The 114,695-nt window shown below is 65.5% G+C and carries 99 protein-coding genes and 1 other RNA gene (2 of these 100 cut by a window edge); 34 read left to right on the top strand and 66 right to left on the bottom strand.

The window, feature by feature from the left end:
• From murG to ASE52_RS21515, 15 genes are all read right to left on the bottom strand, one after another.
• Positions 1-196, bottom strand: the beginning of a protein-coding gene (gene murG, locus ASE52_RS21445) for an undecaprenyldiphospho-muramoylpentapeptide beta-N-acetylglucosaminyltransferase (RefSeq protein WP_057229082.1). 866 nt of this gene lie to the left of the window's left edge; only the first 196 of its 1,062 coding nucleotides appear in the window; the start codon lies at positions 194-196; the stop codon falls past the left edge of the window.
• A gap of 79 nt (positions 197-275) precedes the next feature.
• Positions 276-1,550, bottom strand: a complete 1,275-nt coding sequence (gene ftsW, locus ASE52_RS21450; protein WP_010462341.1) for a putative lipid II flippase FtsW — start codon at positions 1,548-1,550, stop codon at positions 276-278.
• Positions 1,547-3,556 carry a UDP-N-acetylmuramoyl-L-alanine--D-glutamate ligase gene (gene murD / locus ASE52_RS21455; protein WP_241777072.1) on the bottom strand — a complete coding sequence of 670 codons (2,010 nt, stop codon included), beginning with the start codon at positions 3,554-3,556 and terminating at the stop codon, positions 1,547-1,549. Before murD ends, ftsW begins: the two co-directional genes overlap by 4 nt.
• Complete coding sequence (gene mraY, locus ASE52_RS21460) at positions 3,553-4,731, bottom strand: phospho-N-acetylmuramoyl-pentapeptide-transferase (protein ID WP_010462345.1); 1,179 nt, start codon at positions 4,729-4,731, stop codon at positions 3,553-3,555. The genes murD and mraY overlap by 4 nt, the downstream gene beginning before the upstream one ends.
• Before the next feature lie 48 nt (positions 4,732-4,779).
• A complete protein-coding gene (murF, locus tag ASE52_RS21465; protein WP_057229085.1) occupies positions 4,780-6,243 on the bottom strand; it encodes a UDP-N-acetylmuramoyl-tripeptide--D-alanyl-D-alanine ligase in 1,464 nt (487 codons plus the stop codon).
• A complete protein-coding gene (locus ASE52_RS21470) occupies positions 6,240-7,748 on the bottom strand; it encodes a UDP-N-acetylmuramoyl-L-alanyl-D-glutamate--2,6-diaminopimelate ligase (protein ID WP_057229087.1) in 1,509 nt (502 codons plus the stop codon). The genes murF and ASE52_RS21470 overlap by 4 nt, the downstream gene beginning before the upstream one ends.
• A complete protein-coding gene (locus ASE52_RS21475; RefSeq protein ID WP_010462353.1) occupies positions 7,745-9,490 on the bottom strand; it encodes a penicillin-binding protein 2 in 1,746 nt (581 codons plus the stop codon). The genes ASE52_RS21470 and ASE52_RS21475 overlap by 4 nt, the downstream gene beginning before the upstream one ends.
• Positions 9,487-9,813, bottom strand: coding sequence for a cell division protein FtsL (gene ftsL / locus ASE52_RS21480; protein WP_057229089.1), 327 nt, complete (start codon positions 9,811-9,813; stop codon positions 9,487-9,489). Before ftsL ends, ASE52_RS21475 begins: the two co-directional genes overlap by 4 nt.
• Position 9,814: 1 nt before the next feature.
• Positions 9,815-10,741, bottom strand: a complete 927-nt coding sequence (gene rsmH / locus ASE52_RS21485) for a 16S rRNA (cytosine(1402)-N(4))-methyltransferase RsmH (protein ID WP_010462357.1) — start codon at positions 10,739-10,741, stop codon at positions 9,815-9,817.
• Between the two features lie 8 nt (positions 10,742-10,749).
• Positions 10,750-11,178 (bottom strand): division/cell wall cluster transcriptional repressor MraZ, encoded by a 429-nt coding sequence (gene mraZ / locus ASE52_RS21490; RefSeq protein ID WP_010462359.1) that lies wholly within the window; start codon positions 11,176-11,178, stop codon positions 10,750-10,752.
• Positions 11,179-11,431: 253 nt separating this feature from the next.
• A complete protein-coding gene (gene hslU, locus ASE52_RS21495; RefSeq protein ID WP_010462361.1) occupies positions 11,432-12,757 on the bottom strand; it encodes an ATP-dependent protease ATPase subunit HslU in 1,326 nt (441 codons plus the stop codon).
• A 105-nt stretch (positions 12,758-12,862) separates the two neighbouring features.
• Positions 12,863-13,429: an ATP-dependent protease subunit HslV gene (gene hslV / locus ASE52_RS21500; protein ID WP_055399580.1), complete on the bottom strand. Its 567-nt coding sequence runs from the start codon at positions 13,427-13,429 to the stop codon at positions 12,863-12,865.
• A gap of 270 nt (positions 13,430-13,699) precedes the next feature.
• Positions 13,700-15,463: an STAS domain-containing protein gene (locus ASE52_RS21505; protein WP_057229091.1), complete on the bottom strand. Its 1,764-nt coding sequence runs from the start codon at positions 15,461-15,463 to the stop codon at positions 13,700-13,702.
• Positions 15,464-15,506: 43 nt separating this feature from the next.
• On the bottom strand, positions 15,507-16,304 hold the full coding sequence (dksA, locus tag ASE52_RS21510) for an RNA polymerase-binding protein DksA (protein WP_029413941.1): 798 nt from the start codon (positions 16,302-16,304) through the stop codon (positions 15,507-15,509).
• Positions 16,305-16,481: 177 nt separating this feature from the next.
• Positions 16,482-17,546: a GTP-binding protein gene (locus ASE52_RS21515; RefSeq protein WP_057229093.1), complete on the bottom strand. Its 1,065-nt coding sequence runs from the start codon at positions 17,544-17,546 to the stop codon at positions 16,482-16,484.
• Between the two features lie 212 nt (positions 17,547-17,758).
• Between ASE52_RS21515 and ASE52_RS21520 the strand changes: the two genes are divergently transcribed.
• The 3 genes from ASE52_RS21520 (at position 17,759) to ASE52_RS21530 (ending at position 21,961) form a co-directional block, all read left to right on the top strand.
• Positions 17,759-18,682, top strand: a complete 924-nt coding sequence (locus ASE52_RS21520; RefSeq protein ID WP_057229095.1) for an AraC family transcriptional regulator — start codon at positions 17,759-17,761, stop codon at positions 18,680-18,682.
• Positions 18,683-18,851: 169 nt separating this feature from the next.
• On the top strand, positions 18,852-19,835 hold the full coding sequence (locus ASE52_RS21525; protein WP_057229097.1) for a Bug family tripartite tricarboxylate transporter substrate binding protein: 984 nt from the start codon (positions 18,852-18,854) through the stop codon (positions 19,833-19,835).
• 20 nt (positions 19,836-19,855) lie between these two features.
• Entirely contained in the window at positions 19,856-21,961 is a 2,106-nt protein-coding gene (locus ASE52_RS21530; protein WP_057229099.1) for an acetoacetate--CoA ligase, read from the top strand.
• A 43-nt stretch (positions 21,962-22,004) separates the two neighbouring features.
• Here the strand turns inward: ASE52_RS21530 and ASE52_RS21535 are convergent, their stop codons facing one another.
• The 5 genes from ASE52_RS21535 to dapF form a co-directional block, all read right to left on the bottom strand.
• Positions 22,005-23,240, bottom strand: coding sequence for a class I SAM-dependent methyltransferase (locus ASE52_RS21535; protein WP_057229101.1), 1,236 nt, complete (start codon positions 23,238-23,240; stop codon positions 22,005-22,007).
• Positions 23,241-23,325: 85 nt separating this feature from the next.
• The gene (lepB, locus tag ASE52_RS21540; protein ID WP_082606982.1) at positions 23,326-23,997 is read right to left on the bottom strand and encodes a signal peptidase I; all 672 of its coding nucleotides are present in this window, start codon (positions 23,995-23,997) and stop codon (positions 23,326-23,328) included.
• 162 nt (positions 23,998-24,159) lie between these two features.
• Positions 24,160-25,128 (bottom strand): tyrosine recombinase XerC, encoded by a 969-nt coding sequence (locus ASE52_RS21545; protein WP_057229103.1) that lies wholly within the window; start codon positions 25,126-25,128, stop codon positions 24,160-24,162.
• A gap of 44 nt (positions 25,129-25,172) precedes the next feature.
• Positions 25,173-25,862: a DUF484 family protein gene (locus ASE52_RS21550; RefSeq protein ID WP_010462386.1), complete on the bottom strand. Its 690-nt coding sequence runs from the start codon at positions 25,860-25,862 to the stop codon at positions 25,173-25,175.
• The gene (gene dapF, locus ASE52_RS21555) at positions 25,859-26,740 is read right to left on the bottom strand and encodes a diaminopimelate epimerase (RefSeq protein WP_010462388.1); all 882 of its coding nucleotides are present in this window, start codon (positions 26,738-26,740) and stop codon (positions 25,859-25,861) included. Before dapF ends, ASE52_RS21550 begins: the two co-directional genes overlap by 4 nt.
• A 116-nt stretch (positions 26,741-26,856) precedes the next feature.
• Here dapF and ASE52_RS21560 point away from each other — a divergent pair, with 116 nt between their 5' ends.
• Positions 26,857-27,561: a glutathione S-transferase N-terminal domain-containing protein gene (locus ASE52_RS21560; RefSeq protein WP_057229105.1), complete on the top strand. Its 705-nt coding sequence runs from the start codon at positions 26,857-26,859 to the stop codon at positions 27,559-27,561.
• A 28-nt stretch (positions 27,562-27,589) separates the two neighbouring features.
• On the opposite strand, the gene ASE52_RS21565 is transcribed toward ASE52_RS21560, so the two are convergent.
• A complete protein-coding gene (locus ASE52_RS21565) occupies positions 27,590-28,474 on the bottom strand; it encodes a LysR family transcriptional regulator (protein ID WP_057229662.1) in 885 nt (294 codons plus the stop codon).
• A gap of 113 nt (positions 28,475-28,587) precedes the next feature.
• Here ASE52_RS21565 and ASE52_RS21570 point away from each other — a divergent pair, with 113 nt between their 5' ends.
• The 5 genes from ASE52_RS21570 (at position 28,588) to ASE52_RS21590 (ending at position 35,278) form a co-directional block, all read left to right on the top strand.
• Positions 28,588-29,790 (top strand): MFS transporter, encoded by a 1,203-nt coding sequence (locus ASE52_RS21570; RefSeq protein WP_057229107.1) that lies wholly within the window; start codon positions 28,588-28,590, stop codon positions 29,788-29,790.
• 90 nt (positions 29,791-29,880) lie between these two features.
• Positions 29,881-31,575 (top strand): MBL fold metallo-hydrolase, encoded by a 1,695-nt coding sequence (locus tag ASE52_RS21575; RefSeq protein WP_057229109.1) that lies wholly within the window; start codon positions 29,881-29,883, stop codon positions 31,573-31,575.
• Between the two features lie 171 nt (positions 31,576-31,746).
• The gene (locus ASE52_RS21580; RefSeq protein ID WP_057229112.1) at positions 31,747-32,532 is read left to right on the top strand and encodes an rRNA pseudouridine synthase; all 786 of its coding nucleotides are present in this window, start codon (positions 31,747-31,749) and stop codon (positions 32,530-32,532) included.
• Positions 32,533-32,783: 251 nt separating this feature from the next.
• Positions 32,784-34,046, top strand: coding sequence for a YjgN family protein (locus ASE52_RS21585; RefSeq protein WP_057229113.1), 1,263 nt, complete (start codon positions 32,784-32,786; stop codon positions 34,044-34,046).
• A gap of 2 nt (positions 34,047-34,048) precedes the next feature.
• Positions 34,049-35,278: a M48 family metallopeptidase gene (locus ASE52_RS21590; RefSeq protein WP_057229115.1), complete on the top strand. Its 1,230-nt coding sequence runs from the start codon at positions 34,049-34,051 to the stop codon at positions 35,276-35,278.
• Between the two features lie 75 nt (positions 35,279-35,353).
• On the opposite strand, the gene rnpB is transcribed toward ASE52_RS21590, so the two are convergent.
• Together rnpB and rtcR are read right to left on the bottom strand one after the other, a co-directional pair.
• An RNA gene (rnpB, locus tag ASE52_RS23440) (RNase P RNA component class A) lies at positions 35,354-35,794 on the bottom strand.
• Positions 35,795-35,804: 10 nt separating this feature from the next.
• Complete coding sequence (gene rtcR / locus ASE52_RS21595) at positions 35,805-37,439, bottom strand: RNA repair transcriptional activator RtcR (RefSeq protein ID WP_057229117.1); 1,635 nt, start codon at positions 37,437-37,439, stop codon at positions 35,805-35,807.
• Between the two features lie 721 nt (positions 37,440-38,160).
• Here rtcR and ASE52_RS21605 point away from each other — a divergent pair.
• The 10 genes from ASE52_RS21605 (at position 38,161) to ASE52_RS21650 (ending at position 49,493) form a co-directional block, all read left to right on the top strand.
• Positions 38,161-39,300, top strand: coding sequence for a slipin family protein (locus ASE52_RS21605; protein ID WP_057229665.1), 1,140 nt, complete (start codon positions 38,161-38,163; stop codon positions 39,298-39,300).
• Between the two features lie 27 nt (positions 39,301-39,327).
• On the top strand, positions 39,328-40,068 hold the full coding sequence (locus ASE52_RS21610; RefSeq protein ID WP_057229119.1) for a hypothetical protein: 741 nt from the start codon (positions 39,328-39,330) through the stop codon (positions 40,066-40,068).
• A gap of 22 nt (positions 40,069-40,090) precedes the next feature.
• Positions 40,091-41,317 carry an RtcB family protein gene (locus tag ASE52_RS21615; protein WP_057229121.1) on the top strand — a complete coding sequence of 409 codons (1,227 nt, stop codon included), beginning with the start codon at positions 40,091-40,093 and terminating at the stop codon, positions 41,315-41,317.
• Positions 41,318-41,457: 140 nt separating this feature from the next.
• Complete coding sequence (locus ASE52_RS21620; RefSeq protein ID WP_140426310.1) at positions 41,458-42,006, top strand: hypothetical protein; 549 nt, start codon at positions 41,458-41,460, stop codon at positions 42,004-42,006.
• Between the two features lie 7 nt (positions 42,007-42,013).
• The gene (gene rtcA, locus ASE52_RS21625; protein WP_241777073.1) at positions 42,014-43,099 is read left to right on the top strand and encodes an RNA 3'-terminal phosphate cyclase; all 1,086 of its coding nucleotides are present in this window, start codon (positions 42,014-42,016) and stop codon (positions 43,097-43,099) included.
• 169 nt (positions 43,100-43,268) lie between these two features.
• Positions 43,269-44,186, top strand: a complete 918-nt coding sequence (cysK, locus tag ASE52_RS21630; RefSeq protein ID WP_010462416.1) for a cysteine synthase A — start codon at positions 43,269-43,271, stop codon at positions 44,184-44,186.
• A 339-nt stretch (positions 44,187-44,525) separates the two neighbouring features.
• The gene (locus tag ASE52_RS21635) at positions 44,526-45,290 is read left to right on the top strand and encodes an endonuclease/exonuclease/phosphatase family protein (protein ID WP_010462417.1); all 765 of its coding nucleotides are present in this window, start codon (positions 44,526-44,528) and stop codon (positions 45,288-45,290) included.
• A complete protein-coding gene (clsB, locus tag ASE52_RS21640) occupies positions 45,287-46,525 on the top strand; it encodes a cardiolipin synthase ClsB (RefSeq protein ID WP_057229125.1) in 1,239 nt (412 codons plus the stop codon). The genes ASE52_RS21635 and clsB overlap by 4 nt, the downstream gene beginning before the upstream one ends.
• Before the next feature lie 20 nt (positions 46,526-46,545).
• Positions 46,546-47,595, top strand: a complete 1,050-nt coding sequence (locus tag ASE52_RS21645; RefSeq protein WP_057229127.1) for a lysylphosphatidylglycerol synthase domain-containing protein — start codon at positions 46,546-46,548, stop codon at positions 47,593-47,595.
• Positions 47,596-47,771: 176 nt separating this feature from the next.
• The gene (locus ASE52_RS21650; RefSeq protein WP_057229129.1) at positions 47,772-49,493 is read left to right on the top strand and encodes an NAD(P)/FAD-dependent oxidoreductase; all 1,722 of its coding nucleotides are present in this window, start codon (positions 47,772-47,774) and stop codon (positions 49,491-49,493) included.
• Positions 49,494-49,527: 34 nt separating this feature from the next.
• On the opposite strand, the gene ASE52_RS21655 is transcribed toward ASE52_RS21650, so the two are convergent.
• A complete protein-coding gene (locus tag ASE52_RS21655; protein WP_057229131.1) occupies positions 49,528-50,871 on the bottom strand; it encodes an amidohydrolase in 1,344 nt (447 codons plus the stop codon).
• A gap of 127 nt (positions 50,872-50,998) precedes the next feature.
• Here ASE52_RS21655 and ASE52_RS21660 point away from each other — a divergent pair, with 127 nt between their 5' ends.
• Positions 50,999-52,084, top strand: coding sequence for a helix-turn-helix domain-containing protein (locus ASE52_RS21660; RefSeq protein ID WP_057229670.1), 1,086 nt, complete (start codon positions 50,999-51,001; stop codon positions 52,082-52,084).
• Positions 52,085-52,155: 71 nt separating this feature from the next.
• On the opposite strand, the gene ASE52_RS21665 is transcribed toward ASE52_RS21660, so the two are convergent.
• The 6 genes from ASE52_RS21665 to ASE52_RS21690 form a co-directional block, all read right to left on the bottom strand.
• Positions 52,156-53,733, bottom strand: coding sequence for a methyl-accepting chemotaxis protein (locus ASE52_RS21665; RefSeq protein WP_057229133.1), 1,578 nt, complete (start codon positions 53,731-53,733; stop codon positions 52,156-52,158).
• A gap of 210 nt (positions 53,734-53,943) precedes the next feature.
• Complete coding sequence (htpX, locus tag ASE52_RS21670; RefSeq protein ID WP_057229135.1) at positions 53,944-54,825, bottom strand: protease HtpX; 882 nt, start codon at positions 54,823-54,825, stop codon at positions 53,944-53,946.
• 195 nt (positions 54,826-55,020) lie between these two features.
• Positions 55,021-55,791, bottom strand: coding sequence for a DUF3025 domain-containing protein (locus ASE52_RS21675; protein WP_057229137.1), 771 nt, complete (start codon positions 55,789-55,791; stop codon positions 55,021-55,023).
• On the bottom strand, positions 55,776-56,828 hold the full coding sequence (gene pyrC / locus ASE52_RS21680) for a dihydroorotase (protein ID WP_057229671.1): 1,053 nt from the start codon (positions 56,826-56,828) through the stop codon (positions 55,776-55,778). The genes ASE52_RS21675 and pyrC overlap by 16 nt, the downstream gene beginning before the upstream one ends.
• 107 nt (positions 56,829-56,935) lie before the next feature.
• Complete coding sequence (locus ASE52_RS21685; RefSeq protein WP_057229139.1) at positions 56,936-57,946, bottom strand: tripartite tricarboxylate transporter substrate binding protein BugE; 1,011 nt, start codon at positions 57,944-57,946, stop codon at positions 56,936-56,938.
• A 102-nt stretch (positions 57,947-58,048) separates the two neighbouring features.
• Complete coding sequence (locus tag ASE52_RS21690) at positions 58,049-59,218, bottom strand: M20 family metallopeptidase (protein ID WP_057229141.1); 1,170 nt, start codon at positions 59,216-59,218, stop codon at positions 58,049-58,051.
• 102 nt (positions 59,219-59,320) lie between these two features.
• Here ASE52_RS21690 and ASE52_RS21695 point away from each other — a divergent pair, with 102 nt between their 5' ends.
• Complete coding sequence (locus ASE52_RS21695) at positions 59,321-60,241, top strand: MurR/RpiR family transcriptional regulator (RefSeq protein WP_057229143.1); 921 nt, start codon at positions 59,321-59,323, stop codon at positions 60,239-60,241.
• Positions 60,242-60,316: 75 nt separating this feature from the next.
• Here the strand turns inward: ASE52_RS21695 and ASE52_RS21700 are convergent, their stop codons facing one another.
• From ASE52_RS21700 to ASE52_RS21735, 8 genes are all read right to left on the bottom strand, one after another.
• On the bottom strand, positions 60,317-61,813 hold the full coding sequence (locus ASE52_RS21700) for a hypothetical protein (RefSeq protein ID WP_057229145.1): 1,497 nt from the start codon (positions 61,811-61,813) through the stop codon (positions 60,317-60,319).
• A 16-nt stretch (positions 61,814-61,829) separates the two neighbouring features.
• Complete coding sequence (locus tag ASE52_RS21705) at positions 61,830-62,639, bottom strand: hypothetical protein (RefSeq protein WP_140426311.1); 810 nt, start codon at positions 62,637-62,639, stop codon at positions 61,830-61,832.
• A gap of 201 nt (positions 62,640-62,840) precedes the next feature.
• Positions 62,841-63,578 carry an amino acid ABC transporter ATP-binding protein gene (locus ASE52_RS21710; protein ID WP_010462448.1) on the bottom strand — a complete coding sequence of 246 codons (738 nt, stop codon included), beginning with the start codon at positions 63,576-63,578 and terminating at the stop codon, positions 62,841-62,843.
• A gap of 30 nt (positions 63,579-63,608) precedes the next feature.
• A complete protein-coding gene (locus ASE52_RS21715; protein ID WP_010462450.1) occupies positions 63,609-64,274 on the bottom strand; it encodes an amino acid ABC transporter permease in 666 nt (221 codons plus the stop codon).
• Position 64,275: 1 nt separating this feature from the next.
• Positions 64,276-65,034 (bottom strand): amino acid ABC transporter permease, encoded by a 759-nt coding sequence (locus ASE52_RS21720; RefSeq protein ID WP_010462453.1) that lies wholly within the window; start codon positions 65,032-65,034, stop codon positions 64,276-64,278.
• A 108-nt stretch (positions 65,035-65,142) separates the two neighbouring features.
• Positions 65,143-66,042 carry an amino acid ABC transporter substrate-binding protein gene (locus ASE52_RS21725; protein ID WP_010462455.1) on the bottom strand — a complete coding sequence of 300 codons (900 nt, stop codon included), beginning with the start codon at positions 66,040-66,042 and terminating at the stop codon, positions 65,143-65,145.
• Positions 66,043-66,155: 113 nt separating this feature from the next.
• Complete coding sequence (locus ASE52_RS21730; RefSeq protein ID WP_029413955.1) at positions 66,156-67,052, bottom strand: amino acid ABC transporter substrate-binding protein; 897 nt, start codon at positions 67,050-67,052, stop codon at positions 66,156-66,158.
• Between the two features lie 192 nt (positions 67,053-67,244).
• Positions 67,245-68,177: a LysR family transcriptional regulator gene (locus ASE52_RS21735; RefSeq protein ID WP_010462461.1), complete on the bottom strand. Its 933-nt coding sequence runs from the start codon at positions 68,175-68,177 to the stop codon at positions 67,245-67,247.
• Between the two features lie 316 nt (positions 68,178-68,493).
• Between ASE52_RS21735 and ASE52_RS21740 the strand changes: the two genes are divergently transcribed.
• Genes ASE52_RS21740 through ASE52_RS21750 form a run of 3 tightly spaced genes read left to right on the top strand, consistent with a single transcriptional unit; the run spans position 68,494 to position 71,447 of the window.
• A complete protein-coding gene (locus ASE52_RS21740) occupies positions 68,494-69,060 on the top strand; it encodes a TRAP transporter small permease (protein WP_029413957.1) in 567 nt (188 codons plus the stop codon).
• Positions 69,057-70,355 carry a TRAP transporter large permease gene (locus tag ASE52_RS21745; RefSeq protein ID WP_010462464.1) on the top strand — a complete coding sequence of 433 codons (1,299 nt, stop codon included), beginning with the start codon at positions 69,057-69,059 and terminating at the stop codon, positions 70,353-70,355. Before ASE52_RS21740 ends, ASE52_RS21745 begins: the two co-directional genes overlap by 4 nt.
• A 54-nt stretch (positions 70,356-70,409) precedes the next feature.
• Complete coding sequence (locus ASE52_RS21750; RefSeq protein WP_057229149.1) at positions 70,410-71,447, top strand: DctP family TRAP transporter solute-binding subunit; 1,038 nt, start codon at positions 70,410-70,412, stop codon at positions 71,445-71,447.
• Between the two features lie 146 nt (positions 71,448-71,593).
• Here ASE52_RS21750 and ASE52_RS21755 read toward each other — a convergent pair whose 3' ends face one another.
• The 3 genes from ASE52_RS21755 to ASE52_RS21765 all read right to left on the bottom strand — a co-directional run bounded on the left by ASE52_RS21755 (position 71,594) and on the right by ASE52_RS21765 (position 75,009).
• Entirely contained in the window at positions 71,594-71,950 is a 357-nt protein-coding gene (locus tag ASE52_RS21755) for a nucleotide pyrophosphohydrolase (protein WP_198928144.1), read from the bottom strand.
• A gap of 71 nt (positions 71,951-72,021) precedes the next feature.
• Positions 72,022-72,954 (bottom strand): 2-hydroxyacid dehydrogenase, encoded by a 933-nt coding sequence (locus ASE52_RS21760; protein WP_057229151.1) that lies wholly within the window; start codon positions 72,952-72,954, stop codon positions 72,022-72,024.
• A 156-nt stretch (positions 72,955-73,110) separates the two neighbouring features.
• Positions 73,111-75,009: an ABC transporter ATP-binding protein/permease gene (locus tag ASE52_RS21765; protein WP_057229153.1), complete on the bottom strand. Its 1,899-nt coding sequence runs from the start codon at positions 75,007-75,009 to the stop codon at positions 73,111-73,113.
• 128 nt (positions 75,010-75,137) lie between these two features.
• Between ASE52_RS21765 and ASE52_RS21770 the strand changes: the two genes are divergently transcribed.
• The gene (locus tag ASE52_RS21770; protein WP_010462475.1) at positions 75,138-75,566 is read left to right on the top strand and encodes an acyl-CoA thioesterase; all 429 of its coding nucleotides are present in this window, start codon (positions 75,138-75,140) and stop codon (positions 75,564-75,566) included.
• Between the two features lie 36 nt (positions 75,567-75,602).
• Here the strand turns inward: ASE52_RS21770 and ASE52_RS21775 are convergent, their stop codons facing one another.
• From ASE52_RS21775 to ASE52_RS21790, 4 genes are all read right to left on the bottom strand, one after another.
• Positions 75,603-76,568 (bottom strand): TatD family hydrolase, encoded by a 966-nt coding sequence (locus tag ASE52_RS21775; RefSeq protein WP_057229154.1) that lies wholly within the window; start codon positions 76,566-76,568, stop codon positions 75,603-75,605.
• Positions 76,569-76,801: 233 nt separating this feature from the next.
• A complete protein-coding gene (locus ASE52_RS21780; protein WP_010462478.1) occupies positions 76,802-77,365 on the bottom strand; it encodes a polymer-forming cytoskeletal protein in 564 nt (187 codons plus the stop codon).
• A gap of 305 nt (positions 77,366-77,670) precedes the next feature.
• Positions 77,671-78,159: a thioesterase family protein gene (locus ASE52_RS21785; RefSeq protein WP_010462479.1), complete on the bottom strand. Its 489-nt coding sequence runs from the start codon at positions 78,157-78,159 to the stop codon at positions 77,671-77,673.
• Between the two features lie 110 nt (positions 78,160-78,269).
• Positions 78,270-79,067, bottom strand: a complete 798-nt coding sequence (locus tag ASE52_RS21790) for a crotonase/enoyl-CoA hydratase family protein (protein WP_057229156.1) — start codon at positions 79,065-79,067, stop codon at positions 78,270-78,272.
• Positions 79,068-79,358: 291 nt separating this feature from the next.
• Between ASE52_RS21790 and ASE52_RS21795 the strand changes: the two genes are divergently transcribed.
• From ASE52_RS21795 to ASE52_RS21825, 7 genes are all read left to right on the top strand, one after another.
• Complete coding sequence (locus ASE52_RS21795) at positions 79,359-80,234, top strand: branched-chain amino acid ABC transporter permease (RefSeq protein WP_056059365.1); 876 nt, start codon at positions 79,359-79,361, stop codon at positions 80,232-80,234.
• Positions 80,235-80,237: 3 nt separating this feature from the next.
• A complete protein-coding gene (locus tag ASE52_RS21800; protein ID WP_057229158.1) occupies positions 80,238-81,314 on the top strand; it encodes a branched-chain amino acid ABC transporter permease in 1,077 nt (358 codons plus the stop codon).
• 151 nt (positions 81,315-81,465) lie between these two features.
• Entirely contained in the window at positions 81,466-82,308 is an 843-nt protein-coding gene (locus tag ASE52_RS21805; protein WP_241777074.1) for an ABC transporter ATP-binding protein, read from the top strand.
• Positions 82,305-83,123 carry an ABC transporter ATP-binding protein gene (locus ASE52_RS21810; protein ID WP_057229161.1) on the top strand — a complete coding sequence of 273 codons (819 nt, stop codon included), beginning with the start codon at positions 82,305-82,307 and terminating at the stop codon, positions 83,121-83,123. The genes ASE52_RS21805 and ASE52_RS21810 overlap by 4 nt, the downstream gene beginning before the upstream one ends.
• 6 nt (positions 83,124-83,129) lie before the next feature.
• Entirely contained in the window at positions 83,130-84,986 is a 1,857-nt protein-coding gene (locus ASE52_RS21815) for a long-chain fatty acid--CoA ligase (protein ID WP_057229163.1), read from the top strand.
• A 96-nt stretch (positions 84,987-85,082) separates the two neighbouring features.
• A complete protein-coding gene (locus tag ASE52_RS21820) occupies positions 85,083-86,249 on the top strand; it encodes an ABC transporter substrate-binding protein (protein ID WP_057229165.1) in 1,167 nt (388 codons plus the stop codon).
• A gap of 127 nt (positions 86,250-86,376) precedes the next feature.
• Positions 86,377-87,540 carry an acyl-CoA dehydrogenase family protein gene (locus tag ASE52_RS21825; protein ID WP_056059377.1) on the top strand — a complete coding sequence of 388 codons (1,164 nt, stop codon included), beginning with the start codon at positions 86,377-86,379 and terminating at the stop codon, positions 87,538-87,540.
• 72 nt (positions 87,541-87,612) lie between these two features.
• Here the strand turns inward: ASE52_RS21825 and ASE52_RS21830 are convergent, their stop codons facing one another.
• Positions 87,613-87,915: a hypothetical protein gene (locus tag ASE52_RS21830; RefSeq protein ID WP_237707203.1), complete on the bottom strand. Its 303-nt coding sequence runs from the start codon at positions 87,913-87,915 to the stop codon at positions 87,613-87,615.
• A gap of 145 nt (positions 87,916-88,060) precedes the next feature.
• Here ASE52_RS21830 and ASE52_RS21835 point away from each other — a divergent pair, with 145 nt between their 5' ends.
• Together ASE52_RS21835 and ASE52_RS21840 are read left to right on the top strand one after the other, a co-directional pair.
• A complete protein-coding gene (locus tag ASE52_RS21835) occupies positions 88,061-89,266 on the top strand; it encodes an acetyl-CoA C-acetyltransferase (RefSeq protein WP_057229167.1) in 1,206 nt (401 codons plus the stop codon).
• 213 nt (positions 89,267-89,479) lie between these two features.
• Positions 89,480-91,651 (top strand): 3-hydroxyacyl-CoA dehydrogenase NAD-binding domain-containing protein, encoded by a 2,172-nt coding sequence (locus tag ASE52_RS21840; protein ID WP_057229169.1) that lies wholly within the window; start codon positions 89,480-89,482, stop codon positions 91,649-91,651.
• A gap of 134 nt (positions 91,652-91,785) precedes the next feature.
• Here the strand turns inward: ASE52_RS21840 and ASE52_RS21845 are convergent, their stop codons facing one another.
• The 20 genes from ASE52_RS21845 to ASE52_RS21940 all read right to left on the bottom strand — a co-directional run.
• Positions 91,786-92,346, bottom strand: a complete 561-nt coding sequence (locus tag ASE52_RS21845; RefSeq protein WP_140426312.1) for a Swt1 family HEPN domain-containing protein — start codon at positions 92,344-92,346, stop codon at positions 91,786-91,788.
• A gap of 7 nt (positions 92,347-92,353) precedes the next feature.
• The gene (locus ASE52_RS21850) at positions 92,354-92,986 is read right to left on the bottom strand and encodes a DUF5343 domain-containing protein (RefSeq protein ID WP_140426313.1); all 633 of its coding nucleotides are present in this window, start codon (positions 92,984-92,986) and stop codon (positions 92,354-92,356) included.
• A 222-nt stretch (positions 92,987-93,208) separates the two neighbouring features.
• Positions 93,209-94,108: a 3-keto-5-aminohexanoate cleavage protein gene (locus tag ASE52_RS21855; protein WP_057229176.1), complete on the bottom strand. Its 900-nt coding sequence runs from the start codon at positions 94,106-94,108 to the stop codon at positions 93,209-93,211.
• A gap of 14 nt (positions 94,109-94,122) precedes the next feature.
• Positions 94,123-95,382 carry an acyl-CoA dehydrogenase family protein gene (locus ASE52_RS21860; RefSeq protein WP_057229178.1) on the bottom strand — a complete coding sequence of 420 codons (1,260 nt, stop codon included), beginning with the start codon at positions 95,380-95,382 and terminating at the stop codon, positions 94,123-94,125.
• Positions 95,379-97,313 (bottom strand): biotin carboxylase N-terminal domain-containing protein, encoded by a 1,935-nt coding sequence (locus ASE52_RS21865; RefSeq protein ID WP_057229179.1) that lies wholly within the window; start codon positions 97,311-97,313, stop codon positions 95,379-95,381. The genes ASE52_RS21860 and ASE52_RS21865 overlap by 4 nt, the downstream gene beginning before the upstream one ends.
• Complete coding sequence (locus ASE52_RS21870) at positions 97,310-98,113, bottom strand: enoyl-CoA hydratase/isomerase family protein (RefSeq protein ID WP_057229181.1); 804 nt, start codon at positions 98,111-98,113, stop codon at positions 97,310-97,312. The genes ASE52_RS21865 and ASE52_RS21870 overlap by 4 nt, the downstream gene beginning before the upstream one ends.
• Positions 98,114-98,284: 171 nt before the next feature.
• Positions 98,285-99,454: an acyl-CoA dehydrogenase family protein gene (locus tag ASE52_RS21875; protein WP_057229675.1), complete on the bottom strand. Its 1,170-nt coding sequence runs from the start codon at positions 99,452-99,454 to the stop codon at positions 98,285-98,287.
• 53 nt (positions 99,455-99,507) lie between these two features.
• On the bottom strand, positions 99,508-100,638 hold the full coding sequence (locus ASE52_RS21880; protein WP_057229183.1) for a hypothetical protein: 1,131 nt from the start codon (positions 100,636-100,638) through the stop codon (positions 99,508-99,510).
• 17 nt (positions 100,639-100,655) lie between these two features.
• On the bottom strand, positions 100,656-102,269 hold the full coding sequence (locus tag ASE52_RS21885; RefSeq protein WP_057229185.1) for a carboxyl transferase domain-containing protein: 1,614 nt from the start codon (positions 102,267-102,269) through the stop codon (positions 100,656-100,658).
• The gene (locus tag ASE52_RS21890; protein WP_057229187.1) at positions 102,266-103,195 is read right to left on the bottom strand and encodes an SDR family oxidoreductase; all 930 of its coding nucleotides are present in this window, start codon (positions 103,193-103,195) and stop codon (positions 102,266-102,268) included. The genes ASE52_RS21885 and ASE52_RS21890 overlap by 4 nt, the downstream gene beginning before the upstream one ends.
• A gap of 21 nt (positions 103,196-103,216) precedes the next feature.
• Positions 103,217-103,966, bottom strand: a complete 750-nt coding sequence (locus ASE52_RS21895; protein ID WP_057229189.1) for a TetR/AcrR family transcriptional regulator — start codon at positions 103,964-103,966, stop codon at positions 103,217-103,219.
• A 1,157-nt stretch (positions 103,967-105,123) separates the two neighbouring features.
• The gene (locus ASE52_RS21900; protein ID WP_057229191.1) at positions 105,124-105,900 is read right to left on the bottom strand and encodes an enoyl-CoA hydratase; all 777 of its coding nucleotides are present in this window, start codon (positions 105,898-105,900) and stop codon (positions 105,124-105,126) included.
• Positions 105,901-105,974: 74 nt separating this feature from the next.
• Entirely contained in the window at positions 105,975-106,841 is an 867-nt protein-coding gene (locus tag ASE52_RS21905; RefSeq protein WP_082606983.1) for a thioesterase family protein, read from the bottom strand.
• Between the two features lie 27 nt (positions 106,842-106,868).
• Positions 106,869-107,756: an alpha/beta fold hydrolase gene (locus ASE52_RS21910; protein ID WP_057229193.1), complete on the bottom strand. Its 888-nt coding sequence runs from the start codon at positions 107,754-107,756 to the stop codon at positions 106,869-106,871.
• 258 nt (positions 107,757-108,014) lie between these two features.
• Complete coding sequence (locus ASE52_RS21915) at positions 108,015-109,214, bottom strand: acetyl-CoA C-acyltransferase (RefSeq protein WP_057229195.1); 1,200 nt, start codon at positions 109,212-109,214, stop codon at positions 108,015-108,017.
• Positions 109,215-109,229: 15 nt separating this feature from the next.
• Positions 109,230-109,739 (bottom strand): DUF4442 domain-containing protein, encoded by a 510-nt coding sequence (locus ASE52_RS21920; protein ID WP_057229197.1) that lies wholly within the window; start codon positions 109,737-109,739, stop codon positions 109,230-109,232.
• An 11-nt stretch (positions 109,740-109,750) separates the two neighbouring features.
• Positions 109,751-112,174, bottom strand: coding sequence for a 3-hydroxyacyl-CoA dehydrogenase/enoyl-CoA hydratase family protein (locus ASE52_RS21925; protein ID WP_057229199.1), 2,424 nt, complete (start codon positions 112,172-112,174; stop codon positions 109,751-109,753).
• A 93-nt stretch (positions 112,175-112,267) separates the two neighbouring features.
• Positions 112,268-112,705, bottom strand: coding sequence for a DUF2147 domain-containing protein (locus ASE52_RS21930; protein ID WP_057229201.1), 438 nt, complete (start codon positions 112,703-112,705; stop codon positions 112,268-112,270).
• A gap of 57 nt (positions 112,706-112,762) precedes the next feature.
• Entirely contained in the window at positions 112,763-114,559 is a 1,797-nt protein-coding gene (locus ASE52_RS21935; protein ID WP_057229202.1) for an acyl-CoA dehydrogenase C-terminal domain-containing protein, read from the bottom strand.
• 5 nt (positions 114,560-114,564) lie between these two features.
• Positions 114,565-114,695 carry the 3' portion of a TetR/AcrR family transcriptional regulator gene (locus ASE52_RS21940; protein WP_057229204.1) on the bottom strand. 622 nt of this gene lie beyond the right edge of the window, so only the last 131 of its 753 coding nucleotides appear in the window; its start codon lies off the right edge, out of view — the gene reads right to left on this strand; the stop codon is at positions 114,565-114,567.

Consider the following 114,695-nt stretch of genomic DNA (forward strand, 5'->3'; position numbering starts at 1 on the left):
TGCCGCGCACGCCCGAAAAATCGATCAGCTCCAGCGCAAAGCCGTGTGTGGGCACGATGCGCGACTCCATGCTGCCCGGCGTGCCCAGCCAGTGCACGCGCCAGCCGCTCGCGCGCAGTTCCTCGGCCACAGCCAGGCCCGGGAAGATATGGCCGCCCGTACCGCCCGCCATGATGAGCGCGGTCTTTTGGGTCATACGCCACCTCCACGCATCAGGCGCTTCGCGCCTGGCATTGCTTGCGCAATGCACACCTTGTTTTGGTGAAACAACCTCCTCATACGCGGCCTCCGCGCATGAGGAGTTTGTTTTCATAGTCCACCCGCAGCACCACCGCGAGCGCCACCAGATTCATCAGGATCGCGGATCCCCCAAAACTCATCAGCGGGAGCGTGAGCCCCTTGGTCGGCAACGCGCCCAGGTTCACGCCCATGTTGATGAAGGCCTGAAAGCCGATCCAGATCGCCACGCCCTGCGCCACCAGCCCCGCGAATACGCGGTCCAGCGCGATGGCCTGGCGGCCGATGTGCATGATGCGGCGCGTCATCCACAGGAAGAGCACGATGAGGATGACCACGCCCACCAGGCCGAACTCCTCGCCGATCACGGCGAGCAGAAAGTCGGTGTGGGCTTCGGGCAGCCAGTGCAGCTTTTCCACACTGCCACCCAGGCCTACGCCAAAGATCTCGCCACGCCCGATGGCGATCAGCGAGTGGGAAAGCTGGTAGCCCTTGCCCAGGGCGTGCTCCTCGCTGAAGGGGTCGAGGTAGGCAAACACCCGTTCACGGCGCCAGGGCGAGCTGGCGATCATGACGCCGAAAGCTGCCACCAGAACCCCTGCGATCAGGAAGAACATCCGGGCGTTGACACCCCCCAGAAAAAGGATGCCCATGGCGATCACGGCCACCACCATGAAGGCACCCATGTCGGGTTCGGCCAGCAGCAGCACGCCCACGATGGCCACGGCGGCGCCCATGGGCAGCACGGCGCGGAAAAAGCGCTCCTTCACCTCCATCTTGCGCACCATGTAGTCGGCCGCATAGATGAGCACCGCGAACTTGGCCACCTCGGACGGCTGGAAACCGATGGGCCCGATCGACAGCCAGCGCCGCGCGCCGTTGACGACCTTGCCCACACCGGGGATCAGCACCGCAATCAACAGCAGCAGCGCCACCACGAAAAGCCAGGGCGCCATGCGCTCCCACAGCGCCATGGGCACCTGGAAGGCCAGCAGCGCCACGACAAAACCCACCACGAGGTACATCATGTGGCGGGTCAGGAAATGGGTCGACGCGTAATTGGCAAAACGCGGGTTGTCCGGCATGGCGATGGAGGCCGAATACACCATCACCAGACCCCAGGCCAGCAGCGCGACCACCACCCACAGCAAGGCCTGGTCGAAGCCCAGCACACTGGCCGGCGTGCTGGACGACTGGCGGTACTCCGTGCCGCCAACGCGCACGGGCAATACATCCGCAGCCTTGCCAGGCAGGCCTCCAAACCAGCCGGTCACCCGCTGCAGCAACGTGGAATTGCGCACGTCGGCCGTCATGCCATACCTTCCACGGACTGCCCGGCGTCGTCGGCCAAGGCGCGCACGGTGTCGCAGAACACCTGGGCGCGGTGCTCGTAGCCCGTGAACATGTCAAAGCTGGCGCAGGCGGGCGACATCAGCACCGCATCGCCCGCATGGGCACGCTGCGAGGCCAGCTCCACCGCCTGGGGCAGTGTCTCGGCATCCAGCAGTGCCACGCCGCAGTCCTGCAACGCGGCGCGGATCTGCGGCGCATCGCGCCCGATGAGCACCACGGCACGTGCATAGCGTGACACCGGCGCTGCGAGCGGCGAAAAGTCCTGCCCCTTGCCATCGCCGCCCAGGATGACCACGATGCGGCGCTCTGCGCCCAGGCCGATGAGGGCCGCCACCGTGGCGCCCACGTTCGTGCCCTTGCTGTCGTCAAAGTATTCCACCCCGTGGATGACGGCCACGGGCTCCACCCGGTGTGGCTCGCCCCGGTACTCGCGCAGGCCGTACAGCAGCGGGGCCAAGGTGCAGCCTGCAGCCGAGGCCAGGGCCAGTGCAGCCAGCGCGTTCACCGCGTTGTGGCGGCCCCGGATGCGCAGGGCATCGGCCGGCATCAGGCGCTGGATGTGCAGGTCCTCGGCCACTTCATTGCGGCCGCGCTTGCGGGTTTCATCCGCATCCATGGCACGCACCAGCCAGGGCATGCCACTGACGACCTCGATACCGAAGTCCCCGGGGCGCTGGGGCATGTCGGCACCAAACGTCAGGTGCTCGCGCACCTGGGGCTTTTGCAGCTTGACCTTCACTGGAGGTGGAAGCATGCGCATGACCTCGGCATCTTCGCGGTTCAGGACCATGAGCCCCGTCTGGCCAAAGATGCGTGCCTTGGCCGCCGCGTAGGCGGCCATGTCGCCATGCCAGTCCAGGTGGTCCTGCGTGATGTTGAGCACGGTGGCCGCCGTGGGTTCAAAGCCCGTGACGCCATCGAGCTGGAAGCTCGACAGCTCCAGCACCCATACATCGGGCAGCGTGCCAGCGTCGATGTGGCCCGCCAGGGTATCAAGCAGCGTGGGGCCGATGTTGCCGGCCACGGCCACGCGTTGGCCCGAACGCTCCACCAGCTGGCCGGTGAGCGATGTGACCGTGGTCTTGCCATTGGTGCCCGTGATGGCCAGCACGGCCGGTGCGTAGCCGTGCGAAGCGCGCAGCGCGGCCAACGCCATGGAATACAAGCTCAGTTCACCTCCAGCGCTTATTCCACAAGCGCTAGCAGCTACCAAAACAGGAGCAATTGCCTGGGGACTCAAACCCGGCGAGCGGTAGACCGCATGCAGGTCTTTGCCTTCGACCAGACTGGCATCAAAGGCACCCGCGACAAAACGCGCCTGGGGCAGCTCTTGCTGCAGCGTGGGCAACTGTGGCGGCGCGGCGCGGGTGTCGGCCACGGTGACCTCGGCACCGCAACGCACACACCAGCGGGCCATGGCCAGGCCCGAGGCGCCCAGGCCCAGGATAAGGATGTTCTGGCCCTGCATCGGACGCAGGTCTTCACCGGGCCGGCCCAGGGGCTGGGCAGCTTCATCGGTCGCTACGGCCTCGGCGGTTTCTTCTTCGGCTTCATGCAGCGGGGCCGACGCAGTTTCGGGCGCGGCCACCTCGGCAAAAATCTGCGCCACAAAGTCAGCGGCGGCCTTGGCGGCAGACACGGCCGGGGGCTTTTCTGGGTCCCAGGCATTCGCCGCCGCGTTGCCAGCGCGTGCGCCTGTGGCGGGCCCGGGTGCCACCGCCGTGCCCTCGCTTGTGGCCGCAGGCTCCGTCATGTCGGTCGTGGCGTCCTGGGGCTCGAAGAAGGACTGTGCATCGGGAAGGGCAACGCCGGTCTCGTCAGGCGCCACGTCCTCCATCGATTGCGCTGGTGGCATGTCCACATCCGGCTGCCCGGCAGGCGGCTCCCCACCCGCCGCCGCAACGGAAGGCTCTGCCACCGGGGGAGCGGGTGGCGCATCGGGGATGAGGGGATCGTCCGGGTTCATCGCAGTTTCAGCGTGGACAGGCCGACAAGGCACAGCAGCATGGTGATGATCCAGAAGCGCACGACCACCTGCGTTTCCTTCCAGCCGCTCTTTTCAAAGTGGTGGTGCAGCGGCGCCATCTTGAGCAGACGGCGGCCTTCGCCGTAGCGTTTCTTGGTGAACTTGAACCAGGTCACCTGCAGCATCACCGACAGCGCTTCAACCACGAAGATGCCGCCCATGATGGCCAGCACGATTTCCTGGCGCACGATGATGGCGATGGTGCCCAGGGCCGCGCCCAGCGCCAGCGCCCCCACGTCGCCCATGAAGACCTGGGCGGGGTGCGCGTTGAACCACAGGAAGGCCAGGCCCGCGCCCGCCATGGCCGCGCAGAAGATCAGCAGCTCGCCCGAGCCGGGGATGTGCGGGAAGAACAGGTACTTGGAATACACCGAGCTGCCGGTGACATAGGCGAACACGCCCAGGGCCGAGCCCACCATCACCACCGGCATGATCGCCAGGCCATCGAGCCCGTCGGTCAGGTTCACGGCGTTGCTGGAGCCCACGATGACGAGGTAGGTGAGGATCACGAAGCCCAGCACGCCCAATGGGTAGCTCACTTCCTTGAAGAACGGTAATTGCAACCCGGCCTTGGGCGGCAGGTCCAGCGAGAAACCCGACTGCACCCAGCCCACGAACAGCTCCCACACCTTGGCGTTGGAGCTCTCAGAGATGCTGAACACCAGGTACAGCGCGGCAATCAGGCCGATGACCGATTGCCAGAAATACTTCTCGCGCGAACGCATGCCCTCGGGGTCCTTGTTGACCACCTTGCGCCAGTCGTCCACCCAGCCGATGGCACCAAAGCCCAGCGTGACGATGAGCACGATCCACACGAATCGGTTGGACAGGTCAAACCACAGCAGCGTCGAAATCGCAATCGACAGCAGGATCAGCACGCCGCCCATGGTGGGCGTGCCGCTCTTGGACAGGTGCGATTGCATGGCGTAGCCACGGATCGGCTGTCCGATCTTGAGCGAGGTGAGCACGCGGATCACCTTGGGGCCTGCGATCAGGCCAATGAGCAACGCCGTCATCGCCGCCATCACCGCACGGAAGGTGAGGTACTGGAACACGCGGAAGAAGCCGAACTCGGGCGACAGGCCCTGCAGCCATTGCGACAGCATCAGCAGCATGGTGCCTCCCCGGCTTGCCCAACCTGCGATGTCGCCGCGCGAGCGGTCTCAATGTGTTGCGCCATGGTGTCCCTCCAGTGCCCGGTTCTGCTTTTGTTGTTGTTCTTGCGGCTGCGCTGCGGCGGTCGCTGTGGCGGAAATGGCCTCCACAACCTGTTCCATCTTCATGAATCGAGACCCTTTGACCAGCACACTGCCCACCGTGGACAGGGCATCGCGCACGGCCGTCAGCAGCGCGCTCATATCGTTGAAATGCCGGGCACCGCCGTAGGCCGTGGCGGCATGCACCGACTGCGTGCCGAGCGCGAACAGCAGGGGGATGCCCGCAGCACGGGCATGGGCACCCGCCTCGGCGTGAAACTGCGGGCCCTGATCACCCACCTCGCCCATGTCGCCCAGCACCAGCAGTTGCGGGCCGGGCAGCTCGGCCAGCACGTCGATGGCGGCACGCATGGAGTCGGGGTTGGCGTTGTAGGTGTCGTCCACCACGGTGATCTCCCGGCCAGCGCTGTGCACGCTGAAAGCACGCGAGCGGCCCTTGACCGGCACAAAATCGTTCAGCCCATGCGCAATGGCGGCCAGGGGCGCGCCCGCTGCCAGCGTACAGGCCGCAGCCGCCAGTGCGTTGGTCACGTTGTGGCGCCCTGCAATATGCAGGTGGGTGGCCACTTCGCCTTGTGGCGTGGCCAGCGTCACCGCCCAGGCGCCCTGACCCCACGCAGCCTGTGCGCAGGCCACATCGCCGCCATCGCCAAAGGTGACGGTGCGGCGCCCCGCTCCCAGCGAGCGCCAGAGGCCCGTGTAGGCATCGCCCACTGGGAACACGGCCACGCCGTCGGCGGGAAGGCGGGCAAACACCGAGCCGTTCTCGCGGGCCACAGCTTCCACCGTGTGCATGAACTCCAGGTGCTCGCGCTGTGCGTTGTTGACCAGCGCCACCGTGGGCTGCGCCATGGCAGCCAGCAGGGCGATCTCGCCCGGGTGGTTCATACCCATTTCGATCACGGCGGCGGCATGGCTGGCGCGCAGGCGCAGCAGCATCAGCGGCACACCGATGTCGTTGTTGAAATTGCCCTGCGTGGCAAAGGCAGCTTCGCCCTTCCAGGCGCGCAGGATGGACGCGATCATCTGCGTCACCGTGGTCTTGCCATTGCTGCCGGTCACGCCGATCAACGGAAGACCCAACTGCGCACGCCACCCCGCAGCCAGCGCGCCCAACGCTGCGAGGCTGTCTGGCACCTCAATGCCCGGCAGGCCTGCGGCTTCAAGGCCACCGTGGGCGATGGCAGCGGCTGCGCCACCGGAGCGGGCGTCGGACAGGAAAGCGTTGGCGTCAAAACGCTCGCCCTTGAGCGCCACAAAAAGATCCCCCGCCTGCAGCGTCCGCGTGTCGGTATGCACACGCACCAGCGGCGTGGCGCCATCCCCCACCAAGCGTGCCGAAGGAATGCGCGAGGCAAGCAGCGCAAACGCTTGCTGCAAGGTCATCATCACACCTGGGGTGGCGGTCATGTGCGGGCTCCTCGGGCCTGCAACGCGCCCTGCGCGTGGGCCATGTCGGAGAACGGCAGGCGCACACCAGCCGTCTCCTGGGTGTCTTCGTGGCCCTTGCCTGCGATCAGCACCACATCGGCGGGCGCAGCCTCGGCCACGACCAAGGCAATGGCGGCGGCACGGTCGGGTTCGGCGCGCACCACGCTGCTGGCGATGGTGCCTTGCAAAATCTGGTGCAGGATGGCCGCGGGGTCTTCGCTGCGCGGGTTGTCGCTGGTCACCACCACACGGTCGGCCTGGTGCTGCGCCACAGCGCCCATCAGCGGGCGCTTGCCTGCATCGCGGTCGCCACCGCAGCCAAACACACACCACAGCTCGCCGCCACGTTCCTGCGCGATCGGGCGCAGGGCCTGCAACGCCTTCTCCAGTGCGTCGGGGGTGTGCGCGTAGTCCACCGCCACCAGGGGTTGGCCAGGGCTGTGGATCTGCTCCATGCGGCCCGGCACGGGTGTGAGCTGGGCGCAGGCATACAGCGCGTGCTGGAGCGGCACGCCCAGCGCACGCAACCCGGCCAGCACACCCAGCAGGTTGGACACGTTGTACTGCCCGATCACGCGCGTCTGCAGCACATGCGTGTGCACGCCTTCAGCCACCGTGAAACGCAACCCACCCTCACCCATGCTGATATCACGCGCCGCCAGGCGGGCCGGACCAGTGATGGAAACACTCCACAGGTCCAGCGGCCGGTCCGCCAGCGTGGCATGCAACTCTGCGCCGCGCGCATCGTCGATGTTGACCACGGCAGCCTGCAGGCCCGGCCAGTCGAAGAGCATGCTCTTGGCCTGCCAGTAGGCCGCCATGCCGGAGTGGTAGTCCAGATGGTCCTGCGTGAAGTTGGTGAACAACGCGACACGGATGCGCGTGCCCGCCATGCGGTGCTCGGCCAAGCCAATGGACGAGGCCTCAATGGCGCAGGCCGTGCGGCCGGCATCGGTGAACTGCTGGAACGCACGCTGCAGCCGCACCGGGTCGGGCGTGGTCATGCCCGTGCTGGTGAGTGCGGGCGGTGCCCCCATCCCCAAAGTGCCTACCAGCGCACATCCACCTTGCGGAATAAGCTCATTTTCTGATAGCACATTAAGTGCCTCGGCCAGCCACCAGCTCGTGCTGGTCTTGCCATTGGTACCCGTCACGGCCAACACATCCAGATGCTGCGTGGGTTGCTCGAACCAGTCGGCCGCAATGGGGCCGGTGGCGGCTTTCAGGCCATGGAGCGCCGCCACAGGCAAGCCTTCAAGCACAAACGCGTCGGCGCCCTCGTGCTCCACCAGGCAAGCCACAGCCCCCCGCGCAAACGCATCGCCGACGTGCGCGCGGCCGTCGGTGGCAGCACCCGGCCAGGCGATGAAACCATCGCCGGGGCGAATCTGGCGGCTGTCGGTCTGCAGCGTGCCGGTCACCCGTTCGCGCAGCCAGGTCACGGCGTCGCGCACCGAGGCGAGCAAAGGCAATGCCGTTGTCATAGCGATTCCTCCACCTCTTTGGCCACAATTTGCGGCTTGACCGCCATGTCCGGCTGCACGCCCATCATTCGCAAGGTCTGTTGCACGACTTCGCTGAACACCGGAGCAGCCACCGCGCCACCGTAATACACCCCGTTGTTGGGCTCGTCGATCATCACGGCCACGATGATGCGCGGCTTGTCGATGGGTGCCATGCCCGTGAACCATGCGCGGTATTTACCCGAGGCGTAGCTTTTGCCCACCTGCTTGCGCGCGGTGCCGGACTTGCCGCCCACCGAGTAGCCCAGCGTCTGCGCCTTCTGGCCCGTACCGCCCGGGCCTGCGGCCATCTGCAGCATCTTGCGCACCTGGTCGGCCGTGCGCTCCGAAAACACGGGCACGCCCACTGCGGGCTCCGCGGTCTTGAGCATCGTGGCCGGAATCACCCGGCCGCCATTGGCAAACACCGTGTACGACCGCGCCATCTGGAACAGGCTGGCCGACAGGCCATAGCCGTAGGACATGGTGGCCTGCTCCACCGGGCGCCAGGTCTTGTACGGGCGCAATCGGCCGGTGACCACACCGGGGAAATGCAGCTGCGGCTTCTGCCCAAAACCCGCAGCCGAGAAGGTTTCCCACATCTCGCGCGCAGGCATCTGCATGGCGATCTTGGTGGTGCCCACGTTGCTGGATTTCTGGATCACACCTTCCACCGTCAGCACCCCATGGTTGCTGGTGTCGGAGATGGTGGAGCCCGTGATGTTGATCCGGCCAGGGTTCGTGTCCACGATGGTGTCCGGGCGCACGCGGCCCGTCTCCAGCGCCAGGCCGATGGTGAACGGCTTCATGGTGGAACCGGGCTCGAACACGTCGGTCAACGCGCGGTTGCGCAGTTGTTCGCCGGTCAGGTTCTGGCGTTTGTCGGGCACATAGCTCGGGTAGTTGGCCAGCGCCAACAGCTCGCCCGTGTGCGCATCAAGCACCACCACACTGCCCGCCTTGGCCTTGTGCGCAGCCACCTGGTCGCGCAGCTTCTGGTAGGCAAAAAACTGCACCTTGCTGTCGATGGAAAGCTGCATGTCCTTGCCATCCACGGGTGGCACGGTTTCCCCCACACCTTCGACCACCCGGCCCAGGCGGTCCTTGATCACACGGCGCGAGCCCGGCTTTCCTGCCAGATCCTTGTCGAAGGCCAGCTCCATGCCCTCCTGGCCATGGTCTTCCACGTTGGTGAATCCCACCACGTGCGCCGCCGCCTCGCCCTCGGGGTACTGGCGCTTGTATTCCTTGCGCTGGTAGATGCCCTTGATGTCCAGGGCCGCAATCTGCTGGCCCACATCCCAGTCGAGCTGGCGCTTGATCCAGACAAAGGTCTTGTCCTCATCGGCCAGCTTTTTCTGCAGCTCCGCCTGGGGCATGTCGAGCAGCTTGGCCAGCTGCTTGAGCTTGGCGCGCACTTCTGGCTTGTCCTGGTCCACGTCTTCCGGAATGGCCCAGATGCTGGAGGCCGGCACGCTGGATGCGAGGATCAACCCATTGCGGTCCACAATCTTGCCGCGGTTTGCGGGCAGCTCCAGCGTGCGCGCAAAACGCACTTCACCCTGGCGCTGAAAAAACGCGTTGCCAAACACTTGCACATAGGCGGCGCGCCCCGCAAGCCCCAGAAAGCCCAACGCAATCACGGCCACGATGAACTTGCTGCGCCAGACGGGCGTCTTGCTGGCCAGCAGCGGACTGGAGGTGTAGAGCACACTGCGGCTCATGGCTGCGCCCCCTCGGACCGGGGCGGAACACCGCTGGCAGCCGCTGCGGCCGCCACCCCCTGTGGGTCAGACACATACTGCGTGATGGCCGGCGTGGCCGTGCGCATGTTGAGTTGAGCGCGGGCGATCTTCTCCACCCGCAGTGGCGTGGCCTGTGCGCGCTTTTCCACCTGCAGGCGCTGGTGCTCGGTCTCCAGGCGGCGGGCCTCGGCAATGGCACGGTCCAGCTCGGTGAACAGGCGGCGCGACTCGTACTGGGTGTGCACCAGATAGATCGCGCTGGCCAGTACCGCCAGCAGCAGGACCACGTTGAGCCGCGTCATGTCAGACCACCGCCGTGCGCTCAGCCACGCGCATGATCGCGCTGCGCGAGCGGGGGTTGCCGGCCACCTCGGTGGCGCTGGGCTTGATGCGGTCCAGCGCCACCAGTTTCATGGCCTGGGGGGCGGCAAAGGGCGCGCGGCGGTCGTAGACCTCCTTGGAGTGTTTGGCGATGAACTGCTTGACGATGCGGTCTTCCAGCGAATGAAAGCTGATCACCACTAGGCGCCCGCCCGGCTGCAGCACCGAGAGGCTGGCCTCTAGCGCCTGTTGCAGCTCTTCAAGCTCGGCGTTGATGAAAATCCGAAGAGCTTGAAATGTGCGCGTTGCAGGGTTCTGGCCCGGCTCGCGGGTTTTGACCGTGCCAGCCACGAGATCGGCCAGTTCTGAGGTGGTTGAAAGAGGACCCCGTTCTTCGCGCCGAGCAACAATCGCCTTTGCAATGGGGCCAGCAAACCGTTCTTCACCGTAGTCACGTATCACCTCCGCAATCTGACCGACTTCGGCCGTGGCCAACCAATCGGCCACGCTTTCGCCGCGCGTGGTGTCCATGCGCATGTCCAGCGGGCCGTCAAAACGGAAACTGAAGCCCCGCTCGGGGCTGTCGATCTGGGGCGAGCTCACCCCCAGGTCCATCAACACGCCAGCGGCGCTGCCAGCAGGCAGATCGGCCAAATGGCGAAAACCTTCGTGCCGAATGGAAAAACGCGCATCGGTGATGCGCGTTGCTTCGGCGATGGCTTCGGGGTCCTTGTCGAAGGCCACAAGGCGCCCCTGTGGCCCCAGCCTGAGCAGGATGAGACGAGAGTGCCCGCCACGGCCAAACGTCGCATCGACCCAGGTGCCTGCAGGCTCAGGGCCTGCGCCGCCCAGGAGAGAGTCCACAGCCTCGTTGAGCAGGACGGTGGTGTGTTGCAAGGAAGATGTCACGGTGCGCCTTAAAAGGAGAAGTCCTTGAAGACATCCGGCATATCGCCCTGCATGGCCTTGGCCTCCTGCTCGTCGTAGGTGGCCTTGTCCCAAAGTTCGAAATGATTGCCCATGCCCAAAAGCATGGTGTCCCTGGAGATACCGGCCGCTTCACGCAGCTCGGGAGAAACCAGCACGCGGCCCGTGGCGTCCATGTCCACATCCATGGCATTGCCCAGAAAGATGCGCTTCCACCACTGGGCGGACATGGGCAACTGGGCGATACGCTCACGGAATTTCTCCCACTCGGGGCGGGGGAAGACCATAAGACAACCGTGGGGGTGCTTGGTGATGGTGAGCTGACCGGATGCCGTGGCCGCGAGGACGTCACGATGCCGGGTCGGCACAGACAGCCGACCCTTCGCATCGAGACTCAGCGACGAGGCACCTTGAAACACGGACAGATTCCCAATTCGGTTTTTTGCCTCGCGGGTCCGTGCAATGGACCTTGAGGGCACTTTTCACCACTTAATTGCACTTTTTTGCACTGTAGCAGGAAAAGCACACCGAACAAGGGGGTGTCCAACAAACTTTTGCAATGAAATCAACAACTTAGACGCGACTTTGCAGCCATCAGAAAGCCAAAAGTCGTTGAAAAAGAAGCACTTAGAGAGGCCTATGAAAGTGACCTCTCAAGGCTTGACCGAGTGGTCACAGGATGTAGCGCGAAAGATCCTCGTCCTGGCTCAGTGTCTGCAGGCGGGCGTCCACATAGGCAGCGTCAATGGTGATGGTCTGACCCGATAGGCGGGTCGCATCAAAACTCACCTCATCCAGCAAGCGCTCCATGACGGTGGACAGGCGGCGCGCACCAATGTTTTCGGTGCGTTCGTTCACCTCAAAGGCGATGTGCGCCAGGCGCGTGATGCCCTCGGGAGCAAATTCGAGCGTGACGCCTTCGGTGGCGAGCAGGGCCTGGTACTGCTTGACCAGTGATGCGTGGGTCTGCGTGAGGATGGCCTCGAAGTCCTTGACGGACAGGGATTCCAGCTCGACCCGGATGGGGAACCGCCCCTGGAGTTCCGGGATCAGGTCGCTGGGCTTGGACAGGTGGAACGCCCCCGAAGCAATGAACAGGATGTGGTCTGTTTTGATCATGCCGTATTTGGTGGACACCGTGGTGCCCTCCACCAGCGGCAGCAGGTCGCGCTGCACGCCCTGGCGGGACACATCGGCGCCGCTGGTTTCCTGGCGCGCAGCCACCTTGTCGATCTCGTCGATGAAGACGATGCCGTTCTGCTCGGCATTGGCGATGGCCCGGGCCTTGATCTCTTCCTCGTTGACGAGTTTTCCGGCCTCCTCGTCGGCGAGGAGCTTCAGGGCCTCGGCAATCTTGAGCTTGCGGGTCTTGCGTTTGTCCTGCCCCATCTGGCTGAACATGCCACGCAGCTGCTCGGTCATCTCTTCCATGCCCTGGGGCCCCATGATTTCCAGCGACGGGCGGCCTTCGGCCACGTCGATCTCGATCTCCTTGTCGGCCAGCAGCCCTTCGCGCAGCTTCTTGCGAAACACCTGCCGGGCCGTGTTGTCGGCGGCGGGCTCGGTGCCTGCCGCCGCCCGGGCCGGGGGAATCAGCACGTCGAGGATCCGCTCTTCTGCGGCATCTTCGGCACGGGCACGCACTTTCTTCATCTCGGACTCGCGGGTCTGCTTCACGGCCATCTCCGCCAGGTCACGGATGATGGAATCCACATCCTTGCCCACATAGCCCACCTCGGTGAACTTAGTGGCCTCGACCTTGATGAAGGGCGCGTCCGCCAGTTTGGCCAAGCGGCGCGCAATCTCCGTCTTGCCCACACCGGTGGGGCCGATCATGAGGATGTTCTTGGGCGTGATCTCCTGGCGCAGGCTGCCTTCGACCTGCTGGCGGCGCCAGCGGTTGCGCAGTGCAATGGCCACGGCACGCTTGGCGCTGGCCTGGCCCACGATATGGTGGTCCAGTTCGGAGACGATTTCCTGGGGGGTCATGGACGACATGGCAGAAATTCCAGTCAAATTGGGCTCTAGCGCTTATCTATAAAGCGCTAGCAGCTATCAAAAACGTATCAAATGCGGTGAAAACCACCTTGCAAACCAACCGACCTACAAGGTCTCGATGGTGTGGTTCATGTTGGTGTAGATGCACAACTCGCCCGCAATCTCCAGCGACTTTTTGACGATGTCCTGCGCAGAGAGGTCGGTGTGGTTGAGCAGCGCCTTGGCGGCCGAGTGCGCGTAGGCACCGCCCGATCCAATCGCCACGATGCCCTGCTCGGGCTCCAACACGTCGCCGTTGCCGGTGATGATGAGCGAGGCTTCGAGATCGGCCACGGCGAGCATGGCTTCGAGGCGGCGCAGCACGCGGTCGGTGCGCCAGTCCTTGGTGAGTTCAATGGCGGCCCGCACCAGGTGGCCCTGGTGCTTTTCGAGCTTGGCTTCAAAGCGCTCGAACAGGGTGAATGCATCGGCCGTGGCGCCTGCAAAACCCGCCAGCACCTTGCCGTGGTGCAGCTTGCGCACCTTGCGCGCCGTGCCCTTGACCACGATGTTGCCCAAGGTGACCTGGCCGTCCCCGCCAATCGCCACTTGCACGCCCTGGGGCGTCTGGCGGCGTACGCTCAGGATGGTGGTGCCGTGGAACACCGGGTGGTTGTCGTTTGATGAGTCCATAGCTGCGGCAGTTGAGGGCGCGTGCACCGCTTTCAAGCCAAAGCGGAGCTGCGCTGCGTGTTACCAGCACATCCACACCACTGCACGCAGGCCATGGCACCGAAGCGGCCCAGGCCAGCACGGCCGCGCAGGGGCCGCCAAGCCGCGCATGAGGCGCTTCGCTTGCGTGCACTGCCCCCTACCACGCAGCGAGAGAGGCACGGAGAGGCACAACTCCAAGGGCCATAGCCCCAGTCGGAGGCGCCGAGGCGCAAAGCGACTCCGGGGGAGTCAATTCTTCCGGGGCACCACCCAGGCGTGCTCGTTGATACCGATCACGTTGAAGAAAATCGCCACCAGCCTCTGCAGGTTGTGGAACTGGATCACATGGCCGTGGCCCTGCTGCTCGGCCGCCCAGTTGAGCACCGAGCCCGCAGCGGCAAAGTCCACACGGATCAGCTTGTCGCAGGCGATCGTCAGGGGCACCCCTGGGCGCAGGAAGGCCTGGAAAGCCTCCAGCAGCGGCGTGGCATCACCATCGATGTGCCCGCTGAGCTGGGCCACAGGGCCCGTCTCCAGCGGAGCTGGGGCCGATGCATCCCCCAGATCGGAGGCCATGAAATCGCTGTCTGCCGCCAGCGGCGCCGAACCCGAGGACACCCCCTCGTTGTCCGAATACCCGCAGCGCGGAGACACCCAAGAAGGCGGCGAGACTTCATAGGTCACGCAGTAGTCAAGCGCAACCAGCTCGAACTCATCCGGTTTGCCCATGAGCCGCAGCGCCGCCATGCGCAGGCTCCACCACTCGGGGCTGGTGGAGCGGTCCCCGGACTGGGTTTTGGCGTCGAGCAGGGCATTGAGCTTTTCAACCCCCGAAAACACCAGTTGTCCATCACGCTCGGCCCACCGCGTGAACTGCTCTGCCAGCAAAGGCACTGCAGCTTCGTCGATGGCCCCCAGGCGTGCCCAGGACAAGGTCCAGGGCGACGCGGAACGTGCCAAGGAGGCCTGGAGCGCGGCCACCGAAGACACAGCCAGGGTGGGCGGAGCATTCCAGCTGAAATCACGGCGCACCGCGCCCACCGGTGCGGCCGCTGGGGCGCCAGGTGCCGCCGCAGCGGGCGGTGGCGCCATGCCCAACTGCTCCAGCATGGAGAACCACAGTGGTGCCGAACGGCTGTACTGGGCCGCAAAGTCGATGGCCAGGGTGTCAAACCGGTCGTGCTGGCCGGTCGCACGGTACAGGTCGAACAGCGTCATCCAGATTTCAAGCTGGTCGTCGGGCGCGTCCTGCTGGTGCTGCGCCAGCACATCAAGCAGGCCGGACTCGGCCCCGGCATGGTCGCCATTGGCAAACCGGATGGCGGCTTCTTCTAGATCGGGTTCGTGCACGAATTCCTCCGGTTCGGATGCGGGCGCTGGCGTTGCCGCAGTAGCTGCCGCAGGGCTGAAGGACGCTTCGCCAGGGCCTTCGCCCGGGAGCATTTGCGCATCGGTGCCGCCAAACCGGCCAATGGCCATGCTGTCATCGGCAAACAGCGGCTGGACACCGGGCTTGTTTTCGAGAGGTGCTGGCAGGCTGCCGGGCGCCGTGGGTGCATACGCCCGCGCATGCTCGGAGTCGGACGTCGCGGCGCCGCTGGCAGCAGCCGGCATCGCACCGGGCTGGGTGGGCGCCTCAGCACCTTGCTTGCTCTTCCACCACTGCTGCGACATCTGCGCTTCGATCTCGTCGATCTTCTTGAGCGTGACCGCGCGGTCGTCGGGCGAAGCCATGCTGCTTTGAAAGAACGATGGGCGCCCCGCCGCATCTTCCACGCGCTGGCCCTGCAGCACCTCGCGCTGGCGCAGCTTGCGCAGCTGATCGAACTCTCGGCGCCGCACAAAATCGTTGCGGCGCTTGCGCTCGATCATCTCCTTGAGCATCTGCTTGCTGTACTGGCTCTCCCGGTCGTCCTGGATGGAGTCGAGCTCGGTCCAGTTCACCGTCGGGTTCTTCACAAACCGAACCACCTTCGATAGCAGGCCGCCGGGGGTGGTTTCTTCCTTGCTCATGGCTCAGGGTGCGCTTGGGGATGGATCAGGCCCGGTGGCCCGGTCAATCACCAAACATCTTCTGCTTGAGTTCGCGGCGTTGTTGGGCTTCCAGGGACAACGTGGCAGTGGGGCGAGCGATCAGGCGGCCCACACCGATGGGTTCGCCGGTTTCGTCGCAGTAGCCATAGTCACCCGCGTCGATGCGGGCGATGGACTGCTCGATCTTCTTGAGCAGCTTGCGCTCGCGGTCACGGGTGCGCAGTTCCAGGGCGTGTTCTTCTTCGATCGTCGCGCGGTCGGCGGGATCGGGCACCACCACGGTGTCTTCCCGCAGGTGTTCGGTGGTTTCACCGGCGCTGTTGTGGATGTCCTGCTTGAGTTGCACCAGCTTGAGGCGGAAGAACGCCATCTGCTTGTCGTTCATGTACTCGCTGTCAGGCATGGCCATGACTTCTGCGTCGGTCAACTCAGCGGCGGACTTGGTTTTCCAGTTGTTCGCGAGCTTGGGGTCTTTTTTGGCAGCCGTGTAGGTGGGCTGCGCTTGCGCGGTCGTGGGCATGGTGTGTAGATAACTGGCTTTGGCAGCGGTCGACGCCACTGTCTGTGCCATGGATGGTACGGTCAATTGGGCCAATCGGGAAGAAGGCCGGGTCGTGCGCACGGGTACCTGCGAACCGGCTTGCAGCACGGGGGCTGGAGCAGGTGCTGCCACTGCGGGAGGCGCGGCCACTTTGGGCGCCGCAGCAGCCTTGGCAGGGGCCTTCGCAGCAACTTTAGGTGCCGCTGGGGCGGCGGCGCTTTTCGCCGCGGCAGGGGTTGCCTTGGTGGCCCCCTTGGATTTGCTGGTGTCGGCTTTCACTTCCTGGTCTCCTCGCAATACGGGCGGGCCCTAGCTGCATTCACAGCCAAGGGCGGGTGGCAAGCCTTCCGGGGTTTTACCGGGGCGCGATTGTATCGACCTGGGCTGACGCAAACGGAAACGTTGCAGATACAACACAAACCGGCAGCCTTCCGGCCTCTCCAGCACCTTCCCGCATCACACCAGGCTTTGTTCCAGTCCCTGCAGAAAGATGTCCTTGGGCAGGTCAATGCCAATAAAGACCATCTTGCTGGTGCGCGGCTCGCCTTCCGCCCACTGTGGCCCCAGATCGCTGCCCATGAGCTGGTGCACCCCCTGGAAAATCACCTTGCGTTCGGTGCCCTTCATATTAAGCACCCCTTTGTAGCGCAGCATGCGCGGGCCGTAAATATTCACGATGGCCCCCAGGAAGTCCTCCAGCTTGGCCGGGTCGAACGGCCGGTCGGAGCGGTAGACAAAACTCTTCACATCGTCGTCATGGTGATGGTGGTGGCCATGCCCATGGTCATGCTGGTGCGAGGGGTGGTCGCAATGCTCGCCATGCGCGTGATCGTGGTCGTGGTGCTCATGGCCGTGCGCCTCTTCTTCCTTGAGGAAGTCCGGGTCGATGTCGAGCTTGGCATTGAGGTTGAAGCCCCGCAGGTCCAGCACTTCCTGGAGCGGCACCTCGCCAAAGTGCACGGCCTTGATGGGTGCGCGCGGGTTCATGTGCTTGAGGCGGTGGATCAGCGCATCGGTTTCCTCGGCGCTGACGAGGTCGGTCTTGGACAGGAAGATCTGGTCGGCAAAACCCACCTGGCGGCGCGCCTCCTGGCGGTCGTTGAGCTGCTGCGGCGCATGCTTGGCATCAACCAGCGTGATGATGGAGTCGATCAGGTAGGTCTCGGCGATCTCTTCGTCCATGAAGAAGGTTTGCGCGACGGGGCCAGGGTCGGCCACGCCGGTGGTTTCGATCACGATGCGCTCGAAGTCCAGCAGCCCCTTGCGCCGCTTGGCGCCCAGCAATTGCAGCGTCTCGCGCAGGTCTTCGCGGATGGTGCAGCAGATGCAGCCATTGCTCATCTGCACGATCTGCTCCTTGGACTCGGTCACGAGGATGTCGTTGTCGATGTTCTCTTCGCCGAATTCGTTCTCGATCACGGCGATCTTCTGGCCATGGGCTTCGCTCAGCAGGCGTTTGAGCAAGGTCGTTTTGCCAGCGCCCAGAAAGCCGGTGAGGATGGTGACGGGGATGAGGGACATGGAAGAAGGCCTTGTGGATTGCAAAGGACACCGCAGGCAAGACAGCCCGGGCCGGAGCCGCAAAGGTGGGGAGTTTAGCGGCGGAATCAAGCCCCTGTTCGCGCCCGATCACGCCCCCTGCCCCCCCGCTCCACCCCGGGAAACGCGGGGCAGCAGTGGGCCGGAACGTTCTACGATAGGCCCCTGGAGGCGCTTTTTGGGCCTCTTCCACCATGACACCGCCCACCCCTACCCGCCACACGCCACCCTCCATCGAAGGTTTCGACACGGCGCACTGGCGGGCGCTGGCCGACAAGCGCTTGGACCACCCCTGGCAGGCGCTGCCGGACCACGTCCACCGCTCCAGCGCCGGGCGCCCCTGGCAGGGCCTCGCGGTGTGGCACCAGGTGGGCCCCGTGGGCGACCTGTACGTGCCCGCCCACAGCAACTGCGTCATTCTGGTGCGCCGGGGCAACCCCACGCAGCTGTTGCAACGCCATGGAGAGCTGGTGGGAGAGAGGCTCTGGCAGCGTGGCGAGGCCGTGATCCTGCCCGGCGACACCCCGAGCTTCTGGCGCAGCTCGGCCGTGCGCGACAACATCCACATCGACCTGGCCCCCGCCTGGCTGCAGCGTGCCGCAGGCGGCGATGTGGCGCTGGGCCAGTGTTTTGGCCGCAAGGACCCGGTGCTCGCAGCCTTTGCCGACCTGCTGCTGGCATCGCTGGACAACAACGCCTCACTGCAACCCACGTTTGGCGAACACATCGCGATGGGCATTGCCATCCACCTCGTCGAAAACTACGCACTGCCCGGCGAGCGCCCGCGCACCGGCGCCACACTCACCTCGCGGCAGATGCGCCAGCTGACCGAGGCCGTGATGGCCGGCCTGCACGAACCCTGGCCGGTGGCCCGCCTGGCGGACATCGCGGGGCTCAGCCCGTTTCACTTTGCGCGCGCCTTCAAGGTGTCGTTTGGCGCCACACCCCACGCCTGGGTGCACTTTCAGCGCATGGAGCTGGCCGCACGGCTGGTGCGCGATTCGCGCAAGCCCCTGCTGGAGATCGCCTTGCTCACCGGCCACCCCTCGGCGGCCCACTTCAGCCACGCCTTTCGCCGCCACTGGGGCGTGACGCCTTCGGACTACCGCCGCTCGTAGCGTGCCCAGTCGCCGGGGGCCTCACCCCACCGCGCGCGACGCCCAGGTTTTCCCCTAGGTCCGCAGCTTTGCGATACCCACCGCAGTAATTGGAAAGCAGCCCCTGCGCCCTTGCGGCACAGTCGCACCGCGCCACCGCAGTGGCACACCAAAAACCAGGAGACAAACCATGACTACCCGCCGACAGTTCGCTGTCCAACTCACCAGCCTGGCCGCGCTGGGCACGGGCATCGTCCCGGCCGCACACGCACAGCAACAGTCCGACCTGGCCCGCCTGCTGGTGGGCTTTCCGCCTGGGGGCAGCACCGACAACGTGGCCCGGCGCCTGGCCGAGAAGCTGCGCGGCACCTATGCCGCCAACGTGCTTGTGGACAACAAGCCCGGCGCGGGCACCCAGATCGCCGTGAGCGCGCTCAAGGACGCCGTGCCTGACGGCACCACGCTGCTGCTGTCGCCGCCCTCCCCGTTCACCGTCTACCCCTACACCTACCGCAAGCTGCCCTATGCGCTGGAAGATGTGGCGCCCGTGTCGATGGCCTGCACCTTCCCGTTTGCGCTGGCGGTGGGGCCGGCCGTGCCCGACAGCGTGCGCACGCTGCAGGACTTTGTCGCCTGGGCCAAGGCCAACCCCGGCAAGGCCAGCTTCGGCTCGCCCGCGTCGGGCTCCACGCCGCATCTGGTGGGCAGCGTGCTGGGCAAGATGGCGGGCATCGACTTCACCCACATTGCCTACCGCGGCGATGCACCCGGGCTGCAGGACCTGATGGGCGGCCAGGTGCCGGCCTATTCGACGGTGCTGGGCAGCTACCTGCCGCACCTCAAATCCGGCCGGCTGCGCTTGCTGGCCGTCTCGGGCACCGAGCGCAGCAGCTTCGCCCCCGACCTGCCCACTTACCGCGAACAGGGCTTTGCACTGGACATGACCGAGTGGTTTGGCGTGTTTGTGCCCGCGCGCACGCCCGCCGCCACGGTGCAGCGCGTTGCTGACGCCATGCGCGCTGCCGTGGCCCAGCCGGACTTCGTGCGCGGCCTGGCGGAATTCGGCATGACGGCACGCTCGTCCACGCCGCAAGAGCTGGTCACGCGGCTGCGCGCCGAGGCCGAGCAATGGCGGGTGCACGTGAAAAACATCGGTTTCACTGCGGACACCTGAGAAGGCGAAAGAACCGTCCCATGACCACCCTGACAGCCCTGCCCCCAACAGCCTCGGCCCCCAACGAAACCCCGGACACCCTGCTCTGGCAACCCAATACCGCACGCCGCGAGCGCGCCCTCATCACCGCCTTTGAGGCCTGGCTCGTGCACAAGCGTGGCCTGCGCTTTGACGGCTATGAAGCCCTGTGGCAGTGGTCGGTGGACGAACCCGAAGCGTTCTGGAGCGCCCTGCTGGCCTTCTTCGACGTGCCCATGGCGCAAGCCCCGCGCCGCATGCGCTCGGACGACCCCATGCCCGCCACCCAATGGTTTGAGGGCGCGCGCCTGAACTTGGTGGACACCGTGATGCGCCACGCGCACCCGGACTCGCCACTGAACACACCGGCCATCGTTTTCGAGGACGAGTCCGGCGGTGCCGGAGAAATCTCGTGGCCCGAACTGCGCCGCCAGGTGGGCGCGCTGGCGCACACGCTGCGCACGCTGGGCGTGCAGCCGGGCGACCGTGTGGTGGGCTACCTGCCCAACATCCCGCAAGCGGTGGTGGCCTTCCTTGCGGCCGCCAGCATCGGTGCGGTGTGGGCTCTGTGCGCGCCCGACATGGGCCCCGTGAGCGTGGGCGACCGCTACCGCCAGATCGAACCCAAGGTGCTGGTCGCGGTGGATGGCTACCGTTATGCGGGCAAGCCGTTTGACCGCCGCGCCGCACTGGGCGACATCCTGGACCAGCTGCCCACCGTGAGCCATGTGGTCTGGGTGCCCTGCCTCGACCCGGCGGCGGCGCCCCCCGCGCAGGCGCAGGCCCGCACCGTGGTGCCCTGGGCCGAGGCCGTGGCGGGCAACGCACCGCTTGAACCGCTCGCACTCGCGCCCGACCACCCGCTGTGGACGCTGTACTCGTCCGGCACCACGGGCCTGCCCAAGGCCATCGTGCACGGCCATGGCGGCGTGCTGGCCAACAGCCTGGTGGCGATGGTGCTGCACAACGACCTGCATCCCGAAGACCGGGTGCTGTGGGCGGTCAACACCTCGTGGATGGTGTGGAACGCGCATGTGATGGGACTGCTGGGCGGCGCCACCATCGTGCTCTACGACGGCTGCGTGACCGGCGCGGGCAGCGCCGGCGCCGAACCCGACTGGGCTTTCCTGTGGCGCCTGGTAGGCCGCCTGCGCGTCACCACCTTCGGCGTAGGGGCCGCCATCCACCACGCCTGCCTCAAGGCGGGCGTGGTGCCCCGGCAGGTGGCCGACCTGTCGGCACTGCACACCGTGTGCTCCACCGGATCACCGCTGTCGCCCGAGGCCTACCGCTGGCTCTACCGCGAGGTCAAGAACGACTTCTGGCTCAACGTGGTTTCCGGCGGCACCGACATCGCAGGCGGTTTCATCGTGGGCCTGCCCACACTGCCCGTGCGCCTGGGCGAGATGCAGTGCCGCGCGCTGGGCGCCAGCGTGCAGGCCTGGAACGACGCGGGCCAGCCGGTCTTGGACGCAGTGGGCGAGCTGGTCTGCACCCGGCCCATCCCATCGATGCCGCTGTACTTCTGGGGCGACACCGGCGGCACGCGCTACAAGGAGAGCTACTTCGACACCTTTCACGACGCCGAACAGCGCCCCGTGTGGCGCCAGGGCGACTGGTTGCGGCTGGTGGCCCGGCCCGAGGCCGTGGGCGGCATCATCTACGGCCGCTCGGACGCCACCATCAACCGCCAGGGCGTGCGCATGGGCACGGCCGAGCTGTACCGCGTGGTCGAGGGGCTGGATGACGTGCTCGACAGCCTGGTGGTGGATCTGGAATACCTGGGCCGGCCGTCGTACCTGGCGCTGTTCGTGCAGCTGCGCGCAGGCGCCATGCTCGACGAACCGCTGCGCCAGCGCATTCGCCAGGCGCTGCGCAACGCGCTGTCGGTGCGCCACGTGCCCGACGAAATCCTGCAGGTGCCAGTGATCCCCAAGACCGTGACGGGCAAGAAACTGGAGCTACCGGTCAAGAAGCTTCTGCTGGGCCACCCGGCCGAGCGGGTGCTCCACCGCGACGCGCTGGCGCAGCCCGAGAGCATCGACTGGTTTGTGCAGTTCGCCGCAGATTACCTGGCACGCACTGCACCGCAAAAACTACCAATTTGATAGCTATCAGCGCATGATGGATAAGCGCTAGCAGCCAAAATCATCAAGATTTCCGCATCACCACCAGTCCCTTGAGGTACTCGCCCTCCGGGAACTCCAGCGTCATGGGGTGGTCGGGCGCGCCGCCCAGGCGCTCCAGGATGAAGCCATCCACGCCCGCATCCGCGCCCGCCGACGCCACGATCTTGTGGAACAGGTCGGCGCTGATGCCGCCCGAACACGAGAAGGTAAACAGCACCCCGCCCGGGGTCAGCAGTTGCAGCGCCAGCCGGTTGATGTCCTTGTAGGCGCGGGCCGCGCGTTCGGCGTGCGCTGCGGTCGGCGCAAACTTGGGCGGGTCGAGCACGATGGCATCAAACCGCTGGCCTTCCTTGAGGAACTGACGCAGCGAGGCGTTCACGTCCGCGTCCAGGAAGCTCGCGCGATGCGGGTCGAAGCCGTTGAGCGCCACGTGGGCACGGGCGCGCTCCAGCGCAGGGCCGGACGAGTCGATAGAGGTCACATGCCCTTCCGCAGATGCGCCCGCCGCCCGCATGCCCGCCAGTGCGGCCACGCTGAAGCCGCCGGTGTAGCAAAAGCAGTTGAGCACATGCTTGAAGCCCAGTCGCTGCGCGTAGTCGGCAAAACGCTTGCGGCTGTCGCGCTGGTCTAAATAGAAGCCGGTCTTGTGGCCCTCGGCGATGTTCAGCGTCAGGCGCCACTGGTGTTCGTGGATGGCGAGTTCGAGCGGTGGCCCCTCGCTGTCGCCGCCCGCGCCCATGGGCCCGCCGCGCAGCCAGCCGGTGGCGGGCTCCAGGCCTTCGAGGGTGCGCACGCTGGCGTCCGAGCGTTCATACAGCTTGGTCAGACCCGTCTCGCGCAACAGGGCGTCGGCAATCACATCCTTCCAGCGCTCGGTGCCCGCGCTGGTGAACTGAGCCACCAGCGTGTCGCCATAGCGGTCCACGATGAGCCCCGGCAGGCCGTCAGATTCGCCGTGCACCAAGCGCACGCCATCACTTTGCACATCAAAACGGGCTCTGGCGATGATGGAACGTGCGCAAGCAGCTATGAAAAACGGAGCATCAATGCGCTGCGCCTCGTCAAAGCTCCACACCCGCGCGCGGATGCGCGAGCTGGGGCTGTAAGCGGCCCAGGCCAGGAACTGGCCTTCGTGCGACTCCACACGCACGGTCTCGCCGCTGTCGCCACCGCCCTTGGCGATGGCCGATTCAAAGATCCAGGGGTGGCGGCGCAAGAGCGAGCGCTCTTTGCCAGGGCGAAGGCGAAGGGTTTTCATGATGGAGCGATTGTCGCGTGAATGCGCCCCACGCTGACCCTGCAAGTGCGACCCTGCCCTACGCCGCGCGCACTGAATGCCGCCGTCAGAGGGGATGGCCGATGCGGCCCAGGCGCGGCGCCCAGTTCGCAAGGATGTCGGCCGACACCAGCACCCGGCGCGCCTGGCCGATGAGCAGGTGGCGCGGCACAAAACCGATGTAGCGCGAGTCAGCGCTGTTGTCGCGGTTGTCGCCCAACACCAGGTATTCGCCCTCGGGCACCGTCACCGGGCCGAAGCTGCGGTGCGCCGTCACGCCCTGCAGCCACTGCACGCGCCGCTCGCGGCCCTGCACATGCTCCGTCCAGCGGGTGGCGGGCACCTGCGCGCCCAACTCGGCCAGGTGTTCGGTCACGGCCTCGGGTGCGTCATAGCGTGCGGCCTCGCCGTTGAGGTACAGCACCTCGTCGCGCATCTCCACGGTGTCGCCGGGCAGCGCCGCGATGCGCTTGATCAGCCGCGTGCCATCGCGCGGTGACGAGAAGGTGACCACATCGCCCCGCTCGGGCTCGCCCAGGCGGGCGAGCACCACATCGGTCAGCGGCAGTTTCAGGTCGTAGGCCAGGCGGTTGACGAACACCACATCGCCTTCGAGCAGCGTGGGCCGCATGGAGCCCGAAGGGATGGGATTCCAGTCGGCCACCGCCGTGCGAAAGATGCCAAAGCACAGCAGCAGCACGATGAACCCACGGTTTGATTTGATCCATTTCAGCAGCATGACGAGAACTCCACGGCGCCCTACAGCAAGCGCCCCCTGCTCGGAGGCCTCGACTTGCGTCTTGGTTCCGTGACAGTGCCCGCAGCCCCACCAGTGCACCCGTGGAACTGGCTTTGCCAGGCCACCGGGTGCGTCCCCCTCCGGGGGAAGGCGCGAAGCGCCTCAGGGGGGCTTCTTTCTAGCGCGGGGATGCGCCGCGTCATACACCTTGGCCAGGTGCTGAAAATCGAGCCGCGTGTAGACCTGCGTGGTGGTGATGTTGGCGTGGCCCAGCAGCTCCTGCACCGCGCGCAGGTCGCCGCTGCTTTGCAGCAGGTGGCTGGCGAACGAGTGGCGCAGCATGTGCGGGTGCACCGGCGTGGTCAGCCCCGCCTGCTGGCTGCGCTGGCGCAGGCGCAGCCAGATCGACTGCGCAGTGAGCCGCTTGCCACGCTGGCCCACAAACAATGCCGTGTCGAGCCGCGCAGACCCCTCGCCGCCGAACGGTGTGGCCCGGAGCTGCAGCCAGGTCTGCAGCGCCTCGGTGGCCGCGCGCCCCACGGGCACGCTGCGGCGCTTGCTGCCCTTGCCGAACACATGGGCCTCCCCCGCCTGCAGATCGACCCAGCCACGGCCCTGGCGCTGGGTGTCGGCATTGGGGATGGCGTCGAGCCCAGCCAACTCGCCCACGCGCAGGCCACAGCCGTACAGCAGCTCGACCATGGCCGCGTCGCGCGCCTCCAGCCAGGGGTCGGCGCCGGTGTTGTCGAATTCGGCCAGCCGCACGGCGTCGTCCACACCCAGCGCCTTGGGCAGAGGCTTGGGCGCCTTGGGGGCACGCACGTCCTGCACCGGGTTGTGCGGAATCAGCCCCTGCCGCCCCGCCCAGATGAAGAACCCGCGCCAGCCCGAGAGGATGAGCGCAATGCCCCGCCCGCTGCGCCCGCCGCTGTGCATCCGCGCCACAAAACGGCGGATGTGCGCGGTCTGCAGCTGCAGCAGCGGCACGCTGACCCCCGCCGCAAACTGCGCGAGCTTTTCAAGGTCCAGGGTGTAGAGCGTGAGCGTGCGCGCGGCCAGCCGCTTTTCGACGCGCACATGCTCCAGGTAGCGCAGGACGTGCGGGTCGAGCGCGGTGGGCATGTCAGACATTTGCCGTGGCCGAGCCGCCGCCGTGTTTGTGCCGGGCTCGCGGGTTACTTCAGCCGCAGCAGCGCAGCACTGGCGAGTTCTGCCATGCGCGACAGAAATTCCGTGCCCATGGTGGCATCAAAACGCTGCGGATCTTGCGAGCCCAGCACCAGCAGGCCAAAGGCGGGCGTGGCGCTGTCGATGGCGCCTTCGCGCAGCGGCAGCAGGGCCAGCGACTGGGCCGGCTCGCCCGCCTCGTTGGCCAGCCAGGCTGCGGGCTCAAAACCCAGGTTGGGGCCGCAGAACGGCATGGTCAGCGATGAGGCAAACGCGCGGGCGTCATCACTGGCGCCCTGGGTGAAGTCGGCGTCGATGTACGGCGCGGCCACCTCCCACACACGCACCGCAGCCTGGGGCACGTCGAACAGGGTGCGCACGCCATCGACCACGGCCTGGGGCAGGTCGAACGGGTCGCGCACTTGCAGCAGCGCGCTCGTCCACTGGTGCACCTTGTTGGCGATCGCCGCGTTTTCGGTGCTGTTGCGCACCATTTCCATGATGCGCTGCTCCAGGCCCTTGATCTTTTCGCGCAGCATTTCGGCCTGGCGCTCCTGCAAGCTCACGGCGCGCGCGCCGTGGGGGCTGGTGATCTGCACACTGGCCAGCACCTCGGCATGGCGCTCGAAAAAGCCCGGCGTGTTGGTGAGGAACTGGGCGATGTCGTCTTCGGTGATCGGTGGGATGTGGGACGTCATAGGGGGGTGTCAGGAATGTCGATCTGGCCTTCGAACACCGTGGTGGCGGGGCCGGTCATGAAAACGGAATCGGTGCCGGCACCGCTCCACGCAATGGTGAGGCGGCCGCCGCGCGTGTCCACATGCACCTCTTTATCAAGCAGGCCCAGGCGGATGCCAGCCGCCACGGCCGCGCAGGCGCCTGAGCCGCAGGCCAGGGTTTCGCCCACGCCGCGCTCGAACACACGCAGCCGCACATGGGTGCGGTCCACGATCTGCAAAAAGCCTGCATTCACGCGCTGCGGAAAACGCGCATGGCGCTCGACCAACGGGCCGGCTTCCAGCACAGGGGCGGTGTCCACGTTGTCCACCAGTTGCACGGCGTGCGGGTTGCCCATGGAGACAACCGCTACTAAAACAGTAGCTGTCAGCGCTTTACCATCCAGCGCCAGCGGCCATTTTTGTCCTGAACCTTGTGCCACGGCGGTCAAACCGCTGGCATCAAACGGCACCTGGACAGGCTCGAACAACGGGCGACCCATGTCCACAGTGACACGGCCATCGGGCGTGAGGCGGGGGGCGATCACGCCACTTTTGGTCTGCACCCGCAAGGTGTCTTTACCCGACAGGCCCTTGTCGTGCACAAAGCGCGCAAAGCAGCGGGCGCCGTTGCCGCACTGCTCCACCTCGCCGCCGTCGGCGTTGTGGATCACGTATTCAAAGTCGATGCCGTCCGCTGGCGAAGGCCGCACGGTGAGGATCTGGTCGGCCCCCACGCCGAAGTGGCGGTCGGCCAGAAAACGGTATTGGGCGGTGCTGAGCCCCAGACGGCCCTGGGTTTCGTCGAGCACCACGAAATCGTTGCCCGCGCCCTGCATTTTGGTGAAACGAATCTGCATCCGCCGGATTATCGTCGTTGGTGCCTGAATAACCTCGGACTGCGCCGGTTTCACCACCCCATTAGGCTTGCGCTCTTTTGGCGCCGCTATGGCCGCCACCAGCCAAGGACCCCTCCATGCCCGAACTTTCCACCTTCACCATCACCCACAAATGGCCCGCACAGCACCCGGATCGCCTCCAGCTGTATTCGTTGCCCACGCCCAACGGCGTGAAGGTATCGATTGCACTCGAAGAGTTGGGCCTGCCCTACGAGCCGCACCTGGTGAGCTTTGAAACCAACGACCAGACCTCGCCCGAGTTCCTGTCGCTCAACCCCAACAACAAGATTCCGGCCATCCTCGACCCTCACGGGCCCGGCGGCCAGCCGCTGGCGTTGTTCGAGTCGGGCGCCATCCTGTTGTACCTTGCCGACAAGACCGGCAAGCTGATCCCGCAGGACGCCGCCGCGCGCTACGAAACCATCCAGTGGGTGATGTGGCAGATGGGCGGCGTCGGCCCCATGTTTGGCCAGCTCGGGTTCTTCCACAAATTTGCGGGCAAGGACTATGAAGACAAGCGCCCGCGTGACCGCTACGTGGCCGAATCGAAACGCCTGCTGGGCGTGCTGAACCAGCGCCTGGCGGGCCGCCAATGGGTGATGGGCGACCAGTACACCATTGCCGACATTGCCATCCTGCCATGGGTGCGCAACCTGATCGGTTACTACGGCGCGGGTGACCTGGTGGAATTCAGTCAATTCACCGAAGTGCCGCGCGTGCTGGACGTCTTTGTGGCACGCCCGGCCGTGGCCAAGGGCCTGAACATCCCCGCGCGCAGCTAAGCGAGCGCCGAATGCAGGGGCCACGGCCTCAGCCCATGCGCTCCTGCAAAAAATCCAGAAAACACGCAATGCGCGCGGCCAACTGCGTGTTGCGGTAGTACACCGCGTTGATGGGCTGGCGCACGTCCACCGTGTCGCGCGCCAGCACCTGCACCAGGCGGCCAGCCTCGCGGTCGCCTGCTGTCATGAAGTCCGACAGGCATACCAGCCCCACATGCGCGAGCGCCAGCTGCCGCAACGTTTCACCGCTCGACGCCGTGAGGCTGGGCACGATAGGCCACGCGTCCCCATGCACGCCCCGCAGCGGCCAGTGGTTGAGCGTCTCGGGCTGGTTGAAGCCCAGCAGCGTGTGGTTGGCCAGGTCGACCATGCTTTTGGGCTTGCCCGCACGCGCCAGGTAATCCGGGCTCGCCAGCACGCGCAGGCGGCTGGTGCACAGGGGGCGGGCGTGCAGGGTCGAGTCCTGCAGCGGGCCGATGCGGATCGCCACGTCCGTGCGCCGCTCCAGCAGGTCGATGTACGCCTCGTCTGTGTCCAGTTGCAGCGTGATCTGCGGGTAGGCCTTGCGAAACGCTGGCACCAGCGGCACCACGGCGTGCAGCATGAAGGGTGTGGCCGCGTTCACGCGCAGGCGGCCTGCGGGCTGCTGGCGGCGCGCAGCCATGCTTTCTTCGGCATCCTCAATGGAGGCCAGGATGGCGCGCGTGCGCAGCAGGAAGGCCTGCCCCTCCTCGGTCAGCTCGGTGCGGCGGGTGGTGCGGCGCAGCAGCGTGGTGTCGAGCTTTTTCTCCAGCCGCGCCAGCGCCCGGCTGATGCCCGAGACCGTCTGGCCCAGCTGGTCGGCGGCGGCAGTGATCGACCCGCCATCCACCACGGCGACAAAGGCCTGCAGTTCTTCCAGCGTGGTTTTCATGGATTTTTTCATCCTTGATTGTTGATTCACAGTCAACTATCTATCGAGCGTAACCGTCTTTTTCTGCAAGACTGAAAACCCCACACTCCGTCCCATTCCACAGGAGTGTTCCCATGCCCATTGCCTTGCTCGCGCTGACGCTCAGCGCTTTCGCCATCGGCACGACCGAGTTCGTGATCGTTGGCTTGTTGCCCACCGTGGCGGCCGATCTGTCCATCAGCATCCCCTCGGCGGGCCTGCTGGTCAGCCTGTATGCCCTGGGGGTCGCCGTGGGCGCCCCGGTGCTCACCGCACTCACCGGCAAGCTCCCGCGCAAGGCGCTGCTGCTGTCGCTGATGGCGTTGTTCACCGCCGGCAACCTGCTGGCCTGGCGGGCGCCCAGCTACGAGACGCTGGTGGCCGCACGCATCCTCACCGGCCTCGCGCACGGCGTGTTCTTTTCCATCGGCTCGACCATCGCCACCGGCCTCGTGCCGCGCGAAAAGGCGGCCAGTGCGATTGCCATCATGTTCACCGGCCTCACGGTGGCACTGGTCACCGGCGTGCCGCTGGGCACCTTCATCGGCCAGCACTTCGGCTGGCGCGAGACCTTCCTGGCCGTCTCGGCCCTGGGCGTGGTCGCCTTCATCGGCAGCGCTTGGTTCGTGCCGCGCGGCATTGCGCACACGCCGCCCGCGTCGCTGCTGGAACAGGCCCGCGTGCTGGCCGAGCCGCGCCTGCTGCTGGTGTATGCCAAGACAGCCGTCGGCTATGGCGGGACCTTCATTCCCTTCACCTTTCTTGCGCCCATCCTCACGGATATCTCGGGCTTCAGCGCGGGCGCCGTGGGCTGGGTGATGCTGGTGTACGGTGTTTCGGTGGCCGTGGGCAACCTGTGGGGCGGCCGCCTGGCCGACCGACTGGGGCCCATCCCGGCGCTGCGCATCATCTTTGCGCTGCTGGCGGCCGTGTTGTTGTTGCTGCAGTTCACCGCGCCCTACCCCTGGCTGGCTGTGGGCACCGTGCTGCTGTGGGGCGCCGTGGCGTTTGGCAATGTGCCGGGGCTGCAGGTGTATGTGGTCAAGCAGGCCGAACGCTTCACACCGCAGGCGGTGGACGTGGCCTCGGGCCTGAACATCGCCGCCTTCAACCTGGGCATTGCCGGTGCCGCCTGGGCCGGGGGCCTGATCGTGACGCACCTGGGCCTGCACCACACGCCATGGATTGGTGCGCTGGTGGTGCTGGTCTCGCTCGCCCTCACGCAGTGGAGCGGTGCGCTGGACCGGCGCAGCGGCATCCCCGTGCGCAGCAGCGGGCCTGTGCCCGTGGGGCACTGAAGCGCCACCGCAGCCACGGGCACAGTGATCGGGCCGCGCTCCCAGGGCGGCAGATGGGCACCCGCTGTGCGCCGCCTCGATAATGGGGCGATGCCCCGCTCCACCCAACAGCTTCACCCCTTCCGCGAACCCGTCGCCACCCGCCCTGCCGCCACCGTGCTGCTGCTGCGCGATGCCACCGCCGCTGGCGGCGCGGGGGGAATCGAGGTGCTGATGACGCGGCGCTCCGACAAGGCCAGCTTCGCACCCGGCGCCTATGTGTTTCCCGGTGGTGGCATCGACGCGCTGGATGCCGCCCCCGACACCCACGCCGCCGCAGACCGCCGCCCCACACAGAGCGACCTGCACCTGACCCAGGCCATCGCCGCCATCCGCGAGAGTTTTGAAGAGCTGGGCGTGCTGCTGGCCCGCCATGCCGATGGCCCCCGCAAGGGTTGGATGGCCGATGCGCAGGACATCGCCGGCATCGACCGCCACCAGCCTTTTGCCGCGCAGTGCCAGGCCCGAGGCCTGCGCCTGGCGGCCGACAGCGTTTTCCTGCTGGCCCACTGGACCACCGACCGCGACCTGCCACGCCGCTTCGAGGTGCCTTTTCTCGTGGCGCGCATGCCCGAGGGCCAGGAGCCCGTGGCCGACGAAGCCGAGCAATTCGAGCCCGTGTGGGTGCGCCCGACGGATGCGCTGGCGCGGCATGAGGCGGGGCAATTCTTCATGATCTTCCCGACCATCCGCACGTTGCAGCGGCTGGCATCTTTTGCCACCACGCAGGCCGTGTTCGACACGCTGGCCGACGAGTTGCCCCTGTGGAGCAGCTGCCCGCGCGCGGGCACATTGGCCGGCAAGGAAGCGCGCTACATGGAAAGCGACATGCCCTACGGCGAGCTGGCGCTGGTGTGCCCCGACGGGCAGATCGTGCACCTGCTGGACTGGCAAACCGAGCGCCCCGTGCCGCTGCTGCGCAACGTGCAGCGGTTGACCGCGCCGAACCCCGGCGTGATGACCGGCCCCGGCACCAACAGCTACCTGGTGGGCGACCCGGCCACGGGCTTCATCGCCATCGACCCGGGCCCGGCAGATACCGAACACCTGGACAAGCTCTGGCGCGCCGCCGGGGGCGACATCCGCATGATCGTGTGCACCCATTCGCACCCCGACCACGCGCCCGGCGCCGCGCCGCTGCAGGCACTGTGTGTGCAGGCGGGCAAAGCCCGCCCCCCCATCCTGGGCCTGCCCTCGGCGCCCACTGCCCGCGCGGCCAGCGCGTTCACACCCGACAGATCGCTACAAAATAATGAGCTACTCACGCTTGATGGACAAGCGCCAGATGGCAAAACAACCCATACCCTGCGGGTGATTCACACCCCCGGCCACGCGGCCAACCACCTGTGCCTGCTGCTGGTGGAAGATGCCCTGCTCTTCAGCGGCGACCACATCCTGAACGGCAGCACCACGGTGGTGGACCCGCCCGACGGCAACATGGCCGACTACCTCGATTCGCTGGACCGGCTCGACGCGGTGTGCGCCGAACACGGCGTGGAATTCATCCTGCCCGCGCACGGCTATGTTCTGGGTGATGCACGCGGCGCGATTGCCAAGCTCAAGGCCCACCGCCTGGCCCGCGAGGCCAAGGTGCTGGCCGCCATGCAGGCGCTGCCCCAGGGCAGCATGGACGACTGGGTACGGCACGCGTATGACGACGTGCCCCCGCGCATGTGGCCCGTGGCCCAACGCTCGCTGCTGGCCCATGTAGAACGCATCCGTTCGCAGCAGCCCGGGAATGATTGATGCCCCCTGAGGCGCTGAGCGCCTTCCCCCTCAGGGGACGCCACCGGTGGCCCGGCAAAGCCGGTTCCACGGTGGCACTGGCATGCGGCAGCGCCCGTTTTGAAGGCACCGCCGACAATCACGCATTTGCCCCTTCGATTCCCATAGGCGCATGCCGACCCTCCTCACCCCATGACCGACAAGAACCCTGATCCCACCCACATCCGCCTGGCCAAACGCGTGGCCGACCAACTGAACTGCTCGCGCAGCACGGCCGAGCAGTTCATCGAAGGCGGCTTCGTGAGCGTGGACGGCCAGGTGGTGGAAGCCCCCGGCGCGCGCGTACGCCCCGACCAGGCCGTGACGGTGGCAAAAGACGCCAGCCTGCTGGAGCTGACCCCGGTGACCTTGCTACTGCACAAGCCGGTGGGTTTTGAAGCGGGCCTGGGTCTGCCCGCCGGGCAAGCGGCCCACGCCAGCCGCAGCCAGGGTGCCGCTGCAGCCGCCACGCTGCTGGGGCCTGCATCCCACCTGGCCGAAGACGCCTCGGGCATCCGCGTGCTGCAGCGCCATTTCAAGCAGCTGGAATGTTTCACGCCGCTGCCCACCGAAGCCAGCGGGCTGGTGGTTTACACCCAGGACAAGCGCATCGCGCGCAAGCTGGCCGAAGACATTGAGTCGCTGGAGCAGGAATGCATCGTGGAGGTGAAGGGCGACATCGCATCGAACGGACTGCAGCGCCTGTGCCACGGCCTCTCGTTCAATGGCCGCCCGCTGCCGCCCATCAAGGTGAGCTGGCAAAGCGAGACCAAGCTGCGGTTTGCACTCAAGGGCATCCGCCCCGGCCAGATCCCGGCCATGTGCGATGCCGTGGGCCTGGCCGTGGTCGCCTTGAAGCGCATCCGCATCGGCCGCGTGCCGCTGGCCAAGGTGCCCGAGGGGCAGTGGCGGTATTTGCAGCCGTGGGAGAAGTTCTGACTCCCCCTGAGTCGCCTTCGGCGCCATCCCCCTGAGGGGGCGCACCCGGTGGCCTGGCAAAGCCAGTTCCACGGGTGCGCTGGCAGAGGCGCGCCAGCTGCTAACGGCGGGGCGTGCAGAACCATTGCCACAACGCTTGCTACCAAAAACATAGCTATCAGCGCTTAACAGATAAGCGCCAGAGGCCAATTCAGTCTAAACTTTTCTTCCACAGACCGCTGCTACACTGCGCGGCAAACAGGAGGGAGTTCATGAGCCAACCACCATCAGACAGCACAGCGGGGCCGATGTCCACGTTCATGCCGCAGAACATCGACGCGCATCCGCTTGAATTCACAGGCAGCGGGGGCGAATATTTCCGGGTGTGGATCGTCAACGTGCTGCTGTCCATCGTCACCCTGGGCATCTACACCCCCTGGGCCCGGCGCCGCACCGCGCAGTATTTCTACAGCCACACGCTGGTGGCGGGCAGCCCGCTCGAATTCACGGCGCAGCAGCGCAAGATGGTGATGGGTTTTGTGCTGCTGATGCTGATCACCCTGGCCTACAACATCGCTGCCAACACGGGGCAGGATGCCGCCGTGGGCGTCTTGCTGCTGACCGGCGCCGTGCTCTCGCCGCTGATCTGGGGCAGTGCCATGCGTTTTCGCCTGGGCGCCACGCGCTGGCGCGGCCTGCGCCTGCAGTTCACCGCCCACTGGAAAGAGGTCTACCTCGCCAGCTGGCCTCTTTTTGCGCTGGCGCTGGTGTGGTTTGGGGTGTTCTTCGGCATGCAGATCCTGTCGCCCGAACTGGCCGACGTCTTGCAGGAGGTCGAAGATGAAGCCGCCAACCCCAAGATGCCATCGTTCACCCCTGCCATGGGCGGCCTGCTGCTGCTGGGCCTGGTGCTGACGGTGTTGTGTTTCATCCGCCTTGAATACAACTACAAGAGCCTGCTGGTGCTCAAGGCCCAGGTGGGCGCCGAAAAAGGCCGCTGGAAGCCGGTGTACATGGACTTCGTCAAGGTGTGGCTGGCCACGGTGGCCGTGTTCATCCTGTGTGTCGTGGGCTTCGCGGCGCTGATCGGCATCCTGGCAGGCAGCTCCATCGCCCTGGTGGCCAGCCAGAGCGACCGCCTGGGCCTGTGGATGTTTGTGGTGATCATCGTGTCCATCATGGCGGGCATCTTCATGCTGATCCTGGCATCGGCCCCCGCCCGGGCGTACCGCGAGGCACGCATGTTCCAGCTGATGTGGAACAACATCGGGGTGAGCCATGTGGCGCGGTTCAAGTGCCACCTGAAGAGTGGCCGCTACGTGGGGCTGCGCATCAAGAACATGCTGTTCACCCTGCTCACGCTGGGGCTGTACCGCCCGTTTGCGCGGGTGAGTGAATACCGCATGAAACTCGAATCCGTCACCCTGCATGTCAAGGGCGGCGTGGAACAGGTGGCGGGCGCGATGGTGCGCCAGCAGCAAAACGGCCTGGGCGATGCGCTGGCCGACGCTGCGGGCCTGGACCTCATCGGTTGAGCATGCCCGTCCCAGTGAACACAGACCTGATCCAAGGACGTTGGTTCGACGGCCAGAGCAGCAGAGCCCGCCCCGTGATGGTGAGCCTGCGGCCCACGCCGCAGGGCCCGTCGCTGGTGCTGCATCCGCTATCCCAGCCCGGCACCGAGCCGGTTGTGTTCGCCTGGAAGGACGTGGGCTGGCCGGAGGCCTGGAACGAACACAAGCCCCAGCCCCGGGTGGTCGTGGACCTGCGGGACCACGGTAGCCTGGAGATCGATGCCGTCAGCGAATGGCGCGCCGCCCTGGCCGCCGCTGGTGAACGCCCGGGCCTGGCCCAGCGCATGCAGACCCGCTGGCCCGTGCTGCTGGGTGTGACGGCTGCGGCCGTCATCGGCCTCACGCTGTTCTACCGCTATGGCACGCCCTGGGCTGCCACCCAACTCACCCGCTTTGTGCCTCTGGGCTGGGAAACCAGCGTGGCCGAGAACGTGCTGCGCCAGATGGACGATGGCACGCTCAAGCCCAGCAAGCTGCCCAAGGAGCGGCAGGATCAGCTCAAGGCGCGCTTTGACGCCCTGGTGCAGCACACGCCCCCCGCCCTGCAGCGCTACTCCGGCTACCAGCCCCCTTTGAGCCTGGAGTTCCGCTCCGGCATGGGGGCCAATGCCTTTGCCCTGCCCGGCGGCAAGATCGTGATGACCGACGGCATCGTGAAAGCAGCCACCGACAAGGGCCTGCCCGATGACGCGCTGGTGGGCGTGCTGGCCCACGAGATTGGCCACGTGGTGTACCGCCACACCACCCGCATGGTGGTGGAGCAAGGGGTGCTCAACATGGGGCTGGGCCTTGCACTCGGAGACGTATCGGCGATTGTGTCCACCGGTGCCTCGGTGCTCACCGGCCTGGCCTACAGCCGCAACCATGAACGCGAAGCCGACTGCTACGCCATCGCCGTGATGGGCCAGGCAGCCCTGCCCACGGCGCCCATGGGCAAGCTGCTGCTGGCCATTGCGCAGGATGAAGAGGAAGAAGACAACAAAAAGAAGAAAGAAGAGAAAGAAAGCCAGGACAAGGCGGCGGTACCAGCGGCCGCGCCCGGCGCGAGCAGCCCTGAACGCTCGCGCAAGCGCAAGATGGCGGAAGACATGGCTTCGCACCCTGTCTGGTCACTGCTGAGCAGCCACCCCGACACCGTGGAGCGGGCCACGGAGCTGGAAAAGGGACACGCGCCCCACTGCGCGAAAAGCTGAATAGCCGTGGCGTGCTCCGCGCTGGGCATGGCCGACACCGCCGGCGCCCGCTCCAGGCAGGGAGAAGAAAATAAAGTGTGAAGCGCGCCGATAAGCCGGATTCTGTGCACCACGGTTGCCCGCAGTGTGACCGCCATTAATCTGGGCCGGGTGTCGCCACCACGGCTCGGTGCTACCTACCCGCCAACTCTGCGGAACCACATCAACGTTGGCCTACTTGGTATTGCTGCGCGTAGAGATTGCCCGTTTCACCCGAAGCGGGCGCCGCCCGCTTCGGGTGGCTAGGGTCTTTGCGGCTTGCGCCACAAACCGTCTGGCTTGCGCCAGCCGTACCCGCTTGCGCGGGTGACCGATAGAACACCTTCGGTGGCTTGCTGCCTGCTCCGACTCGTCTCTGTTGCTCTGATCCTCACCTCACGGTGGGCAGCCGTTAGCTGCTACGCTGTCCTGTGCAGTCCGGACGTTCCTCCAGTGCCTGGTTTCCCAGATTGCACCAGCGGCGGTCTGGCGCGCTTCACGGGCGGGATTATCGCCCAGCGGCAGCGACACGATCCCAGTCCAGCCCAAACCGTGCCAGGTACTTGCGCAGCCGGTCCGCATCGTTGACCACCGTGCGCTGCGCGCGCGAGGCCTGGAACAGCTGGCGCCCCGCGTCGGACAGGGTGCGGGCCTTGCGGCACACCTGCAGCACGGCCGCCAGTTGCAGCTGGTCGAACAGGTCCATGGCTTCCACCGTTTCTTCGCCCAGCAGGACCGCAAGATCGTCGCGGCTCAATGCGCCGTGCGTGGGCGCCAAACCGTTGCGCGCGTCGCTGGCGGGCTGCCACAACCAGCGCAGTCGGGCCATTTCGGCCTCGACCAGGGGCAGGCCAATGCGGCCGCTGTCGGCCAGTGTGGCCAGGCGTGTCACGCTGGCCGAGAGGTCGCGGAAGTTGCCGGTCCACAGGGCCTCGGGCGACTGGGCATAGCGCAGGTAGGCGGCGCGCGCCTCATTGGAAAAGCGCACGCTGCGGCCCAGCTCGGCGCCTGCGCGGGCCAGCTGGTGGTCTACATTGGGCTCGATGTCTTCAGGCCGCTGCGCCAGGCCCGGCAGCACATAGCTCCAGAGGTTGATGCGCGCGTACAGGTCTTCACGAAAGCGCCCTGCCGCCACCTCGGTGCGCAGGTCGCGGTTGGTGCCGGCGATCAGCTCGAAGTCGCTGGCCACTTCCCGGTCGCTGCCCATGGGGTAGAAGCGCTTTTCCTCCACCGCCTTGAGCAGCATGGCCTGCTCGTCCAGGCCCAGTTCGCCAATCTCGTCGAGGAACAGCACGCCCTTGTGTGCCGTGCGCAGCAGGCCCGCACGGTCGGCCGCCGCACCGGTGAAGGCGCCTTTCTTGTGGCCAAACAGCGTGGACGCCGCGCCGTCGCCATGCAGCGTGGCGCAGTTCACTTCCACGAACTCGCCCTCCACCTGGTGGCGCGACTTTTTCAGCTCGAACATGCGCCGCGCCAGGTGCGACTTGCCCGCACCCGTGGGCCCGGTGAACAGGATGGGCGCACGCGAGCGCACCGCCACGCGCTCCACTTCGTCGATCAGCGCGTTGAAGCGCGCATTGCGCGTGGCAATTCCGCTCTTGAGGAATTGCACTGCATCTCGCTGCTCGGCGCCGAAGCGCTGGGCGATCACGTCATAACGCGACAGGTCCAGATCGATCAGCGCATAGCTTCCCGGGTCGCCCATCTGCTGGCGCTTGGGCGGCGAGGTTTGCGCCAGCACGCCCGGAATGCGGCGCGACTCCACCAGCAAAAACAGGCAAATCTGCGCCACGTGGGTGCCGGTGGTGATGTGGGTCCAGTATTCCTCGCGCTCGGTGTCAAAGCGGTAGGTCTGGGTCCAGTCAAACAGCTTGGCATACACCTCGCCAAAGTCCCACGGGTCGGCAATGGGCAGAAGCACCAGGTTGACCGTGGTCTCGGGCGAAGCGGTGGCCATGTCCGCGCGCACCTGCTGGGCCAGCTCGCGGTGCGGCGGGGTGTAGAGCAGCTCCAGCCGCTCGATCACCACGTCTTCATGCTGCACCAGCGACACCGTGGGGCGCCATTTCTCCCACCGCCCTGCGCCCCTGCCGGAGTCGAGCTGGGTGCCCAGGAAACCGATCACGACCTTGTGTTTGCGCATTCTATTTGTCTATTTAACTAGCTTTCATTCTAGTTAATTCAAATCTACAAACAAAACCCATCCAATGCCTTCGAGAATTTCTCCATACAAATCAACAGCTTAAAAATTTTCACTCACAACACACTGGCTGGCACACATCTGGCAATAAGGAAGACATCCAGCGCAAGCGGTGACCGCTCACAGGCCGGGGTTAGGACCAACGTTCGCCCCGCCGGTGCAGGGAATCCGGGCCATCAAGGCCTTGTCGATTCCCCGCATGCCGCACACCGCAAACGCTGGGTAACGGCAAGGTCGGGTGACGCCTCGCAAGAGGACGTGCCGGGTTCGACTCCCGGCTTGCCACCACTGGTAGCTCAGTCTGGTAGAGCCCCCCGAAAGGGGTTGTCGCAGGTTCGATTCCTGCCCATGGCCGCAAGGCCAGCACTTGGAAGTACCGGTCGAAAGACCACCCGCCGAACGCGGGGAGTTGCCCCAAGGTGGCGTTTTTGGACGCAACCGCAAGGCAAGGCCCCGTCAGCCGGTGGCGGTTTGTGCCAGCACCCGGCACAGCCCGCGCCCGCAGCCAGCCACGCTGCCGCCCTGCTTGCAGGGCAGCAACCACGGCGCACTGCAGGGCCCCGGCTGCGCCCGCTGACACCCCGCCATCGCTGTAACGGCACCCTGATTGCCATGACAACAACGAAGAAGTAACGACAAAGAAAGAACGAGGAGAAGAAAAATGATGAAGTTGATCCAACGCACCACCGTGAAGAAGAACGAACGCGCACTGCTGCTGCGCAACGGCAGCTTTGACCGCGTGCTCCAAAGCGGCACCTACTGGCTGTTTGCGGGCATGGACCAGCTGCGCGTGGAAACCTTCGCCCTCGAACAACCCGCCTTCACCCACGGCCTGGCCGACTACCTGATGGCGCAGGAACCCGCCGTGGTGGCAGCAGAGTTTGTGCAAGTGAACCTGTCGGAACAGCAAGTGGGCCTGCGCACCGAGAACGGTGTGCTGGTCGAAGTGCTGCCGCCCGGCACCCGCCGCCTTTATTGGAAGGGCCTGGTGGAGGTGAGTGTGCAGGTGATCGACCTGGAGGCGGGCCCCGAGCTGCCCGCTGCCCTGGTGGCGCGCCTGACGCACACACAACTGCGCCAGCGCAGCGTGACCGGATTGACTGGCGTGCTGCAGGTGCAGGTGCCCGAGGGCCAGTGCGCGCTGCTCACCATCGACGGCAAAGTGGATCGGCTGCTGTCTGCGGGCGCCTACGCGTTCTGGAGGTACGGCCGCACCATCGCCGTGGAGCTGGTGGACCTGCGCCTGCAGACCGTAGAGGTCTCAGGCCAGGACATCATGACCCGCGACAAGGTGAGCCTACGGCTGAACCTGTCTGCCACCTTTCGCTACACCGATGTGCTGCGCGCCTTTGCCCAGTTGCAAAAGCCTGCCGATCACCTGTACCGCGAACTGCAGTTTGCGCTGCGCGCCGCCGTGGGCACCCGCACGCTCGATGAGCTGCTGGAGAACAAGACGGTGATCGACGACGTGGTGACCGCTCACATGGCCGCCAAATTGCAGCCCTTCGGCATGCAGCTGGAGAGCGTGGGTGTGAAGGACATCGTGCTGCCTGGCGAGATGAAGACCATCCTGACGCAGGTGGTGCAAGCGGAGAAGCAGGCCCAGGCCAACGTGATCCGCCGCCGCGAGGAAACCGCCGCCACGCGTTCGCTGCTTAACACCGCCAAGGTGATGGAGGACAACCCCGTCGCCCTGCGCATGAAGGAGCTGGAGACGCTGGAGCGGGTGGCTGAGCGGATCGACAAGATCTCGGTGTTTGGTGGCCTGGACCAGGTGCTCAATGGCCTGGTGAAGATGCGTTGAGCATCCATAGACAAAGAGAAGATCGTGATGAAAGCAAAGAAACTGACTGCGCGTGAAAGGCGCCTGAGCCGGGAAACCACCTCAGTGAGTTGCGAGTCCGTGGGACTGGACCGGGCGGTCTACAGCGCAGCCTTGCGCTACCTATTCGACCGCCCCGTGCCTGAAAAAGGCGGACAAGAGTGGTACTGGGATATCGACGAGCCCCAGTTCGAAGCCACACCGCTGCAATGGACACATATCCAGACCGTGCTGTTCGCCAACGCGGGTACCGACCTGGCGCCCTACAGTGACGCCCAGGTCGGGATGGGCCTGAACCATGTGATGAGCAACAACGCCGGAGACATTCCGCACATGGTCAACGACCCATCCGTGCCCCTGGTTGATGCCATGCGCATGGTGCGGGCCTTGCCCACCCTGTGGCGCGACTGCCTGGGGCCGCGCCTGAGCACCGAGCAGAGCGCGATTGGCAGCCGAAGCGACCGCCTCTACTTCGTGAGCTACATGTGGTTTGACGTGTGGCCCTCGTTCTGGAACGCCAAGCACGCTCCCGAATGGTGCGACGCGATGTGGAAGGTGCTTTGTGAAATGCTGGCTATGCCCTGGCGCGAAGCACAGGTATCGGCATTGCATGGGATCGGCCATGAGGGCAACCGCCTAAACCGGCACCAGGAATTGCAGGCACACATGGATGCCTTTATCCGCCAGGTGAAGAACGACGACGAACTGAAAACCTATGCCCAGGCCGCAGCCCGTGGAATGGTTCAATGAACAACAAAGACGAAAGAACAATATGAACAACAACAATTACGAACAATACGAAGTGCCGAACGGCGTGCCCGTGAAGATGTGGACGAACGGCGTCCCCGTGGAAGAAGAAGCCAGGAACCAGCTGCGCAACATCGCGCGCCTGCCCATCGTGTTCAAGCACGTGGCGGTGATGCCCGACGTGCACCTGGGAATCGGTGCCACCATCGGCTCGGTCGTGCCGACGCTCAAGGCCATCATCCCCGCTGCGGTGGGCGTGGACCTGGGGTGCGGAATGATGGCGTGCAAGACCACGCTCACTGCCAGCGACCTGCCCGACAACCTGTCCGGCGTGCGCGCCGCCATCGAGCGCGCGGTGCCAGTGGGGATGACGCCCAAGCGCTTTGGCCGCGATAAGGGAAGCTGGGATACGCCGCCCGCCGAGACCGACCGCGCCTGGGCAGGTCTGGTGGATGAGTTCGATGAGATTTGCGAAGCGCACCCCCGCATCAAGAACACCAACAACTACAAGCACCTGGGAACGCTGGGAACGGGTAACCACTTCATCGAGATCTGCCTGGACGAACACCAGTCCGTGTGGGTGATGCTGCACTCGGGCTCGCGTGGGGTGGGGAACGCCATCGGCACCCACTTCATCGAGCTGGCAAAGAAGGACGCCGAGATGAACCAGCGCAACCTGCCCGACAAGGACCTGGCGTACTTCGAGGAAGGCGCGCAGTACTTCGGTGACTACGTGAAGGCCGTGGGGTGGGCGCAGAAGTTCGCCGCCGCCAACCGCGAGGTGATGATGGGCCGCGTGATTGCCGCGCTGCGCAAGGTCATCACCAAGCCGTTCGAGACGCACATTGAGGCGGTGAACTGCCACCACAACTACGTGCAGCGCGAAACGCACTTCGGGCAAGACGTGTTCGTGACCCGCAAGGGCGCGGTGAGTGCCGAGCAGGGCAAGCTGGGGATCATCCCGGGGAGCATGGGGGCCAAGAGCTTCATCGTGCGCGGAAAAGGCAACCCCGAGAGCTTCAACAGCTGCAGCCACGGCGCGGGCCGAACGATGAGCCGCACCAAGGCCAAGAAGCTGTACACCGTGGAAGACCAGATCAAAGCGACCGAAGGTGTGGAATGCCGAAAAGACGCGGACGTGATCGACGAGATCCCGATGGCGTACAAGAACATCGACGCGGTGATGGCTGCGCAGCAGGACCTGGTGGAGGTGGTGTACACGCTCAAGCAGGTGGTTTGTGTGAAGGGATGAAAACTGCCGATTCACTACAACTTTGATAGCCCCTGGCGCTTGTCGATCAAGCGACAGGGGCCATTTTTACCCACAACGAAAAACAAGAATGCTGCTTTCTATCATCCGATGGACGGCTCGCAGCTGGGGAGAGAGGCGAAATGATTTCCGCCCAACTGATTCGTCAAGCCGAAACGGATATGAATGGACTCCATTCAGCCTGTCGTGCAGCGGCTTCGCGGAGGAATGGAAGCGCCGCGTTGCGCAAGGAGCATCTGCGCGCCGCAGAAGAGTTTCGAAAATACCAAAGCCCGTTGTTGGAACTATGGAGTGCACAAGCCCAGCGCGACATCGTGGCAGGTAGCGGTGGATGGCGCGGCACGGCCATTCTGTACTTGCAAATCAGCCCACGGTTCTTCCGCTCAGGCTATTTGCGCGATGTGGTCTGCACCAGACTCAAGCAAGCCTCGCTAACCCACTCCGAGCGCAAGGACGTGCAAGACGCTCTACTGACATCCATCGTTCGCCGCCCTTCCACGGGCAGCTTCCGATACGACTGCCGGCTGGCCATCAAAGTCGCAGACAGGTCATTTCTGCAAGAGCTACGCGCCCTGTGTAAGACCCGCAACCCGTGGATATCCGGCAGAGCGCAGCGCATGGAGCAAGTCATCCTGCGCCATGCCCCACCCTCTTTTCCAACCGACATCTGAGGTCAACTTGAGCGAGACACTTATCCGCCTCGGCAACGCAATTCACAGCCCCCTCACCCTCGACGGCTCCACCGGCGAGGGCGGCGGCCAGATCCTGCGCACGGGCCTGGCCCTTTCCATGGTGACCGGCCGGCCGCTGCACATCACGCGCATCCGCGCGGGGCGACCCAAGCCGGGGCTGATGCGCCAGCACCTGGCCTGCGTGCAGGCGGCGGTGGCCGTGTGCGGCGGGCACGCTGATGGGGCCGAGCTGGGCTCGCAAACGCTGGTGTTCACGCCTGGCGCAGCGTGTGCGGGCGACTACCGCTTTCAGATCGCCACGGCGGGCAGCTGCCTGCTGGTGCTGCAGACCGTGCTGCCCGCGCTGATGCTGGCGGGAGGCGAAAGCCGAGTGCAGCTGTCGGGCGGCACGCACAACCCGATGGCGCCGCCGTTTGATTTCCTGGAGCGGGCGTTTGCGCCGCTGGTGCGGCGGCTGGGTGTGGGGCTGGATCTGCAACTGCAGCGGCGCGGGTTCTACCCCGCTGGAGGTGGTGAGGTGCTGGCGCACATCACGCCTGCAGCGCTGCCGTTGACGCCAGTGGATGTACTGGAGCGCGGCCCGCTGCAAGACGCCTGGGGCGAAGCGCTGGTGCCGGGCCTGGCGCGCAACATCGCCACGCGTGAGCTGGACGCCCTGGGCCAGCGCATGGGCTGGACCTTTGAATCCGGCCGACTGCGCCAGCCCCCTGCACGCCAGAACGAAGGCCCGGGCAATGCACTGCTTGCCACGCTGGAGTACGAACACATCACCGAGGTGTTCTGCCAGCTGGGCGAGCGCAGTGTATCGGCCGAGCAGGTCGCCAAGCGGCTGGTGGACGAGCTACGCGCCTACCAGCGCAGCACGGGCGCCTTGGGCCCGCACCTGGCCGACCAGTGGATGCTGCCGCTGGCCCTGGCGGTGTGGCGCAGCGGGCGGGCCGCGCGCTACACCTGCACCGAGGTGACGCAGCACACGGCCACCAACGCGCAGACCATCGCGCTGGGCCTGCCGGTGCGGGTGCAGATCACGCCGGTGGACGGGGCCATGCGGGTCGATATCGCACCGGTGTAGCCCGCAGCCCGAACCAATGCCCGGGCCGGTTCCGCAGGCAGGGGCTGGGGGCAGCCCCTGCTGGCCGGCCTGCAACCCACAGGCCCCGGCATATCCATATCACCCAGACAGCAGAACAAGTGGTTCAGAATGCGCGTCACACCCCTCTTTGCACCTCACAGGAGACGCCATGAAAGTTGACAACATTCTGCAGACCATCGGCAACACGCCCCACGTGCGCATCAACCGCCTGTTTGGCCCAGCGGCCAACGTGTGGGTGAAGTCCGAGCGCAGCAACCCCGGCGGCTCGATCAAGGACCGCATTGCGCTGTCGATGGTGGAAGACGCCGAGAAGTCGGGCGCGCTCCAGCCCGGCGGCACGATCATCGAGCCCACCTCGGGCAACACCGGCATTGGCCTGGCGCTGGTGGCGGCCGTCAAGGGCTACAAGCTCGTCCTCGTGATGCCCGACAGCATGAGCATCGAGCGCCGCCGCCTGATGCTGGCCTATGGTGCGCAGTTCGATCTGACCCCGCGCGAAAAAGGCATGAAGGGCGCGATCGCCCGCGCGCAGGAGTTGCAGGCCCAGACGCCTGGCTCGTGGATTCCGCAGCAGTTCGAGAACCCGGCCAACATCGACGTGCACGTGCGCACCACGGCGCAGGAGATCCTGGCGGACTTCCCCGACGGCATTGATGTGCTGATCACGGGGGTAGGCACGGGTGGCCACATCACGGGCGTGGCGCGGGTGCTCAAAGCCAAGTTCCCCCAGCTCAAGGTGTTTGCGGTGGAGCCCACGGCCTCGCCGGTGATCTCGGGTGGCGCACCGTCACCCCACCCCATCCAGGGCATTGGCGCAGGATTCATCCCCAAGAACCTCGACACCAGCCTGCTCGACGGCGTGATCCAGGTCGATGCAGAACCAGCCCGGGAATACGCACGCCGCTCTGCGCGCGAAGAGGGCATCCTGGTGGGCATTTCGTCGGGCGCCACGCTGGCTGCCATCGCACAGAAGCTGCCCGAGCTGCCTGCGGGCGCCAAGGTGCTAGGTTTCAACTACGACACGGGCGAGCGTTACCTGTCGGTGGAGGGGTTCCTGCCTGCGTAAGTTGCCCCCTGAGGCGCGTCGCACCCTCCCCCCAAGGGGACGCACCCGGTAGCCTGGCAGAGCCAGTTCCACGGGTGCAATGGCCTGGGGGGCGCCAGTTTCCAAGGTGCTGGGGTGGCTAGCCCCTGGTGCCAGCCCTGTACCCAGCACGCAGCTAAGAACGTGTTCACGATCTAAGACACGGGGTCAGGGGCCGAAAGCCTTTTTCGGCCAGCGCAGCACAAACCCACGGCCAGCCGTCCTACAGCGGCGGCGCACTGCGGCCCCAACAATCGTTTCACCCTTCGGCCCGCCTCTGGCGGCGCCCACGCCGAAGGGCCCCACAACGATTGTTTGCCCATGGACACCATCCCATCACAGCCCATTGCGTTCAAGGTGCTCACCGTGAACGTGCACAAGGGCTTCACCACCTTCAACCGGCGCTTCATGCTGCACGAGCTGCGCGAGGCCGTGCGGGGCGTCGCGGCAGACCTGGTCTTTCTGCAGGAAGTGCTGGGCACCCACCACCGGCACGCCAGCCGGTTCGCCAACTTTCCGCAGGTGCCGCACTACGAGTTCCTGGCCGACACCATCTGGTCGCAATACGCCTACGGCCGCAATGCGGTGTATGACAACGGCGACCACGGCAACGCCCTGCTGTCCAAGTTTCCGATCACGCACTACGAGAACCACGACATCTCGATCAGTGGTCCCGAGCGGCGCGGCATGCTGCATTGCGTCCTGCAGCCGCCCGGACACCATCTGCCGGTGCATGCAGTCTGCGTGCACCTGGGCCTGCAGGAATCCCACCGGCAGCGGCAGCTGATGCATGTGTGCGATCTGCTGCGCAGCTTTCCGGCCAACGAGCCCGTGGTGCTGGCCGGTGACTTCAACGACTGGCGCAACCGGGCACACGACATCCTGCACCGCGAGGCGGGCTTGCAGGAAGTTTTTGTGCAGGCCTTTGGCCGCCCGGTTCGCACCTTTCCGGCTGCCATGCCGCTGCTGGCACTGGACCGCATCTATGTGCGCAACGCCGCCGTGCATTCCCCCGTGGCGCTGCCCAAAAAGCCCTGGGACAAGCTCTCGGACCATGCGCCACTGGCGGCGGAGATCCTGCTATGAAACGCCCTGCCTTCAGCCTGCCGCGCTCGTCCCGCTGGGTGCAGGGGAACCAGTTCGAGTTGCTGGAAAACGGCGAGGATTTTTTTCCCCGCGTGTTCAACGCCATCACCAAGGCCCGGCGCGAAGTGATGCTGGAGACCTTCATCCTGTTCGACGACAAGATCGGGCAGGAACTGCACGCGGCCCTGCTGGCCGCAGCCCAGCGCGGTGTGGAGGTGCACGTGCTGGTGGATGGCTTTGGCTCGCCCGATCTGCCAGACACGTTTGTGGGTAGCCTGGTCGATGCGGGCGTGCGCTTTCGCATCTTTGACCCGGGCCGCCGCTTCCTGGGGCAGCGCCTGAACATGCTGCGCCGCATGCACCGCAAGATTGTGGTGGTGGACGGCGAGCTGGGGTTCATCGGCGGCATCAACTATTCGGCCGACCACGTGGCGGACTTTGGCCCCGAGGCCAAGCAGGACTATGCCGTGCAGGTGCGCGGGCCCATCGTGGCGCAGATGCAGCATTTCACACGCGAGGCGGTGCTCCACCGCAATGAGCGCAAGCGCCATCCAGCCGCAAGCGCCCCCAGCCAGTCCGACGCGGGCACCGCACACGCCATTTTTGTGACCCGCGACAACCATGACCACCAGAGCGACATAGAGCGCCACTACCGCGTTGCCCTGCGGTCTGCGCGCCACCGGGTGGTGATTGCCAACGCCTACTTCTTCCCCGGCTACCGCTTCATCCGCGAGATGCGGCGCGCCGCAAAACGTGGTGTGGATGTGCGGCTGATCCTGCAAGGCCAGCCCGACATGCCCATCGTGAAAACGGCGGCCGGCCTGCTTTACGACCATCTGCTGCGCGCGGGTGTCCGCATTTATGAATACTGCGACCGGCCGCTGCACGGCAAGGTGGCGCTGGTGGACGACGACTGGTCCACCGTGGGCTCGAGCAATCTCGACCCGCTGAGCCTGTCGTTGAACCTCGAAGCCAACGTGATCATCCGCGACCGTGCCTTCAACGACCACCTGTATGGCCGTCTCTCGCACCTGATGGAGAACAGCTGCAAGCAGATTGAAGCTGTCGCACCCGGCCGGTGGAATGGCCTGCGTCTGCTGCGCAGCTATGCCGTCTTCCACCTCATGCGCTGGTTCCCGGCATGGGCGGGCTGGCTGCCCAAGCACCAGCCCACGATCACGCTGGCCAACCCGGGCACTGCGGCCGCAGAACCCACCGGCAGCGCAACCGCCTGACAACATCGGGCGTCCCCACCATGGCCACCCCCACGCTGCTCGCCGACACCGACGCCATGGAGGCGCCACGGCGCAAAACCAGCCAGCACGGCCGGCGCAACTGGCCGCGGCAGGCCTGGTGGCCCTGGGCCACCCGGGGGGTCGCCGCCGCTTTTTTTGCGACGGTGGCCTGGCTGATCTTTCGGCAAGCGCGCACGGTGGACTGGCCCGCCGTGCTGCAAGCCCTGCGCGACCTGCCCAGCACCGCACTGGCCATGGGCGGTGCGCTGGCGTTGCTGAGCCACTTCACCTACGGCAGCTTTGACTGGGTGGGCCGCCATTGCAGCGGCCACCGGCTACCGCGCGCCACCACGCTGGGCATTGCCATGACCAGCTACCCGTTCACGCTCAACCTGGGTTCGCTGATTGGCGGTGTCGGCGTGCGCTACCGGCTGTATGCAAGGCGCGGCGTGGACCCGGGCACCATCGGCCAGGTGGTGGGCACCAGCATCCTGACGAACTGGGTGGGCTACCTGCTGCTCGCGGGTGTGCTGGCCTGGCTGTGGCAGCCGCCTGCGGTGGCGGGTTGGGCGGTGGAGCCCTGGCAGTGGCGCCTGGGCGGGACGGTGCTGGGCAGCCTGCCCGTGGCCTACATGGCGCTGTGTGCGCTGCGCAGCGGGCGCGCACTCACGCTGCGCGGTCACGCGTTTCCGCTGCCCCGCTGGCCCGTGGCGCTGTGGCAGGTGGCCGCGTCGGCCACCAACTGGATGCTGATGGGCGCCGCGCTGTGGACGGTGCTGCAACACCAGGTGAGTTACCCCGCCGCGCTGGCCACTGTGCTCCTGGGGGCCGTGGCCGGGCTGGTGTTGCGCGTGCCCGCCGGCCTGGGTGTGCTGGAGGCCGTGGGCGTGGCGCTGCTGGCCGCCGACACGCTGGGGCAAGAAGAAGTGCTGGCGGCGCTGCTGGCCTACCGGGCGCTGTATTACTTTGGGCCGCTGGTGCTGGCGGCCGCAGCGTTCGGCGTTACAGAGCTGCGTTGGCGCCAGCAGGCAGACCCGGACGCTGAAAGCACTTCAGACCAAAAAATATGAGTCAAATATGCCTCCAGCGCTTATCTATAAAGCGCGACCAGCTATTAATTTGATAGTTTTTAGGCAGGCGGCTCCACGCAACTTTCCCACCCGGGATTCCATCCGCAGCACACACCCCGTATCATCGCGGCCCCACGCCATTGCAACCCGCCCGATCGACACGGGCCCGCAAGAACATGATCCGACTCTCCGAAATCCGGCTGCCCTTCACTGTGGCCGAAGCCCCCGAGGCGCCCCTGCGCGCCGCTGCCGCCCACATTCTGGGCCTGGCAGATGCCGACATCGCCCATCTGCATGTCTTCAAGCGCAGCTTTGATGCGCGCAAGGTAGACCTGCTGGCGGTGTACATCGTGGACATCACCCTGGTCCAGCCCGCGCGCGAAGCCGCGCTGCTCGCGCAGTTCGCGGGCAACCCGCACGTTCAGCCGACGCCCGACATGGCCTGGCACCCCGTGGGCCAGGCGCCTGCCGACCTGCCCCTCCGCCCCGTGGTGGTGGGCTTTGGCCCCTGCGGCATCTTTGCGGCACTGGTGCTGGCGCAGATGGGTTTCAAGCCCATCGTGCTGGAGCGCGGCAAGCCCGTGCGCGAACGCACCAAGGACACCTGGGGCCTGTGGCGCAAGCGCGAGCTGCATGCCGAAAGCAATGTGCAGTTTGGTGAAGGCGGCGCAGGCACCTTCAGCGACGGCAAGCTCTACAGCCAGATCAAGGACCCGCGCCACCTGGGCCGCAAGGTGATGAACGAGTTCGTGAAGGCGGGCGCCCCAGAAGAAATCCTGTACGTCGCCCACCCGCACATCGGCACCTTCAAGCTGGTGAAGGTGGTAGAGAACTTGCGCGAGCAGATCATTGCGCTGGGCGGCGAGATCCGCTTTGAGCAGCGCGTGACGGATGTGATCGTGGAGAGCGATGCCCAAGGCCAGCGCCACCTGCGTGGACTGAAGGTGCTGAACCAGGCCACGGGCGAGGTCGCCGAGCTGCGCGCCGACCACGTGGTGATGGCCCTGGGCCACAGCTCACGCGACACCTTTGCCATGCTGTACGAGCGCGGCGTGGCGATGGAGGCCAAGCCGTTCTCCATCGGCTTTCGCATCGAGCACCCGCAGGGCGTGATCGACCGCGCCCGCTGGGGCCGCCACGCGGGCCACCCGCTGCTGGGTGCGGCCGACTACAAGCTGGTGCACCACGCGGCCAATGGGCGCGCGGTGTACAGCTTTTGCATGTGCCCCGGCGGCACCGTGGTGGCCGCCACCAGTGAGCCGAACCGTGTGGTCACCAACGGCATGAGCCAGTATTCGCGCAACGAGCGCAACGCCAACGCGGGCATGGTGGTGGGCATCGACCCGCGCGACTACCCCACCGACCCCGCAGCGTTTGAAACGCACCTGGGCCAGACCTACGGTGTGGAGCGTCTGGCTGTCGGGCAATTTCACCCGCTGTCGGGCAGCGTGCTGCAGCGCCAACTCGAATCGAATGCTTTTGTGCTGGGCGGGCGTGACTACAGCGCGCCGGGCCAGCTGGTGGGCGACTTCATCCAGGGCACGCCGTCCAGGCAGCTCGGCGATGTGGAACCGTCGTACAAGCCCGGCGTGGCGCTGGGTGATCTGCACGCTGCCCTGCCCGCCTACGCCATCGAGGCGCTGCGCGAGGCGCTGCCGGTGTTCGGCCGCAAGATCAAGGGCTTTGACATGCACGACGCGGTGCTGACGGGCGTGGAAACGCGCACCTCGTCCCCACTGAAGATCGGCCGGGGCGAGAACCTGCAAAGCCTGAACACCGCCGGGCTGTACCCGGCGGGTGAAGGGGCGAGCTACGCGGGCGGGATTCTGTCGGCCGGGGTGGATGGCATCAAAGTGGGCGAGGCCGTCGCCCGGAGCCTGCTGGGTGTAGTGGGCTGACCTGCCTCCCGGCGGTGCAGGCCAGTGGCATCGCTTACTTGCGCTGCAAAAAGTCCACGGCCAGCGCCGCCAGCGAGCGGGCCCCCACGGGCAGTTGGTCTTCGTCGATGTCAAACAGCGGCGAATGGTTGGACGGGGCCTTGTTGAAGTCCGCACCCTTGGGCGGTGCGCCCAGGAAGTAGAAGAAGCCCGGCGCCACCTTCTGGAATTCCGAGAAGTCTTCCGAGCCACTGACCTTGGGGATGATCATCGCCTTGCCACCCATGGCGAGCTTGAGTGCTGGCAGCGAGGCTGCCGTCAATTCGGCGGGGTTGCTGGTGACCGGGTAGGCCACGGGGCCGAACACCACCTTGGCCTTGGCGCCGCTCGACAGGGCAATGGACTCGGCCGTGGTGGTGATGCGCTTCAAGGCTTCCTGCCGCATTTCCTCGTCAAAGGTGCGCAGGGTGCCCATCATCTCGACGTTGTCGGGAATGATGTTGTAGCGCGTACCGCCCTGGATGGAGCCGATGGTGATGACGGCCGGCTCCTTGCTGATATTGAGCTGGCGGCTGACCACCGTCTGCAAACCCAGCACCACCTGGCTCGCGGCCACCACGGGGTCCACCGCGTTCCAGGGGGATGAACCGTGGCCGCCACGGCCTTCGATCAGGATCTTCAGGCTGTCGGAGCCCGCCATCAGCGGGCCGCTGCGGTAGCCCACCACGCCCGCAGGCAGGTTGGCCGTGATGTGCAGGCCGTAGATGGCCTGCACGTCCTTCATCGCGCCTTCCTCCACCATGGCTTTGGCGCCAAAGCTGGACACCTTGCCGGTCGCATCGGGCTCCACCGGCGCGCCTTCCTCGGCAGGCTGGAAGATGAACTTGATGGTGCCAGGCAACTTTGCTTTCATGCCGGCCAGCGCCTCGGCCGCGCCCATGAGCATGGCCACGTGGGCATCGTGGCCGCAGGCGTGCATCACCGGCACTTCCTTGCCCAGGTAGTTGGCCTTCACCTTCGACGCGAAGGGCAGGCCGGTGTTCTCAGGAACGGGCAGCGCATCCATGTCGGCACGCAGCGCCACCACCTTGCCCGGCAGGCCACCGCGCAGCGTGCCCACCACGCCGGTGCCACCCACGTTGGTCTGCACTTCCATGCCCAGTTTCTTCAAGTGCTCGGCCACCAGCTTGGCGGTGCGCACTTCCTGGCCCGACAGTTCGGGGTGTGCGTGGATGTCGCGGCGCCAGCCGACCATCTTGGGGGCCACGGCGTTCACGGCCGCATCAATGGCCTGCAGGCCGGCGGCATCCAGCGCCTGGGCGTGGGCCGAAGAAACGGCGCTCAGCCCGCTGGCGGCAAGGCCTGCGGCAAGTGCGATGGCGGAAAGGGGTTTGTGCATGGGGCAGATCCGTAGGGTGGGTGACAGCTTGCAAGGCCGGGGCAGGGAGCAAAAAGCACGTTCATGCTAAAAGCCGGCACGGCCTTGGTGACAAGCGAAAATGGCCATCCAACGAGCCAATACCGCCATGCCATCGCCATCTTTGTCCTCGCCTTCGGGCGATTCCAGGCCCCCGGTCTTTCGCGTGGACATTCCGCTGCTGCCCGAGTCCGCCGTGGGCAACGCGCTGCAGTTCATCGACCTGCTGCGCGGCGCCAACCTTCTGGCCGGCTTGCGCATGGGGGCAACGGCGCCGCGCATGGCCTGGCGGCTGCTGGATGCCCAGGGGCTGCCCCTGCCACCCTTGCCTGGGCCCCTGGCGGCCTACACCCCAGCGGAAGACTCGGCAGCAGACACCGCCCCCGCCCACGCGCTGTTCATTGCATCGATCCACGCCGCCGACATTCCGAGCATTCGCACGGTGGCGGGCCGGCACGGCGCGCTGTCGCGGCAGTTGGGCATTGCGCTCGATGCCGGGCAAAAGCTGCTCACCGTGGGCAATGGCGCGTGGCTGGCGGCGCAAAGCGGACGGCTGAACGGGCGCAAGGCCAGCCTGCCCTGGTTCTACATCGCAGGGTTTGAGCGGGACTTTCCGGAGGTGGGCCTGAGCCTGGGCCAGGACCTGTCGGACGACGGCCCCTGGATCAGCTGCGCGCTGCCGCAGAGCGTGAACCTGCTGGCCGTCGCCCTGGTGCGGCATGCACTGGGCGAAGAGCTGGCCGCCGCCTGCGAGAGCGTGATGGCACCCGACCACCAGCGCGCCCGCGCGGCCCTGCAGGCCAATGCACAGCAACACATCCCGGCCACCCGCGACAGCACGCTGGCGCGCGCCATTGCCTGGATGGAGGCCCATTTGGACCAGCCCTACTCGCTGGCCCGGCTGGCCGAAGCCGCCTCGGTGAGCCCCCGCACGCTGCTGCGGCACTTTCAGCAGGAGCTGTCGCAGTCACCGCTCGATTACCTGCACGGCCTGCGATGCCACCGCGCCAAGGTGATGCTGGAAGTGACGCTGGAGAGCGTGCCCAGCGTTGCCGTGGCGTGCGGCTATGCCGACCCGGCGGCTTTCAGGCGCATCTTTGCGCGCTACACCGGCATGGCGCCGACCGAATACCGCAGGCGCCATGCGCTGCGCGCGCCGCGCAGGCGCTGGCGGGTGGATGTGGCTGCGCGCTGAGCACAGAGCGGGCTGGCCCACACCGCCCCTACGGCCATTGCGTCGCGCAGTGTGGTGGCGGCAGCACCCAGCTAGCGCAGCGCCACTGCCGAGGACCCCGGGGGCAACCGGAACGCCTCCACCAGTTCGGCCAACTGCTGCGCCTGCACCCGCAGGCCCTGCGCAGCGGCGGACGATTCTTCGACCAGTGCGGCGTTCTGCTGCGTCATCTGGTCAAGCTGCGAGACCGCCTCGCCCACCTGGCTCAGGCCCGTGGTCTGCTCGCGTGCCGCGGTGCTGATCTCGCCAATGATGGTGGCCACCTGCTGCACCGAGTTCACGATCTCGCCCATGGTGCCGCCTGCTGCGTGGACCAGCTTGGTGCCTTCGTCCACCTGCCGCACGCTGTCGCTGATGAGGCCCCCAATCTCCTTGGCTGCGGTGGCCGAGCGCTGCGCCAGGCTGCGCACCTCGCTGGCGACCACGGCAAAACCCCGGCCCTGCTCACCCGCGCGCGCCGCTTCCACGGCGGCGTTCAGCGCAAGGATGTTGGTCTGGAAGGCAATGCCATCGATCACGCTGGTGATGTCGGCAATGCGGCGCGACGACAGCGCGATGCCGTCCATGGTGCCCACCACGCGGTCCACGGCCTCACGCCCGCGCTGGGCCACGCCACTGGCACCGGTGGCCAGGGTGCTGGCCTGCGCGGCGGCGTCGGCGCTGTGGCGCACGGTGGCCAGCAGTTCCTCCATGCTGGCGGCAATTTCTTCGAGGTTGGAGGCCGTATGTTCGGTGCGGGCCGACAGGTCGGCGTTGCCCGCCGCGATTTCGCTGCTGGCACCGGCCACCGAGGTGCTGGCCTGGCGCATGCCCACCACCAGTTCCGCCAGCCGTGCCTGCATGCCAGCAAGGCGCGCCAGCAAGGCCTGCAGTTCGTCGCGGCTGCCCGCCTGCAGCGCTGGCACCGGTGAGGTGAGGTCGCCCTCGGCAATGCGGTCGGTGACTTCGGACGCATGGGCCAGCGGCTGCAGGATGGAGCGCGACAACAGCCAGGCGCAGGCCAGGCTCAACAGCAACCCGACCACGGAGCCCGCCGCCAGCAGGGTGATGCCCTGGCGCTCGCTGCGGGCGGCGGCCTCGCGGGCCTCGGCGACGCGCTGGCGCTGGAAATCGGCCAGCTTGTTCACCGAGGCGGCGTAGGCGTCGGCCGCCGGGCGCAGGCGCGTGGCAATGGCGTCGGGCGGCAGGGCCTCGCCGTCCTTGCGGCGTTTGACGAGGTCGTCCCGCACGGTGCGAAAACCATTGCCTGCCTTGTCAATGGCATCGAACAGGGCCTGGGACTCCGGGTCCGCCGCCAGTTCGTCCAGCCGCTTGCGCACTTCGGACGACCGGGCCGATGTGACCTTGCGGTCGGCATCGATGCGCGCAGCGTAGGCGGGGTTGTCGATTTCCAGCAGGGTTTCGGCCCGCACGGAGCTGAGCACCACGATGGCGTGCAGCTCGCGCGCCAATAGCGCCCGTTCGGACGATGCGCCGCCCAGGTCGTCGGCGATGTCCTGCAACCCCGCCAGCCGCCAGATACCGACGGCGGCCGAAAGCGACATGACCAGGCAGACAACGCCAAAGGCCAGGGCCAGGCGGACCGCAACACGTGCGTGGGAAATGGACATGAAGTGCTCTCGTGGGAATGATGATCAGTGATGCAGCTGCGCGCCGCGCAGCATGCGGGCCCGGGTCACCACCAGCTTATCGACAAAAGGTTACAAGCCCTTGAGCCTTCCCACAAGACCGCCGGTCCCGCCCCCCAATGAAAAGGCCGCTGCAGGAGCCCCTGCAGCGGCCTCAAAGGGCCGTGGGCCCGGGCCCCCAACGGATCAGGCTCAGCCTTGCTGCTGTGCGTTCTGCAGTGCGGCAATGCGCTCTTCGATGGGCGGGTGGGTGCTGAACAGCTTGCCAATGCCACCGGCAATGCCCATGGCGGCCATGCTCTTGGGCAGCTCGGCCGGGTGCATGCCGCCCAGGCGGGCCAGTGCGTTGATCATCGGCTGGCGGCGGCCCATGAGCTGGGCGGCGCCCGCGTCGGCACGGAACTCGCGCTGGCGGCTGAACCAGGCGACGATCATGGCGGCCACAAAGCCCAGCAGGATGTCGAGCACGATGGTGGTCGCGTAATAGCCGATGCCGGGGCCCGAGCTGCTCTCGTCGTTCTTGCGCAGGAAGCTGTCGACCGCGTAGCCGATGACACGCGACAGGAACACGACGAAGGTGTTCATCACGCCCTGGATCAGCGTCATGGTGACCATGTCGCCGTTGGCGATGTGGGCCACCTCATGGCCGATCACGGCCTCGACCTCTTCCCGCGTCATGCCTTGCAGCAGGCCGGTGGACACCGCCACCAGGGCCGAGTTCTTGAACGCGCCCGTGGCAAACGCATTGGGGTCACCCTCGAAGATGCCGACTTCGGGCATGCCGATCTTGGCTTCGGTGGCGAACTTGCGCACGGTCTCGACGATCCAGCGCTCGTCGGGCGAGCCGGAGCCGTCGATCACGCGCACGCCCGAGGTCCACTTGGCCATGGGCTTGCTGATAAGCAGCGAGATGATCGCGCCACCAAAGCCCATGACGAGCGCGAAGCCCAGCAACGCGCCCAGGTTCAGCCCGTTGGCCGTGAGGTAGCGGTTGACGCCCAGCAGGCTGGCCACCACCCCCAGCACGACAACGACGGCCAGGTTGGTCATCACAAACAAAAGGATCCGCTTCATGGAATGGGTTCTCCGTGGGGTAAACAACAACAAGTGTTTGCTGGCTCAGATGGGGCCCGGCGGCTGCGCTTCAAGCGCCGCCCCCGGCCTGCGGGGCCACTGCGAGCCCCGGGCAGCCCCCATGGCCGCGATTTCATCGCGCTATGGTAGGTGCAAACCCCGACCAGGGCCTTATCACACAAGCCTTGACGGGAATTAGGAAAAGGACGCTGCCCGCAAGGGCCGGAATACCTGCGCATCGGCATAGAAGCCCGGCGCTTCGTTGGCGGGCCACCAGCCGGGTACGCCCAGCACGGGAAGCGGCGTGAAGGGCTTGGTGGCCCATGCAGTTGCCTCAACCGCCCCTGCCAGCCAAACATCTACATTCGCTATGGATTCGATAGCTGCTGGCGCTTTGAATACGTGCGCCACCATCGGTTTTCGCGGGAGAACCAGCTTTTCGAGCAGCGCATGGCCGAACAGCACCAGCCGGGCCTGGCCCCACAGCGGGCGCAGGTCGATGAACAGGCGCTGCCAGTCTCGCGCATTGAGCGCATCCCACAGGGCATCCGGCGCCTGCAACAGCGCACCGTTTTCATCGAATACCGTGAGCGCATCACGCAGCGGCCCACGCACGGCCTGCACGCCGTCGGCAGCGATGGCCTGGGCCTGCAACTGGTTCAGGCGGCGCTTGGTGTGCGGAAACTGCAGCCAGACCAGGCCGTTGAAGAAGTCGTGCAGGTTGTCACGGGTGGGGACACGGCGGGTGTCCCAGATGTACTGCTCGTAGGCCGTGCCGTCCGGCAGTTCGTCTTGCGGCGCGAAGCCTACAGGCCCGCCCAGCGGCGCGGTGGCCTGCAACGCCTGGTGCACAGACTGACCGCCCCGCGCCTGCTGCGCCACGGGCTGGCCCAGGCTGCGCCACGGCGCCAGCCAGGGAGCACTCCAGTCGATGGCGTCGAAGGGCTGACTTACACCAGCCGCCACGGCAGGGCTTCACCCGCACGCAGGGGCTTGAGCTGGCCCTCGCCAAACGCAAAACTGTCGGGCGGTGTCCACGATTCGCGGCGCAGGGTGACGGTGGTGGTGTTGCGCGGCAGGTTGTAGAAGTCGGGGCCGTGGAAGCTCGCAAACCCTTCCAGCTGGTTGAGCGCGCCCGCGTTGTCAAACGCCTCGGCATACATCTCGATGGCGGCGTGGGCCGTGTAGCAGCCGGCGCAACCGCTGGCGTGTTCCTTGAGGTGCGCGGGGTGTGGTGCGCTGTCGGTACCCAGGAAAAACTTGTTGGACCCACTGGTGGCGGCCTGCACCAAAGCCACGCGGTGCGTTTCGCGCTTGAGCACGGGCAGGCAGTAGTAGTGCGGGCGCACGCCGCCGATGAAGATGGCGTTGCGGTTGTACAGCAGGTGGTGCGCGGTGATGGTGGCGGCGGTGAAGCGGTCAGCGTCTGCCACGTAGTCGGCCGCGTCCTTGGTGGTGATGTGCTCGAAGACGATCTTCAACTCGGGGAAGTCGCGGCGCAGCGGGATCAGCTGCTGCTCGATGAACACGGCCTCGCGGTCGAACAGGTCGATATCGCTGCTGGTCACCTCGCCGTGCACCAGCAGCAGCATCCCTGCCTTCTGCATGGCTTCGAGCGTCTTGTACGTCTTGCGCAGGTCGGTCACGCCCGCGTCGCTGTTGGTGGTGGCGCCAGCGGGATAGAGCTTGCAGGCCACCACGCCCGCGTCCTTAGCGCGCGCGATCTCGTCGGCGGGCAGGTTGTCGGTGAGGTACAGCGTCATCAGCGGCTCGAACTGCACACCGGCAGGCACGGCGGCCAGGATGCGCTGTTTGTAGGCCAGTGCCTGCTCGGCCGTGGTCACGGGCGGGCGCAGGTTGGGCATGATGATCGCGCGGCCAAACTGGGCGGCCGTGTGCGGCACCACAGTGTGCAGCGGCTCGCCGTCGCGCACGTGCAGGTGCCAGTCGTCGGGGCGGGTGATGGTGAGGGTGTCGATGGGGGTGGGGGGTGCGGCTGTCATGGGCAGCATTGTCCCATCGGCTTGAAAACTATCATTTTTATAGCTACTAGCGCTTACCAAATAAGCGCCAGCAGCCAAAAATACTCAAAAACCAAGCTTCCCGGCGCTCATTCGGCCGTGATGCCAGCCTTGCGCACCACCTCGCCGAATTTCACGAGGCGCTCGGACATCATCTTCTCGAACGCGGCCGGCGCCATCTCTTCCGGCACGATCACGCCGCGCTCCTTGAGGTTGGCCACCATGGCGGGTGACGTGGCCACCTGGCGCACGGCCTTGTACAAGGTCTGCACGACGGCGTCGGGCGTGCCGCCGGGTGCGGCCAGGCCGGTCCACGACGTGAGGTTGAGCTCGGGGTAGCCGACCTCGGCCATGGTGGGGACATCGGGCAGTTGCGGCAGGCGCTGGTCGGCGGCCACTGCCAGGGCGCGCACCTTGCCCGCCTGGACGTGGGGCAGCATGATGACCAGGTTGTCGAGGATGAACTGCACCTCGTTGGCCAGCACCGCCGTGATCAGCGGTGTGCCGCCGCGGTACGGGATGTGCGTGGTGAAGGCGCCAGTGGCCGCCTTGAACATCTCCACATTGAGCTGGCCCATGCTGCCCACGCCGCCGCTGCCGTAGTTGAGCTTGCCGGGGTTCTTCTTGGCGTAGGCCACGAACTCGGCAAACGTCTTGAACGGCAGGCTGCTGTGCACCACCAGCGCGTTGGGCTGGCGGCCCAGGATGGCGATGTTCTCGAAATCCTTGACCGGGTCGTAGCCCACCTTGGGCTGGGTCAGCGGGTTGGCCAGGTGGCTGCTTTGCGAGGACACGACCAGCGTGTAGCCATCGGGCTTGGCGCGTGCCACGTACAGCGCCCCCACCGATCCGCCCGCGCCAGCGCGGTTCTCCACCACGATGGGCACGCCCAGCACCTTGGACAGCGGCTCGGAATACTGGCGCGCCATGATGTCCACCGAGCCACCGGGCGGGAACGGCACCACGAGCGTGATCGGACGCGAAGGGTATTTCTCGTCGGCCTGTGCGGCCAGCGGTGCGAGGCCGGTCACGGCCGCCAGGCCCAGCGCCAGGCTGGAGGAAAGAACACGACGGCGGGGAGATTGCGAAGCAAATGGCATGGGTCTTCTTTCAGGAAACTGGGATGGGGATGGAGCGTGCGCGCAGCGGCATCGGCATCGTCGGGCTTGTGCGGATGCGCGCAGGGGCGCGGAATGGATCGATCAGGGGTGGTCGAGCACCGCCAGCGCCACCGCCTGCGCGCGCGGCACGAAGGTGGACAGCTCGCAGTACTCGCGCTCGGTGTGCGGGTGGCCACCCACGGGGCCGGTGCCGCACAGTGTGGGCGCGCCCACCGACGCGGTCAGGCCGCTGTCGGCCGCGCCGCCGGTGAATTCGCCCTGCACCTCGAAGCCCAACGACAGGGCGCCACGCTGGTACAGCGCCAGCAGCGCGTCGGGCGTGGGCTTCATGGGCAGCGTGCGGCGGGATTCGGTGATGCGGCCATGGGTGCGCGGCACGGACTCTTCTTCCACGATGGCGCGCACCTTCTGCAGCAGTGCCTCCGGGTCGGTGTCGGAGGTGAAGCGCAGGTCCACCTCGGCCTTGGCGTGTGGGGCCACCATGTTGGGCACGATGCCGCCCTGCACCACGCCCACGTTGACGGTGGTGCCCGTGGCGGGGTCGGTCAGCGCATGCAGCGCCAGCGTCTTGCGGGCCAGCGCCTCGATGGCGCTTGCGCCTGCCGCGTGGTTGATGCCGGCGTGGGCGGCCACGCCCTCCACCTCGAACTCCACCACCATCGAGCCCTTGCGGCTCGTCACCAAATTGCCGCTGACCCGGCCGGGCTCGGCATTGAGCACCGCCTTGACGCCGCGCGCCTTGGCCATGATGCGCTCGCGCGTGACGGGCGAGCCGATCTCCTCGTCGCACGAGAAGAACAGCTGCAGCGGCCCCTTCAGCCCGCCGCAGCGCGCAAAGGCCTCGGCCACGAACACGTTCATCACCAGGCCCGACTTCATGTCGGCCACGCCGGGGCCATAGGCACGGCCGTCCGCCACGCGGAAGGGGCGGCGCGCCACCGTGCCGGCGGGGAACACGGTGTCCATGTGGCCCATGAGCACGATGGGCGGGCCGTCGACGGCGCCGGGAACGTGGGCATGCAGCAGCACGCCATAGCCTGGCACGGGCTCGAACTGCACGGCTACGCCGGCAGCCTCCAGCCGCTCGCGCAGGGCGGTGGCCACGGCCGTCACACCCGCCTCGTCGCGGCTGCCGCTGTCGATGTCCACGACTTTCTGCAACAGGTCTTGCATGGCTTGGGACTGGCTGGCCAGCCAGTCCAGAATGCGCTGGCGCACCGCCAGGCCTTGGTTTTCAAGGGTATCCTGCATCTCAATCCTCGGGGTGGGCCCCGGAATCGGGGCGCGAATCTGGGTGGAAGTGTTGCACGCACCGCCCGTGTTTGCAATACATTTTTCACAAAAGAGACATCAATGAAATCATCATTGCAATCATCCTCCGGCTTGCTGACCGAGCGCCTGGCGCGGCAGAGCGCGGAGCTGACCGCCAGCGAACGCGCTCTGGCCGAAGCCCTGGGGCGCGACTACCCGTACGCACTGCTCGAATCCGCCACAGCCCTGGCCGCGCGCAATGGCACCAGCGCGTCGACCGTGGTGCGGCTGTTCGCCAAGCTGGGCTACGCCAGCTATGCCGAGGCTCAGCGCGAGGCGCGCGGCGAAGTCACCGCCCTGCTGCAGACGGCCGGCCAGCGCGCCCCGGTGACCATCGGCACCGAGCGCAGCCTGCCGCAGTGCGTGGACGATGCACTGCTGCACGACCAGCACAACATCACCGCCACGCGCGACAGCCTGGACATGGTCGCATTCGAAGCGATGGCCCGGCGCATTGCCCAGACCGAGGGTCGGATCTTCGTGCTGGCCCAGATCAACAGCGCCCCCGTGGCCGCCTGGCTGGCGCTGCACCTGAACATGTGCCGCCCTGGCGTGCAGGAACTGGGTGCCGGTGCGGTGGCGGCCACCGACCAGCTGCTGTGGGTGCAGCCTGAAGACACGTTGCTGGCCTTCAGCATCCGCCGCTACGCCAGCGGGCCGGTGAAGGTGGCCCAGCGCTTTCGCGACGCGGGCGCGCAGGTCCTGGCCATCACCGACAGTGCGGCCGCCCCGCTGGCGGCGCTGGCCCAACACCTCGTGCAGGTGCGCACGTCCAACGCATCGCCCTTCGATTCGTACACCGCCGCCTTCTTCGTCTGCAATGCCCTGGTCTCGGCCGTCGCGCAGCTTCGCCATGCGCAGGTGTCCGAGGCGCTCAAGCGCAGGGACACGCTGTGGAAGGATGTGGAGGACCAGCAGCTCATCGTGAACGACACACCGGCGCGCAAGCCCCCACGCAAGTAGCAGGGGCAGACACACCAGCGGGCAGCGCCCTGTGCATATGGCCCGAAAAACCCTGCCAACCGGCGTCCAGGGCGGTCAGCCTGCAGCCAGCGTGGCGCGCCACTCGGCAAATCGCATCGCAATCGTTGGCGCGATGGCATCGAATGCCTCCCAGCTGTCGGGCGTCCGGGCCTCGTCCGGGTCGCGAAAGTGGTTGGAAGAACCGAACACGGCCTGGATGTCGGCCTGCCAGCGCTGGTCGTCGGGCGCACCAAAGCCCTTGTAGTAGTAGCCCCAGAAGCCATTCGCTTCGTCGGTGATGTCGCTGCTCCAGACAATGCGCTGGCAGGGACCATGCAGAAACTGCAATGGTGTGGCCACACGGGCTCGCCAAGGTGCCAGCACGCTGTCCGGGTAGCGCTGCGGGTTGAGCAGGCCGTGCAACGCGCACCAGGTCGCAAAGAACGCGCCTTCCACATAGACCAGGGGTTGGGTCTCTTCGTAGCTGGCACTGGCCTCGATGAAGTCCAGCTCCTGGCGCAATTTCACGAAAACGCGGCCGATGCCGGGGCCTTCGCCGTCGCGCTCCAGGATCATCTCCAGCATGTCGTTGACAGGCAGGGTCACATAGGGATCGTCTGCGTCTGTGCCTGGAAAGTGCTGCCACGACAGCCCCTGGGGCAATGGCACCACCTGGGCAGCCTGCGCGGGCACGAGGATTCTCACGACATGGGTGCGCCAGACGCGCCCGTCTCTGACCGGAGGCCACAGGCTTCGGTGCCTGGGGGCCCTCTCGGCAAAAACCGCGATGCCGGTGGACTGCGAGGTGACGTAGGTCCTGTTGTTGTGCGGTGTGGCGGGCTTGAGCGGCTTGGCCCCCACGCTAGCCAGCCACTGCCGCACCACAGGGTCGTCAATGCGTCGGCCGATGCAGGCCAGCATCTGAACCCACGGGCTGCCGCCGCCTTCGGGTGCCGGGGCATGCGCAGCCCCAGTTGCAGGTACTGCGCTGCCGGAGGCCGACTGCTGCAGCCGCCCTTGCACGGCATCCTCGATCCAGCCATCGAAATCGGGCCAGCGCTGCTCCGCCTCGGACACGATGTCTTCCCCGGTCGAGGGCACCGCCAGGCCCTGCCTCGCCAGCCACTCCAGCAGCTCGCGGGCGACCTCCGACCCCTCTTCGGGCGGATCGTCCATGTCGCCGCTGAGGGCAAACTCGCCGTAGCCGATGCCCAGCAAGCGCAGAAACTGCAAGGCATCGCTGGCCAGCACCCGCCCTCCGCCTTCGGACCCGAGGTACACCACGGGCATTCCGCCCTGGGGAGCACGCCAGACCGCAATGGCAGCACCGTCTGGCTGGGTGCCAAAGACCCCGAGCTGCTGCGCCGCGAACTGTCCGCTGGCATGGCCTTCCCCGCCAAGGTAGCGGGCCACGGCATGGGGCGGCTCTGCATGAAAGGCAAAGAAGCCACTCACGCTCGCGGACGAGTCGCGCAGCTGCGGGCACGCCTGCAGGAGGTCGCGCAGAGGTTGCGGCACCGGCAGGTCCGCGGGAAAGGCAAATTTGTCGGCCGCTGGGGTATTGCTGTGCATGGTGGTGAGATTCCTGTCAATTCGAGTTCGCTCGGGAGCTTCCCCGCGCGGCCCCCTGGGCGGACACCGCGCCTTTGGAGGAAGGCTCGTCAGCGGGGCGCCCGGCGGCGCGCAGACTCCCACAGAAAATGCGGCACGCCTCTAAACCACCTTCCGAGCTGTCCGTGGGCGGGCTCACCAGCACCACCGCCAATTGAGGTGTGAGCTGCATGAGCACAGCGTCCACGCTCCCGACCCCTGCATGGATGGACTCGTACTTCTTGATGCGGGTGCGGTACCAGGTGCTCCCTGCAACCGCCTCGCCCAAATAGGCCCGCTTGCCAAAGAACCTGGTGCGCACCAAGGCCTCTGCACCCACTTTGGGCAACAGCCAGACCCCACCCTCAAACTGGAAAGGCTCCATCGGCTGATGATCGACCTCGATGCGGGTGCGCGCCACCTGCACGGTGGGCCAGTCCGTCACGCCACTCAGGGTCCAGTCGCAGACGTTATAAGGTGGCGAGCCCCCCTCGTCCTTGTTCTTGCACTCCAGCACCTTCGGCGGGTTGATGGCGGGCACCACATCAAAAGCGCACACGCCCATCCCGCCCGATCCTTCGGTGCGGCGCGGTCTGGTGATGCGGTACTGCACGGGAAGTTCGAAGGCCAGTCCGCAGGCCATCACCGTCGGCGGGAGTACAGGGCTGGTTGCCACGGCAGGCTTGCCCGCCTGGGCTGCCACCACGCCAGGCAACAAGGCTATGGCCAGGCACAGCCACGCCACCCAGGGCACGCAGGCATCGGAGCCACCGGCCATGGGATCGGCCATCGGGAGAGCAGGGTTCATCGGGACAGAGGTTGATGGCAGCACCTGCCAAGGTAGCACAGGATATTGCAGATCAACACGCGCAGGCCCCTCCGGAATAGAAGGCCCTCACCCCACCTTCCGCCGCCCGCACCAAAACAAAAAAAGGCGCCCGAGGCGCCTTTTTTTGTTTTGTACCGGCCATCGCATCGCCCTTGCAGGAGGCTGCGATGCGGGTGCAGCTCAGTGCTGCAGGATCTTGTTGAGAAAGTCCTTGGTACGCGGCTGGCGTGCATCGGGGTTGTTGAAGAAGTCGTCCTTGGAGCAGTCTTCCAGGATCTTGCCGCCCACGTCCATGAAGATCACGCGGTTGCTCACCTTGCGGGCAAAGCCCATTTCGTGGGTCACGCACATCATGGTCATTCCTTCGTTGGCCAGGCCCACCATCACGTCCAGCACTTCGCCGACCATTTCGGGGTCGAGCGCGGACGTGGGTTCGTCGAACAGCATCACGATGGGGTCCATCGACAGCGCACGGGCAATGGCCACGCGCTGCTGTTGGCCGCCGGAGAGCTGGCCCGGAAACTTGTCCTTGTGCGCCATCAGGCCCACGCGTTCAAGCATCTTGAGGCCACGCTTCTTGGCGTCGTCCGCGCTGCGGCCCAGCACCTTGATCTGCGCAATGGTCAGGTTGTCCGTGACCGACAGGTGGGGGAACAGCTCAAAGTGCTGAAACACCATGCCCACGCGGCTGCGCAGCTTGGGCAGATCGGTCTTGGGGTCGTGCAGCGCAATACCGTCCACCGTGATCTCGCCCTTCTGGAAGGGTTCGAGCGCGTTGATGGTCTTGATCAGCGTGGACTTGCCCGAGCCCGACGGGCCGCATACCACCACCACTTCACCCTTTTGGATGGTGGCAGAGCACTCGTTGAGCACCTGCACCGGGCCATACCATTTGGATACGTTCTTGAGTTCGATCATTTCTTTTTCCTCAATCCAATCTCTTTTGCATCAGCGAATGATCGCGATCTTCTGGTGCAGACGCTTGACCGCCCAGGACAGCGCGTAGCACATCACAAAGTACAGCACGGCTGCAGCCAGGTAGGCCTCGATGGGGCGACCGAAGTTCTTGCCCGCCACTTCAAAGCCCTTGAGCATGTCGTAGGCACCGATGGCATACACCAGCGACGTGTCCTGGAACAGGATGATGGTCTGCGTGAGCAGCACCGGCAGCATGTTGCGGAACGCCTGGGGCAGCACCACGAGCTTCATGTTCTGGCCATACGTCATGCCCAGCGCCTGGCCCGCATACACCTGGCCGCGCGGAATGGACTGGATACCGGCACGCATGATCTCGCTGAAGTAGGCCGCTTCAAACGCGATGAAGGTGATGATGGCCGAGACTTCCGCACCGATGGGGCGACCAATGATGGCCGGTACCAGCAGGAAGAACCACAGGATCACCATGACCAGCGGAATGCTGCGCATGCCGTTGACGTAGATGGTGGCAGGCACATCCAGCCACTTCTTGCCCGACAGACGCATGAGCGCCAGCACCGTGCCGAAGACCACACCACCGATGGTGGCGATGAACGTGAGCAACAGGCTGAAATACAGCCCCTTGAGCACGAAGTTGGAAATCAGGTCCCAGTTGTAGAAGGAAAAGTCGAGATTCATATCAATGCCCCCCTCCTGCCGCGCCAGAAACGACCATTCCGGGGATGCGTGCGCGCTTCTCGATGAAGGCCATGATGCGGTTGATGGCAAATGCCGAGATGATGTAGAGGCTCGTCACCGCCAGGTACACCTCGATACCGCGCGAGGTTTCTTCCTGTGCCTGCATGGCGAACATCGTGAGTTCTGCCACCGACACGGCAAACGCCACGGACGAGTTCTTGAAGATATTCATCGTCTCGCTGGTCAGCGGCGGAATGATGATGCGAAATGCCATGGGCAGCAGCACATAGCGGTAGGTCTGGAACGTGGTGAAACCCACCGCCAAACCGGCATACCGCTGGCCACGCGGCAACGCCTGAATGCCAGAGCGCACCTGCTCGGCAATCCGCGCCGACGTGAAGAAGCCCAAAGCCAGCACCACCAGCGCAAAGCCGGGAACGCCTCTCAAAACCGGAAAGAAGCTGGGCAGGACGTGGTACCACAGAAAAATCTGCACCAGCAACGGAATATTGCGGAACAGCTCCACCCAGGCATTGCCCAGGCGCACGATCATCGGTCGGTCCTGCAAGGTCCGCAGCGTCCCGATCAGGGAACCCAGCACAAGAGCCAGCACCAGGGCCAGCAGCGAAACAGACACCGTCCAGCCCCAGGCCGACAGCATCCAGTCCAGGTAGGTGATATCGCCGCCCTTGCCAAAGCAGCTTTGCACGACTTCCCTGTCCATGGTGTCCTGGCAGAACACCTGCCAATCCCAACTCATAGGAGCACCCCTTAAATTCTTGGTGTTGCGTTGGGCGCAACCCTTTGCGAGCCCAACAAAAAAGCCCCTTCAAACCGTTTGGCCGAAGGGGCACAAGCGTTCAGAAAATTACTTCTTTGCGTAGTCTTCCATAGGCTTGTCGTTAGGCGATGCCCACGCGGCCTTGGTAGCGTCAGACAATGGCAGGCCGATCTTGGTGTTGGTCGGTGGCACGGGTTGCATGAACCACTTGTCGTACAGCTTGGCCAGCGACCCGTCAGCGATCTGGCGCTTGATGGAATCGTCCACAGCCTTCTTGAAGCCCGCGTCGTCCTTGCGCAGCATGCAGGCGATGGGCTCCACGTTCAGCACTTCGCCCACGATCTTGTAATCGGCGGGGTTCTTGGACTTGGAGATGTTGGCCGCCAGGATGGAGCCATCCATCACGAAGGCGTCAGCACGGCCCGTTTCCAGCATCAGGAAGCTGTCAGCGTGGTCCTTGCCAAAGACTTCCTTGAAGTCGATGCCACCAGCGCGCTCGTGCTTGCGCAGAGTCTGCACCGAAGTGGTGCCCGTGGTGGTAGCAATGGTCTTGCCGTTCAAGTCCTTGATCGACGTGATGCCCGAACTGGCCTTCACGGCCGTGCGCACTTCTTCCACGTAAGTGGTCACGGCAAAGGCCACATCCTTCTGGCGGGCTGCGTTGTTGGTGGTGGAGCCACACTCCAGGTCCACAGTACCGTTGGTCACCAGGGGAATGCGGTTTTGCGAGGTGACGGGCTGGTACTTGACTTCCAGCTTGGGCAGGCCCAGTTGCTTCTGGATATCGGCCAGGACGATTTCGCCCATTTCGGTATGGAAGCCCACAAACTTGCCGTTACCCAGGGTGTAGGAAAGACCGGAAGATTCGCGAACGCCCAGCGTCACGGCACCCGAGGCCTTGATCTTGGCCAGGGTATCGGTGGCTTGAGCGAAAGCGCTACCTGCAGCCAGGGCGGTCACGGCAACCGCGAGCAAATGCTTCTTCATTGGTATCTCCTTGTGTGTGAAGCTAAAAAGGGGGGGATTCTAGAGATTCGCCCGTGCTGGCAGCGCCAACAGGCCGTGTTCTCCAAAAACAGAAACCTCGACCGGGATATTAGTCAGAACGGGACTTGGTCGGTAGGGTATTTCCAGAAGTCGCGCAACAAGTAGCTGACCGGGAGGTTCAGTACCGTGTTGTTCGGCGGGATGGGTTTTTGGAACCATTTGTCATAGATCGGATAGATGTCCCGGCTGGTGATCAGGCGGCGCATCTCTTCGTCAATCAGCTTCTTGAACTCAGGGTCGTTCTTGGGCAGCATGATGGCCAGCGGCTCGGTGGTCATGAAGCGGCCCACCACCTTGAGCGCCTTGGGGTCCGGCCGCCCGGCCGCCAGGCCATACAGCAGCACATCGTCCATCACAAAGGCATCGGCCTCGCCCTTCTCGACCATATCGACCGCCTTGGCGTGGTCGGCCGCCTCCACGATGGAGATCCCCATCAGGCGCTCCCGGTTGGCCTGGTCCGCCGCTTTCAGGGGGGTGGTGCCTTTGGTGGACACAAGCTTTTTGCCGTTGAGATCTTCCACGCGGTCGATGGGACTGGAAGACTTGACCAGCAGCCGCGCGCCAGTGATGAAATGGGGAATGGTGAAGGCCACCTTCTGCCGCCGCTCTGCGTTGTTGGTGGTGGAGCCGCACTCCATGTCGGCCTTGCCCTGCTCGATCACGGCGATGCGGTTGGCGGGTGTGACCGCCAGGAACTCGACCTCCATGTCTTTCTTGCCGGTCTTCTTGCGCACTACTTCGGCCAGGCGCAAACACAGATCCATCGCATAGCCTACCGGCTTGCCGGACTGCGTATCAATGTACGAGAAAGGTACCGACGATTCGCGGTGTGCAATCACCAGCTTGCCACCGGCACTGATGCGCTCCAGCACCGAGGCGTGTGCGGACGCCGCAAAAGCGCAGCTTGCAGCCGCAAGGCCCCAGGCTATTCCCCAATGCTGAACTTTCATACGGCGTCTCGGTGAGTGGATGGATCGGATTCGCAATGTTCGTGCCACCGTGGGGACTAAGAACCTGCTCTTAGACGGCACACGCTGCGGTAACCGACCCAGCGATGGCGCCGACTGTACGTGTCGTTACCGTGAAATTCCAATGCCGTTTGCGCGCGCAACTATGCAAAGTGTTTATATCCGTATTTACCCTTAGCATGACCCTGCCTGTGCTTGAAGGTACATCCACAGGGCCTGGGCCGTGCCCTTGGGGGCCTCCTTGCCCGCTGGCTTCTCGCGGTAGGCGCGCACATCCATGGTCATCTGCAGGCCTTCGGTGTCGGCCGGGGCCGCACTGACCAGGCGGCGAGACCGCAGTTCTTTCTTCACGGCACTGTGCGGCAGAAAGGCCACGCCATGGCCTTCCAGCGCCATGGCCTTCAGGCCTTCGGCCATGTCGGTCTCGTACACCCGTTCCAGGTGGATGGGCGTGCCGGATTCCTTCAGGATCAGTTCCGTCACGCGGCCCAGGTACGCGCCGGGGGCGTAGCCCAGATAGGGCAGTGGCTGCCCGGCCCGGCCAGGCAGGCGGTGCAAGGGCTGGCCGTCTGCGTCGGCCTTGCTGTAGGGAGAAATCACTTCCTGCCCCAGGCTGACCATTTCATACCGGTCGGCATCCAGCTGAAAAGGCTGTGAGGGGTGGTGGTAGGCAATCAGCAGGTCGCACCCGCCTTCCACCAGCCGCATCACGGCATCGTGCACATTGAGCGCGATCAACCGGCTTTTGAACGGGCCGAACTTGTCGTGCAGGCTCGACACCCAGGCGGGGAAAAACGTGAACGCCAGGGTGTGCGGCACCGCGAACTCGATCATGTCCTTGCCGGCGCTGGTGTGCGCCCGCAGCATGGCGCGCGTGTTCTGCAGCGCCTGCAGCACCTCCAGCGCCTGGTCGTACAGGGTCTTGCCGGCCGGGGTGAGTCGTGTGGGGTAGGAGCTGCGGTCCACCAGATCGGTGCCCGCCCAGGCTTCCAGGGCCTGGATGCGCCGCGAAAAGGCCGGCTGTGTCACGTGGCGCAACTGGGCGGACCGGCTGAAGCTGCGTGTTTCCGCAAGACTGACAAAATCTTCTAGCCACTTGGTTTCCATGCAGGCATTATCCGCGCGCGCCTGCGGTCGTGCTTCGTAAAGATATGAGGGTTTTCATAGTGCACCCTGAGCGCACCAATGGTGTGCATGCATAGCAACCAACGCATAATGGAACACAGCGCTTACCGCGCTTTTTTTGCGCTCGGGGCGTGACACGCCCCACGCCCACGGTGCACAACACCGCCGGGCGGGGCGGCTGGTGTTCGCATCACGACTTACAGCGCGATCAGGCAACCTACCTGTCTTTGCCTGCCGCTGCGGATTCATCCTTGTTGGCACAAGTCCCGCGCACGCTTTTTCTCTTCCACCCTGCCCCATGTCCTCCTCTCCCCCCCCAGGGCCTTCGGCCGACGCATCGCCCGACACCACAAGCCCCGAGGCCGAGCCCCGTTCGCTGCGCCTTGAAGACTGGCTCACAGTCATCGTGATGGCCGCCCTGGCCCTGATCACCTTTGCCAACGTGCTGGTGCGCTATTTCACCAACTCGTCTTTTGCCTGGACCGAGGAAATTTCGGTCTTCCTGATGATTGTTCTGGCCCTGGTGGCGGGCTCTGCAGCCGTGGCGCGCGACCAGCACATCCGCATCGAATACTTTGCCGAAGGCGGCTCGGCCCTGCGCCGCAAGCGGCTGGCCCAACTCGGCGCCGTCACCGTGGCCGTGCTGTTCGGGCTGATCGCCGTGCTCAGCGTGCGCGTGGTGTGGGACGACTACCGCTTTGGCGAGACCTCGCCCGGCATCGGCGTGCCGCAATGGTGGTACTCGATCTGGCTGCCAGTGTTGTCCACGCTGATCGCCGCCCGCGCCGTCGGCGTGCTGCTGCGCCGCACACGCACTGAGCCCGAAGCAGCGGCCGCAGAAGCCACCCGGGACGGCCAGCCATGATCGCCACCCTGTTGTTCGTGGCCTTCCTGGGCCTGATGTTCGTGGGCGTGCCCATCGGCGCTGCCCTGGGGCTGGCCGGTGCCGCCGCCATCGCGTTGGCCAATGCCGACAGCCAGTGGTTCGGTCTGCTGGCCGTGCCGCAGAACTTCTACGCGGGCCTGGGCAAATACCCGCTGCTGGCCATCCCGATGTTCGTGCTGGTCGGATCCATCTTCGACCGCTCGGGCGTCGCGCTGCGCCTCGTGAACTTTGCCGTGGCCATCGTCGGGCGCGGCCCGGGCATGCTGCCGCTGGTGGCCATTGTGGTGGCCATGTTTCTCGGGGGCATCTCGGGCTCTGGCCCGGCCAACGCCGCCGCGGTGGGGGGCGTGATGATCGCCGCCATGTCGCGCGCGGGTTACCCACCCTCATTCTCGGCCAGCGTGGTGGGGGCCGCAGCCGCCACCGACATCCTGATCCCGCCCTCCGTCGCCTTCATCATCTACTCGGTGCTGGTGCCGGGCGCCTCGGTGCCCGCGCTGTTTGCGGCGGGCATGATCCCGGGCATCCTGGCAGGGATTGCGCTGGTCATCCCGGCGGTGTGGATGGCGCGCAAGCACAAGATGGGTGCGCTGGAAGCCACCATGCCCCGCCCGCCGTTCTGGAAGAGCCTGCGCGAGGCCACCTGGGGCCTGGCCGCACCCGTGCTGATCCTGGGCGGCATGCGCGCCGGCTGGTTCACGCCAACCGAGGCGGCCGTGGTGGCGGTGTTCTACGGCCTGTTCGTGGGCATGGTGATCCACCGCACGATCAAGGTGCGCGACCTGTTCCCCATCCTGCGCGAGTCGGGTGAACTGTCGGCCGTGATTTTGCTGGTGGTGTCGCTTGCGGGCATCTTTGCGTATTCGCTGTCCACGCTGGGCGTGATCGACCCGGTGGCCAACGCCATCGTGAACTCGGGCCTGGGTGAGTACGGCGTGCTGGCGCTGCTCATCGTGCTGCTCATCACCGTGGGCATGTTCCTCGACGGCATCTCGATCTTCCTGATCTTCGTGCCACTGCTGCTGCCCATCATGCAGTTCTACAAGTGGGACCCGGTCTGGTTCGGCGTGATCCTGACCCTCAAGGTGGCGCTGGGCCAATTCACCCCGCCGCTGGCCGTGAACCTCATGGTCTCGTGCCGCATTGCCGGCGTGCGCATGGAATCGACCGTGCGCTGGGTGGGCTGGATGCTGTTTGCCATGTTCCTGGTGATGGTGCTCGTGATCGCCTTCCCGCAACTGGCCCTGTGGCTGCCTGCCAAACTCGGATATTGATTGATTGATTGATTGACTAACTGACGGACTAATTTCTACAAGGAGACTGACACCATGAAACTGCGCACCTTCCTCACTTCCGCCGCGGCTGCTGCCGCAGCGCTGGCCTTCACCGCACCCGCCGCCATGGCGCAAACCGCGTACAAGAGCGAATACCGCATGTCGCTGGTGCTGGGCCCTGCGTTCCCCTGGGGCAAGGGCGGCGAGCTGTGGGCCAACAAGGTCCGCGAGCGCACCAGCGGCCGCATCAACATCAAGCTGTACCCCGGCGTCTCGCTGATCCAGGGCGACCAGACGCGCGAATTTTCAGCGCTGCGCCAGGGCGTGATCGACATGGCCGTGGGCTCCACCATCAACTGGTCGCCCCAGGTCAAGCAGCTCAACCTGTTCTCGCTGCCCTTCCTGTTCCCCGACTACGCCGCTGTGGACGCGGTGACGCAGGGCGACGTGGGCAAGAGCATCTTTGCCACGCTGGACAAGGCGGGTGTGGTGCCATTGGCCTGGGGTGAAAACGGGTACCGCGAAATCTCCAACTCCAAGAAGGCGATCAAGACCCCCGAAGACCTGAAGGGCCTGAAGATCCGCGTGGTGGGCTCGCCCCTGTTCCTGGACACCTTCACCGCGCTGGGCGCCAACCCCACACAAATGAGCTGGGCCGATGCACAGCCCGCATTTGCCAGCGGCGCCGTGGACGGACAGGAAAACCCGTTGTCGATCTTCACCGCCGCCAAGCTGCACAGCGTGGCGCAAAAACACATCACGCTGTGGGGCTACGTGAATGACCCGCTGATCTTTGTCGTCAACAAGGACATCTGGGCATCCTGGACCCCCGCCGACCGCGAGATCGTCAAGCAGGCTGCCATCGACGCCGGCAAGGAAGAAATCGCCCTGGCCCGCAAAGGCGTGATCGAGGCCGACAAGCCGCTGCTCAAGGACATCGGCGCTTTGGGCGTGACGGTGACCCAGCTGAGCCCTGCCGAGCGCGCCGCTTTTGTGAAGGCCACACGCCCCGTGTACGACAAGTGGAAGGGCCAGATCGGCGCTGACCTCGTGACCTCGGCCGAGAAGGCGATTGCGGCGCGCAAGCAGTAAACCCAACGCTGATTCGGCAAAGCCCCAAAAAGCCCCGCTGCGGCGGGGCTTTTCATGTGCGTTGGACGATAGCCTGTCTCAAGCCAACTGCTTCACTATTGATAGCAATTAGCGCTTATCAGAAAAGCGCCAGAGGCACTTTACCCTCAAATTTCACGACTGTCCAAGGCCGGATCCACAACGCGCGGCGCCGGGTGCTTGACGGCATTCTTGCGCAGCTTGTTCTCCACCGCCTGCGCCAGGTCCACGCCCGCGTGGTCGGCGATCTGCAGCAGGTACAGCAGCACATCGGCCACCTCGTCGGCAACGGGTTCTGTGAGCGCCGGGTCATCGCGCGCCGCCAGCGACTGCTCTGGTGTCATCCACTGGAAGATTTCGGCCAGCTCAGCCGCCTCCACCATGAGCGCCATGGACAGGTTCTTGGGCGTGTGAAACGGCTCCCAATGCCGCTCTGCCGCAAAAGCACGCAGCCGCGCCTGCAAGGCATCTACATCCAGCGACATCGCGATTACTCCTGATTTAATAGCTACCTGCGCTTATACATCAAGCGCTAACGGCCATTTAGACTCAGATTCTAGAGAGGTGAGACTGGCGCCTCGCCCGCAAAGTGCCGGCGCGCGTTCTCCACAAACCGGTCCACCGACGCCTGCACGGCTTCGGGCGACCAGCCGGCCACGTGCGGGGTGAGCACCACGGTGTCCAGCGCCACCAGTTCGGCCGGAGGCGCGGGCTCGCTCTCATACACATCCAGGCCCGCACCGGCGATGCGTCCGTCCTTCAGCGCCAACGCCAGCGCCTGGGTGTCGATCACGCTGCCGCGCGCGATGTTGACCACATAGCCACGCGGGCCGAGGGCGTTGAGCACTTGGGCGTTGACCAGGTGCCGCGTACCCCCTCCACCCGGCGTGGCCACCACCAGAAAATCCGCCCAGGCCGCCAGCGCCGTCACATCGGCAAAGTAGGTGTACGGCACATCGGTGCGCGGGCTGCGGTTGTGGTAACCCACCTCCACCTCAAAGCCCAGCGCGCGCTGCGCGATCTTCTTGCCAATGGTGCCCAGGCCGATGACGCCAAGGCGTTTGTGCGACACGTTGGGCGGCAGCGGGAGCGCCGTGCGCCACACACCCTCCCGCGTGAGCTGGTCGAGCTTGGGGATGCCACGCACCGCAGCAATCAGCAGCCCCCAGGCATGGTCGGCCACGCAGTCGTCGTTGGTGCCCGCACCGTTGGCCACCACAATGCCGCGCGCCTTGGCGTGCTGCACGGCAATGTTCTCGTAACCCGCGCCCAGCGCGCAGATCAGTGACAACCGGGGCAGCGCGTCGATCTGCGCCACGCTCAAGCCCGTGGAGCCAATGGTCAGCACCGCCGTGATGCGTTCGCCGTGTGTGGCAATGGCCGCTGCGGCCTGAGGGGCATCGGGGGTGTAGATCAGATCGAACGACTGCGACAGCTGGGCGCAGTGTTCTTCGGAGAGGAACATGAGGGCGAGCAGGACAGGTTTCATGGGAGGGATGAGAAGGTCAAATTGAAAGAGCGAATGCAATGAGGAACGAAATCTCAGTCCCCCCAAAGTGTCCCGGAGTGACGCCGTAAAACTGGCGCGGCGCTATGGCGAGGACGGCCAGCAAGGGCTACCCCGCAGCAAAGGCCGTCGTCCCCCTCAGGGGGAAGGTGCCGAAGGCGACTCAGGGGGAGCCACATCCAGGGGAGCTTCTTGTTGCAATGCCCACATGCTGGCATAGCGCCCGCGCTGGGCCAGCAGTTGGGCGTGCGTACCGCGCTCGATGATGCGGCCAGCATCCATGACCAAGATTTCATGCGCGTCCACCACGGTGGACAGGCGGTGCGCGATCACCAGCGTGGTCTTGTTCTGCGCCACGCTCTGCAGCTCGGCCTGGATGGCGCGTTCGTTGGCCGAGTCGAGCGCCGAGGTCGCCTCGTCAAAGATCAGGATGGGCGGGTTCTTGAGCAAGGTGCGCGCAATGGCCACGCGCTGCTTTTCGCCCCCCGACAGCTTGAGCCCGCGCTCACCCACCATGGTGCCGTAGCCCTTGGGTGTGCTGGCAATGAAGTCGTGGATGCGGGCAGACTTCGCGGCGGCCTCCACCTCGGCCTGGCTGGCACCAGGGCGGCCATAGGCGATGTTGTAGGCCACGGTGTCATTGAACAGCACCGTGTCTTGCGGCACGATGCCGATGGCCTGGCGCACGCTCGACTGTGTCACGCCACGGATCTCCTGCCCCGCAATGGTGATGCGGCCCTGCTGGATGTCGTAGAAGCGGAAGAGCAGCCGCGCCAGCGTGGACTTGCCCGAGCCCGAGGGCCCGACCACGGCCACGGTCTTGCCCGCCGGGATCTCGAAGCTGATGCCCTGCAGGATGGGGCGGCCGCTGCGGAGGTCGCCGCCCTTGCGCACATCGTAGGCAAAGTGCACGTCCTCGAAGCGCACGGTGGACTGGTCCAGCCCGGCCAGGGGCAAGGCCCCAGGCGCATCGGCCACCTCGCGCTCCTTGTCCATGAGCGTGAACATCTTGTCCAGGTCGGTCAGGCTCTGCTTGATCTCGCGGTAGATCACGCCCAGGAAGTTGAGCGGGATATACAGCTGGATCATGAAGGCGTTGACCATGACGAGGTCGCCCAGCGTCATGCGGCCATCGACCACGCCCTGCGTGGCCCGCCAAAGCATGGCCACCAGCCCGGCAGCAATGATGAGCTGCTGCCCCGTGTTGAGCAGGGACAGCGTGGTCTGGCTCTTGAGCCGCGCGCGGCGCAGGCGCTCCAGGCTTTCGTCGTAGCGGCGGGCCTCAAAGCCTTCGTTGTTGAAATACTTGACCGTTTCGTAGTTGAGCAGCGAATCCACGGCCTTGGAGTGCGCGGCCGAGTCGAATTCGTTGGCCTCGCGGCGGAACTGCGTGCGCCACTCGGTCACCAGCACCGTGAAGGTGATGTACAGCGCCAGCGCCGCCAGCGTGATCCACGCAAACCAAGCGTCGAACTTGATGGCCAGCACCGACAGCACCAGCACCACCTCGACCAGCGTGGCCACCACATTGAACAGCGTGAACGAGATCAGCGACTCGATGCCCCGCACGCCGCGCTCGATGTCGCGGGTCATGCCGCCGGTCTGCCGCTCCAGGTGAAACCGCAGGCTCAGGGCATGCAGGTGCTCAAAGGTCTGCAGCGCAATCGAGCGCGCCGCGCCCTGCGTGGCCTTGGCGAACACCAGTTCGCGCAGCTCGGTAAAAAACGAGGTGGACAGCCGCAGGCCGCCATAGGCCACCAGCAACCCCACCGGCACCACCAGCAGCGCAGCGGGATCGCCGGGCTTGAAGCTCATGGCATCCACCAGCGTCTTGAGCAGGATGGGCACACCCACATTGGCGAACTTGGCGCCGATCATGAACACGATGGCGGCAATCACGCGCCACTTGTATTGCCACAGGTAGGGCAAAAGCCGGTGCAAGGTGGCCCAGTCGGACGGGACCGGCACAGGGCTGGCGGCCGTGCCACTGGCGGTGGCACTGGGAGCGGTGGGGGCAGTTTCGCCGTGGTGGCGCATGGGGGACAATTCCGGTTGTTGTTTTTACCGACCCGGCTGATGCCCAGGTGGTTTTTGCAGGGCGCAAGCCCCTTGCGAAACCACCGGTTTCCCCAAGGATTGGCTCAGCCCCAACCGAGATTGTGCCCATGTCCGCCGTTTTCAGCCCGCCACCCGCCGCATTACCCACCGACAAGGAGCTGGTGCTCAAGGTCATCCCCATGCCCGCCGACACCAATGGCAATGGCGACATCTTTGGCGGCTGGGTGATGGCGCAGGTGGACTTGGCGGGCTCGGTGCTGCCCGCGCGCTACATCCAGGGCCGCATGGCCACGGTGGCGGTCAACGAATTCATCTTCAAGCAGCCCGTGCGCGTAGGCGACATCCTGTCGTTCTTCTCGTCCATCACACGGGTGGGCAATACCTCGGTCACCGTGGAGGTGGAGGTATATGCCGAACGGTTTACCGACCAGGGCCGGTATGTGAAGGTGACCGAGGCCCGATTGACGTATGTGGCCATCGACGACCATGGGCGCCCCCGCCCCGTCCCCAAACACACACCAAACCCATCCTCTTGAAAGCCGGGCGGCGCACGTTCCCCCATTGAACGGCTCTCAGGGGCCAAGGCCCACGAGCCGCATCAGCGTGTCGCGCGCCACCTGCTGGCGCGCGGCCGGCGACAGCTGGACCAGAAACCCCTGCACGCTGGCGTACTTCATGTCGTCGCTCGACGCAGAGCGGTGGCTGGCATCGGTGCCCACCAGAAAGCGCCCGGGTTTCTGCTCGATGAGCTCAAGCCACTCGGGCCAGACCCGTACCCCGTCGCGCAGGATGGTGTAGTCCGGCGAGCGGGGATGGTGCGGCCAGGTGCGCGCACTCAGCTCATAGTAAAGATTGGGGTGCTGCTCCAGCATGCGCCGCGCCAGGAACAGCGGCGTGTACCCGCCGTGCGCCCAGATCACCGAGACATCGGGGAAACGCTGCAGCAGTTGCGAAAGCTCTGCCATGCGCGTGTTTTCCACATGCACCATCACCGGCACCTTGTGCTTGCGGGCCAGTTCCAGGATGCCGGTCATCATCGGGCCGGTCACGCCGAAGTCCGTCTCGGCGAAACCGGCGGATGGGAAATGCGCCACCGAGATCTCGCCAATGCCTTTGTAAAGTCCGGTCGCGAGCATGGCGTCCAGCTGTTTCAGCAGCTCGTCGCTGTGCTGCTCCCAGTGTGGGCGGTACGCCGTGCGTTCGGGCGATATCGACGCAAACGGGATCAACACGCCGGGGTGCTGGCGCGCGGCCTCGGCCACCGATTCATTGCTGCTGCGCCCGCCCCAGAACACCACCGCATGGCTGGCCCCCCAGCGTGCCATCAACTCCAGTTGCATCGGCAGGCTGTTGAGGTGCACATGGGCATCCACAAACGGGGTGAGGGGGCTTGCTGCGGGGGGTGCGGGCACGGGGGTCTGTGCCGCGTCGAGCTGCACAGGCTGCCGGGTGCGCCGCACCGGCTCAGAGGACTCAGCCTGCGGCCAGGCGCCCTGCGAAGCCAGGAGGAGGCACGCGGCAAGGAGGACTCGCGTCATGGTGGCAATGGCGCGCGGGGGCGCGTGTGGAAGTGGAGAAGGGCTGCGGAAATTCTACAAAGATGTTTCCGTGCCGGACCAGGTCCAGTCCTCATGCCGGCGCCGTCCACCCTCGCACCACATAGCCCATCCCTTTTTCCACCGACGCAGACGGCAACAGGCACCCGGGCCACCCGCCAAACCGGGCCGCCGCAGGTGCCTGCGAATTTGTCGATTTGTGGAGGCAGCGCCGATCAGGCGGCCATGGCTGCAGGCTCTGCCCGCAGCGGCGCCGAGGACGTGCGCTGCGCGCCAGACAAGGACACACCATTGGCAAAGCCGGCTTCGATCTCACCCGCCAGCTGGCCGCCCTCTTCCACCACCAGCTTGCCGTAGCGGATCTTGCCGTTGACCTTGCCGGTACTGTAGATCACCAGCTTCTGGCGCACGGTGAGCGTGCCGTTGAACTCGCCGTGGATCTCTGCAATGTCGATCTCGGCCGAGCCCTTGAAGGCACCATGCTCCGAGATCTGGATCACGCGCGAATCCATGGTGGCTTCGACCGTGCCTTCGACCACGAGGGTGTCGCAATCGGTAATTTCCACGCCTTTGAGCTTGATGTTCGGGCCCACCGTGAGCTTGCTGCCCGAGCTGTCGCTGCTGCTGGCGGCCTTGGGGACTGCCGGGCTGGCCACCGGCTGTGCAGCCGCAGAACTGCTCGCTGCCGAGCCCCCCAATACGGAGCCTGAAGTGGTGCTGCTACGGGGTTGGAACGACTCGGGTTCACGCTTGCCAAAGAAGGGGTTTTGCACGGCCATCAGATCTCCTTGAAAAGAGAGTCATCGTAGGTACCGCGCCCCGTGAAAGATGCCTTCGTTACGCAAGAACGGTAACCAAACGGTTCGCTCGTAGCATGCGCTTGCAAGGCTTGCGGGATCACACATCCAGCGTGTGCCACAGCCCGGCGCCGAACTTGCCCGGCATGGTGGGGCGAAATCGGGCACGACGCAGGCAACTGGCGCTCCCCAAGGCCAGGGCCACCGTGGAACTGGATTGGCCAAGCCACCGCTGCTGGCGTCACCCTTGCTGGAAGGCGCCGCAGGCGGCCCGGGGGACAGCTGGACTAGGACACTATATAAGCCGCAGCCCCCGCCGACATGATCTGCCCATCCGGCCCCAGAAACTCCATGCGCGTGGTTGCCACGCGCGAGCCCAGGCGCAGCACCTGCGCGCGCAGCTCGAAATGGCTGCCGATACCGGGGCGCAGGTAGTCGATGCGCAGGTCGATGGTGCCCAGCTTGGCAAAACGGTGCAGGCGCTGCTCGGGGGCTTCGTCCAGGTGTTTGGCGCCAATGGCGGCCATCACCGCCAGACCGCCCATGGCGTCGAGCCCGGCGCTGATCACGCCTCCGTGAATACGGTTGTAGGCGTAGTGGCCCACCAGGTCCGGCTTCATGTCGATGCGGCCCACCACGCCATCGGCTGCCAGCGAGGTGATCTTGAGGCCCAGCACCTGGTTGAACACAATCTTTTCTTCAAAAATGGACTTGAGCCCGGCGATGAACTCAGGCTCAAAGGCTTGTGGGGGTGGGGTGGCGATGGACTTGCTCATGGGTCTCCTGGGGGTCAATACCGGATGGTGCGTGCAATCGAAACCATCCAGTTACTCCTGATTTTGTAGCTGTGTACGCTTATTAGATAAGCGCCAGCGGCCATTTTTATCTAAAACTGGCCATGGCGCCCTTGCCCCGAGGCAAAACGCGAGGCACCGCGCAGTGCTTCGGCCAGGCATTCGCGGCCACCGGCCCATTCCTGCAGCAAGGCTTGCTGTAACGGCAGGCCTCCAGCGGCGAGCGCGCTGGCGCGGTCCGCGCGCAACGTGGCCTGCGGGAAGGCCGCGATTTCGCGGGCCAGCGCCAGGGCTGCATCCAGCGCCTGTCCTGCAGGCACCACCCGGTTGCACAGCCCCATGCGCAGGGCTTCTGCCGACTCCACCTTGCGCCCCGTCAGGATCAGGTCCAGCGCGTGCGACAGCCCAATGAGGCGTGGCAAGCGCACCGTGCCGCCGTCGATCAGCGGCACACCAAACCTGCGGCAGAACACGCCCAGGTACGCGTCCTCCGCCATCACGCGCAGGTCGCACCACAGCGCCAGCTCCATGCCGCCGGCCACGGCGGCGCCCTCTATTGCGGCGATCACCGGCTTGGACAGATGCAGGCGGCTCGGTCCCATAGGCCCCGGCGGATGGACCACGTCGGGAGGGAAGTCGAGCGTCTCTGCCAGCGCCTCGGGGGCGACGCCGTCGGCCAGCAAGCGCGCGCCCGACTGCAGATCCCAGCCCGCACAAAAATGCCCGCCAGCGCCCTGGAACACCGCCACATCGGCACTTTCATCGTGCTCAAAAGCCACGAAGGCCGCATGCAGCGCGCGGGCGGTGTCGGCATCCACCGCGTTGCGCACATCAGGCCGGCGCAATGTCACCAGCGTGACACCGCCTTGCGTTTCAACCTCTACGGACATGCGGCTCTCCTGTGGCCCTGTGCTCAGAACCTGTTCCCCCACCCGACGTTACTCCTATTGCGCAGGGTGCAGCGCTGCGTCAATATCCGCCGCTACCCGCTCGCCCACCCCATCAGGGTTAGCCCCGAGTGCGGTATGCACAGCACGCGTGCACCATTATTTATGCAAAGCAATCGCTTTGCAAAAATATTCTGCAGGACCTGCGCAAGCAACGATGCACCTGGCACATGCCCACAAGGCATATGCCCCGCTCTTACCCGCTTTGCGTATCACTTATTCTGGAGAGCCAGTGTGCAATTTGTGCAACTGTTGATCAGCGGTGTCTCACAGGGATGCATCTACGGGCTGATCGCGCTCGGGTTCGTGCTTATCTACAAAGCCACGGAGACCGTGAGCTTTGCCCAGGGCGAACTCATGATGCTGGGCGCGTTCTGCGGCCTCGCGCTCATGACGGTGCTGGGCTTTCCCTTCTGGGTGGCCGTGCTCGCCAGCATCCTGGCCATGGGCTGCTTTGGCGTGGTGCTGGAGCGCGCCGTGATCCGTCCCATCCTGGGCCAGCCCGCCTTCTCCATCGTCATGCTCACCATCGGCATCGGCTACGTGCTGCGTGGGCTGGTGACCATGATCCCCAACATCGGCACGGAAACTCACACGCTGCCCGTGCCCTACAAGGACCTGTCGTTTCGCCTCGGTGCACTGGTGCTCAACGCCGAGCAGCTGGTGGTGATCGGTGCCACGGGCGTGTTGTGCGTGCTGCTGTTTGCCATGTTCCGCTACAGCAAGCTGGGCATCGCCATGCAGGCGTCGTCGCAGAACCAGCTGGCCGCCTACTACATGGGCATTCCGGTGCAGCGGCTCAACGGTCTGGCCTGGGGCCTGGCCGCCGCCGTGGCGGCGGTGGCAGGCCTGCTGCTGGCGCCCATTACCTTCGTGCACGCCAACATGGGGCTGATCGGCCTCAAGGCCTTCCCGGCCGCTGTGGTGGGCGGCTTTGGCAGCCTGCCGGGCGCCATCGTCGGCGGACTGGTGATCGGCATCGTCGAATCGCTCTCGGGCTTCTATCTGCCCGATGGGTTCAAGGACACGGCCGCGTACATCGTGGTGCTGATCATGCTGATGGTCAAACCCAACGGACTGTTCGGCGAGAAGCTGAGAAAGAAAGTCTGACCCATGCGCTTTCTCTTCAAGACCTCGTACGAGCAAGACATTCGCCTCGCCAAGCATGGCGGGCATGTGTTCTGGTACAGCCTGCTGTGCTTGGCCCTGGTCGCCGCGCCCTGGGTGGCGCCGGAGTATTGGCTGGCGCAGCTCACCTTTGTGCTCATCTACGCCATCGTGGGCCTGGGGCTGATGCTACTGGCGGGCTTCACCGGCTTGTTCTCGCTGGGGCACGCAGCGTTTCTGGGCGTGGGGGCGTATACGCAGGCCGTGCTCACGGGCATGGGCTGGCCGTTTGCGCTGTCGCTGGCCTGCGCGGCGGGGCTGTCAGCCGCTGTGGGCGTGGTGGTAGGCCTGCCCGCATTGCGCGTCAAGGGCATCTACCTGGGCATGGCCACGCTGTCGTTCGGGTTCATTGTGGAAGAAGTTTTTGCGCGCTGGGAGTCGGTGACCGGCGGCAACTCCGGCAAGCACCTGGTACCGCCACAAATCGCGGGCTACTCGTTCGAGACCACGGAGTCGTTCTACTTTTTGTGCCTCGTGATTGCGGTGGTCAGCACGCTGGCCATCCTGAACCTGCTGCGCTCGCCCACGGGCCGCGCGTTTGTCGCCATCCGTGATTCAGAGATCTCCGCGCAGAGCATGGGCATCCACCTGGCGCGCTACAAGACCCTGTCGTTCTCGATCTCGGCGGCGCTGGCCGGCGTGGGCGGCGCGCTGTATGCGCACAAGCTGCAGTTCATCTCGCCCGACCAGTTCAACATCCTGCAGTCCATCGACCTGCTGCTGATGATCGTGATCGGCGGGCTGGGCTCGGTGCATGGCGCCTTTCTGGGCGCAATTTTCCTGATCTCCATGCCACAGCTCATCTCCCTGGGCAAGGACTGGCTGCCGGACTCCATCGGCCAGTCACCCGGCCTGCAGGCGGTGGTGTACGGCGTCGTGCTGATCGCGTTTGTGCTGTTCGAGCCCATGGGGCTGTATGGCCGCTGGCTCAAGGTGCGCACCTGGCTGCAGATGTTCCCGTTCTACCGCAAGGGCCTGTTCAAGCGGCAGAAGTCGTTCCAGAAATCGGACAGGTTGAAATGAAACACCCCCTGAGTCGCTTCGCGCCTTCCCCCTCTCTCGACTCGCTGCGCGAGTCGGGAGGGGNGCGCGGGGGCACTGGCTCGGGGCACGCCGGTTTCAACGGCCGTGCACTCATCCCATGGAACAGTGAATGACCAACGCTGCTTTGCCCATGAACACCTCTGATTTACTTCTCAGCGCCCAGAACCTCAGCGTGCGCTTTGGCGGCGTACTGGCGGTCAACAACGTGAGCTTCGATGTGCGCCGTGGCGAGGTGTTCACCCTCATCGGCCCCAACGGCGCGGGCAAGACCACGGTGTTCAACCTCATCAGCCGCATCTACACGCCCACCACCGGCACCATCGCTTACGCGGGCCCGGGCGGCGCCCTGCTGCCGCTGACCGACCAGCCACCGCACAAGGTAGCGGGCCTGGGCATTGCGCGCACCTTCCAGAACATCGAACTCTTCGAGCACGCAAGCGTGCTGCACAACCTGCTGATCGGCCGCCACACCCGCCGCGAGACGGGCCTGTGGGCCGACATGCTCTTTACCCGCAAGGTGCGCGATGCGGAGATCCGCGCCCGAGAGAAGGCCGAGCAGGTCATCGACTTCCTCGACCTGCAGCACTACCGCGACACCATGGTGGCCGGCCTGCCGTACGGCGTGCGCAAGGTGGTGGAGCTGGCACGCGCCTTGTGCACCGAGCCACAACTGCTGCTGCTCGACGAGCCATCGTCGGGCCTGAACGTGGAGGAGACGGACGACATGGCCTTCTGGATCCAGGACATCCAGCACGAGCTGGGCATCACCGTGCTGATGGTGGAGCACGATATGTCGCTGGTCTCCAAGGTGTCCGACCGCGTGCTGGCGATGAACCAGGGCGAGGTGGTGGCCATGGGCACGCCGCGCGAGGTGCAGTCGCACCCCGGGGTGATCGAGGCCTACCTGGGCACCATCGACGATGTGAGCAACCTGCGCCGCCCGGCGGGTTCCAACCTGGGGGTTCGGGCATGAGCGCCGTACTTGCAGCCGTCCACACACCAACTGCAGCAGCGGTTGACCAGCCCCTGCTGCGCCTGCAGAACGTGGAAAGCGCCTACGGCCCCATCAAAGCCATCCGGGGCGTGAGCCTGCAGGTGCGACGGGGTGAGATCGCCGCCGTGCTGGGCAGCAACGGTGCGGGCAAGACCACCATCTTGAAAACCATCAGCGGCATCATCGACCCCCGCAAGGGCTCCATCGAATTCCAGGGCGCCGACATCACCGCCAACGACCCAGCCGCCATCGTGCGCCGGGGCCTCATGCATGTGCCCGAGGGGCGCGAGGTGTTTGCGCTGCTCTCGGTGCGCGACAACCTGCTCATGGGCGCCTACACGCGCAGCGATGCCGACGCCGTGGCTCGGGATATCGAAACGGTGTATGGCTACTTCCCCATCCTGAAGGAACGCGCCGCGCAGGACGCCGGCCTGCTCTCGGGTGGGCAACAGCAGATGCTGGCCATCTCGCGTGCGCTCATGGCCAACCCCGAACTCATCCTGCTCGACGAGCCCAGCCTGGGCCTGTCCCCCAAGCTCACCAAGGAGATCTTCGAGATCGTGGTGCGCATCAACCGTGAGCGCGGCACCACCATCCTGCTGGTGGAGCAGAACGCCAACATGGCGCTCAACGCATCGGACTACGGCTATGTGCTGGAGAACGGCCGCATCGTGATGGAAGACAGCTGCGAGCGCCTGCGCGAGAAGGACGACATCAAGGAGTTCTACCTTGGGATGAAAGATGTCGGCGTGCGCGGAGAGCGGCGCTGGAAGAAAAAGAAGACCTGGAGATAAGCGCAAATGTCTAACCTCTGGGACCTCGATCACATCCAGCCCGCAGGCACCGACGTGCTCGCGGGCGACACCATCGCCGCCATGTTCTGGAACGCCGTGGCCGAGCGCGGCCCGCGCGTGTGGATGCGCCAGAAGGAGCTGGGCATCTGGAAGAGCTGGACCTGGGACCAGACGGCCGAAGCCGTGCGGGAGATTGCGGGCGGCCTGATGTCGCTGGGTTTTGCGCCCGGCGAATGTGCATCCATCCTGTCCAACACCAACATCGAATGGGTGCTGGCCGATCTGGCCGTGCTGAGCTGCGGCGGCGTAGCCAATGGCATCTACCCCACTGACGCGGCGGCTCAGGTGCACTACCTGAGCGAAGACTCGCGCACCACGGTGCTGTTTGTGGAGGACGACGAGCAGCTCGACAAGGCGCTGGAAGTGCGCGGCGGCCTGCCCCTGCTGCGCAAGATTGTGGTGTTCGACATGGAAGGCCTGCGCAGCCTGAACGACCCCGATGTGCTGAGCCTTGCGGGCCTGCGCGAGCTGGGCAGGGCCTGGAATACGCAACACCCCGACGCGCTGATGCAGCGCGTCAAGGCCTGCCGACCCGAAGACCTGGCCATTCTGGTGTACACCTCGGGCACCACCGGCAAGCCCAAGGGCGCCATGCACACGCACGCCGCGCTCACCTACACCGTGCGCGGCTACAACACGCTGATCTCGCGCAGCGAGGCCGACGAGACCATGTGTTTTCTGCCGCTGTGCCACATCGCCGAGCGCATGGGCGGCGAATACTTTTCGCTGTACACCGGCGCGCGCCTGAACTTTGTGGAGAACCCCGACACCGTGCCCGAGAACGTGCGCGAGATCGCCCCCACTGTGTTCACCGCCGTGCCGCGCGTGTGGGAGAAGTTCTACTCCGGCGTGATGATTGCCCTGAAGGAGTCCACACGCATGCAGCAGATGGCCTATGCCTGGTCCATCGGCGTGGGTACCCGCATTGCAGATCGGGTGCTGGCGGGTCAGCCCGTGGGCGGGCCGCTGAAGCTGCAGTTCCAGCTGGCGCGCTGGCTGGCGCTGAACAATGTGCGCAAGCTCATCGGCATCCACCGCGCGCGTTTTCTCGTCACCGGCGCCGCCCCCATCTCGCCCGAACTGGTGAAGTGGTACTTGGCCCTGGGCGTGCCCATGCTGGAGGTGTGGGGCATGACGGAGACCTGCGGCGCCGCCACCGGCGTGCCCGCCAGCCGCATCAAGCCCGGCTCCATCGGCCCGGCGGCCAGCTACAACGAAGTGCGCATCGACCCCACCACGGGCGAGATCCTGGTGCGCGGCCCCAACGTGTTCAAGGGCTACCTCAACCAGCCCGAGAAGACGGCTGAAACCATCGACCCCGATGGCTGGCTACACACCGGCGATGTGGGCGCTATCGACGCCGATGGCTACCTGCGCATCACCGACCGCATGAAGGACATCATCATCACGGCGGGCGGCAAGAACATCACGCCCAGCGAGCTGGAGAACGAACTCAAGTTCAGCCCCTACATCACCGACGCGGTGGTGATTGGCGACAAGCTGCCCTACCTCACGGTGATCATCATGATCGACCAGGAGAACGTGGAGAAGTACGCGCAGGACAACGACGTGCCGTTCTCCAACTACGCCAGCCTGACCCGCACGCGCGAGGTGCAAGAGCTGATCCAGGGCGAAATCGACCGCGTGAACGCCAAGTTCGCCCGCGTGGAGCAGATCAAGAAGTTCTTCCTGCTCGACACACAGCTCACGGCCGAGGATGAAGAGCTGACACCCACCATGAAGCTCAAGCGCAAGCTGGTGCAGCAGAAGTACGCACCGCAGATCGAGGCCATGTACCGCTAGGCGGTGTGCGCCAAGTGGCGCGCGGCATAGGGAAAGTGCTGGTGCCCCACCCCGGGCATCGTTCTATAACGACTGATCCATTCAAGGAGACGTGCCATGAAACTTCATCACATTGCCGCGCTGGCCATCGTGGCCATGGCCGGCGGTGCTGCGCAGGCGCAGCCCAGCCAGGGCGTGAGCAAGGACACCATCACGCTGGGGTCCATCCAGGATCTGTCGGGCCCGCTGGCGGGTTTTGGCAAGCAGGTGCGGCTGGGCATGATGCTGCGCGTGGACGAGGCCAACGAGCAAGGCGGCGTCAACGGCCGCAAGCTCGACCTGAAGGTGGAAGACTCGGGCTACGACCCCAAGAAAGCCGTGTTGGCCGCGCAAAAGCTCGTGAACCAGGACAAGATCTTCATGATGGTCGCGCACATCGGCACCGCGCAAAACCTGGCTGCCATGCCGGTGCAGTTCAGCAAGAACGTGATCAACTTCTTCCCGGTGACAGCCGCGCGGGAAATGTACGAGCCCTTCCACAAGCTCAAGTATTCGTTTGCCGCCACCTACTACGACCAGATCCGCCTCGCCGCGCCCAAGCTCATCAAGGAAAAAGGCGCGAAAAAGATCTGCACCATCTACCAGGACGATGAGTTTGGCCTGGAGGTGATGCGCGGGGGCGAAGCGGCACTCAAGTCCATGGGCATGGACTTCACCGAGAAGACCTCGTACAAGCGCGGCGCCACCGACTTCTCTTCACAGGTCGCCAAGATGAAGTCGTCCGAATGCGACTTCGTGATCCTGGGCACCATCATCCGCGAGACCATCGGCACGATTGGCGAGGCGCGCAAGACGGGCTTCAACCCCACCTTCCTGGGCTCCAGCGCCGCCTACACCGACCTCATCCACAAGCTGGGCGGCAAGCCCATGGATGGGCTGTACGCCACCATGACGGTGCAACACCCCTACCTGGATGAAGCCAGCCAGCCCATCCGCTTCTGGGCCAACAAGTACAAGACCAAGTTCAACGAAGACCCCACCGTGTTCTCGGTCTACGGCTACAACGCCATCGACGCCTTCATCAAGGCGGCCCAGAAGGCAGGCCCCAACCTGAGCACCGACAGCTTCATCAAGGCCATGGACACCATGGTGATTCCGCCCGACATGTTCGGCAGCGCCGAGGGCACCTTTGGCCCACAAAAGCGCCTGGGCAGCGATCTTTCGCGCCTGTCGCAGATCACGGACGGCAAGTGGAAGGTAGTCTCCGACTACGTCAAGCCATGAGCGCCTGACCAGCCTCCTTCAAGCCGCCTTCGGGCGGCTTTTGCGTTTCAGGGGGTGCATCCGGGCTCAGTCGGTGGCAGAATTTAACCAAGCAGTAACTTTGCATAAATAACCTGGTTGCCCCACCATGATCGAACGCACCCTCTTCCAGCCCGACCACCAGGCCTTTGCCGACAGCTTTCGCCGCTTCATCGACAAGGAAGTGACGCCCCACCACGCCGCCTGGGAAGACCAGGGCTATGTGGCGCGCGAGGTGTGGAGCCAGGCGGGTGCCAACGGTTTTCTGTGCATGAGCCTGCCCGAGGAATACGGTGGCGCCGGGGCCGACAAGCTGTATTCGGTGGCGCAGATGGAAGAGCTGGCGCGTGCAGGCACCACCGGCATCGGCTTTGGTCTGCACAGCGAGATCGTGGCGCCGTACATCCTGCACTACGGCACTGAAGCCCAGAAACAGAAGTACCTGCCGCAGATGGCCAGCGGCGCCGTGGTGGGTGCCATCGCCATGAGCGAGCCGGCTGCGGGCAGCGACCTGCAAGGCATCAAGACCACGGCCATCAAAAGTGCGGACGGATCACACTACGTGCTGAACGGCAGCAAGACCTTCATCACCAACGGCTGGCATGCCGACCTGGTGATCGTGGTCGCCAAGACCGACCCGGCGGCCGGCGCCAAGGGCACCAGCCTTTTGCTGGTGGAGCGCGGCATGCCCGGCTTTGAAAAAGGCCAGCGCCTCAAGAAGATGGGCATGAAGGCGCAGGACACGTCCGAGCTGTTCTTCAACGACGTGCAGGTGCCGGTGGACAACCTGCTGGGCGGCCCCGCCATGGAAGGGCGCGGCTTCATCTGTCTGATGGAGCAGTTGCCCTGGGAGCGCCTGCAGATCGCCATCACCGCCGTGGCCGCCGCCCAGGCCGCCATTGACTGGACGCTGGACTACGTCAAGCAGCGCAAGGTCTTTGGCCAGAGCGTGGCGTCATTTCAAAACACCCGCCACACCCTGGCCGAGCTGCAAACGCAGGTGCAGGTGGCCCGCGTGTTCGTGGATAAGTGCTGTGAGCTGATCGTGCGCGACCAGCTCGACACAGAAACCGCCAGCATGGCCAAGTACTGGACGACCGACCTGCAATGCAAGGTGATGGACGAATGTGTGCAGCTGTTTGGAGGCTACGGCTACATGTGGGAATACCCCATCACGCGCGCCTACGCCGATGCACGCGTGCAGCGCATTTATGGCGGCACCAACGAGATCATGAAAGAAGTGATTGCGCGGGCCATGGGCCTGGGCAAATAACGGAATGCACCGCGCCGTGAATAACGCAGCGCCCGACGCCCTGCACCACGCCGCAGTGGACGCCGAATGCCGCTACAGGTACCAGGCGGCGCGGGCTTCTTCGGGGCTCAGCGGCGCACCGGGGCGGCGGTCGGTGACATTCAGCCAGGAGCGCACACCCTGGCTGCCACTCAGCGCGCGCATCAGCAGCAAGCCTGCGCCAATGCCGCGAATGGCCGCCGAGCTGCGGCTGGGCGCCATGAAGGCCGCCACCGCCAGCGCACTGGATGCAGCCAGCACGACATGGTGCTCCAGCGCAAACCCTTCGCGCGTGTCGTCGTATTCGATAGCGCTGCGCGCGATACGCGGCAATGCAGAGTATGTATTTCGTTCCATAACCAGAAATGTAGACAGCAACTGCCGAAAGATAGTGCAAAAACCACTGCACCCGCGTCAGAAAGCACCTTGTAGTGGCGTGAGCCAGCCCAGCTGCTTTACCGCCGCACTGCTTGAAGTTTAGAGAAACCACCGGAGACCATTCATGACCGAAGCCTATGTATTCGATGCGCTGCGCACCCCGCGCGGCAAGGGCAAGAAGGACGGCACCTTGCACGAGGTCAAGCCCATCGACCTGCTGGTGGGCCTGCTGACCGAGCTGCAAGCGCGCCACCGCTTTGACACGGCGGCGGTGGACGACGTCGTCATGGGCATCGTCTCGCCCGTGGGCGAACAGGGCTCGGTGTTACCGAAGGTGGCGGCGCTCAAGGCCGGGTGGGACTTTCGCTGTGCGGGCGTGCAGGTCAACCGTTTCTGCGCGTCGGGCCTCGAAGCCGTGAACCTGGCCGCGCAGAAGGTGCGCAGCGGCTGGGAGGACCTGGTGGTGGCCGGCGGCGTGGAGAGCATGAGCCGCGTGCCCATCGGCTCCGACGGCGGCGCCTGGGCGCAAGACCCTGCCACCAACTCTGCCACGCTGTTCGTGCCCCAGGGCATCGGCGCCGACCTCATCGCCACGCTGGACGGCTACACCCGCGCCGACGTGGACGCCTTCGCACTCGAATCGCAACGCCGCGCCACGGCAGCGCGCGCAGCAGGCTACTTCAAGAATTCGGTCGTGCCCGTGCGCGACTTCATCGGCCAGACCATCCTGGCCGAAGACGAGTTCATCAAGCCCAAGACAACGCTCGAAGGCCTGGGCGCACTCAAAGCATCGTTCGAGCAACTGGGCGGCATGGGCTTTGACGCCGTGGCGCTGCAGCGCTACCCGCAGGTGGAGCGCATCCACCATGTGCACCACGCGGGCAACTCGTCGGGCATTGTGGATGGCGCAGCCGCCGTGCTCATCGGCAACGAGGCCGCCGCCAAGGCCCACGGCCTCACGCCGCGCGCGCGCATCGTGGCCACGGCACTCAGCGGGGCCGACCCCACCATCATGCTCACCGGCCCCGTGCCCGCTGCCCAAAAGGCGCTGGCCCGCGCGGGCATGACCATCGACCAGATCGATCTGTTTGAAGTGAACGAGGCCTTTGCCGCCGTGCCCATGCGCTTCATGCGCGAGCTGGGCGTGCCACACGACAAGGTCAACGTGAACGGCGGCGCCATCGCCATGGGCCACCCGCTGGGCGCCACGGGCGCCATGATCCTCGGCACCCTGATTGACGAACTGCACCGCCGGGGCCAGCGCTATGGCCTGGCCACGCTGTGCGTGGGCGGCGGCATGGGCATTGCCACCATCGTTGAGCGGCTCTGACCGAGCACTCCCCCGAACCGTTCGGGCTGAGCGTGTCGAAGCCAAGGCACGAAGACAACCCTTCGACAAGCTCAGGGTGAACGGGCGGGGGTGATATTGACGCCCTGGCACCCCCCACCCGTTCGGGCTGAGCCCGTCGAAGCCAGCGCACACCGATCACCAAGCCGCCTTACACCGCCGCGAGATCAAGACACCGCAATAGGAGACAAAAACATGCAAACCATCCGCTACGAACTCATCCCCGCCCAGGGCACCGAAGGCCAGGTGGCCGTCATCACCTTTGACGAAACCAACTCCCCCGTCAACACCATGTGCCGCCAGTGGCAGCAAGAGCTGGGCGAGGTGACGGCCCAGGTGCTGGGCGACCGCGAACGCCTGGGCGCCGCGCTCAAAGGCATCGTGCTGGCATCGGCCAAGACCAGCTTCTTTGCGGGTGCCGACCTCAAGGCCACCATGCGCCTCACGCCGGCCGACGCGCCCAACGCGTTTGGCGAAATCGAGCGCATGAAAAAGCACTTCCGTACGCTCGAAACCCTGGGAATCCCCGTGGTGGCCTGCCTCAACGGCGCCGCGCTGGGCGGCGGCTGGGAGGTGGCGCTGGTCGCCCACTACCGCATCGCCGTGGCCGACGCCAAGATCCAGTTCGGCCTGCCCGAGGTCACGCTGGGCCTCATGCCCGGCGCCACTGGCGTGACCAAGATGACGCGCCTGCTGGGCCTGCTGGGCGCGCAGCCCTACATCCTGGAAGGCAAGCTTTTCAACCCCGCCGAGGCGCTGGAGCTGCAACTGGTGCACGAGCTGGTGGCCACGCGCGATCAACTGCTGCCCGCCGCGCTGGCCCACATCGCCACCCACCCGCACGCTGTGCAGCCGTGGGACGACAAGAACTACAAGATGCCCGGCGGCACGCCCGCCAACCCCAAGATTGCAGGCGCCCTCACCGTCGCGCCCGCCATGCTCAAGAAGACCACGCGCGGCCGCTACCCCGCGCCCGAGGCGGCACTGGCTGCCATGGTCGAAGGCGCCATGGTGGACTACGACACCGCCCTGCGCATCGAAAGCCGCTACCTCGCCCGCCTGATGACCGGCCCCGTGGCGCGCAACATGATCAACACGTTCTTCTTCGACATGAACGCGATCAAGAGCGGCAAGTCACGCCCTGGTACTGCGCCACGCTACAAGCCGCAAAAAGTCGGCATCCTGGGCGCCGGCATGATGGGCGCGGGCATCGCCTGGGCCCAGGCCAGCCGGGGCATCGCCACCGTGCTCAAGGACGTGAGCAGCGAGAAGGCCGAAGCTGGCAAGGCCTACTCTGCCCGCCTCACCCAAGCCCGCGTGGACAAGGGCCGCATGACGGCCGAGGCACAACAGGCACTGCTGGCCCGCATCACCCCCACCGCCAGCGCGGCCGATCTGGCGGGCTGCGACCTCATCATCGAAGCCGTGTTTGAAAGTCGCGACCTGAAGGCCAAAGTAACGCAAGAGGCAGAGCCGCAGCTCGCGCCCGGCGGCTTCTTTGCCAGCAACACCTCCACGCTGCCCATCAGCGGCCTGGCCACGGCCAGCAGCCGGCCTGAAAAATTTGTCGGCATCCACTTCTTCAGCCCCGTGGACAAGATGAAGCTGGTGGAGATCATCCGCGGCAAACAGACCGATGACGAAACTGTGGCCCGCGCCTTCGACTACGTGCAGGCCCTGGGCAAGGTGCCCATCGTGGTCAACGACTCACGCGGCTTCTACACCAGCCGCACCTTCGGCACCTTTGTGATGGAAGGCGCCGCCATGCTGGGCGAAGGCATCCCCGCCGCCGCCATTGAAAACGCCGCCATGCAGGCCGGCCTGCCCGTGGGCCCGTTGGCCGTGCTGGACGAAACCGCGCTGACCCTGAGCGTGCACGTGCTGGACCAGACCCGCGCCGACTACGCCGCCGAAGGCAAGACCTACACCGCCACACCCGGCGAGCTGCTGGTGGAGCGCATGGTCAAGGAACTGAAACGCCCCGGTCGCGCGGGTGGCGGCGGCTTTTACGACTACCCCGCAGGCGCCAAGAAGCACCTGTGGCCGGAGTTGAAACCCCTGTTCGAAAAGCCCGGCGTGGAATGGAGCGTGCAGGAGATTCAGGACCGGCTCCTCTACCGTCAGGCCATCGAGACTGCGCGTTGCCTGGCAGAAGGCGTGCTGACCAGCGTGCATGACGCGAACATCGGGTCGATTTTTGGGATTGGGTTTCCGGCGTGGACGGGAGGGGCGATGCAGTTTATCTATGGAATCGGGGTGCAAGCGTTCTTGCAGCGGGCGGATGAGCTCGCCGCAAAGAATGGGGCCCGCTTCGCAGCAGACTCAAGAACACGAGACACTATTGAGAGATTCCGGCCAATCTACTAAGTGCATGCTGCCTCAAAGTGAATGAGGGCGTTTCTGCGTCCATCAAGGTGCCAAAGAATGCAATCTGAGATCCAACGGGGCATCTGCGCAAAACGCTTGGAACAGAAGATGCTACTGAGGCCAGTCACTCTGTATTACCCGACCTGTCTGATCCAGTCTCGGACGATGCTCTCGATCCTATCAACCTCTAGCTGTGGAAGTACACCGGTGTGCATGATGATGTTGCGCGACATCTCGAGATCGTTGAAGCGAGAGGTAACCCAGGCTTGATCTGGAAAGAGGTCTGAAAAATTTTCCCAATTCGCGATGATGATTTGCCCCAAATTGCCGAACATGGTGTAGCCGATTAGGGCTGCAGAACGTGGGGTGTGGTACCGCGCATCAGACTCCTTGTCCTTGAGCTTCTCTACAGCAAGTTTGATTTTGTTGGGAACCGATGTCCCCCACCAATCCGTGCCGACACGGGCAAGTAGCCGCTCAGTAATCAGTTCTCGCACTGAGTTTTCGAGACAGAAAAATGCCATGAAAACGGAGGCCATTTGCGTTGCTTCATAGACAACGCGCGGACTGAAACCCGCCTCAGCAACATTGATAGTTGGGGGCGTCGCAATGCTGCCTCGAACCGAAATGCCTTGCTCACTTAACTGGGAAAGTGAGTTTTCTGCCAACATCGCGTTGAATACAAACTGCTTCATGACGACCTCAGATTCCGAGGTTTTCTTTCAGGCTCTTGAAGATTGCGTTGTAAACCGATATGTCCGTGGTCACCGGCAAATGAATCTGGATGTTGTAGTGGTACTCGGAGCGCCGCCGATGTATCGGCTCTTCCAAAGGAATCTCAGCTTTCACTCGCGACTGAGCAGGCTGGGGATCATCCGCCGGAGGCGATTTTGGAGCATCAGCCTTAACCGGCTTCGGTTCAAACTTTGCTAGCGAAGCCAGCGTCTTGAAGGTGGCGTAGTAGCGCGCGACACTTTCCTCGTCTTTGCCAGTAATCCGCGCCATCGCTCCTTTGACCTCTGCCTCCGGGGCAGCATTCATATTCGAGTCGATAGCGAACAAGTCTGAATAAGCAATCCGGATCCTCTCTGCGAGGACGTACCTCCAGTCGTTAACGTCTCGCAGCCGATCGTAGCTTTCAGTTGGAACACCAGAATCGCTGGTGAATCCCAACATCTTCATTACGGACACCATTGCCCGATCATTAGATGCGGTGAACCCCCAGGTCGCAAGAGTTTGCTGGCTGAATCTCTCTGGCCTAGAAGCCGATCTAACCCGCGCCAAGATCGGTTCAACCTTGTTGTTCGAGATGATGTACGCATAGGAATCTGGCACGAAGTTCCTCCGATTTTTTTGCAGGGTATGCCGCTTTTTATCTGATCAACCTAGATAACACCTAGTCATTTTTTTCACACTCTTCAACCGGACCTACCACGCTTGCGCGCAGTGCTGCTGAGTTTTCATGGTGGCTGCCACGACTGCTTCACGATTTACGAATTAGCAGAGAACGGACAGAACTGAACGATTGAGCGCCGTGAAGCGTCTTAAGTAATGCGTTCAGGCACCGACCGTCACCTTGCGCAACCCCAGTATCCCCCGTGCCTCCTGCGGCGAAGCCACCTCCCGCCCCGCATTGCGCGCGTACTGCGCCAGCTGCTCAATCAACGGCCCGTTCGAATCCGCCTTGGTCCCATCCGGCAGATAGAACGTATCTTCCAGCCCCGTGCGCAAATGCCCGCCCAGCTCGGCTACGCGCTGATGCACGGGCCAGATCTCGCTGCGGCCGATGACGGTGGCTTGCCAAGGGGCGTCCTGGATCTTGAGCTTGAGCAAGATGGGCAGCAGGTCCGGGTCCGCAGGCATGCCGGATTCGACGCCCATCACAAAGTTGTATTCGGGCAGGCGCTCGGTGTACATGCCGGTCTGCACATACATCTCCACACAGCGCACGATGCCCACGTCGAAGCATTCAAACTCGGGCAGCGTGCCGGTCTCCAGCATCACGTCGATGAAGTCCTTGACCTTGGCGGGTTGGTTGTCGAACAGCATGGGCGGCCAGGCCCAGGTGCCGTTGCTGCGCACCTTCAGGTAGTTGAGCGAGCCGGCATTGCATGCGGCCATCTCGGGGCGGGTGGCGCGCAGGCAATCCAGCGGGCCCTGGTAGTGGGGGCCCACCACGCCGGTGGTCTGATTGATGATCAAACCCGGGCAGGCCTCGCGCATGGCCTGCACGCAGTCGCGCGCCACCTGCGGATCCCAGCTGGGAAGGTGGCCCTTGCCGGGCTCCTGGTTGCGAAAGTGCACGTGGACCACGGCGGCGCCTGCGTCGCAGGCGCGGCGGGCCTCTTTTGCCAGTTGCTCGGGCGTGACGGGCACATGGTGCTGGCCGGGGTCCGTCAGCACGCCGGTGATGGCGCAGGTGATGATGGCTTTGTTACCGTGGTCGGTGCTGTGCATGGTGCCTGTCTCCTTCAAATGCCGAGCTGCTTGGCAGCCAGGTCTTTCATGATTTCTTCCGCACCGCCGCCGATCATCATGACCTTGACCTCGCGGTAGATGCGCTCGCTGACGGTGCCGCGCATGAAGCCCATGCCGCCCAGGATCTGCACGGCCTGGTCGGAGCAGAACTGCATGGTTTGGGTGGCGTGGTTCTTGAGCAGGCACACACTCGCTACCCATTCCGGTCCGGTGCGGCCCGCGTCGGCCTGCGCGGCCACGGTTTCGCACCACGCGGCGGTGGACTGGATGCGCATCTGCATGTCCACCAGCTTGTGGCGGATGACCTGGTGCTCGACCAGCGCGGCGCCAAAGGTCTTGCGCTGGCGGGCCCAGGCCAGGGCCTCGTCGTAGCAGGCCTCGGCAAAGCCCAGGGCCGACGCGGCCAGGCCAAAACGTTCGCCGTTGAAGTTGGCCATGATGATGCGAAAGCCCGCGCCCTCCTCGCCCAGCAGGTAGCGCGCAGGCACGCGCACGTTGTCAAACCGCAGGTGGGCGGTGTCGGAGCACAGCCAGCCCATCTTGTCGAGCTTGCTGCGCGACAGGCCTGCGCTGTGGCCGGGGATGAGCAGCATGGAGATGCCTGCGCTGCCTTTGCCGCCGCCGGGCCGCCCCAAGGCGGCAAGCGCCCCCTCGGGGGGCAGCGACCCATGCGAAGCAGGGGAGCGTGGGGGCCCATGGTCTTTGCCAGCGTCGCCAGTGCGCACAGCCACCGTGATCCAGTCCGCGCGCATGCCGGAGGTGATGAACACCTTTTCGCCGTTGACGATGTAGTCATCACCCTCGCGCCGCGCAGTGGTCTTGAGTTGGGCCACGTCGGACCCGCCACCGGGTTCGGTAATCGCCAGCGCAGCGATTTGCTCGCCCGCCAACACGGGCGGAATGACCTCGGCGCGCACAGCATCGCTGCCATGCGCCAGCACCGGCGGCAGGCCGATGTTGTGCGACAGCAGGCTGGCCAGCACGCCGCCGCTGGCGCCGTGGCGGCTGAGCGCACGCCACAGTGGCAGGCGCAAGGCGTAGCTGGCAGGCGTGCCGCCGTACTGTTCGGGGTAGCCCAGCCCCAGCAGGCCCAGGTCGGATGCGCGGCGGTACAGGCTGCGGGGGAACTCACCGGCGGCATCCCACGCGTCCACATGCGGCGCGATCTCGGTGCGGGCAAAGCGGGTGACGGTGTCGGCGAGGGCAGTGCGGTCTTCGTCGCTCACAGAACTTGCATCGGACATGGCGGTCATGCGGGCGCTCCTTGCGTGGCGGGTGCAAAGCGGGCCAGCACTTGGCCGGGCGACACCTGCTGCCCGGGGGCCACCAGCAGCTCGGCCACGGTGGCGGCGGCGGGGCTGGCCAGGCTGTGTTCGAGCTTCATGGATTCGATGACCACCACGGTGTCGCCCGCCGCCAGCGCCTGGCCTGCGGCCACGGGCAGTGCGACCACCTTGCCGTTGAAGGGCGCGCGCAACTCCGTCGCACCGCCCGCCGCACCCGCGCGCGCAGCGGGTTCCCACGATGCGTCTTCCACCCAGCCGTCCACGCCGCCGGTGTGCCAGTGCCAGCGTCGGGGGCCCACCGCCACGCAGTGCACACCGCGCTGGGGCAGTTGCAAAGTCACAGGCTCCGCCCCTGCCTGTTCCACCAGCAGCCGCCCACCGCCCAGCTCGCGTACGGCGATGGAGTGCACCTCGCCCTGGTGGCGCAGCCGCAGGGGCCGGGCCATGGCACAAGGCAGGTCCGACGTCGGATTTGAAGCAAAAATGGCCGATAGCGCCGAAGGAATATGCACTGATAGCTCATTATTTGATAGCAACTGCTGCAGCTCCTGGGCATGCTCCGCCAGGAACGGCACCAGCGCCTGGCCGCTGGCAAATACGGGGTGCTGCAGGCAGGCCGCCAGAAACGCGCGGTTGGTGGGCAAGCCCAGCACGCGGGTGCTGTGCAGCGCACGCACCAGCGCGCCAATGGCCTCGGCCCGCGTGGGCGCGTGCACGATGAGCTTGCCCAGCATGGCGTCGTAGTGAGGCGTGACCTCTGCCCCCTCCTCCAGCGCGTGGTCAAAACGCAGCGCGCCCGGCGCGGCCCGTTCAAACGCGGTAGCCGGTGGTGCGCTGAACTGCAGCACACGGCCGGTGTGGGGGCGGAAGTGCGCGTCTTCGGCACACAGGCGCACTTCGATGGCGTGGCCTTGCAGATGCACCTGATCTTGCGTGAGCGGCAGCGGCTCACCCCGCGCCACGCGGATTTGCCATTCCACCAGGTCCAGCCCCGTGAGCGCTTCGGTCACCGGGTGCTCCACCTGCAGGCGGGTGTTCATCTCCATCAAGAAGAAGTCTTCACCATCCAGCAAAAACTCCACCGTGCCAGCGCTCACATAGCCAGCGGCCTGTGCCAGCGCCACGGCGCAGGCGCCCATGCGCTCGCGCAGCGCTGCGTCCACGGCCGGACTGGGGGACTCTTCAATGATCTTCTGGTGGCGGCGCTGTACCGAGCAATCGCGCTCGCCCAGGTGGATGCACGCGCCGTAGGAGTCGGCAAAGACTTGCACCTCCACATGGCGCGGCTGCAGCAGTGCGCGTTCGATTAGCAGGTCGCTACAGCCAAAACCCGCCAGCGCCTCCGACCGGGCACTGGCCAGTGCGGCAGGCAACTGCGCCAGGTCGGTGACCAGGCGCATGCCGCGCCCTCCCCCACCCGCCACGGCCTTGACCATGAGGGGCGTGCCGATGCGTGCAGCCTCGGCGGCAAAGCGCTCGTCGCTCTGGTCGTCGCCCGCATAGCCGGGCAGGCAAGGCACGTCCTGCGACTGGGCCAACGCCTTGGCCCCGGCCTTGCTGCCCAGGGCGCGGATGGCGCCGGGCGGGGGGCCAATCCAGGTCAGGCCCGCATCGACCACGGCCTGGGCGAAGTCGGCGTTCTCGCTGAGGAAGCCATAGCCGGGGTGCACGGCATCTGCGCCGGTGGCACGGGCGGCGGCCAGCAGCTTGTCGGTGCGCAGGTAGGTGTCGGCGCTGGCGGCGCCGCCCAGCGCAACGGCCTGGGTGGCTTCGCGCACATGCAGGGCGTTGGCATCGGGGTTGGAATAGACCGCGACCGTTTCGATGCCCATGCGGTGGGCGGTGTAGATGATGCGGCGTGCGATCTCTGATCGATTGGCTATGAGGATTTTCTTCATGAGCTCGCACTCCACGGCGGCGCCTTGCGCGCAGCAAACGCTGCCAGCCCTTGCGGCGCCTCGGGGCCACGCAGCGCTTGCGCAAAGGCGAGGGCGGCGTCATCGAGCAGCGCGGGCAATGGTTTATCTGGCGGGGTCAGCAGCAAACGTTTGGTAGCAGCCACGGCCTGGGGCGCAGCGGCGGCATGGCGTGCGATGGCGGCTTGCACAGCAGCCTCCATGTCGCCACTCACCACCTCATCGACCAGCCCCGCGATTTGAGCTTTCGCGGCATCCCAGCGCTCGCCGGTCAGCAAACACCGCCGCGCAGCAGACGGGCCAAGGCGCCGCACCACAAAGGGCGCGATCTGCGCAGGCACGATGCCCAGCGTGACCTCGGGCGTGGCGAACTGCGCGCTGGTGTGGGCCAGCACATGGTCGGCGCAGCACACCAGACCAAAGCCGCCACCCATGGCCGCCCCTTCCACCGCCACGATGAGCCACTGCGGCAGCGCGCACAGGGCCTGCAGCAGCGTGCCGAATCGGCGGTTCAGTGGAACCAGCGGGTCGGCTTCGCCGGCAGCCAGGGGCTGGCCAATGGTCTTGGCAAAGCCGCCCAGGCTGCCACCCGCGCAGAAGTGACCACCCGCACCCCGCAGCACCACGCCGCGCAGACCAGCATCGGTCGCAGCCCGCTCGCACGCGGCCAGCAGGGCGTCCACCATGGCTTCTGACAGCGCATTGCGGCTGGCCGGATCGTTGAGCGTCCAGGTTTCCACGCTGCCGCTAGCCAGCGGCGCGCGGGTTATCTGTAAAGGCATGTCAGGTCTCCACCGTGCTGCGCGCTGCGCACGACATACGAAACTGGCGCGGCCCAGTGCCAGGGCAGCCGAGCAAGGGCCGCCCCGCAGCGAGGGCTGCGTCCCCCTGCCCGCATTGCGCAGCAATGCGAGAGCGGGGGGAAGCGACGAAGTCGCTCAGGGGGGTGTTGCTCATCTCTTGGCGATGCCCATGAGCTTGGCGAGGATGCCCAGCATCACCTCGTCCGCACCGCCGCCGATGGACGCCAGCCGCCCATCGCGGTACATGCGCGAGACCTTGTTCTCCAGCGTGTAGCCCATGCCGCCCCAGAACTGCAGACAGGTGTCGGGCACCTCGCGGTTCAGGCGGCCGGCCTTGAGCTTGGCCATGCTGGCCAGCTCCAGCACGTCCTGCCCGTTCACGTACAGGTCGCAGGCTCGGTAGGTGAGTGCGCGTAGGGCTTCGACCTCGGTCTTGAGTTCGGCCAGCTTGAACTGCACCCACTGCTGGTCGGCCAGTGTGGCGCCAAACAGCTTGCGCTCCTGTGCGTAGTCGATGGTCCACTGGATGCAGTGGTTCAGCGATTCGAGCGCGCTGGCGGCGCACCACAGGCGCTCCTCCTGGAACTGCTGCATCTGGTAGATGAAGCCCTGCCCCTCGGCGCCGATGCGGTAGCGCTGCGGCACCCGCACCTCGTCGAAGTAGATCAGGCCGGTGTCGCTGCTGTGCATGCCGATCTTGCGGATCTTTTGCGCCACCTCGATGCCCTTGGTGAGCTTGCCGCCCGGGCCATCCCGCATGGGCACCATCACCAGGCTCTTGTTCTTGTGCACAGGCCCTTCGCCCGTGTTCACCAGCATGCACATCCAGTCGGCCTGCAGGCTGTTGGTGATCCACATCTTCTGGCCGGTGATCACGTAGTCGTCGCCGTCCTTGCGCGCCACGCTCTTGATGCCGGATACGTCGCTGCCCGCCGCAGGCTCGCTCACGCCGATGCAGCCCACCATGTCGCCCGCAATCGCAGGGGCCAGAAAGTTGCGCTTGAGTTCTTCGCTGCCATAGCGCGCCAGCGCCGGGGTGCACATGTCGGTCTGCACGCCGATGGCCATGGGCACGCCGCCGCAGTGGATGTGGCCCAGCGCCTCAGCCATGGCCAGGCTGTAGGAGTAGTCCAGCCCTGCGCCGCCATATTCCTCGGGCTTGCACAAGCCCAGCAGGCCCAGGTTGCCCATCTTCTTGAAGACCTCGTGCGCGGGGAAGATCTCTGCGGCCTCCCACTCGTCCACATGGGGGTTGATCTCTTCGTCGATGAAGCGCTTGAGGGTCTTCTGGATCTCGCGGTGCTCGTGTGTGAACTGCATGGTGCTTGTCTCCTGCTGTTGCGTTTGTACGTTTGTGTGCCTGCAAACCTCGATCACGAAAGCTGAAATTGCCCCAGCGGCTGGGGCCGCCCGTTGAGCACCAGCTCCACCTGGTGCGCGCCGGGGTAGTGGGTGCGTGTGGTCATCTGCTGCAGCGACAGCGTCTTGCCCACGGCCACGGTGGCGCCGGGCGGTATGTCCAGCGTCTGCAGCTTGAACACCTTGGGCGCCGCGCCGCCGTGGGCCTTGACGTAGTGCACCTTCAGGTCCGCAAGCACGCGCTGGGGCTGGGGTGTGGGGTTGTGCAGTTCGACCTCGATGCGCACCTTGTCGCCGATGCGTGCGCGGGCGGGCAGCACGCGCGCGGCCCGCACGTCCAGCGCCACGGCATGGCCCACGCCCAGGGCATCGAGCGCAGCGGCGTCGCCCCGTTTGATGAGAAAACGCAGGCCGTGGCGCACCAGGGCTTCACGCGGGGCGGGTGCGCCCTGCAGCCAGGTGCACGCGGTGCCCACGGCCAGATCGGGGTGGTCCTTGGCGATGTCGCCCAGGTGGTTGGCCACGGAGCGGCGCACGTAGGACGATGGGTCGTCCTTGAGCGCATCGAGCAACGGCAGGGCCAGCTGCGGGTTGTTCTGGAATGCAGGCAAACGCGGCGCCCAGGGCAGGCGGGGCCGCGTGCCTTCGCTCACCAGACGGCGCACATGGGCGTTGTCGTCCTGCGCCCAGTCACGCAGCCGCGCGAGCGTGGCCTGCTGGTGGTGCAGCAGATAGGGGCGTATGCAGAACTCGGCGGTAAACCGCTGGGTCAGCGCATGCTGCGCGGCCATGGCCGCCTCGAAATGCGGCAGGCCGTGCGTGCCGACGTAGATGCTGTGCGGCAGGTACAAAAATGCGCTGTAGGGGCGGTCACCCGCATCGGGCTCACCCACCGCATCCAGGCCCATCGGCGGGTCCATCGAATCGACCAGCAAGCCCAGCGCGCGCGGCACATCTTGCGGCAGGTGTGTCTGCAGGGCCTGCGCAATGCGCTGGCCGCGCGCCATCAGCTCCAGCGATTCGTAGCCGGGCTCTACCTGCTGCAGAAATGCAGTGGTATCGAACTTGCGCCACGCACGACGCACCATGGCTGCGATGCGCGACGGCACGGTGTCGTTCAGCAGGTGTTTGAGAGGCTCGGCCATGTTGTACTGAGACCCGCTTACATCCGCGCCACGCCAAAGCTCAGGGGCCGCAACGTGCGGGCCTGTGCCTCGGCGCAGGTGTCCAGGCAAAAGGCCAGCACGGCGCGGGTGTCGCGCGGGTCGATCACACCGTCGTCCAGCAGCAGGCCGCTGGTGTAGAACGCATCGGCCTGGGCCTCGAACATGGCGACGATCTTGTCGAACTGGGCCTGCGATTCGACCGGGTCGGGCGTGATGCCTTTGCGCGCCAGCGCCGCCTCGGTCACGATCTGCATGGTGCGCGCAGCCTGCTCGCCGCCCATCACCGCTGTCTTGGCACCGGGCCAGCTGAACAGGAAGCGCGGCGCATAGCCGCGCCCGCACATGCCGTAGTTGCCCGCGCCAAAGCTGGCGCCGCACTGGATGGTGATCTGCGGCACGGTGGCGTTGGTCACGGCCTGGATCATCTTGCTGCCGTGCTTGATCATGCCGCCCTGCTCGCTGTCCTTGCCCACCATGTAGCCCGTGGTGTTCTGCAGGTAGATGATGGGGTGGCCCAGCTGGCACATCCAGTGGATGAAGTGCGTGGCCTTGTTGGCGCCCGCCACGTCGATGGGGCCGTTGTTGCTGATGAAGCCTACCGCATGGCCCTGGATGCGGCCCTGCGCGCACAAAGTGGCCATGCCGTAGCGGGCCTTGAATTCGAGCAGCTCAGAGCCATCCACCAGCCGCGCGATCACCTCGCGCATGTCCACGGGCTGGCGCAGGTCGGCAGACATCAGGGACAGGAGATCGTCTGCGGGCAAGGTGGGCCCAGGTGCGCTGGGTCGCCGGGGCATGTTCCACCCCAGCTGCGCGACCACATCGCGCGCCAGGCCAATCGCCTCGCGGTCGTCCTGCGCCAGGTATTCGCCCAGGCCCGAAACGGCGGTGTGCATCTCGGCGCCGCCCAGTTCTTCTTCCGTCGCAATCTCGCCGGTAGCCGCTTTGAGCAGCGGCGGCCCGGCCAGAAATGCGCGCGAGCGACCCTGCACCATGATGACCACATCCGACAGCCCTGGCATGTAAGCACCGCCTGCAGTGCCCGAGCCGTGCTGCACGGTGATGACGGGAATGCCCGCCGCCGACAGCCGCGCGAGGTTGCGGAACAGCGTGCCGCCGTGCACGAAGCCCTCGACGCGGTAGCGCATGAGGTTGGCGCCCGCGCTCTCCACCAGGTGGATGAACGGCAAGCGGTTTTGCAGCGCGATTTCCTGCACGCGCAAGATCTTTTCCAGGCCCATGGGCTGGATGGCCCCTGCCTCGATGCCGGAGTCGCTGGCCACCACCATGCAGCGCACACCGCTGACCAAGCCAATGCCGGCAATCATTCCGCCGCCGGGCACGGACTTCTCCGGGTCCTTCACATCCTGCAGGTAGCCCGCCAGCGTGCACAGCGGCAGCCAGGGCGCACCCGCATCCAGCAACAGCGCCACGCGCTGGCGCGGCAGCAGCTGGCCGCGTTTGTCGAACTGGGGCAGCGACCGGGCCGAGGCTGCGGCTGCACGCTCTTCCAGCGCGCGCAGGGCATGAAGGCGGGCCTGCAGCGCCGCGCGGCGTTGGGTGGCCTCGGCGCTGCCTGGGTTGAATCGGGAAGTGAAGACGGCGGTCATGCGGCCTCGGTCTTGGGGGTATGGGAAGGGGCAAACACCTGCGGCACCTGCGCGCGGTGAAAGCCGTCAAATGGCCGCACGGCCGGGTGTGCAGCGGCGGTGGCACCAGGCGGGCGCTGCGGCCAGCCCATGCGCACCTGGGGCCGTGCGCCGTCCACCCGCAGCGTGGTGCCACTGATGAAGCTGGCTGCCGGGCTGAGCAAAAAGGTGATGGCCGCCGACACCTCGGCCTCGTTGCCAAAGCGCCCGAGCGGCACCGTGCGCGGCATGGCACGCAGCATGTCTGCCGCCTCGGGCGGATAGTTGTCCATGCCGCTGGAGGCGATGTACCCCGGCGCCACGGCGTTCACGCGCACACCGCTGTGTGCCCATTCCAGCGCAGCGGTTTCGGTGAAGCTGACCATGCCCGCGCGCGCAGCCCCGCTGTGCCCCATGCCCGGCATGGAGCCCCACATGTCGGCCACGATGTTGACTACCGAGCCGCCGTGCTGCGCCATCCACTGCCGGTAGCACTCTCGCGCCATCAAAAAGCCGCCGGTGAGGTTGGTGTGCAGCACGGCCTCCCAGCCCTTGGCGCTGATGGATTCGAGCGGCGACATGAACTGCCCGCCCGCGTTGTTGACCAGGCCATCGATGCGCCCGTGCGCGGCCAGCACCTGCTGCACCAACACCACCACAGCGTCTTCGGAGCGGATGTCGCAGGCATGCCAGGACGCAGCACCGCCATCCGCTGTGATCTCATCGGCTACGGCCTGCAGCTTCTCGGGCTTGCGCCCGACCAGCACTACGTGCGCGCCCAGGCAGGCCAGTTCGTGCGCGGTGCAGCGGCCAATGCCCGAGCCGCCGCCCGTGACGACGACCACCTGGCCGCTGCACAGGCCTGGTGCAAACACCGACTGGTAGCCGTTGGGAGCCGTAGAGGCCATGGTGAGTGCTCCTTTTTATTTTTATGTGCGGATGAAGAGGGCCAGGGCTTCGTCGGTGAGCGCGTCGAGCGACTTGCCCTTCTTGGACGAGAACCACTGCACCGCCCAGTTGAGCGCCCCAAAGATGAACAGCCGCGCCACACCGGGCTCGGCCTGCAGCGCGCCCTGCTGTGCCAGAGCTTCCAGCACGGGCATCCAGGTGGCCTCGTAGCTGTCCTTGATGCGGGCAATGCCCTTGCGCTGCGCAGGCGTGAGCGAGCGCCATTCGTACAGCATCACCGGGATGAAGCTGCTGCGGGGCCCGAGCAGGATCTCGAAGTGGTGGCGAATGAGCGTGTGCAATTGCTCGCGCGGGGTGGCCTGGGCTGGCAGTGCATCGAGTGCCTGCTGCTGGCTTTGCGTGGCCATGGTCATGCCCTCGCTCATTACGGCGTAGAGCAGCGCGCTTTTGCTTTCGAAGTGGTAGAAGGGCGAGCCACTGTGCATGCCCGCCGCCGCCGCAATGTCGCGCGTGCTGGTGGCGGCAAAGCCCTGGGTGCGAAAGAGCTTGGCCGCGCCGTCCATGAGCTTGCGACGGCGGTTGCCGTCGTCGAGTTCTTCGGCGGTTTTGCGGGGGCGTCCGCGCGGGCGGCGGGTGGGTTCTTCGGAGGGAGATTGTGTGGTGGTTGCCGAGTTGGCGCTGAGGGGCGCTGCGGCCTTGCTGCGAGGGCGGGCCGGGGGGTTCTTGGGAGGGGGGGCGATGGTGCGGGTGCGCGGCACGGGTGAATCCATGCAGGCACGATAGCAAAACTGTTTATTTTTAGCAAGCAAGTGCTTTGTAAAAATAAATGGCCTGTCTGGTCGCGATGTGTATTGGGTGCTGTTTGAGGTGAGGCGCCAGTATCCACTACCTGATTTGCTATGTATTTGGAATCAAACGGCGTGATTGTGCGAAGGGCAGAGGCCGGGAGTCGCCCGGCGTGCGAGTAACTTTCTTTCGCGTCGCCGAAAGAAAGTCACCAAAGAAAGGGCGACCCTGCTGTCTGCGACCCCTTCGCTGCGCTGCGGGGCAACCTGGGGTGCTCGGTCACGGGGTGCACCGCAGAACTCGCTGCGCGCCTGCGGCGCTCCGCTCGGACAACTGCGGTGAGTCAGTTCACGAAGCATGCGCGCTCCGACGCGCATGCCACCCCGCGCCCTGTGCGCCCCAGGCGCATCCAGAAGGGAACCCGCGAGTCGGACATCCACACGGGCCATCGCTGCGCTCGGCCCCCTCACGCGGGCGCAAGCGCCACGCGCTGCACAGGCGGGGCCGAGCGAAGCAAAGGCCCGTGGGCTGTTCGGCTGTTGGATGTTCGGCTGCCCAACCCCCTGCTGGCTGCGCCTGCGGCGGGGCGGTTGTGGGGTGGCATGGGCGTCGAAGCGCCCATGCTGCGTGAACTGACTCGNTTGTCCGAACGAAGCTGCGAAGCAGCGCAGTGAGTTCTGCGGCGCACCCCGCAACCGCCCCGCCGCAGGTTTGCCCCGTAGCAAAGCGCAGGGGTCGCAGACTGGGGGTCGCCTTTCTTTTGGGTACTTTTCTTTGGCGAAGCAAAGAATAAGTACCTCGGCCGCCGGGCCGAGACCCGGCTTCCGCACTAAAACCAAGCACGCCCTAACTTCGATAGGCTCAGCTCAAACAGCAGGCGGAAACTCGAAAACTACAAAAAGCAATAGCTGCCAGCGCTTGATAGACAGGCGCCAGCAGCCAAAATGACCAAGACCCAAGGACTCAGAGTGCGCCGAAATCCGGTCGGTGCTTTTAGCGAAACCGCCGTCGGCCTGCTCCGCAGTCCGCACCGCTCACGCGGCGACCGGATTTCAGACAGCGCTGAAATCGGGACGGCGCTTTTACCGAAAGATCATCCAGCCCGCTACGCGGTCTGCACCGCTATCGCGGCGGCCAGATTTCAGCTCTTGCTGAAATCTGGCTTTCTCTTTTCCATAAACGCCGAAAACGCCTCCCGCGCCGCAGGCTCGCGCAGCATGCGCCCAAAGCTCTCGCCCTCTTCCGCCATCACCTCCAGCACCTTCGCCTGCTGCCCGCCCTTCATCAACCGCTTGGTTTCGATGAGCGACGACAACGGCTTGGCCGCCAGCTTCTTCGCCTGCGCCTGCGCCACGCCGTTGCACTCGGTGGGCGGCAACACGCGGTTCACCAGGCCCACTTCCAGGGCTGCTTCGGCCATGAAAGGCTCGCCCAGCAGCAGCGCTTCAGCAGCGCGGTGGTAACCCAGCATCTGCGGCACCAACAGGCTGGATGCGGCCTCGGGGCACAGGCCCAGATTGACGAAGGGCATGGAGAACGCCGCGTTGTCGCCCGCATAGACCAGATCGCAGTGGAACAGCATCGTCGTGCCAATGCCCACAGCCGGGCCGCAGACCGAGGCGATCACGGGCTTGGGAAAGGTGGCGATTCCGCGCAGGAAACGGAACACGGGCGAATCCTGCGTGGCGGGTGGCTGCTGCAAAAAGTCGCCGATGTCATTGCCCGCGCTGAAGATCGCCACATCGCCCTGGAACACCACCACACGCACGCTGGCATCGGCCTTGGCGGCATCGAGCGCATCAGCCATGGCGGCGTACATGTCGCGCGTGATGGAGTTCTTCTTGTCCACGCGATTGAAGGTGATGGTGGTCACGCCCGCTTCGGAGTGGACGAGGATGTCTTGGGTGGCTTCGGTCATGGTGGTGAAGGCTCCGGGTCGGATGGATTGGGACGAGAGGAATGCGGTACGGCACAGGGCGACAGGCCGACTTCCTATTCTTTGTAGTAAACGATCTGATGGCTGGTGGCCAGCATGGTGCCCGCTTCGTTCCACAGCTGCACGGTCTGGTCAAAGAATCCGTTGCGGAACTCCTGCCCGCGCGCCTGGCCGAGCAGGAAGCCCGTGCCCGTGGCCTGCAGCTGCTCTGCCGTGGCGTGGAAGTACACGGTGATCGACACCGTGCCCGCAGGCACCTGGCGCGCACGGCGCAGCCACACGCGGGGGAAGAACACATCGGCCAATGCGGACAGCGCGATAAAGTCGAGCGGCCGGGGCGGCGCATCGCGCATCCACAACTGCGTCAGGCTGTGGTCGCCGCTGCCGTCCCAGGTGCGCGGGATGAAGCCGGCAATGGGGCGCATCTCATACCGGTTGAGCCACTCGACTGCGCCCGGGGGCGCCACGATGGCCTTGTGCTCTGCGGGCGGGAGCACCTCGGGCATGGGCACATCGCCCACACTCCAGGTCTCACGGCGCACCGCCGTGACGGCCGTGGCGGTGGTGGTGACCACCTGCGCGCCGTCAGCACCGGCCTGCAGGATCGACAGCGTCCAGTGCTGGGTAGAGCGGTTGGTGCGCACGGGCGTTGCCTGCACTGTGAACGCACCGGCTGTCAGTGCGCCCGCGTAGTTGACAGTGAGCGACAACGGGTCGCCGAGCCGGTCAGGGTGCTGCAGGATGGCCTGTAGCAGTGTGGCGGCGGTGATGCCACCAAACGGGCCCACCATGTTCCAGTAGCCGGGGTGGGTCTGCCCTTCGTACTGGCCGGTCGGAGCGGACGAGGCCGTCAGTTGCAGCGCCTCGTCCAGCGGGTGGGCTGCGGAGGACGAAGACGAAGAAGTGGATGAAGAGGAAGTCATGCTGCGAGTGTGCCGCGAAACGACCGCTCAGGCCGTCGTACCGGAGACTTCGCCGTGGTGCACGCCGCCACCCAGGGCGGCCAGCGCAGTCGCCGCGCGCGGCCACAGGCTTTGGCGGAACTGGTCGCGAAAGAAACCAAAGTGCCCGATGCGCCGCACCTGCAGGTCGGCCGGCGTGATGCTCTCCACCCGGCGCTCGGTATTAGCGTACAGGTTCACCAGGTTGTGCGTGCCGCGCAAGGTCATCAGTTCGTCGTCGGACATCGACAGCGCCAGCACCGGGAACCGCACCGCGCCATAACTCTGCGCCACCGCAGGCCCCTCAGCCCCCACGCTGTAAGCGGGGTCCAGACACCAGCGCCGCCACTGCAGGATCACCCCCGCAGGCAGGTCGCCCACCTTCTTGAGCGTACGACCCGGAAAGTACCCGCACAGCCGCGTGGCCAGCGGCACCAGCACCCACCAGAAATACGGAACGATGCGCTTGAGCTGCGGCGCGTTGTCGCGCCAGTAGCCGCTGCCTGCGGCCACGCTCAGCAGGCCCGCCACCTGTTCGGGCTTCTTGAGCAGCCCTGGCAATTGCGCGCCCAGGCTGTGGCCCAGCAAGTACAGCGGCTGCGACGGCAGTGCGGCCTTGGCGGCAGAAATCACCGCCTCGTAGTCCTGCGCCCAATCAAACAGATCCGCCTTCACATCGCGCATGGCGCCCTGCAGCGAATCGCCGTGGCCCCGATAGTCGAACGTGGTGACCCGAAACCCCTGCTGCGCCATCCACAGCGCAAAGGCCTCGTAGAACGACTGCCGCACCCCCATCGCGCCGCCGATGACAACGCTGGCGCGCGGTGCGCCCTCGGGTTCGTAGACACGCAGTGCCAATGACACTGCCCCGTTCACCTGCAAGGTTTGCTTGTTCATGTCTGTCTCCTTGTGTCGAAACCGATCTGCGCCGGCTTGAAAAGAAAACGAATTGCCGGGCAGTGCCTTGGCTTTGACAGGCTCAGCCCAAACGGGTGGGTGTGATACCCCTGCCCTTGTGTATTCAAACCCCGACCTCAAGGGCGTAGCGAGCGGCTTTCAGGCTAGGCGGACGGAGCGCCGCAACCGGAACGTACTTGCGGTACGTGAGGATTGCGAGCACCGCCCAACGACGCATGAAAGCCGCGCAGTAGCCAGTTACAACGCTTCGATGATGCCGGCGGCGCCTTGGCCGGTTCCTACGCACATCGTGACCATGCCGTACTTCAGCTTGTGCCGACGCAGCGCATGCACCACCGTCGCCGCACGGATGGCACCGGTAGCGCCCAGCGGGTGCCCCAATGCAATCGCGCCACCCATGGGGTTCACGTTCGCAGGGTTCAGGCCCAGCGTATTGATCACGGCGAGCGACTGGGCCGCAAACGCTTCGTTCAGCTCGTACCAGCCAATGTCATCGCTCTTGAGACCTGCATAACGCAGGGCCGCCGGAATCGCTTCGATAGGACCAATGCCCATGATCTCGGGCGGCACACCGCGCGCTGCGTAGCTGACGAAGCGCGCCAGGGGCGTCAGTCCAAACTGCTTCACGGCCTTCTCGCTGGCGACAATGAGGGCGCCCGCGCCATCGCTGGTCTGCGAGCTGTTGCCCGCCGTGACGCTGCCGCGTGCCGCAAACACGGGCTTGAGCTTGGCCAGGCCTTCCAGGGACGTGTCGGGGCGAGGGCCTTCGTCCAGGCTCACGGTGCGGCGCTTTTCCACCACTTCGCCGGTAGCGAGGTTGGGCGAACGCTCCACGATTTCGAAGGGCGTGATTTCGTCGCTGAACTCCCCGGCCTTTTGTGCCTTGATGGCGCGCAGGTGGGATTCGAGGGCGAACGCGTCTTGCGCTTCGCGGCTAACCTTCCACTGCTGGGCCACCTTTTCGGCGGTGAGACCCATGCCGTAGGCGATGCCCACGTTTTCGTCCTTGGCAAAAATCTCGGCGTTGAACGAGGTCTTGTTGCCGCCCATGGGCACCAGGCTCATGGACTCGGCGCCACCGGCGATCAGCACGTCCGCCTCGCCCACGCGGATGCGGTCGGCCGCCATCTGCAGCGCGGTGATGCCCGATGCGCAGAAGCGGTTGACCGTCACGCCGCCCACGGGGTGGTCGAACGCAAGGCCCACGGCAATGCGCGCCATGTTCATGCCCTGCTCACCCTCGGGGAAGGAGCAGCCGATGATGGCGTCCTCGATCGCCTTGGGGTCCAGCGTGGGGACCTGCAGCATCGCGCTCTTGATGGCGGCGACCAGCAGGTCGTCGGGACGGGTGTTCTTGAAATAGCCGCGGCCCGAACGCCCGATGGGCGTGCGCGTGGCAGCAACGATGTAAGCGTCCTGGACTTGTTTTTGAGCCATGGTGTTGAAACTCCTTCAATTCTTGGCGGGGCGGCTGGAAGGAATCCAGGCCCACGTAAATACACATTCGACCGGCTCTACACCGGCTTCGTCGGTCACGGTGACCGCAACCTGCACCTCGCCCTTGTCGCTGGCCAACATGGCGGCGCGCTGCTCGGCGGTCAGCATGGCCACGGCTTTAAGGCCGCCGGTGGCGCGCTTTTTGAACGCCATGGACAGCTCCTTGGCCAGCGGGATGCAGTCGTCGCGCACGTTCATGCCCACCACCATGCCCGTGGCCGTCTCGGCCAGCAGGTTCATGGCCGAGGCGTGCACGCCGCCGATGTGGTTCTGCACGCGGTGCTCATTGGCCAGGTGCACCTCGACGCGCTCGGGCGTGAGCGAGACGAACTTCACCCCGGCCGTGCCGGTAAAGGGCACAGCCCGGCGCAGGATGATGTTCTGCACGAAGCCACGCATGAAGGCGGGCGCCTCGTCCAGGCGCATCAGCGAGCGCTGGAGTTTGTTGGGGGCGTGGTCCGTCATGGTGATGGCGGTCAGTTGCGAACAGGCTTACCTGTCGAGAGCATGCCCAGGATGCGCTCGTGCGTCTTGGGCTGGGCGATCAGGTGGCAGAACGCCTTGCGCTCCAGCGTGAGCAGGTATTCCTCGCTCACCAGCGCGCCAGCGTCCACATCACCCCCACACACCACCTCGGCGATCATGGTGCTGACCTTGAAATCGTAGGCGCTGATGAAGCCGCCGTCGCGCATGTTCACGAGCTGTGCCTTGATGGTGGCCAGGCCGCTGCGGCCCGCCACGGGGAACAGGCGCTTGTGCGGCGCGCGCCAGCCGCTGGCGGCCATGGACTTGGCTTCGTTGATGGCCACAAACAGCAACTCGTCCTTGTGCGGAACGATGATGTCGGACTCCAGCAGGAAGCCCAGCTTGCGCGACTCGATGGCGCTGGTGCCCACCTTGGCCATCGCGGCGGCGGTGAAGCCCTCGGTCAGGAAGGGCAGGATGTCCTTGCCGGTAGACGCCGCCATGTTCTCGGCAGCGCGGCGTGCGATGTAGGTCAGGCCGCCGGCGCCAGGCACCAGGCCCACGCCCACTTCCACCAGGCCGATGTAGCTTTCCATATGGGCCACACGCTTGGCCGAATACACAGCCAGCTCGCAGCCGCCGCCCAGCGCCATGCCATGGATGGCAGCGACGACGGGCACCTGGGCGTAGCGGATGCGCATCATCAGGTTCTGCAGTTCCTTCTCGATGCTTTCGACGGCGTCTGCACCGCCCACCACAAAGGCCGGCATCGTGGCTTCCAGGTCGGCACCCACGCTGAAAGGTGCGTCGCCGGACCAGATCACCATGCCCTGGTATTCGGCCTCGGCCAGTTCCAAGGCCTCCATCAGCGCTTCCATCACCTCGGGGCTGATGGCGTGCATCTTGTTCTTGATGCTGGCGATGAGCACCCGCCCACCGAAGGGGCTTCCATCCTCGTCGAGCGTCCAGGTGCGCAGGGCGTTCGACTCCGCGATGGTCGTGCCGGCCGTGCGCCAGTCGGGCAGGTTGGACTCGCCCAGCAGCGACTCGGGGAAAATCTGCCGCTCGTACACGGGCAGTTGGCGGCGCGGCACGAACTTGCCTTGCGATGCGCTCCACGAGCCTTGTGCGGTGTGCACGCCACCGGCTTCGGCCACGGGGCCCTTGAAGACCCACTCGGGCAGCGGCGCCTTGCACAGCGCCTTGCCAGCGTCGATGTCTTCCTGAATCATCTTCGCCACTTCGAGCCAGCCGGCTTCTTGCCACAGCTCGAAGGGGCCCTGCTTCATGCCAAAGCCCCAGCGCATGGCCTGGTCCACGTCGCGCGCGTTGTCCGCAATGGTGGCCAGGTGCACGGCGGCGTAGTGGAAGCCGTTGCGCAAGATGGCCCACAGGAACTGGCCGGGCGCGCCTTCAGCGTTGCGCAGCAGCTTCAGGCGTTCGGCGGCGGGCTTCTTGAGCATGCGGGCGTACACCTCGTCGGCCTTCTGGCCGGCGGGCACGTACTCTTCGCTGTCCAGCTCGAAGCGCATCACGTCGCGGCCGACCTTTTTGAAAAAGCCGGCCTTGGTCTTCTGGCCCAGATTGCCCAGCTCCAGCAGCTTCTTGAGCACGGCGGGCGTGCCAAAGCTTTCGTAGAACGGATCGGTCTCGATGCTCAGGTTGTCCTGCAGCGTCTTGATCACGTGCGCCATGGTGTCCAGGCCCACCACGTCGGCAGTGCGGAAGGTGCCGCTGGATGCGCGGCCGAGCTTCTTGCCCGTGAGGTCGTCCACCACGTCGAAGGTCAGGCCGAAGTTCTCGACCTCCTTCATCGTGGCCAGCATGCCGGCGATGCCCACGCGGTTGGCCACGAAGTTGGGGGTGTCGTGCGCGCGCACCACGCCCTTGCCCAGGCCACTGGTCACAAAGGCTTCGAGCTGGTCGAGCACTTCAGGCTGCGTGGTGGGGGTGTTGATCAGCTCCACCAGCGTCATGTAGCGCGGGGGGTTGAAGAAGTGGATGCCGCAGAAACGCGGCTTGATGCTCTCGGGCAGCACTTCAGACAGCTTGGTGATCGACAGGCCCGAGGTGTTGGACGCCAGGATGGCGTGCTTGGCCACATGGGGCGCGATCTTGGTGTAGAGGTCGAGCTTCCAGTCCATGCGCTCGGCAATGGCCTCGATCACGAGGTCGCATTCCTTGAGCAGGTGCATGTGCTCTTCGTAGTTGGCCTGCTGGATCAGTGCCGCATCCTCGGCCACGCCCAGGGGCGAGGGCTTGAGCTTCTTGAGGCCTTCGACGGCCTTGGTGACGATGCCGTTCTTGGGGCCTTCCTTGGCCGGCAGGTCGAACAGCACCACGGGCACCTTGACGTTGACGAGGTGGGCGGCGATCTGCGCGCCCATCACGCCTGCGCCGAGCACGGCGACTTTTTTCACTTGGAATCTTGACATCGGTATTTCTCCAGAAGGGCGGCCGCGGTGGGCGCCCTGCCCTCGTTGTTGTGCACGCCGTGCCTGGGCGCGGCGCGCACGGTGTTGTCGTCTTTATTGCACCCGGATCCAGGTCTGCGTGCGCCCAAAGGGGCCTATGGAACCGCGCACTTCCAGCTTCTTGCCGCCGTCGATGGGCGTCATGCGCAGGGTGTAGTTGCGGCCGTTCTCGGGGTCGAGAATCTTGCCGCCCTCCCACACGTCCTTGCCCTCGGCCTTCTTGGCGCCACGGATGATCTCGAGCCCCAGGATCGGCTTGCCCTTGCGGTCGTCTGAGCACTCGTCGCACACGTCATCGGCCTTGGCGTCCTTGGACAGGCGCTTTTCCAGCGCCCCATTCAGCACGCCGCCGCCGGTGTCGCGGATGCGGATCTCGGCCTTGGCCTCGCCGGTCTTGTCGTCGATGTTGCGCCACAGGCCCTCGGGCGTTGCCTGCGCCCAGGCTGGCAACGCGCCTGCTACCAAAACAATAGCTACTACCGCTTTAAACATAAGCGCTACCCCGCAAAAAGGCTTGAAATCCGATCCATCCACCGACCCACGCACCGATCAGGCCAGGGCCAGGTCGGTGTCCATCAGCACCTTGCTGCCGGCACGGGCGGTGCGCATCAGCGTCGCGGTCTCGGGGAAGAGCTTGGCGAAGTAGAAGCGTGCGGTCTGCAGCTTGGCGCCGTAGAACGGGTCGGTGTTGCCCGCGGCAATCTCGCGCAGCGCGACCTGGGCCATGCGGGCGAACAGGTAGCCGAACACCAGGTGGCCGGCCACGCGCAGGTAGTCCACTGCGGCGGCGCCCACTTCGTCGGGGTTCTGCATGCCCTTGAAGCCGATCTCGGTGGTGAACTTGGTCATCTGGTCGCCCAGCATGGCGACGGGGTTGATGAACTCGGCCATCTTCTCGTTCACGCCTTCTTCTTCCACCAGCTTGCCGATCAGCCTGCCCAGCTTCTTGAGCGTGGCGCCGTTGTTGCCCAGGATCTTGCGGCCCAGCAGGTCCAGTGACTGGATGGTGTTGGTGCCTTCATAGATCATGTTGATGCGGTTGTCGCGCACGTACTGCTCCATGCCCCATTCCTTGATGAAGCCATGGCCGCCGAAGACCTGCATGCACGCATTGGTGCTGATGTGGCCGTTGTCGGTGATGAAGGCCTTGACGATGGGCGTGAGCAGGGCGACGAGTTCTTCGGAGTCCTTGCGCACTTTTTCATCAGGGTGGCTGTGCACCTTGTCCAGCAGCAGCGTGCAGAAGATCTGCAGCGCGCGGCCACCTTCGGCATAGGCCTTGGCGGTCAGCAGCATCTTGCGCACGTCGGGGTGCACGATGATCGGATCGGCGTCCTTGTCCTTGGCCTTGGTGCCGCTCAAGGAGCGCATCTGGATGCGGTCCTTGGCGTAGGCCAGGGCATTCTGGTAGGCCACTTCGGTCAGGCCCAGCGACTGGTTGCCCACGCCCAGGCGCGCGGCGTTCATCATCACGAACATGGCGGCCAGACCCTTGTTGGGCTGGCCCACCATGGTGCCGATGGCGCCGTCGATGGCGATCTGCGCGGTGGCATTGCCGTGGATGCCCATCTTGTGCTCGAGGCCCGTGCAGAAGATAGGGTTGCGCTCGCCCAGCGAACCGTCGGCCTTGACGTTGAACTTGGGCACGACGAACAGGCTGATGCCCTTGCTGCCCTTGGGCGCATCGGGCAGGCGAGCCAGCACCAGGTGCACGATGTTGGCGGTCATGTCGTGTTCGCCGGCGCTGATGAAGATCTTGTTGCCGGTGATCTTGTAGGTGCCGTCGGCCTGGGGTTCGGCCTTGGTGCGCAGGAGGCCCAGGTCGGTACCGCAATGGGGCTCGGTCAGGCACATGGTGCCGGTCCATTCGCCGCTGGTCAGCTTGGGCAGGTACAGGGCCTTTTGCTCTTCGGTGCCGTGGGCGTGCAGGGCTTCGTACGCGCCGTGCGACAGGCCGGGGTACATGGTCCAGGCCTGGTTGGCCGAGTTCATCATTTCGTACAGGCACTGGTTCAGCACGAAGGGCAGGCCCTGGCCGCCATAGGCGGGGTCGCACGACAGCGCCGCCCAGCCGCCTTCGACGTACTTGGCATAGGCGTCCTTGAAGCCCGAGGGTGGCTTCACTTCGTGGGTGGCCTTGTCGAGCACGCAGCCTTCGGTGTCGCCGCTGATGTTGAGCGGGAAGGTCACCTCGGCGGCGAACTTGCCGGCTTCTTCGATCACGGCGTTGATCGTGTCCACATCCACCTCGGCATGGGGCGGCATTGCCTTGAATTCATCACTGACCTTGAGCACTTCGTGCATGACGAATTGCATGTCGCGCAGGGGCGGCGTGTAGATAGGCATGGGGTTTACTCCTTGGAGGTGGTGGTTTGGTTGGAAACTTTGCGGCGCTTGGCGGCAGCAGGCGGTGCTGCAGACGCGGCGGCGGCCGGGGTCGTGGCCTGGGCATTGCTGTAGCGCGCCAGGATGTTGTGGAAGC

It is taken from the genome of Acidovorax sp. Root275 (assembly GCF_001428965.1).
GTDB classification, from domain to species: Bacteria; Pseudomonadota; Gammaproteobacteria; order Burkholderiales; family Burkholderiaceae_C; genus Acidovorax; species Acidovorax radicis.

What these genes read in the sequence shown, in the direction of transcription:
- ftsW (WP_010462341.1), bottom strand. Translation starts at nt 1,550, where the DNA reads ATGACGGCCGACGTGCGCAATTCCACGTTGCTGCAGCGGGTGACCGGC.
- murD (WP_241777072.1), bottom strand. Translation starts at nt 3,556, where the DNA reads ATGAACCCGGACGATCCCCTCATCCCCGATGCGCCACCCGCTCCCCCG.
- mraY (WP_010462345.1), bottom strand. Translation starts at nt 4,731, where the DNA reads ATGCTGCTGATGCTGTCGCAATGGCTGCAGGGCCTGTCGCCCGAGTTC.
- murF (WP_057229085.1), bottom strand. Translation starts at nt 6,243, where the DNA reads ATGACCGCCACCCCAGGTGTGATGATGACCTTGCAGCAAGCGTTTGCG.
- ASE52_RS21470 (WP_057229087.1), bottom strand. Translation starts at nt 7,748, where the DNA reads ATGACAACGGCATTGCCTTTGCTCGCCTCGGTGCGCGACGCCGTGACC.
- ASE52_RS21475 (WP_010462353.1), bottom strand. Translation starts at nt 9,490, where the DNA reads ATGAGCCGCAGTGTGCTCTACACCTCCAGTCCGCTGCTGGCCAGCAAG.
- ftsL (WP_057229089.1), bottom strand. Translation starts at nt 9,813, where the DNA reads ATGACGCGGCTCAACGTGGTCCTGCTGCTGGCGGTACTGGCCAGCGCG.
- hslU (WP_010462361.1), bottom strand. Translation starts at nt 12,757, where the DNA reads ATGTCGTCCATGACCCCCCAGGAAATCGTCTCCGAACTGGACCACCAT.
- hslV (WP_055399580.1), bottom strand. Translation starts at nt 13,429, where the DNA reads ATGGACTCATCAAACGACAACCACCCGGTGTTCCACGGCACCACCATC.
- ASE52_RS21505 (WP_057229091.1), bottom strand. Translation starts at nt 15,463, where the DNA reads ATGAGCAAGGAAGAAACCACCCCCGGCGGCCTGCTATCGAAGGTGGTT.
- ASE52_RS21515 (WP_057229093.1), bottom strand. Translation starts at nt 17,546, where the DNA reads ATGTCCCTCATCCCCGTCACCATCCTCACCGGCTTTCTGGGCGCTGGC.
- ASE52_RS21520 (WP_057229095.1), top strand. Translation starts at nt 17,759, where the DNA reads ATGACACCGCCCACCCCTACCCGCCACACGCCACCCTCCATCGAAGGT.
- ASE52_RS21525 (WP_057229097.1), top strand. Translation starts at nt 18,852, where the DNA reads ATGACTACCCGCCGACAGTTCGCTGTCCAACTCACCAGCCTGGCCGCG.
- ASE52_RS21530 (WP_057229099.1), top strand. Translation starts at nt 19,856, where the DNA reads ATGACCACCCTGACAGCCCTGCCCCCAACAGCCTCGGCCCCCAACGAA.
- ASE52_RS21535 (WP_057229101.1), bottom strand. Translation starts at nt 23,240, where the DNA reads ATGAAAACCCTTCGCCTTCGCCCTGGCAAAGAGCGCTCGCTCTTGCGC.
- lepB (WP_082606982.1), bottom strand. Translation starts at nt 23,997, where the DNA reads ATGCTGCTGAAATGGATCAAATCAAACCGTGGGTTCATCGTGCTGCTG.
- ASE52_RS21545 (WP_057229103.1), bottom strand. Translation starts at nt 25,128, where the DNA reads ATGTCTGACATGCCCACCGCGCTCGACCCGCACGTCCTGCGCTACCTG.
- ASE52_RS21550 (WP_010462386.1), bottom strand. Translation starts at nt 25,862, where the DNA reads ATGACGTCCCACATCCCACCGATCACCGAAGACGACATCGCCCAGTTC.
- dapF (WP_010462388.1), bottom strand. Translation starts at nt 26,740, where the DNA reads ATGCAGATTCGTTTCACCAAAATGCAGGGCGCGGGCAACGATTTCGTG.
- ASE52_RS21560 (WP_057229105.1), top strand. Translation starts at nt 26,857, where the DNA reads ATGCCCGAACTTTCCACCTTCACCATCACCCACAAATGGCCCGCACAG.
- ASE52_RS21565 (WP_057229662.1), bottom strand. Translation starts at nt 28,474, where the DNA reads ATGAAAACCACGCTGGAAGAACTGCAGGCCTTTGTCGCCGTGGTGGAT.
- ASE52_RS21570 (WP_057229107.1), top strand. Translation starts at nt 28,588, where the DNA reads ATGCCCATTGCCTTGCTCGCGCTGACGCTCAGCGCTTTCGCCATCGGC.
- ASE52_RS21575 (WP_057229109.1), top strand. Translation starts at nt 29,881, where the DNA reads ATGCCCCGCTCCACCCAACAGCTTCACCCCTTCCGCGAACCCGTCGCC.
- ASE52_RS21580 (WP_057229112.1), top strand. Translation starts at nt 31,747, where the DNA reads ATGACCGACAAGAACCCTGATCCCACCCACATCCGCCTGGCCAAACGC.
- ASE52_RS21585 (WP_057229113.1), top strand. Translation starts at nt 32,784, where the DNA reads ATGAGCCAACCACCATCAGACAGCACAGCGGGGCCGATGTCCACGTTC.
- ASE52_RS21590 (WP_057229115.1), top strand. Translation starts at nt 34,049, where the DNA reads ATGCCCGTCCCAGTGAACACAGACCTGATCCAAGGACGTTGGTTCGAC.
- rtcR (WP_057229117.1), bottom strand. Translation starts at nt 37,439, where the DNA reads ATGCGCAAACACAAGGTCGTGATCGGTTTCCTGGGCACCCAGCTCGAC.
- ASE52_RS21605 (WP_057229665.1), top strand. Translation starts at nt 38,161, where the DNA reads ATGAAGTTGATCCAACGCACCACCGTGAAGAAGAACGAACGCGCACTG.
- ASE52_RS21610 (WP_057229119.1), top strand. Translation starts at nt 39,328, where the DNA reads ATGAAAGCAAAGAAACTGACTGCGCGTGAAAGGCGCCTGAGCCGGGAA.
- ASE52_RS21615 (WP_057229121.1), top strand. Translation starts at nt 40,091, where the DNA reads ATGAACAACAACAATTACGAACAATACGAAGTGCCGAACGGCGTGCCC.
- ASE52_RS21620 (WP_140426310.1), top strand. Translation starts at nt 41,458, where the DNA reads ATGATTTCCGCCCAACTGATTCGTCAAGCCGAAACGGATATGAATGGA.
- cysK (WP_010462416.1), top strand. Translation starts at nt 43,269, where the DNA reads ATGAAAGTTGACAACATTCTGCAGACCATCGGCAACACGCCCCACGTG.
- ASE52_RS21635 (WP_010462417.1), top strand. Translation starts at nt 44,526, where the DNA reads ATGGACACCATCCCATCACAGCCCATTGCGTTCAAGGTGCTCACCGTG.
- clsB (WP_057229125.1), top strand. Translation starts at nt 45,287, where the DNA reads ATGAAACGCCCTGCCTTCAGCCTGCCGCGCTCGTCCCGCTGGGTGCAG.
- ASE52_RS21645 (WP_057229127.1), top strand. Translation starts at nt 46,546, where the DNA reads ATGGCCACCCCCACGCTGCTCGCCGACACCGACGCCATGGAGGCGCCA.
- ASE52_RS21650 (WP_057229129.1), top strand. Translation starts at nt 47,772, where the DNA reads ATGATCCGACTCTCCGAAATCCGGCTGCCCTTCACTGTGGCCGAAGCC.
- ASE52_RS21655 (WP_057229131.1), bottom strand. Translation starts at nt 50,871, where the DNA reads ATGCACAAACCCCTTTCCGCCATCGCACTTGCCGCAGGCCTTGCCGCC.
- ASE52_RS21660 (WP_057229670.1), top strand. Translation starts at nt 50,999, where the DNA reads ATGCCATCGCCATCTTTGTCCTCGCCTTCGGGCGATTCCAGGCCCCCG.
- ASE52_RS21665 (WP_057229133.1), bottom strand. Translation starts at nt 53,733, where the DNA reads ATGTCCATTTCCCACGCACGTGTTGCGGTCCGCCTGGCCCTGGCCTTT.
- htpX (WP_057229135.1), bottom strand. Translation starts at nt 54,825, where the DNA reads ATGAAGCGGATCCTTTTGTTTGTGATGACCAACCTGGCCGTCGTTGTC.
- pyrC (WP_057229671.1), bottom strand. Translation starts at nt 56,828, where the DNA reads ATGACAGCCGCACCCCCCACCCCCATCGACACCCTCACCATCACCCGC.
- ASE52_RS21685 (WP_057229139.1), bottom strand. Translation starts at nt 57,946, where the DNA reads ATGCCATTTGCTTCGCAATCTCCCCGCCGTCGTGTTCTTTCCTCCAGC.
- ASE52_RS21690 (WP_057229141.1), bottom strand. Translation starts at nt 59,218, where the DNA reads ATGCAGGATACCCTTGAAAACCAAGGCCTGGCGGTGCGCCAGCGCATT.
- ASE52_RS21695 (WP_057229143.1), top strand. Translation starts at nt 59,321, where the DNA reads ATGAAATCATCATTGCAATCATCCTCCGGCTTGCTGACCGAGCGCCTG.
- ASE52_RS21700 (WP_057229145.1), bottom strand. Translation starts at nt 61,813, where the DNA reads ATGCACAGCAATACCCCAGCGGCCGACAAATTTGCCTTTCCCGCGGAC.
- ASE52_RS21705 (WP_140426311.1), bottom strand. Translation starts at nt 62,639, where the DNA reads ATGAACCCTGCTCTCCCGATGGCCGATCCCATGGCCGGTGGCTCCGAT.
- ASE52_RS21710 (WP_010462448.1), bottom strand. Translation starts at nt 63,578, where the DNA reads ATGATCGAACTCAAGAACGTATCCAAATGGTATGGCCCGGTGCAGGTG.
- ASE52_RS21715 (WP_010462450.1), bottom strand. Translation starts at nt 64,274, where the DNA reads ATGAATCTCGACTTTTCCTTCTACAACTGGGACCTGATTTCCAACTTC.
- ASE52_RS21720 (WP_010462453.1), bottom strand. Translation starts at nt 65,034, where the DNA reads ATGAGTTGGGATTGGCAGGTGTTCTGCCAGGACACCATGGACAGGGAA.
- ASE52_RS21725 (WP_010462455.1), bottom strand. Translation starts at nt 66,042, where the DNA reads ATGAAGAAGCATTTGCTCGCGGTTGCCGTGACCGCCCTGGCTGCAGGT.
- ASE52_RS21730 (WP_029413955.1), bottom strand. Translation starts at nt 67,052, where the DNA reads ATGAAAGTTCAGCATTGGGGAATAGCCTGGGGCCTTGCGGCTGCAAGC.
- ASE52_RS21735 (WP_010462461.1), bottom strand. Translation starts at nt 68,177, where the DNA reads ATGGAAACCAAGTGGCTAGAAGATTTTGTCAGTCTTGCGGAAACACGC.
- ASE52_RS21740 (WP_029413957.1), top strand. Translation starts at nt 68,494, where the DNA reads ATGTCCTCCTCTCCCCCCCCAGGGCCTTCGGCCGACGCATCGCCCGAC.
- ASE52_RS21745 (WP_010462464.1), top strand. Translation starts at nt 69,057, where the DNA reads ATGATCGCCACCCTGTTGTTCGTGGCCTTCCTGGGCCTGATGTTCGTG.
- ASE52_RS21750 (WP_057229149.1), top strand. Translation starts at nt 70,410, where the DNA reads ATGAAACTGCGCACCTTCCTCACTTCCGCCGCGGCTGCTGCCGCAGCG.
- ASE52_RS21755 (WP_198928144.1), bottom strand. Translation starts at nt 71,950, where the DNA reads ATGTCGCTGGATGTAGATGCCTTGCAGGCGCGGCTGCGTGCTTTTGCG.
- ASE52_RS21760 (WP_057229151.1), bottom strand. Translation starts at nt 72,954, where the DNA reads ATGAAACCTGTCCTGCTCGCCCTCATGTTCCTCTCCGAAGAACACTGC.
- ASE52_RS21765 (WP_057229153.1), bottom strand. Translation starts at nt 75,009, where the DNA reads ATGCGCCACCACGGCGAAACTGCCCCCACCGCTCCCAGTGCCACCGCC.
- ASE52_RS21770 (WP_010462475.1), top strand. Translation starts at nt 75,138, where the DNA reads ATGTCCGCCGTTTTCAGCCCGCCACCCGCCGCATTACCCACCGACAAG.
- ASE52_RS21775 (WP_057229154.1), bottom strand. Translation starts at nt 76,568, where the DNA reads ATGACGCGAGTCCTCCTTGCCGCGTGCCTCCTCCTGGCTTCGCAGGGC.
- ASE52_RS21780 (WP_010462478.1), bottom strand. Translation starts at nt 77,365, where the DNA reads ATGGCCGTGCAAAACCCCTTCTTTGGCAAGCGTGAACCCGAGTCGTTC.
- ASE52_RS21785 (WP_010462479.1), bottom strand. Translation starts at nt 78,159, where the DNA reads ATGAGCAAGTCCATCGCCACCCCACCCCCACAAGCCTTTGAGCCTGAG.
- ASE52_RS21790 (WP_057229156.1), bottom strand. Translation starts at nt 79,067, where the DNA reads ATGTCCGTAGAGGTTGAAACGCAAGGCGGTGTCACGCTGGTGACATTG.
- ASE52_RS21800 (WP_057229158.1), top strand. Translation starts at nt 80,238, where the DNA reads ATGCGCTTTCTCTTCAAGACCTCGTACGAGCAAGACATTCGCCTCGCC.
- ASE52_RS21805 (WP_241777074.1), top strand. Translation starts at nt 81,466, where the DNA reads ATGAACACCTCTGATTTACTTCTCAGCGCCCAGAACCTCAGCGTGCGC.
- ASE52_RS21810 (WP_057229161.1), top strand. Translation starts at nt 82,305, where the DNA reads ATGAGCGCCGTACTTGCAGCCGTCCACACACCAACTGCAGCAGCGGTT.
- ASE52_RS21815 (WP_057229163.1), top strand. Translation starts at nt 83,130, where the DNA reads ATGTCTAACCTCTGGGACCTCGATCACATCCAGCCCGCAGGCACCGAC.
- ASE52_RS21820 (WP_057229165.1), top strand. Translation starts at nt 85,083, where the DNA reads ATGAAACTTCATCACATTGCCGCGCTGGCCATCGTGGCCATGGCCGGC.
- ASE52_RS21825 (WP_056059377.1), top strand. Translation starts at nt 86,377, where the DNA reads ATGATCGAACGCACCCTCTTCCAGCCCGACCACCAGGCCTTTGCCGAC.
- ASE52_RS21830 (WP_237707203.1), bottom strand. Translation starts at nt 87,915, where the DNA reads ATGGAACGAAATACATACTCTGCATTGCCGCGTATCGCGCGCAGCGCT.
- ASE52_RS21835 (WP_057229167.1), top strand. Translation starts at nt 88,061, where the DNA reads ATGACCGAAGCCTATGTATTCGATGCGCTGCGCACCCCGCGCGGCAAG.
- ASE52_RS21840 (WP_057229169.1), top strand. Translation starts at nt 89,480, where the DNA reads ATGCAAACCATCCGCTACGAACTCATCCCCGCCCAGGGCACCGAAGGC.
- ASE52_RS21845 (WP_140426312.1), bottom strand. Translation starts at nt 92,346, where the DNA reads ATGAAGCAGTTTGTATTCAACGCGATGTTGGCAGAAAACTCACTTTCC.
- ASE52_RS21855 (WP_057229176.1), bottom strand. Translation starts at nt 94,108, where the DNA reads ATGCACAGCACCGACCACGGTAACAAAGCCATCATCACCTGCGCCATC.
- ASE52_RS21860 (WP_057229178.1), bottom strand. Translation starts at nt 95,382, where the DNA reads ATGACCGCCATGTCCGATGCAAGTTCTGTGAGCGACGAAGACCGCACT.
- ASE52_RS21865 (WP_057229179.1), bottom strand. Translation starts at nt 97,313, where the DNA reads ATGAAGAAAATCCTCATAGCCAATCGATCAGAGATCGCACGCCGCATC.
- ASE52_RS21870 (WP_057229181.1), bottom strand. Translation starts at nt 98,113, where the DNA reads ATGCCTTTACAGATAACCCGCGCGCCGCTGGCTAGCGGCAGCGTGGAA.
- ASE52_RS21875 (WP_057229675.1), bottom strand. Translation starts at nt 99,454, where the DNA reads ATGCAGTTCACACACGAGCACCGCGAGATCCAGAAGACCCTCAAGCGC.
- ASE52_RS21880 (WP_057229183.1), bottom strand. Translation starts at nt 100,638, where the DNA reads ATGGCCGAGCCTCTCAAACACCTGCTGAACGACACCGTGCCGTCGCGC.
- ASE52_RS21885 (WP_057229185.1), bottom strand. Translation starts at nt 102,269, where the DNA reads ATGACCGCCGTCTTCACTTCCCGATTCAACCCAGGCAGCGCCGAGGCC.
- ASE52_RS21890 (WP_057229187.1), bottom strand. Translation starts at nt 103,195, where the DNA reads ATGGCCTCTACGGCTCCCAACGGCTACCAGTCGGTGTTTGCACCAGGC.
- ASE52_RS21895 (WP_057229189.1), bottom strand. Translation starts at nt 103,966, where the DNA reads ATGGATTCACCCGTGCCGCGCACCCGCACCATCGCCCCCCCTCCCAAG.
- ASE52_RS21900 (WP_057229191.1), bottom strand. Translation starts at nt 105,900, where the DNA reads ATGACCGAAGCCACCCAAGACATCCTCGTCCACTCCGAAGCGGGCGTG.
- ASE52_RS21905 (WP_082606983.1), bottom strand. Translation starts at nt 106,841, where the DNA reads ATGACTTCCTCTTCATCCACTTCTTCGTCTTCGTCCTCCGCAGCCCAC.
- ASE52_RS21910 (WP_057229193.1), bottom strand. Translation starts at nt 107,756, where the DNA reads ATGAACAAGCAAACCTTGCAGGTGAACGGGGCAGTGTCATTGGCACTG.
- ASE52_RS21915 (WP_057229195.1), bottom strand. Translation starts at nt 109,214, where the DNA reads ATGGCTCAAAAACAAGTCCAGGACGCTTACATCGTTGCTGCCACGCGC.
- ASE52_RS21920 (WP_057229197.1), bottom strand. Translation starts at nt 109,739, where the DNA reads ATGACGGACCACGCCCCCAACAAACTCCAGCGCTCGCTGATGCGCCTG.
- ASE52_RS21925 (WP_057229199.1), bottom strand. Translation starts at nt 112,174, where the DNA reads ATGTCAAGATTCCAAGTGAAAAAAGTCGCCGTGCTCGGCGCAGGCGTG.
- ASE52_RS21930 (WP_057229201.1), bottom strand. Translation starts at nt 112,705, where the DNA reads ATGTTTAAAGCGGTAGTAGCTATTGTTTTGGTAGCAGGCGCGTTGCCA.
- ASE52_RS21935 (WP_057229202.1), bottom strand. Translation starts at nt 114,559, where the DNA reads ATGCCTATCTACACGCCGCCCCTGCGCGACATGCAATTCGTCATGCAC.